Source organism: Kribbella sp. NBC_00359 (assembly GCF_036097425.1).
GTDB lineage: Bacteria > Actinomycetota > Actinomycetes > Propionibacteriales > Kribbellaceae > Kribbella.
In genome coordinates, this window is record NZ_CP107975.1 from 7,725,051 (window position 1) to 7,839,016 (window position 113,966).

The window sequence follows — 113,966 nt, forward strand, 5'->3', positions numbered from 1 at the left end:
GCGAAACTGTGCGCCTACATACTCGAGATGACCACCACCTCCACTGGCATCGTCCAACCTTTGGAGCAAGGGAATTGTCTGCTCGATCTGCTCGATCAGAGGGCTGTCTGTGGCGACGCGCGCGAACTCGCGTGCAGCCTTCCCGCCCGCCAAGTAGTCGCCGGGGATCGATGTAAGGCTCACACCGGAGATCGCCAGGAATCGTCGCCTGTCCAACAGCCCCGCGACCACCCAGTCGTCGAGAGCGCTGAGTGTGCCGGCTCGAGTCCAGGGCTGGCGTAGAGCTGCGTCAGCAGGGACGACGAGCGGCGAGTCCACCGCGCGCCCCTGCCAGAGCTCGCCGACCGTGATCAGTCGCCCGAGTTCACGGGACAGGAGATGGGCCGCCAGCGCGGGTAGTGGTGGTCGAGGCACGCCGTCCGAGTCTCGCCAGTGGTACGGCGCTGTCTCCGCGACCGTGCCCGCACCGAAGTCCCGGTTGAGACGGCGCGCCAACGTACGAGGTGACCAGCCCAGCTCCCGCAGAAGCTCGTCCAGAACCTCGTTCACAAGCGAAGCGTCTCCTCGACGTCGTGTCACCTTGCACGAATTCTTGCAGAAGTTGACAGTTTTGACGCGATTAGTACCTCCCCGTAACCAGCAACTTGGCTGAGTCTGGGCGGAGTGGGCCGGTGAGCCGTCTCGGGAGGACAAAGCATGGCGACAGAGCGGCTACTTCTGCCGCGCATCACGGCAGGTTCGACGATGGCGATGCTGAAACCGCTTGTTGCGAGATGCCGGGCACAGGAATGAGCGATGGCAGGGAAGCCGATCAGCTCCAAGGCAGGGTTGCACTCGGATTCATATCGATGCTCTTCGTGAGAAGCACCGGTGAGCTTTTGGCCACGCATCGGAGGCTGGTCGCTTGCGCCACCGAGCGCGGGTATCGGCTCGAGACGGTGTATGTGCAGAGGCTCGGGCCTCCGGATGCCGTCTTCGACCTCCTCGGTTCGCTACTGGAGTCGGATGGCCTGCCACTCGTCGTACCGACCTTGCATCACTTGGCAGTTCTCGGCAATCCCCTGGACATCCGCGACCACCTCCACTGCAGCGACCATCAAGTGCTGATCGCCACCGAGCCGGCAGAGCGAACGTGCTGAGAGGGGCACTTCCTCGCAAGTCCCCGGCGCTCCGCGTCCGTTCCGCCGTTCCACCGGGATCGGCCATTCGCAGTTTCGCCAACCGGATGGCCGATCCCACCCGAGGCGGCCCTCACTCGGTGCCCTGCACGCCGAGCGGGGGCAGCCGCCGCCCAAGAACCAGATCGGAGACAGGACGATGCCCGCTGTCGAGGAACTCAAGGAGAAACCGCGTCAACTCGCCACTATGGTCACCCGCATCGCAAGATGCTCTGCCAACCACCACGAAAACTTCGTGAGGAAGCTCATGCGGGCCGGGAGGCCGGCGCACGCACTGGCGCTTGTCGCGATGGTTGGACCGACGGTCAAAGCATGCGCCGCGGACGTGCCCCCGCCTGGCTCGGGCTCGACAACAATCCACTCCTGCTCGCCGAACTACACCGACGAGAACAAGCTAGGACGACTGTCGATCCAGCAGAAGGGTCCTGGAACATCGATTCAATGGGGTACATACCCGAACCTGCCCGCCGAGCGGTACGTCGTGAGCATCTATGTCGGCTCGAAGAAGGTCGACGGCAAGAAGCAGAGCTACCCGCCACACGGATCGCTTCCGGCGAGAACGTGGGACAGATCGAAGAACCGGTATCTGCGGACGTACAAGCCGGGACAGATCTTCAAGATCACTGGCACGTCGTACGACACCAAAGGCGCAGTCGTGCAGAAGTTTTTCATCAAGTGCAAACTAGTGTGATCAACGACCTGGGAGCTGTCATGGACACCTGGACCGAGAGCGAAACGGGGGCGGCGCAGGCCTTCGTCGCTGATCGGCTGAACGCGGACTTTGCCGGGACCGGACTGCAGAGCGTCGAGTTCCGGGGTGACCCTGCTTGGACCGGAACGCCTGGTGACGATTCCATCTTGATCGCCGGCGGACACGAGTTCCCGCTCGACGTCGGGCGCCGTGGCGTGGAGCAAGCTTGTGCCTTCGCCGCGTTCCAGCTACAGGACGACGCCATGGGTGAGCTGAACCGTCCCTGGCCGGAGTTGGTCAACTCGGCCGGCGAGTCCCTCGGTGTCCTCACAGCTCCGGCGGAGGTACACGGCGTCGCGGTCTGGGAATTGTCCGGTCAATCGTTCTGCGCCGTTGGACACCTTCGTCGGGCGGTCGAAGCTGCGGGGCTGCGGATCAGGTAGCCGGGTAGGAGCTGGATCCGCAGCCCGCGCTGCGTCTACTCAAACGCCTCCGGGGGTGGGCAGGAGCAGATGAGGTTGCGGTCGCCGTAGGCGCCGTCGATGCGGCGGACGGGGGGCCAGTACTTCGAGGCGCGGTCGACGGAGCGGGGGAACGCGGCCTCCTCGCGAGTGTAGGCGTGTTCCCACTTGTCGTTGATCACCGACTCGGCGGTGTGCGGCGCGTTCACCAGCGGGTTGTCGCCGGCCGGCCACTCCCCTGCGGCGACCCGGTCGATCTCGTGCCGGATCGCGATCATCGCGTCGCAGAAGCGGTCCAGCTCGCCGAGGTCCTCGGACTCGGTCGGCTCGACCATCAGCGTGCCCGCGACCGGGAACGACATCGTCGGCGCGTGGAAGCCGTAGTCGATCAGCCGCTTCGCGACGTCGTCGACGCTGATCCCGGTCTCCTTGGTCATCGGCCGCAGGTCCAGGATGCACTCGTGCGCGACCAGGCCGTTCTCGCCGGTGTAGAGCACCGGGAAGACACCCTCGAGCCGCTTCGCCACGTAGTTCGCAGTCAGTACGGCGGCCTTCGTGGCAGCCGTCAGACCCTCGGCGCCCATCATCCGGATGTACGCCCACGAGATCGCAAGCACACCCGCCGAACCGAACGGCGCCGCGCTGATCGGGCCGACCCCGGACTCCGGACCGGCCTGGTCCAACAGCGGGTGGTTCGGCAGGTACGGCGCCAGGTGCGCGGCGACCGCCACCGGGCCGACACCCGGACCACCTCCGCCGTGCGGGATGCAGAACGTCTTGTGCAGGTTCAAGTGGCTGACGTCGCCGCCGAACTCACCGGGCTTGGCGAGACCGAGCAACGCGTTCAGGTTCGCGCCGTCGACGTACACCTGACCACCGTGTTCGTGGACGATCGAGCAGACCTCGCGCACGCTCTCCTCGTACACCCCGTGCGTGGACGGGTAGGTGATCATGATCGCCGCCAGCTTCGCCGCGTGCTCAGAAGCCTTCGCCCGCAGGTCGTCCAGGTCGATCGTGCCGTCGTCGTTGCCCTTGACAACGACCACCTTCATGCCGGCCATCACCGCGGAGGCGGCGTTGGTGCCGTGGGCGCTGGCCGGGATCAGGCAGACCGTGCGATCGAGATCGCCCCGCCCGTGGTGGTAGCCGCGGATCGCGAGCAGCCCCGCCAGCTCACCCTGCGAGCCCGCGTTCGGCTGGATCGAGACCTTCGCGTACCCGGTCACCTCGGCCAGCCAGCGCTCCAGCTGACCGATCAGTACCGCGTACCCGGCCGCGTCCTCGATCGGCGCGAACGGGTGCAGGTCGGCGAACTCCGGCCAGGTGACCGGCTCCATCTCGGTGGTCGCGTTCAGCTTCATCGTGCAGGACCCGAGCGGGATCATCCCGCGGTCCAGCGCGTAGTCCTTGTCGGACAGCTTGCGCAGGTACCGCAGCATGGCGGTCTCGGACTGGTGCGTGTTGAACACCGGGTGCGTCAGGTAGTCCGTGGTCCGCGGCACGGCAACCACGGCCGCGTCCAGCGAACCGTCGTACCGCACGCCGAAGGACTGGCAGACCCGGGTCAGGGTAGCGACGTCGGTCTTCTCGTCGCAGGAGATGCCGACGTGGTCCGCGTCGACCAGCCGGAGCCAGATGCCGTTCTGCCGGGCGGCGTCGACCACATCCGCGGCCTGACCGGGGACCCGGGCGAGCACGGTGTCGAAGAAGTCGTCGTGCACGACCTCCACACCACCCGCACGCAACGACGCGGCCATCCGACCGGCGTAGTCGTGAACGCGCTCCGCGATCGCCTTCAGACCGTCCGGCCCGTGGTAGACGGCGTACATCGACGCGACCACGGCCAGCAGGACCTGCGCCGTACAGATGTTGGAGGTCGCCTTCTCGCGGCGGATGTGCTGCTCGCGGGTCTGCAACGCCAGCCGGTACGCCGGGGCGCCGTCAGAGTCGACGGAGACACCGACGAGACGACCGGGCAACGACCGCTCGAGGCCGGACCGGACGGACATGAAGCCCGCGTGCGGACCGCCGTAGAACAGTGGTACACCGAAGCGCTGCGAGGATCCGATCACGATGTCGGCGCCGGCCTCACCCGGTGCCTCGAGCAACGTCAGCGCAAGCAGGTCGGAGGCGACCGCGACCAGCGTGTCACGCTCGTGCGCGGCAGCGATCAGCGGCTTCAGGTCGCGGACGACACCGCCGGAGCCCGGGTACTGCACGAGGAAGCCGAAGAAGTCACCGTCCGGCAGACCGTCGGTGGTGTCGGCGACCACTACCTCGATGCCGAGCGCCTCGGCCCGGGTCCGCACCACGGCGATGGTCTGGGCGAAGCAGTCGGCGTCGACCAGGAAACGATCGGACTTGCTCTTCTTGTTCGACCGGTGAGCCAGCGTCATCGCCTCGGCGGCGGCGGTGCCCTCGTCCAGCAGCGACGCGTTCGCGGTCGGCAGACCGGTCAGGTCGGACACGACGGTCTGGAAGTTCAGCAGCGCCTCGAGCCGGCCCTGGGAGATCTCCGGCTGGTACGGCGTGTAGGCCGTGTACCACGCGGGGTTCTCGACCAGACGCCGGACGATGACCGACGGCGTGAAGGTGCCGTAGTACCCCTGGCCGATCATCGAGGTGGCGACGGTGTTGCGGGCCGCCAGCTGGCGGAGCTCGGTCAGCGCGTCGACCTCGGAGGCCGGCTCGGGCAGCCGGAGCGCCTCGGCGGACCGGATCGACGCCGGCACCGCGGCATCCACCAGCGCGTCGACGTCGTCGTACCCGAGGAGTTGGACCATGCGGGCGATCTCGTCCGGACGCGGCCCGATGTGCCGGTCGGCGAACGTCGCCGAGAGCTGGGGTGAGTTGTTCATCTAGAGGCTCCGTTGCTGACAGTGCTTCCGGTCGCCTCCCCCTCTGTCACGCCCAGCTCACGCAGGGGCGCTCCAGAGTCGCCTGTGGCACTCGGTCCATGGGCCTGAGAGGTTCCGGGGAGGAATTGCCCCTTCGGCGCCCGGTTGCACGGGTCTCTCCCGAGTGCTGTGTACGGCTGAACCGAGGCTACCAGGAATCCTCGAACAGTTCGGGCAGGAGCCGTCGTGCGGCCGGCCGGGCCGCCTCCACATCAGCCTGTGTCGCCGAGGTCATCGGCCACCGGACCCGAGTGCCGACGTCCGCCCAGTTCCCCACCGCGGCCAGGAACTTGTCCAGCGCGGGGTTGGACAATCCAGCCTTCTGCAGCGGTACGACGTGCTGCCCGAAGAACTCCGCGATCCGGCGCTCGACGTCCAGATCCCGGGCACGCCTGACGGATCCGTTCGGTGACAACGCCGCCACATTCGAGTAGCTGCCATGCGCACCGAGTAGCGACATGCTCGCGAGGAAGTGACCCGGCACGAAGATCGACAACCCGGACTTGGTTGCCTCGTCGAACCACGCCTTGTCACCACCGGCGGTCTTCAATCCGATCAGACTCGGCACGGCGTCGGCCAGCGTGCTCAACAGATGCGGACCGACCGGCGTCTTGGCATGCGGTGGGTTGTAGAGCACCAGGGGCACCTCACCGGCGGTCTCCGCGACACGGCCGAGGAAGGCGAGCACCTCACCATCGTTCAGCGGCAGCCAGTCGGGCAGGATGACCTGGATCGCACCCGGCTCGCGGGCGGCCGCACGTCGTACGCGGTCGAGCTGCACCTGGGCCGACGGGTGACTGGCTCCGATCTGGAACGGCTTGCCGGCTCCCGCGAGCACCTCGTTGATCTGGTCGAACTCCGCCTCGGTCAGGGTCTGGAACTCCCCCGCCGTTCCGTGCGCGTAGAGGCCGTCGAGCTCGGTGGTCGCCAGGGTCGCGGCCTGGGTCTCGAGGCGGCCGACGTCGATCGAGTCGTCCGCGTTCAGCGGCAACAACAACGTCGCCCACACACCGCGCAGCGAATCAGCGGTGAGTGGGCGCACGGGATGAATCAGGTCAGCCAGTCATCCGAGCCCGGCGGCGGGCCGCGAGCTCGTCGTTGGCGTGGCTGTCGCCGTCGTCGTGACCGTCGGCACGCTCGGTCGGCAGCTCGGACAGCGAACCCTCGACCTCGCGCCAGACACCACCGAGGGCGATACCGAAGACGCCCTGACCGCCGGCGAGCAGATCGATCACCTCGTCCGGCGAGGTGCACATGTAGACCGAGGCGCCGTCACTCATCAGCGTGATCTGGGTCAGGTCGTCGATGCCGCGCTTGCTCAGGTGGGCGATCGCGGTCCGGATCTGCTGCAGTGAGATGCCGGCGTCGAGCAGCCGCTTGATCACCTTCAGCAACAGGACGTCACGGAAGCCGTAGAGGCGTTGGGTGCCGGAGCCGGTCGCCGGGCGCACGGACGGGGAGACCAGGCCGGTGCGGGCCCAGTAGTCGAGCTGACGGTAGGTGATCCCGGCCGCGGCGCACGCCGTCGGACCGCGGAACCCGACATCCTCCGGCATCGGCCGCAGGTCGTCGTCGAAGAGCAGACCCTGGACGCCCGCGGCAGCGGCCGCCTCGGCGTGTGCGTCGGACGTCGACTGCGCCGTCAGATCCGTGTCGCCGGTGCGTGTCACGCCTGAGCCTCCCTGGGTACCGACTGGAACGGGTCACATCCGTGGAGTGACAACACCCCACGACTCCTTCAAGGTAAGCCGCCGACCAGGGAGGGTCAACGACAACCGCACCGAGCCGGGAGCGTGTCGCGGCCGTCGTACGAATCGTTACCTATCTGGTCTTGCACCACTCCGGTGAACTGAACTGGTCAGCTCTTGTCGAAATCCTCGGGTGTCACCTGGTCGAGGAACTCGCGGAAGCGCTCGACCTCCTCTTCCTCCACCACCTCTTCGGCGTCGTCGGTCTCACTCTCCGGAACCGGGATGCCGGCCTCGGCCAGGATCTCCTCGGTGCAGAACACCGGGGTCCCGGTGCGCAGCGCCAGCGCGATCGAGTCCGACGGTCGCGCCGAGATCTCGGTCTTGTCGTCGAACACCAGGATCGCCTCGAAGATGCCGTCGGTCAGGTTCACGATCCGGACCTGGCTGAGGGTGTGCCCGAGCACCCGGATGGTCTCCGCGAACAGGTCGTGCGTCAGCGGCCGCGGCGGCTCCATCCCCTGCTGGGCGAAAGCGATCGCACTCGCCTCGGCCGCGCCGATCCAGATCGGCAGATACCGCTCCCCGCCAACCTCTCGTAGCAGCACGATCGGCTGACTCGAGGGCATCTCCACCCGGACTCCGACCACGTCGACTTCGCGCACCCCTTCAGCCTACTCCGCAGGGAAGCCCCGGGTAGGCCCGCGGGGTGCCCCGGCTACCTGGGCAGGCGGGAACGGACCAGCGCCGCGTGCAGGCGGACGGCGAGCGCGGCCAGTTCCTCGGTCTGTTCGGTACGGCGGGGGCCCGTCACCTGCTCGATCAGGCCGGCCTCCCGATCGGCCGCCGTCCGGAACGGGCGCAGGTGCCGCGGCTCGATCCCGTACGGCGCGAAGTCCGCCGCCAACCGTGCGATCACGATCGCGTCCCCGTCGTAGTGGTTGCCACGGGCCACCACCAGGCCATGGCCCTCCAGCTCACCGAGCAGTTCGGCGGAGATCCCCGCGGCGGCGCGGAGCTCCTCCCTGGTCAGCTTCAGATCGATGCCCGCAGCACCGAAGTCGTCGGCGACCGGTAGCCCCGCCGGCTCCGGCAACGAACTCGGCGCGACCGGTGGACCGCCGGCCGCCGGGCGCAGGCCGCGATCGATCGCGCCGAGATGTTCCTTGATCACCTTCAGCGGCAGGTACTGGTCACGTTGCGCGGTCAGCACGTAGCGCAGCCGCTCGACGTCGGCCGCGCTGAACTTCCGGTAGCCCGAGGCGGTCCGGGCCGGCGTCACCAGCCCCTCGGCCTCGAGGAACCGGATCTTGGAGATCGTGACGTCGGCGAACTCGGCCTGCAGCAGCTGCAGCACCTCACCGATGCCGCGGCCTTCAGCGGGGCCCTCGACGGAAGGCTCAGGCTTGGCCACTGGCGTAGTACACCAAGCGGTACTTGCCGATCTGGACCTCGTCGCCGCTGGTCAGCTGGACCTCGTCGATCCGGTCCCGGTTCACGTAGGTGCCGTTCAGGCTGCCCACGTCGCGGACCTTCACGCCGTACGGATCGCGGCGGAACTCCGCGTGCCGGCGCGAGACGGTGACGTCGTCGAGGAAGATGTCGCTGTCCGGGTGCCGGCCGGCGGTGACCACGTCGACGTCGAGCAGGAACCGGCTGCCCGCGTTCGGCCCGCGCTGGACGATCAGCAAGGCGGATCCGGCCGGCAGCGCGCCGACCGCGGCCTCGTCCTCCACCGACAGCGGCTCGCCGGTGCGTTCGGGCTCGGGCTCGGCGCCGATCGGGGTCAGCATCGCGGTGTCGCTGACACCGTTGGTCGCCGGCGGGGCCGCCGTGGCTGCCGCCGGGCGGTCCGCGCCAGGAAGCATCGCTCCGCACTGCGAGCAGAACCGGCTGCCGTCGGAGTTCTCGTGCCCGCACTGGTTGCAGAACGGCATGCTGTGATCCTCCCGATCGCCGGTGGTCCGGCGACGTTGTCGATAGACCCCGTATGAACAAGTGTGGACGCAGATTCGCGGACCTCAACCCTCGACCAGCGGTTGAGGTCCGGACAACCTATCAGTTCGGGCCAAGCCGGTTCCCCGGCCGGTGACGGTCAGCTCTGGTCGAGCTGTCCCTGGTAGGTCTCGGCGTCCATCAGCGCCGCCACCTCGGCGGCGTCCTCGACCTCGATGTCGAGCAGCCAGCCCTCGCCGTACGGGTCGCTGTTGACCAGGTCGGGCTGGTCGGCGAGCGCCTCGTTGACGGCGGTCACGGTGCCGTTGACCGGCGCGAACAGGTCGCTCACGCTCTTGGTCGACTCCAGCTCGCCACAGGCGTCGCCGGCCCGCACCGCGCTGCCGATCTCGGGCAGCTGCACGTACACGATGTCACCGAGCGCGTCCTGTGCGAAGTCGGTGATGCCGACCCGCACCGGCGCCTCGCCGTCGGCCTTGACCCACTCGTGCTCGGCCGTGTACTTCAGGTCTTCGGGGTACACCTCGGTCCTCTTTCTTTGCATCGGACACAGCTACTTGGTCGGGCTGGGTGCCGGGCGAGCGTAGCGATGCTCCTCCGGCGCGTGCAAGGCGGTGATCTGGAGCGTCGGAACCTCGGTCACCTCGGCGGTTCCACCCACCTGCGGACCGGTCACCTCACTGACCAGGCCGCCCGGGAAGTTGGCCGCCTCGGACAGGTTGTGCGACTCCCCGATCGCCTCGACGACGTACGGCGAGTTCAGCTTCTGGCCGTCGATCCGGATCCCCGGCGCGTCGTCGACGAAGTCGGTACTGGCGACGACCCGGACCGAACCGTTGATCTGGATCGCCTCGGCGCCGGCGTCGCGCAGTTCCTCGATCGCGTCCAGCAGGTTGCTCGAGGTCATCTTGCCGTCGGGGTCGTTCAGCGTGATCCGGACGCCGGGCCCCTGCGCCGGCAGCGTGCCAGCCAGGATGCCGAGCACCCGGACCTGCGCCTCGGCCTGCTCGCGCGCGGTCTGGGCCTTGTCCGCGCTGGAGGACAGCGAGTTCTTCCGCGCCTCCAGCTCGGCGATCTCGCTCTCCAGCCGGCGGGTGTTCTGGCCTAGGCCGTCGAGGATCGCGATCAGGTCCTCCCGGCGGGCGTTCTGGTAACCGTCGTCGGCCCGGTTCACGCGCACCTGGACGACGGCCACGCAGGCGACCAGCGCGAGCACGACGGCGACGATCGCCTGTCCTCGGGACGGCTTGAACCCGGCCCGCAGCCGTCGCAGCGCCAGGTTCGGCGTCCGGGGCTTGGGCATCGGCGTCGGCGCCTCCGGCTGCGGCCGGTCGGCCGGATCGGCGGCTGCCGGATCAGGCGTTGGGTCGGGTTTGTCGTCGCTCATGTCAGGCCCTGAAGATGTGCCGGCGGATCGCGGCCATGTTCGTGAAGATGCGGATACCGAGGACGACCACCACACCGGTGGACAGCTGTGAGCCGACGCCCAGCTGGTCACCGAGGTAGACGATCAGCGCGGCGATCAGGACGTTCGACACGAACGAGACGACGAACACCTTGTCGTCGAAGATCCCGTCCAGGAACGCCCGCAGCGCCCCGAACACCGCGTCGAGGGCGGCGACGACGGCGATCGGCAGGTACGGCTGGGCCCACTCCGGGACGTCGGGCGCGACCAGCAGGCCGATCACGACGCCGATCACCAGTCCGAGTACGGCGATCATCTGGGTCCCACCTTCGCGTAGCGCAACGCGATGGTCGCATCGGCCGGCACCAGCAAGGAGTCCTCCGTCGTGGTCGTCATCCGGACATCGAAGTTGCTGACCAGGTACTGCACCCATTGGCCGCCCGAGCTCTGCGCGAAGCGGGCCGGCATGGTCGCGGTGTCCCCGATCGCGAGCACCGTGTACGGCGGGGTCAGCGAGCTGTAGTCGACCGTGATCGCACTGCCCGCACTCCGGATCGCGGTCATCGAGGTGAGCCGGTGATCGTTCACCGAGATCGCCTCCGCGCCCGCGGTCCACAGGCCGTTGACCAGCTGCTGCAGGTCGACGTCGAGCAGGCGGCCCTCCTTGGCGTCGGCGTCCTTCGCGTCGTCGATCACCGCCTTGATCCCGGGCCCGGTGGCCGCGACCGCGCCGGTCTGCAGCTCCAGCGCGTCCAGCTGCTGCTGCAGCGTCGCGCCCGAACTGGTGTTGCTCAGTCCACTCGCCTGCAACCGCCGTACCTCGTCGGCCAGTTGCGTCTGCTGGGTGCGCATGCCGTTCAGCCGGGTGTTGGCCTGATTGATCCGGGTGATCAGCTCCTTGCGCTGCTTCTCCGCCTCGGGCGCGCCGCGGTAGTTCTGCGAGGCCGCGATCGCGAGCAGGAAGCCGAGCACGATGGTGGCCACCACCAGCATCACCCGGTGCCGGGACCGGAGCGACTTGCCGCCCTTGTTCGGGCGGGTCCGGGCGGCGACGGCGTACCCCTCGTCGAGCGGGTGCGCCATCAGGTTGTTCAGCAGCGACATCGACGCGTCGACGCGCCGCGGCTTCGGTGGGGATTGCTGAGTCACGGGTCTACCCGGCCGGATGGTTGATCGGTTTCACCGTCTGGACGAGGTGGCGCAGCTGGACGAAGTACAGGACGCCGGCCCAGTAGTACAGCCCGGTCCCCCAGATCGCGAACGCCCAGCCGAACACCCGCGCGAGCAGGTTGAGGGTGCTGTCGCCGTCACCGAGCAGGAGCAGCGGGAACGCGTACAGCAGGCAGAACGTGGCCGACTTGCCCAGGAAGTGCACCGGCAGCGCGTTGAAGCCGCGGCGGTGCAGGGCCGGCAGGGTGAAGGTGAGCAGCAGGTCGCGCAGCGGGAGCGCGATCGCCAGCCACCACGGGATGATATCGCGCAGCGCCAGGCCGATCACGGTCGCGAAGATGTAGAGCCGGTCCGCGACCGGGTCGAGCATCTGGCCCAGCCGGCTGGTCTGGTTCATCCGGCGGGCGATCTGGCCGTCGGCCCAGTCGGTGAACCCGGAGACGGCCAGCACGAGCAGCGCCCAGCCGTCCTCCTGCGGGCCGAGGATCAGCCACAGGAACAGCGGCACTCCCAGCAACCGGAGGAAGCTGAGCGCGTTCGGGATCGTGAGCACCCGGTCGGACACTTCCACCTCCGGCACGCGACCCCTCCCTCCCTCTCTCACCCTGATACCGGTCGTAACTGTACTTGGGCACCCCGACAGGTTTACTCCCGGCCATCCCGGGGCAGGCCGGGCCATCCCCTGCTACCTGAACGCGCCGGCCCGCTTCCCGCTACGCCCGCGATGAACCGGTGACCCGATCGATACGCAAGGGTGATGCTTGTTGTATCGAACGGGAGGGGTGGCCATGAAGTTCCTGGTGCTGATTTACGGCAACCCGGAGTCGAGAGCGGTCTGGGACTCGCTGACCGACGAGCAGAAGACGGAGGGCATGGCCGGGTACGCCGCGCTGCGCGAGGCACTCGACGCGCGCGGGGAGCTGGTCGCGTCGGAATCGCTGGACGACCCCGGCCTGACCAAGCAGGTGCTCGTCCGTGACGGCCGGCCGATGACCACCGACGGCCCGTTCGCCGAGGTCAAGGAGCAGTTGGCCGGCTTCTACCTGCTCGACTGCGACTCCATGGATCGTGCTGTCGAGATCGTCGCGCAGATCCCGGAGGCGCCGTTCAGCATCGTCGAAGTACGCCCGGTTCGCGACCTGTCGGCGTACACCTGATGCAGCTCGAGGAGCAATTGCGGGAGCAGGCGCCGCAGGTGCTGAGCGCGCTGGTCCGCCGGTACGGCGACTTCGACGCGTGCGAGGACGCCGTCCAGGAGGCGCTGCTGGCCGCGTCCCTGCAGTGGCCGGGTGACGGCGTACCGGACAATCCGCGTGGGTGGCTGATCACGGTCGCGTCGCGGCGGCGGATCGAGGCACTGCGGAACGAGGCGGCACGGCAGCGGCGGGAGGAAACGATCGCCGCCGCTCCGGAACCGGAGCCCGCGTCGTCGATCGACGATTCGCTGACGTTGCTGATGCTGTGTTGTCACCCGTCACTCACTCCGCAGTCGCAGGTCGCGCTCACCTTGCGGGCCGTCGGGGGGCTGACCACGAGCGAGATCGCCCGGGCGTTTCTGGTGCCGGAGGCAACGATCGGGCAGCGGATCAGCCGGGCCAAGGCCAAGCTGCAGGGTGCTCGGTTCGCGTTGCCGCCGGCGTCCGAGCAGCCCGAGCGGCTGGCCGCCGTACTGCGTGTGCTGTACCTGATCTTCAACGAGGGCTACACCGCGTCGTCCGGCTCGTCACTGCATCGGGTCGAGCTGAGCGCGGAGGCGATCCGGCTGACCAGGCAGCTGCACTCCGCACTGCCGCACGAAGGTGAGGTCGCCGGGCTGCTGGCGCTGATGCTGCTGACCGACGCGCGCCGGCCCGCGCGGACGACGGCCGACGGTGCGCTGGTGCCGTTGCCGGAGCAGGACCGGACGCGGTGGGACACGCAGGCGATCTCCGAGGGCACCGAGTTGATCGCGTCGACGCTGCAGTCGGCACCGGTCGGTCCGTACCAGCTGCAGGCCGCGATCGCCGCGGTCCACGACGAGGCGAAGCGCGCCGAGGACACCGACTGGCGCGAGATCCTGATGCTGTACGAACTCCTCGAGTCGACCGCGCCGGGCCCGATGGTGACGCTCAACCGGATCGTCGCGGTCGCCATGGTGCACGGTCCGGCGGCCGGGCTCGCGCTGCTCGACGACGCCGATCCCGCGTTGAAGGATCACCACCGGCTGGCCGCCGTACGCGCGCATCTGCTCGAACTGTCCGGCGACCGGGCGGCCGCACGGTCCGCGTACCAGCTGGCGGCGCGCCTGACGCAGAGCGTCCCCGAGCAGCGCTATCTGCAGACCCGCGCCGACGCCCTCTAGGTGTGATGTCCAGGGAGGTTGGTCAGTCGGGTGATGGGCGGCTGGCCTGAGATGGCGGAGTGGGGTCGGTGGTGATTGTAGAAGTGGAGCCAGCCGGGGAGGGCGGTTCGGCGGTGGGTTTCTGAGGTGTAGAAGCGGGCGTAGGCCCAGCCGTCGGCCAGGGTGCGGTGGAAGCGTTCGACCTTGCCGTTGGTTTGTGGCCGGTAGGGCCGGGTGCGTTTCGGGGTGATCCCGAGCTCGGCGCAGGTGTCGCGCCAGGCGTGGGAGCGGTAGGCGGCTCCGTTGTCGGACAGGACTCGTTCGACGGTGATGCCTCGGTCGGCGAACCAGGCCACCGCACGTCGCAGGACGCCGATCGCGGTGGCGGCTTTCTCGTCGGTGCAGATCTCGACGTAGGCCACGCGTGAGTGGTCGTCGAGGACGGTGTGCAGGTAACTGACGCCGGTTCGGGCGTGCCGGTCGGGGCTCCACTGGCCGGTCCGCCGAGACGTTGCGGACTTGTTCTTGTCGCCTTGCTGTTTGCCGACGTAGCGCCAGCCGCCGCCGTCGGGGACGTTGCCGAACTTGGTGACGTCGACATGGATCAGCGAGCCGGGGTGGTCGTGTTCGTAGCGGCGCAGGGGTTCACCGGTGACGCGGTCGATGTGGGACAGCCGATTGATCCGGCACCGGACCAGTACGGCGTGCACGGTCGAGGCAGGTACGCCGAGCCGGCCGGCGATCTGGACCGGGCCGAGCCGCTGTCGCCACCGCAAACCCACGATCTGGCGCGTCAGCTGTGTGGAGGTCTTGGCCGGGCTGCACCGCGGCCGCGAGCTGCGGTCGGCCATCCCGGCGACTCCTTCGGCCCGGTAACGGTTGGCCCACTTGCGGGCCGTCTTAGCCGCGACCATGAACATCTTCGCCGCCGCGGAGTACGTCCAGCCCTGATCGACAATCAAACGTGCCAGGCGCAGCCGGGTGCGTGGAGTCAAAGTCGCGTTAACGTGGGACACGAAGGCCTCCAGGTTGGTGAAGCGGTGCACTAGACAGCTCCACTTCACAACCGGAGGCCTTCACCTGTCAGGCCGACTCACCGCCAACGAGCGGGACAACCTCCCTGGACATCACACCTAGGCGACCCGCGGCCGGCCCCAGCTCAGCTCGGCGACGATCTGCAGCTCCAGCACGCCGTCCAGCGCGTACGGCGACACCGCACGCTCGATCGACGTGTCGAAGGTCGCGGCCTCGTCGGCTGGCATCAGATCGCGAGCCAGACTCGAGGTCGAGTGGAACTGCTCGATGTAGTCGTCGATCCGCTGGTGGTACGTGACCGGCGCGGTCCTCGTCGTACCGGTCAGGTCGAGCAGCCCGCGCTCGCGGATCGCGTCGACGACGCTGAACTTCGGGTCGTGGTTCTGTTTGCGGGAGTGACGCTGGAGGACCGGCGCGATGTCGTCCCACCACGGTTCGTCCACTGCGCCGTGCTCGATCACGACGAGCTGGGCGTTGGGGGTCAGGTGCGGGACGATCCGGGCGAACGTCTCCTCCCAGGGCATCCAGTGAATGCTCGCGCCGGCGGTGACGAGTGCGTAAGGCCCGGTCAGCTCGGCGGTCTCGATGCTGCTCACCTGCCAGTGGATGTTGGCCTGGTCTCCGCCGGGTCGCTGCCGTCCCGCGGCGACCATCGCCTGCGACATGTCGACCGCGTCGATGGACTCGACCCTGGACCCGAGCGGCCGCGCGATCGCGCCCTCCCCGGCACCGATGTCGAGCACGCGGCGCGGCTCGTCGGCGATCAGCGCGTCGAGCCGATCGAAAACCTCGTCCGGGTACGGCGGCCGGTGCTGGTACGCCTCTGCCACGGCCTCGTGCTTGAACGTCGCCGCAAGATCTGTCATGCGCTCCCCCAGACGGTCGAGTGTTCGGTGAAGTATGCCGTGTCGCCCGGGGTTTCTGTTCCGGACGGTGATCGTCCGGAACCGGAGTTAGCGTGCGGGCATGAAGCAGCAGGCCGCGGTGATCGAGTACACGCAGGTGACCTTCGTACCGGCGAACGAGGCGTCGTGGGAGGACCTGCAGGCGATCCTCGGCACCGCCGACGCGGGGCACTGCCAGTGTCAGTGGTTCAAGATCCGGGGGTGGATCTGGCGCGACTCCACCTACGACGAGCGGACCGCGATGCTGCAGGACCAGACCGCGTGCGGGACCCCGAACGCGCCGTCCACGAGCGGGCTGGTCGCGTACGTCGACGGCGTGCCGGCCGGCTGGGTCGCGGTCGAACCGAGGACGGCGTACCCGAAGCTCCGCGGTCTGCGGGTGCCGTGGACCGACCGGTCCGAGGACAAGGACGACGAGAATGTTTGGGCCGTCACCTGCATGATCGTCCGCAAAGGCTTCCGCGGTCGTGGCCTCACCTACCTGCTCGCCCGCGCCACCATCGACCACGCCCGCGCCCGCGGCGCCCGGGCCCTCGAGGCCTACCCCATGGTCACCCAGCCCGGCAGGACCATCACCTGGGGCGAACTGCACGTAGGGCCCCACCAAGCCTTCGAAGAAGCCGGCTTCCACCAGATAACCCACCCCACCCTCCGCCGCACCGTCATGCGCATCGACTTCTCCACCTCCTGACCACGCGCGCGTCCGTGGCCTCGAGCTTGCAGGCCGCCTCCTGTAGTGCCGGTGGGTTAGTCGTAGGTGGCTTGGGCTTGCCAGGTTGTTTGGTGGAGGGTGAAGAGCCAGGCGCGGGTGTCGGCGGTGTGGAACTGGAAGCGGGCCTGGCGGGATTCGGTGCTCGGGTCCCACCAGCGTTCGTCGGTCAGCCAGGGGCCGGCCCAGGCGGTGATCGGGTGGATCTTGTTGCTATCGGCAACCTGTGGGGCGGGGCCCAGGCAGAAGGCGGTGGGGACGCCCGAGAGTTCGCCGCGGGCGCTGACCGAGACCTGAGTGCCGTCCGCAGCGAACACCTTCGCCTGCAGAGGCTGGGGAAAGATCGTCGTCGGTGCGAGGGTCGGCCAGCGGACGGGGTCACTCGAACTGATCGCCCCGGGCCACGGCTGATCCGGCGGCCGGGCCGGCACCGGAGGATCGCCCCACGGGACCAGCGTCTGCCGCTCCGCGAACCCCCGGCCGCCACCGATCACCACCGACGTGACCGCACCATGGCCGAGCATGCTCTGCACCCGCGACAACGCCCGGTGGATCCGCTCGTCCGGCCCACCGCCCCACAACCCGTCGACATGCGCACCGACCGGATCCGCCTGGTCGGGGACGAGCCGGAGCCGTACGACGGGTGACGTCAGCTCACTCGTCGCCGTGCCACTCCCCTGCAACTGCCAGCGGACCCGGTCCACCACGTCGGCCGCGGTGAACCAGCGTGGATGCAACCACTCCCGCTCGTGGATCCGCCCGGACTCGGTGCCGATCTCGACCCGGAGCGTCGTACACACCAGGCCGAGCTCGGTCAGCCGGGCGATCAGTTCGTCGGCGACCGACCGGACCGCGAAGGCAACCTGGTCGACCCGGTCCACGGCCGGCTCGAAGTCGAGGGTGCGGGTGAGCTCCGGCGGGATCTCCCGGCCCACCACCGGGCGATCGTCGTACCCACGGGCCAGCCGGTGGGCGAAGGCGCCGGTCGGGCCGAACCTGGTCAGCACCTCGGTGCGCGGCAGCTGCGCGAACGCACCCAGCGACCGCAGCCCGAGCCGGCGGAGCAGGTCCGTGAGGGTGGGTTGCTCGAGGACGTCGACGGTGAGCGGCGCGAGGAACTCCGGGGACTCCCCCGGCGGCACCACCAGAACCCGCGCCCGCACCGAACTCGCCCGTGCCGCCTGCTCGGCGGCGAACGGACCGTCGGCGATCCCGACCCGGCCGCCGAAGACGTCGAACGTCTCCAGCCGGTCGAGCAGCTTCTCCGCGGCGACGGACTCACTGCCGTAGAACCGGGCCGGCCCCCGCGCCTTCAACGCGCACATGCCCGGACGGATCACCTGGATGCCGGGCGTGAGCGCCTCCAGGCACGCGATCACCGGGTCGAACGCGCGGGCGTCGATCACCGGGTCGTACTTGAGCACGACGAGCTCCGGGCACCGCGACTGCGCGTCCCGGGCCCGTTGACCGCGGCGTACGCCCTCGGCCCGCGCGGCGGCGGAGGTGGCGAGCACCTTGCCCTTCTCCAGTACGGCGATCGGCTCGTCGGGCGACCGGCCCGTGGCCACCGCGGCCGCGGTCACCGGCCAGTCCGGCACCCAGATCACCATCGTGCGGGTGAGACCTCCGTCGCCCATCAGCCCACCGCCTCCTCCTGCCAGCGCGGCGCCTCGTCACGGACGATCTCAGCGGAGCGGATGACGCCGTCCGGGCCGGGGAGCCAGAGCTGGTGCCGACGGCGTACGGCGGCTCTCCGGCCGGTCACCACGACCGTCGCCTGCCGGGCGGTGAGCAGACCCTCCCCGTCGCCGAGACCGGTCCAGGTGTTGCTCTCCACCTCCAGCCGGGCCTCGCTTCCCGGCCAGGACCCGTACGCGATCAGCAACGCCCCCCGCGTCCGCAGCCGAGCGGCGAGCCGGGACGCCTCCCCCGGCGTCACCTCACCGGGCGGCCGGACGACCACCACGGTCAGCGCGTCGACCAGCGCGGCGACGACGTTGAGCCAGTCGTGCCCGGGGTCGGGCACCAGCACGAGACGCTCGAGGTCGACCCCCAGCCCGCGCGCCGCCTCCGCGCCGAACGACGGCAGTCCGACGACCCCGCACCACGCCCCCTCCGCGGACGGACCGGCCATCAACGCCATCACCAACGCGGCCGAGCCACGCACCGAGTACGCCGATCCGCCGCGCAGGGCGGCTCCCGACAGCAACTCGGAAACAGCCGGCAGCGTGGGCAACTCCCGATCCACTCCGGCGGTGTCCAGAGCCTGCTGCATCCGGGTCTCGGTGACCCGGGTGTCGAAACCGGTGATCGAGGCCAGGCGAGGGGTGGGAGGGGTGGGAGCCTCGAGGGTGGCGGGGTCCGGATCGAGGTCGTGCCTCGAGTCGGGGTCGAAGCTCGCGACCGAGGCGAGGCGAGCGGGAGAATCCGGAGCGTCGGCGACAGGGGCATCCTGGGCTTTGCCGGCCTGCACCTGGGCAAGGAGCATCCGGGCCCGGTCGAGCGCTGTGACCCGGCCCGCTTGCCCGGCTGTCGAAGTCCCCGTCATAACTCCATGTTCGAACACCTGTTCGAACATGTCAATCCGGTCGCCGGACCCATAGGGTGGAGGCATGCCGAGGACTATTGCCACCAACACCAAGGTCGACCTCGAGGGACTGCTGGAGTTCGTCCGGCCCCGTCACCACATGCTGCTGATCACCACCCGGGCGGACGGTACGCCGCAGGCGTCGCCGGTGTCGGGCGGTGTCGACCCCGAGGGCCGCATCGTCATCTCGTCGTACCCGGAGCGGGCCAAGAGCACCAACGTGAAGCGTGCGGGGCGGGCCGGCGTCCTCGTGCTGTCGGACGACTGGAACGGCGCGTGGGTCCAGGTGGACGGCAGCGGCGAGGTCATCGAGCTGCCGGACGCGGTGGAGCCCCTGGTCGACTACTACCGCTCGATCTCGGGCGAGCACCCGGACTGGGACGAGTACCGCGAGGCCATGCGCACCCAGGGCAAGTGCCTGATCCGCATCACTCCGGACCGCTGGAGCCCGGTCGCCACCGGCGGCTTCCCGGCCCGCCTTGCCGACTGACGTGCGTACGGCGCTCGTCGTCCACGCCCACCCGGACGACGAGGCGTTCGCCACCGGCGCCGCGACCTGGGTGCTGCACGACGCCGGCTGGCGGGTCGTCCTGCGCGTTGCCACGCAGGGATGGCATGGCACTGCGGACCACCTCCCCGCGTCGTGCGCACTGCTCGGGATCGACGAGTGGGGCTGGCTCAGCGACGCGGACCGGTGGATCGACGACGGAGGAGTCAACGGACCCCGCACACTGGCCCGCGCTGAGCCCGGTGCGGTCGCGGAGGAGATCGCGCGGGCCATCGACGAGCTCTCGCCGCAACTGCTGCTGACCGTCGGCAGTGACGGCCTCACCGGCCACCCGGACCACATCGCGATCTCACAAGCCGTCCGACTCGCTCTGAAGGACCGGCCGTGCCGGGCGCTGGGCGCACGGCTGCGAGCCCAGGACGTCCGTGCGGGTGAGCGACTCGTGCGGGAGCTGTTGCCAGGTGAGTCGATCGGGTCAGGCCGTGTCACCGGATGCGACGACGGCACACCGCTGGAGGAGATCTCCGGTGTACCGGAGCTGCGCCGGCGCCAAGCACTCGACCAGTACTACGACGGCCTCGGGACTCAGTCGCTCCCCGACCTCGTCACGACGTACGGCGGTCGCGGGGACGGAGTGCTGCTGAGGGCGGTGTTCGACGCGTCCGGCTGGCAGCAGGACCGGTTCGAGGTGCTCACGGCTTGGCGGAGCGGCGCTCCATCGTCTCGGTGATGCGCTGCATGGCGCCTTCGAGGTGTTCGCGCAGAGCCGCCTCCGCGCCCTCCTCGTCGTGCGCGACGCAGGCGTCGAGGATGGCCTGGTGCTCGCGCCGGGTCTGTTCGATCCGCGCCTTGGTCTGCCGGGAGCCGAACCGGTAGCGCTCACTGTTCTGCCAGACCGGCTCGATCGCCCGTGGCAGCCAGCGCGAGCCGCCGGCCCGGTAGATGGCGAAGTGGAACTCGGTGTGCGCCTGCCGGGACGCGATGTTGTCGCCGAGCTTCGACAGCCGGACATGCTCGGCCAGTGCGGCCCGGGCGAGGGTCGCATCCGACTCGGCGAACCGGGTCGCGGCCGCCCGGACCGCGAGCGACTCCAGCGCCAGCCGGGTCGCGTGGGTGTCGCGCAGATCCTCGATCGACAGCTCGCGCACCCAGGCGCCCTTGTGCGGAACGATCTCGACCAGCCCGAGCGCCGCCATCCGCCGCAGTCCTTCCCGGATCGGCATCTGGCTCATGTCGAGGCGCTTCGCGAGCTCCTCCAACCGGAGCGGCGTACCGCTGGGAAGTTCGCCGGACAGGATGAGCTCGTGCAGCTCGGCGGCGGCTTCCTCGGCGAGAGTACGACGGCCGGTCGGTCCCCCAGGTGTGAGCTCGAGTCGTCGGGTCATCGGTTGCGGGCTGCCTCTCTCCTTCATTGCATACAACTCTGGGAGGTAACCGTAGCCGCCCCTCGGGGTATCACGGGCACTCCGACGAGAGATTGCCCAGTGGAGGCTCTGACAACCCTGTGTGGTCTAGGCCACCCAGCCCACAGGGGGCAGTCAGCTCAGCGTCGTCAGGTCCAGCAGAACCCGTCCTGCTTGCGGATCCAACACCTCACCGACACGGTCCGCGGGCAGCAGTTCGAACTCCGGTCGCCACTGCGCCGTCGCGACATCCGCGAGCGCCTGAGCGACCGCACCGGGCTCGAGGTTGGTCCGCTGCAGATTCACCGGCAGCACTCGCAGGTCCCGGCCGATCAGCTGATGCAGATCGATCGTGGCGAACTCACCGGCGTGATAACCCAGTACGGCGACCCGTCCGCCCGGACTGATGTGCCCGAGCACCCCACTGGTCACCGGACCACCAACTGTGTCGATGGCAGCGTCACACCAGGACAGCTCGCGACCGACCTGCCCCAGCGAGTCCACCCGGACGATCTGGTCGACCAACCCGGCCGCGGACTCGACGGACTCACCAGTCCACGCCAGTCCGATCACCTTGGCCGCCCCGGCCGACCGGGCCACCGCGGCACACAGCCGACCGAGCAGACTCGTGATCCCGGTGACCACGACCGTCTCGCCCTCGGCTACCTCGGCAACGCGTCGTACGGCGGTATGGGCCGTCAGCACAGGTGTCAGCAACGCGACAGCGGCCGTCGGCTCCAGACTCGACGGCAGACGATGTACGGCGGCATCCGGTACGACGGCGTACCGGCCCCACAGACCGGGCCTGGTCACCCCGACGCCATCGCCCCGAACCACCACTGCAGTGCCGGCCTCGAACACGTCAGAGCTGACCACGACCCCGGCTCCCTCCGAGCCCGGCGTGAACGGCGTACTGGGCTGCTTGCCCGCCAGCGCCGACCTGTCCTGCTGGGTCACCGCGGCCAGCCGCATCTCCACCAGCGTCTCGCCCGCCTCGGCGACGAGCTCGATCTCCTCGGCCTTCAACTGCTCTCCAGGCCCATGACACCGCAGCACGATCCCCCGTGTACTCACGTCTCCACCCCGTTCACAATTTGATATCTGATCACACCATGGCGCTGCTGAAAGCGTTGTCTCACGAAGCGACAACCTCCTTCGCCAGCGGCCTGGTCAGTTCCTCGGCCACGCCGGACCGCGCGGCCGACACCACGTCACTGCCCATCGGGAACGGCCAGTCGCTTCCGGCCAGCACCCGCTCGGCCCCGAACGTCTTGGTCAGCAGCTCCAGTACGGCGTCGTCGTGCACCAGATCGTCGACGTAGAACCGGCGCAGCGCGTCCCCCACCGACAAGGACAGCGGTTCGATCCCCGGCCGGGCCTGATCGATGCCGCGCTGCCACCGTCCGGCCAGCGTCGCCGTCACACCACCCCCATGGCACAAGCAGAACCGGATCCCGGGAAACCGCCCCGGCACATCCGCGAAGACCAGCGACGCCGCGGCCACCCCGGTCTCGTACGGATTCCCCAACAGATTCGACAAGTAGAACGAATCGAGCCGCTTGTCGTCACTGGGACCCGGATGAACAAGAGTGAACGCCTCCAGCTCGTGCAGCACCCGCCACACCGGATCCAGTCCCGCGTAGCTCGGCGTACCGAGGGCGAAGCCGCTGAAGACACCTTCACCGGCCAGGTCCGCGGCCACCGCCGGTGCGGACGGATCGAGCAGTGGCAGCTGGCCGAGGACGCGCAGCTGGGGTGTGACGAGCTCCCGAAGGCCCTGGTTCACCAGCTCGGCCCACTCCACGCCGGCGTCGTACCGGAACAGTGCCGGCGGAACGGACACCACAGCACCGTCCAACTCCTGGTCGGCGATCCACTGCAGCAATGCAGCCGGGTCAGCCAGGCGCCCCAACGGCAGCCGCTGCCCGTCGACCACCAGCTGGCCGCTGTCGATCGACAGACCGAACTCACCGCGGTGCGCCGCCGTCAGCACGGTCGGCGGAATCAGGTGCGTGTGGACGTCCCAGCCGGCCATGTCAGCGAGCGTCCTCGTCGTTGTCGTAGAACTCCGGCCGCTCCGGGTAGTGCGGGCCGTCGTACACCTCCAGCAGGATCGAGGTCTCCTCGGCGAGCGTCGGCCCGTGCGCGCACCCCTTGGGGTTCCAGTAGAAGCTGCCCTTGGTCAGGGTCGTCCCGGTCGGCAGGTACACGTACCGCCCGGACAGGCAGAACATGAACTGGTTCGACGCGTGCTTGTGCTCCGACGGGATCCCCGACCCCTGCTCGAACCGCACGAGTGCGATCGACGCCTCGGTCTCCGGGTCGCGCCACAGCATCTTGTGCGACAGCCCGGCGAGTGACTTCTCCACCCACTCCAGGTCCGCTGTCTGCAGCAACACCTCTCGCAGCGGCTCGTCGAAAGTCACGAGACCTCCCGGGGCAAGGGGCGGCCAGTGATGTGGCTGTACAGCTCCTCGGCCACACCGGCGGCCAGCGGAGCCACGGCAGCGATGTGTCCATCCGGCCGAACCAGTACGACGCTCTCCGGCGGTACGCCGTACCTGTTCGTGGCAACGCTGCCCGGATCGAACAGAGCGCGGTCCCGCAGGCCGGAGTCGTGCGGTGCGTCCCACCTGGAGACGGCGTAGTGCTTCAACGCCGGCGAGTCGTTCACCGGGATGTCCGGACGCCGCCGTACGTCGGTGAAGTACAGCGCGACGAACGAGTCCCGGCACAGGTCGTGGATCGTGGTCCGGCCGGTCGGACTCTGCAGGACCACGTCAGGGGCTCGGTCACCCGCACGGACGGCCGGAGGTTCGGCGCTGGTCGCCACCATCGACCAGTCGCCCACACCTTCCACGTCGAGCCGGACACTCAGCAGCGTGCGGTTGTACGCCGTCGCCCAAGCACCCGTGTCCTCGGTGACGGCACCACGCTGCTGCGCCATGTACTTGCGGGCGGCTTCGGCCATCTCACCCGAGCCCTCGATCGCCACCGGCCGCTGCTCCTGCTCGTACCCGTCCAGCAGCGAGGGCTCCGCCCAGCCACGCAGCACCCACGCCAGGCGCCACGGCAGGTTCGACGCGTCCAGCGCACCCGTGTTGAGACCCAGTGCCCACATCGGCGTGATCAGGTGCGCCGCGTCGCCCATCAGGAACACCTTGCGGTTCTTGGTCCACTGCTCGGCGACTCGGTGGTGCACGTTGTAGACCACCGACCCCATCAGCTCGATCCGGTCCACCTCGCCGATGAACTGCTTAACCTTCACCAGCAGGTCCTCGTCGTCCGGCGGCTCTGCCCCGGCAGCGAGCGGGAACAGGAAGCGCCAGTTGTCGGGCTGCCGGATCAGCACCATCCACTCGGACCGGTCCGCGAAGTACGCGAGGTACGGGTAGTCGCGCGCGTTGGTGACGTCCAGATCCACCAGGACGTCGATCAGCATGTACCGCTCGGGCAGGGTCTCCCCCACCACCTTCACACCGAGCGCGTCGCGGATCTTGCTCCGGCCACCGTCACACGCGAGCAGATGCGAGGCCTCGATGTCCCGCGGCCCGTCCGGCGTCTCCACGTGCAGCACGACGCGGTCGTCCAGGACGTCGAACGACAGCAGGCGGTGCCGGGTCAGCACCGGCTGCTCCAGCGCCGCCGCGAGGATCGGCTCCATCTTCTGCTGCGGCAGGTTGATCACGAACGGGAACTGCGTGTCGTTGACCAGCTCCGCCAGCTGCACCGACGCCCGGGGCGTGTTGGTGGCCCGGTCGATGTCACCGATCTCGTCGATCCGCAGTGCGGCCGCCAGGATCCCGTCGACGGCCCCGTACCGGTTCCAGATCTCCAGTGTCCGGCTGAGCGTCGTACCGGCCTTGGTGTCCGAGGACAGGACGGCGTCCTCCTCGAGCAGCACGAACGGTACGCCGTAGTGCGCCAGGCCGAGGGCCGTGGTGAGGCCGATCGGTCCGGCACCGACTACCGCGACGGGAAGCTGGTCAGTCACTCATCACTCCGCAAACCTCGTGAGCTTGGCAAAGGCACGTTCCCGGGTCAGCACCGACCCGGTCATCGCGGCCGCGTCGGACAGCAGGAACAGCAACGGGCCAACCACGTCCTCGGGGTCGCCGATACCTATGGTGGCGTGCCAGTGCTCCCGGTCCGCACCCGCGTTCGCAGTACGGAACTGCTCGGTGTCGATGACGCCCGGCGCGACCACGTTCACGCGGACCCGGTGCTGAGCTACTTCGGCGGCCAGTGTCTTCGCGAAGGCGATCAGTGCGGCCTTGCTCGACGCGTACGCCGCCGCACCGGCGTACCCGGTGACAGCCATGCCCGATGTGAACACGACCACCGATCCCGACCGCCGCGCCACCATGTGCGGTACGACGGCCTGGCACGGCCACACCACTCCGTCGAGGTTCACCTGCAGAGTCCTGGTCCACTCGGCCGGGTCCATCTCCAGCACCGGCGACCGAGGCTGCACGGCCGCTCCGGCGACCAGTCCGTCGATCCGGCCGTAGCGGTGGACGACGGACGAGACACCCGACTGCACCGATGACCGGTCCGCGACGTCGACCTCGACGTACTCGACCCCTGCGTCGGCCGGCTTCACGACGTCGAAGACCACCGCCGTACCACCGGCGGCGTTCACGGCCGCGGCCAGCGCCGCACCGATGCCCTGCGCACCACCGGTGATCACCACGACCTCACCGGTCGCGTCGAAGCTCACCTTCATGACGTCTCCTTCTGCTTCGACGTCTCATGCTGCTTCCCCTCGGCCCGGCTCGTCATAGTCTCGGTGATCCGCTGGAACGCGCCGGCGAGGTGGTTGCGCAACGCCTGCTCGGCCCCGTCCGAGTCGCGCGCGAGACAGGCGTCCAGGATGGCCTGGTGCTCCTGCCGGTTCCGCTCGATCAGGAACGCGGTGGGCCGGCTGCCGAACCGGTATCGCTCGCTGTTCTGCCAGACCGGCTCGATTGCTCGCGGCAACCACTGCGACCCGCTCGCCCGGTAGATGGCGAAGTGGAAGTCCGCATGCGCCTGCCTGGCACCTGCCGAGTCGTGCGCGCGGGAGAGCTGGAGGTGATCGGCCAGTGCGGCCGCTGCCTTCTCGAAGTCGTCACTGGTGAACCGCCCCGCGGCGGCACGCACTGCCAGCGACTCCAGGGCCAGCCGGGTCTCGTGGGTGTCCCGCAAGTCCTCCACCGACAGATCACGCACCCACGCACCGCGGTGCGGGATGATCTCGACCAGTCCGAGCGCCTCGAGTCGGCGGAGCCCTTCCCGGACCGGCATCTGGCTCATCTCCAGCCGATTCGCCAGCTCCACGAGGCGCAACGGCGTACCGCTGGGAAGCTCACCGGACAGGATCAGCTGGTGCAACTCGGCCGCGGCATGCTCCGCGAGCGTACGACGCCCACCCTTACCCCCACCTGGGAGCAACTCCAAGGGACCGCTCATCTCAGGTCCACTCGACACCACGCACGTACATCACCCCGGTCATGGGGCCTCCCCGCCTGGACTGAGGAGCGCAGGGAGCGAAGCGACTGGAGCGACGAGGGAAGGCCGGGAGCCAAGGCCCCATGACCCGCCGGCGCCGAAGGCCCGGCCAAAAGCACAGTCATGAGATCACCGCTATGGCGTTGATCTCGATCAGATAGTCGGGGTGCGCGAGCTTGCTGACCTCGACCATGGTCGAGGCCGGCAGCGGTTCGGCGAAGTACTGCGCCCGGATCTCGTGGATCTTCGCGAAGTCCTCCATGTTGCGCACGTACACATCCACCCGGCAGACGTCCGCGAGCGTGCCTCCGGCCGCCTGGACCGCGGCCCGCACGTTCTCACACACCTGCCGGGTCTGCTTCCGGATGTCGCCGACGCCGGCGATACCGCCGTCCGGACGCCGCGCGGTCATCCCGGAGACGAACACCAACCGCCCGGTCGCCTCGATCGTGGTCGCCTGCGAGAACACCCCGTTCGGGGTGTGCAGCGCGGTCGTCGAAACCTGTGTCTTCGCCATCAGCTCAGTAACCCTCCCGCCGGCACGACGGCACCGACCGCCCGCGCGGCCGCCAGCAGCCCGTCCAGCCCCGACCTCTCGATCAGTACGCCGTGCCGCCGCTGATGTGCTGCCCGTTCCGCCTCGATCTCCCCCGGCAGATGCAGCCGGTTCACCCCGGGCGCCGTCGCACTGCCCCGGACCCGCGCGGCCAGCCCGGACGAGCGCCGCCGGAAGCTCTCCACGCCACCCATCAGCTCCGGATCGATGGCCAGGAACAGGTGGGCGCAGTCGTTCGGCCGGTCCGGCTCCCGGTACAGCGGCCGGACCTGGTCGCCCCAGCCGCCGCCGCTCAGCACGCCGGTCAGTACGTCGATCATCAGCGCGAGTCCGAAGCCCTTGTGACCGGCAGCCGGCAGCAACATCCCGAGCACGGCCTCCTCCGGGTCCGAGGTCGGGATCCCCGACGGGTCGGTCGCCCAGGTGTCCGGGATCGGCCGGCCGGCCGACGCCGCCAGCCGGATCTTGCCCAGGGCAACGGCCGACAAGGCCATGTCGAGCACGATCTCCACCCCGGCCGACGTCGGCACGGCGATCGCCAGCGGGTTGTTGCCGACGATCCGCTCGGCCCCGCCGGGGGCCGGCATCAACGGCGTGGTGTTGGACATTGCGATACCGATACACCCGGCCTGACCGGCTTGCATGGCCCAGCGGCTGGCGGCTCCGAAGTGATGTGCGTTGCGGACCGACACCAGGCCGATGCCGAACTGCCCGGCCCGCTCGATCGCGTGCCCCATCGCTTGCGGGCTGGACAGTTGCCCCATGCCGCCGCGCGCGTCCACGACCATCGCGGCGCCGGCGTCGTACAGGATGTCGAGCTCGCGTTCGCGGGTGACGCCGCCGGCGTTCAGGCGCTCGACGTACATCGGGACGAGCATGACGCCGTGCGAGCTCACACCGCGCAGGTCGGCCTCGACCAGCGCGGCGGCGATCTTCGCCGAGTCGGCCGGGTCGAAGCCGAGCGCACTGAAGACCGCCGAGACAGTCGCTTCCAGCCACGCAGGCCGGACCAGAACACGCCGATCCTCGTCGGAGGCTTGAGCCGTCATCGGGCCTCCCGGCCTGGACTGAGGGGCGCAGGGAGCGGAGCGACCGGAGCGACGAGGGAAGGCCGGGAGCCAAGGCCCGATGACCACGCCGGCGCCGAAGGCCCGGCCAAAAGTACCGTCATCGGGTCTCCTGCGCCCACGGAAGCAAGAGGTGCTCGAGCAGGACGAGGCTGTAGAACAGGACGATGCTCATGATGCTCAGCAGAGTGATCGCGGCGAATGCCAGCGTGGTGTCGGCACTCGCGCCGGACTGCTGGATCACGTAGCCCAGACCGCGGGTGGCGCCGACGAACTCGGCGATCACCGAACCGATCACCGCCAGCGAGATCGCCACCTTCAAGCCCGTGAAGATCTGCGGCATCGCGTAGCGCAGCCGCAGCTTGAAGAACTCCTGGGCCCGGCTCGCGTTCAGCGACCGGAGCAACTCGACCAGTTCCACCGGCGTCGACTTCATCCCCTGTGCGGTCGAGATGACCACCGGGAAGAAGCACATCAGCAGCACCATCACAACCTTGGGCAACTGCCCGAAGCCCATCCACACCACCAGCAGCGGCGCGACCGCGATCTTCGGGATCGCGTTCACCATCAGCAGCAGCGGGTAGACCAGGCGCTCCAGGACCGCCGAGCGGACGATCACGATCGCGATCGGCACACCGATCACGATCGCCAGCACGAAGCCCTCGATCGTCTCCAGCAGCGAGACCCCGGTCTCCTTCAGCAGGTACACCGGCTGCTCGGAGAACTTGCTGATCACATCACCCGGGCTGGGCAGCAGGAACGGCTCGATCGAGAACACGATCGTGGCCAGCCACCACAGCGCGATCGCGCCGATCAGGCCGATGATCGGAAGGACGACGGCGGCGGCCGGTGAGCTGGTCAGCCAGGAGCGCTTGGTCATCGCTGCCGCACCTCGTCGACCGGGCGCTGCGCGGTCTTCTCGGCCAGCAGTCCGTGCAGCCGGCCACTGATCTGCGCAACTTCGGTCAGGTGCGCGTCCTGGCCGAGACTGCGCGGCCGCGGGATGTCGATGTCGACGACCTCACGCATCCGGCCCGGCCGCGGCGTCAGCACGACCACCCGGTCGGCCAGCACGATGGCCTCCTCGATCGAGTGGGTGACGAACACGATGGTGGTGGACAGCTCCATCTTGATCCGCTGCAGTTCCTCGGACAGCTCGGTCCGGGTCAGCGCGTCGAGCGCGGAGAACGGCTCGTCCATCAGCATCACCTGCGGGTCGCGGATCAGCGACCGGCACAGCGACACGCGCTGCTGCATGCCGCCGGACAGCTCGTGCGGCAGCCGACGCTCGAACCCCTGCAGGCCGACCATCTCGAGCAACTCGTGGGCCCGGTCCCGGTACGCCGCCCGGCCCCGGGACTCCCGCCGGTCACCGGCGCCGCCGTCGATCTCGACCGGGAGCATCACGTTGGACAGCACCGACCGCCACGGCAGCAGGGCCGGGCGCTGGAACATGAACGAGACGTCCCGGCGCGGCCCGGTGACGGGCTCGCCCGCCACCTGGACCGAACCGGACGTCGGGGAGATGAGTCCCGCGATCAGCCGGAGCAGGGTGGACTTGCCACACCCGGACCGGCCGATCAGCGTGACGAACTCGCCGTCGCGGACGTGCAGGTCGATCTTCTCGAGGGCCGTGACCTGGCCCTCGCGTCCGTCGAAGACCTGCCCCACACCGTCCAGCTGGATCATCGACAGGATTCTCAGGCCTTCGGAGCCAGGCTGACCGTCACCACGTCGTCCGGAGTGACCGAGCCGGGCTGCTTGATCGCCTTCGCGGCCTCGAGCAGCTTGATGATCGTCTTCACCCGGTCCACGTCGACCTCACCGAGCGGGCCGGTGAAGTCAGCCGGCTTGGTGTAGTCCTTCATGATGGTCAGCTCTTGGGTGGCGACCGCGAGATCGGTGTTCGGCACGTACTTCTTCAGGATCGCCGCGGACCCGGCCGGGTCGTCGACGGTGTCCTGCAGGCCCTTGAGCAGCGCACCGGTGAACTTCTTCACCTGGTCCGGGTGGTCCTTGGCCAGGTCGGAGCGGGTGATGATCGCGTTGCCGTAGAGGTCCGGCAGCGCCTTGCCGTACGACAGCGTGACCGCCTTGCGGTGCTTCGGGTCGGCCTTCTCGATCAGCGGCTGGCCGACCACGAACTGGCCGATGCCGTCGACCTTCTTGGTGGCGAGCAGGTTCGGCAGCGCCGGCGGCGGCGACGGGATGAACTTGACCGAGTTCGGGTCGATGCCGACCGCATTGGCATAGACCGGGAACATCACGGTGTTGGTCGAGCCCGGCTGGTCGCCGATCTGCTTGCCGACCAGGTCCTTCGGCGTGTTGATGCCATAGCCCTCGAGCGACATGATCGCGGCCATCGACCGCTGGTGGACCATCCCGACCGTGGTGACCGGCAGCTTCTGCTTGCCCAGGGTGATGACGACCGCGGTGAAGTCGCCGATGCCGTAGTCGGCCTGGCCGCCGGCGACCAGCTTCATCACGTCGACCGTGCCGGAGCCCGGGTTGATCGTGACGTCGAAGCCGGCGTCCTTGAAGTAGCCCTTGTCCAGGGCCACGTAGGCGTAGGCCTCCCGGCCGAAGGTGTTGAACGAGGTCAGGTAGCTGACCTTCGTCAGGCCGCTGTCCGCTGCCTTGTTCTTGTCGTCACCGCTGTTGCAAGCACTGACCAGGGCGAGCCCCAGGACCGTCACCAGTGCGATGACGGAACGCCTCAACCTCATATCGACCTCTCTCGTCCGATATTTGATCAAACATCAAATATGGAAAGGTGGTCAATCGGCCCTCCGGGGACTTCACGGTGATTTCACATCCACCACGCCGATCCTCGCCGAGCCTACCGGCCACCTGTCCTGGAGCCGTTCCTCATACCTGTCCGTGGTCGGACCGGCACCCGCCCCGACCACAGACCGTACCCGTCCGGACAGCAGATCGCGACGTCCACCGGCTCCGAACCCGTCCCTACCCCGTCAAATTTGCGTTAACCCTCACTTCCGGGCGCCTCAGGCCACCCTCCCAGGGGGCCGGATCCAGGGGTTCGCCGCGATCCCTCCGGGGAGGGAGGTGGCCGGAGACGGGATTTGACACGATGAGGGGGTGACGGACGGACTGGTGCGTGGGTCGGCGCGTCCCGCGCGCGAGCCGGGCCGCCGATCCACGTCGCCGCTGCGCCGCTGGGCGTGGTACGCCGGACACGCGGTGACCAGCCTGGTCCGGACGTCGACGTACCTGCGCTGGGTCTATCTGCTGCTCGGCGCCGCGCTGGTCCTGGCGTTCATCCTGGTGGACAGTGCCCTCGGCTCGGTGGTCGAGGACCTCCAGCTGCCGAATGTTGCCGCCGGCATCGTCCTAGCGATCCTGGTGGCCGGGCCGCCGCTCGTGCTCGGCATGCTGCCGGCGGTGCGCGAGGTCGAGGGCATCGCGGTCGAGTCGCTGCTCGACGTGCGGTTCGAGGAGCGCCCGCTCGGTCCGGCGCGGACCGGAGCCCAGCGACGGCGTACGGCGGTCTGGTTCTGCCTGCACCTGGTCGCCGGCGGTGTCGTCGGCATCCTCAGCACGATCGTGTTCGGGGTCGGCGCGATGTGGCTGGCGGCTCCGTTCCGCTCCCCCGGCCCGCACGACATCGTCCCCGGGATGTCGTACGACATCAGCGGCACCTGGACCGACATCTGGCTGCCTGCGGCCGCGCTGGGCGGGATCGTCGCGCTGTTCATGCTGTCCGCCGCGGTCGGAGCGCTGCTCGCCCACCTGGCGCCGCGCGTCCTCGGCCCGACCGCCGCGGAGCGGATCGAGCTGCTCGAGCGGCAGACCGCAACCCTTGCCGAGCGCAACCGTCTGGCCCGGGAGCTGCACGACAGCGTCGGGCACGCCCTCAGTCTGGTCACCATCCAGGCCGCCGCCGCACGCCGGGTGCTGGCGACCGATCCGGAGTTCGCCGAGACCGCGCTGGCCGCGATGGAGACGTCCGCCCGGGCCGCGCTGGCCGACCTCGACCATGTCCTCGGCCTGCTCCGCGACGACCGGCGGCCGGGTTCCCGGACCACTCCCCAGGCGACCCTCGGCGAGCTCGACCGGCTGGTCGACGCGACCAGGGCCGGCGGGATCACGGTCGAGCTCGAACGCTCCGGCGATCTCGACCAGCTGCCGGCGGCGCTGTCCCGGGAGGCGTACCGGATCATCCAGGAGGGCCTGACCAACGCGATCCGGCACGCCGGTCACCCTGCCGGTGCGCTCAGCGTGGACCTGTCGATCCGGCTCGACGCCACCGGACTGCGGCTCGTCGTGACCAACCCGGTCAGCGGGCCGGTCGACGGTCCGGCGGACCACGCGGGCGGCGGCCGTGGACTGGCCGGGATCCGTGAAAGGGTCGCCGTACTGCGCGGGACCGTGGAGGCCGGCCGGACCGGGAACACCTGGCGGCTCGCAGTCATGTTGCCGGTCAGCGTGACGACGAAGGGATGACATGAACCTGTCGGTGGTCGTGGTCGACGACGAGCCGCTGATCCGCAGCGGGCTGCGCGCCATCATCAACGCCGAGCCCGACCTGACAGTCGTCGGTGAGGCCGGTGACGGCGCCGAGGTGCTGCCGGTGGTCCGCCGGACCGGCCCCGACGTCGTACTGATGGACGTCCGGATGCCGCACGTGGACGGCATCCAGGCGACCCGGTTGCTGCTGGAGAACCTCGACCCGGCGCCGCGCGTCCTGGTCGTCACGACGTTCGAGAACGACGACTACGTGTACGACGCACTCCGCGCCGGCGCGTCCGGGTTCCTGCTGAAGCGGACGCCGCCGGACGACATCATCGCCGCGATCCGCACGGTCGCCGGGAGCGAGTCGCTGTTGTTCCCGGAGGCGATCCGGGCCCTCGCGCTGGCGCACGTGGGCACGGACGCATCCCGGCCGACCGGCCTGGACGAGTACCAGCTGACCGATCGCGAGCAGGAGGTGCTGCGGTTGATGGCCCGCGGCCTGTCGAATGCGGAGATCGCCGAGGAGCTGATCCTCGGCCTGCAGACGGTCAAGACTCATGTCGCCAACGTCCTGGCCAAGCTGAACGCGCGGGACCGCACTCAGGCCGTCATCCGCGCGTACGAGTCAGGCTTCGTGCCGCTGCGCTGAGTCGGTCGGCCTAGGTGTCGGCCAGGTCGACGGAGTCGTCGGCCAGGACGCACGCGTTGTGCAGCGGGTCGATCGCGTCGGCCCTCATCGCCACCCGCTGCAGGAGCAGGCGGAAGCTGGAGCGCTCGGACTCGTCGAGGATGCCGAGCACCTCCTGCTCTGCGGTGGCCAGGCGGCGCTCGAGGTCGCAGAGCGTCTCCAGGCCCTGCTCGGTCGGCACGATCAGCCGCGCCCGCCGGTCGGCCGGATCGGGCTGGCGCTGCACCAGACTCGCCTTCTCGAGGTCGTCGAGCAGATACGTCATCACCGTCCGGTCCACGCCGAGCAGCGCGGCCAGATCCAGCTGGCGCTTCGGGCCTTCGGAGTTCGTGGTCGCCAGGACCTGGTAGCCCCGCGGCCCGCCCGGTAGGTCGTCCAGCGCGGCGGCCGCCGCCTTCGCGTACCGCCGGAACACCACGCCCAGCGCCCAACCGAGGTCGGACTCCACGGGCGCGCCACTGGCGGTCCCGGTCTCGGCCTCTCGGGTAGCCCGGGTCGCGACCTCGGGTGAAGGACTGCTCACGTCCCCATCGTACGTGGTGTACGCCACTCGGAATACGATCTGACTTGAATATGTTCTGCTTTACAGACTATCTTCAGAACAGCCTAACCCCCTCACACTCCGATGGAGATCTACGACATGAGCACCCTGCTACGCGTCGACGCGAGCATCCGCGTGGACGGATCGGTGACCCGCGCCCTGGCGGACAGCGCGGAGGCCGCCTGGAAGGCGGAGCACCCGGACGGCGTCGTGGTCCGGCGCGACCTCGGGCTGCATCCGCTGCCCGCGACCGCCTGGCCGGCCCTGGCCGGAGCCATGCTGGGCCAGGAGTCCCCTGCCGACGGCATGCCGGTGGCGGAGGCGAAGGCGCTCGCCGAGCAGCTCGCGGCCGAGGTCAAGAACGCCGACGCGATCCTGCTCGCCGTACCGCTGTACAACTACGGCATCGCACAGCACGTGAAGACCTGGATCGACCTCCTGCTGATCGACCAGGAACTGGTCCGCGGTCCCAGCCCGACGGCCGGCCGGCCGATCATCTTGACGCTGGCTCGCGGTGGCGGCTACAGCCCCGGCACCCCGAAGCACGGCTGGGACCACGCAACGCCGTACCTGGAGCGCGTCTTCGGCGACATCCTCGGCATGAACATCCGGACCGCCGTCGCCGAGCTCACCCTCGCCCCGGTCACCCCGGGCATGGAGGAGCTCATCGACGCCTCCAAGGTCTCCGAGTCCGACGCTCACGTCACCGCCGAGGAACACGGCACCGTGGTAGGCCGCGAGCTCGTCGGCAAGGCCGCCTGACAGGTCGCGGACTCCCGCCACTCACCAAACCCTTCCGCCGGCCGGTGCCGGCCGAGGCCCGACCTGATCCGCTCGGGAGATGGAAGGTTGGTGAGTGGCGGGAGTCCGCCTAGACGGGCCGCCAGGTCGACAGCGTGACCGACAACGTGACGATCGCCGGTTCCGGGAGTACGGCGAGCCGCCCGGTGAGCTCCCGGTAGTTCACGTGCCGCGCGCTCGGCGTCATCAGCACCAACTGCTCGACCGCTGTTCGGTCGAGCCGCATCGTCTCCTCGACCACCTCGCTGCCGGACCGGACGAACACCCCGGCGAACGACTCCTGCAGCCGGCGCTCCTTCTCCTCGTCCACCGTCACCAGCCCCAGTACGCCGACCAGCTCGGCAAGGTGCTGCTGATTCGGTGTGACCACCAGCAGTGTGCCGTCAGGCGCGAGTACCCGGGCCATCTCGGCGGCGTTGCGCGGGGCGAACACGTTCAGCATCAGCTGAGCCGAGTCGTCCAGCAGCGGCAGCTCCTGCCAGGCGTCGCACACCACCGACCCGATCCGCGAATCCGCTCTTGCCGCGCGGCGGGCGGCGTACCGCGAAACGTCCAGGGCGACCCCGCGCCGGCCGGTTGCGGTGCCGAGGACGCCGGCCAGATAGTAGGCGGTGCCGGCGCCGACTTCCACCACCAGGTCGTCGTCACGCAGACCCGCGGCCGCTAGGATCAGCGCGTCCCGGATCGGCGCGTAGTGGCCGCTGCCGAGGAAGACGGTCCGGGCGCCGATCATCCCGGCCGAGTCGCCGTCGATACCGGTGGATGCCGAGGGCAACAAGTTGAGGTAGCCCTGCTTGGCCAGGTCGTAGGCGTGGCCGCGCGGGCAGTGCGCGGTCCGGTCGGTCAGGGCGAGGGCGCCGCCGCAGACGGGACAGCGCAGAACCGCTACCAGGTCGGCTTCCACCGGCCCAGCCTCTCAGGTGATGTCGCGGCTGGTGATCCGGGCCCAGGCGGCGGCGTAGAAGACAGCCAGATAGCCGGCCTGCAGCAGCAGGTTGAGGCCGATGTCATGCCAGTACGGCGGATCTCGCAACAGGTCGGCGAACGACGACCAGCGGTACATCAGCAACCACGGGTGGATCACGTGGATCTGCGGGATCGCGGTCATGATGCCGAGCACGATGAACGTGCCGAACGTGGCGGCCATCGCGGCCAGCGGGGTCGACGTCAGCGACGACACGAACAGCCCGATCCCGGCGAGCCCGAGCAGCGACAGCGAGATCACCACGGCGATCCCCAGGGCGCGGAGCAGGCCGTCACCGAGCGAGACCGTCGTACCGGAGAGCAGGAGCACGTCGCCGACCGGGAACAGCACGAATCCGACGATCAGACCGGAGATCCAGATCGTCATCGTCGCGGCCAGACAGAACACGGCGAGCGCGACCATCTTGGCCGCGAGCAACCGGGAGCGCCCGGCCGGCGCGGTCAGCAGGACCCGCAGGGTGCCGAGGCTGGACTCGCCCGCGAGCGACTCCCCCGATATCACTGTCACGGCCGTCGGCAGGAAGAACGGCAGCGACAGCCCGAGACTCGCGACGATCAGGAACAGCCCGTTCCCGGCGACCTGGCCGAGGAATCCCTCGGTCCCACCTTCGGAGTCGGAGAGCTTGACCGCGATCCCGATCAGCAGCGGGACGGCCGCGAGGACGCCGAGGCCGACCTGGGTGCGGGCCCGCCCGAAGACGAGCCGCAACTCTGAGCGGAACAGCCCGAGGGTATGGCGGCCGGCGGACACCGGCCCCGCGACGGCCACCGCACTACTCTGCGACATCGAAGCCCTCCCCGGTAAGTGCGACGAAGGCATCTTCCAGGCTCGGCCGTTCCAGCCCGAAGCCGTGGATGCGGACGTCGGCGGCGACCAGCGCGGCGGCGAACTTCTCGATCGGCAGTTCGCCGGGGTCGCCTTCGACCGTCTCGGCGGTGGTCCTGACGTCGGTGACGCCCATGCCTTGAAGTGTCTCGGCTGCCTGGCTCAAGTCCGGCGTACGGACGATCAGGCGCGTCCGGAGCTCGGAGCGGAGGTCGGCGACGGTGGACTGGCGGACCAGGCGGCCGCGGCTCATCACGGCGGCGTGGGTGCAGACCTGCTCGACCTCGGCCAGCAGGTGGGTCGAGGTGAAGACCGTGGTGCCGTCGGCGGCGAGCTCGCGGATCAGGTGCCGCACCTCGCGGGTGCCCTGGGGGTCGAGACCGTTGGTCGGCTCGTCCAGGACGAGGAGTTCGCGGCGCTGCATCAGCGCGACCGCGATGGCGAGGCGCTGCCGCATCCCGAGTGAGTACGCGCGGAGCTTCTTCCCGGCCGCGTTCGACAGGCCGACCCGTTCGAGCGCCTCACCCGCGCGGGCCTTGCGGGTCCGGGGATCGGCGGTGCGGTCGGCGGCGTCGAACCTGAGCAGGTTGGCCTGGCCGCTCCAGAACGGGTAGAACGCCGGGCCTTCGACCAGCGCGCCGACGCGCGGGAGGACCCTGAGGTGCGCCTTCGGCATCGGCTCGCCGAGCAGCTCGACCGAGCCTGACGTGGGGGCGATCAGGCCGAGCAGCATCCGGATCGTTGTCGTCTTCCCCGACCCGTTCGGCCCGAGAAACCCGAACACACTCCCCGCGGGCACCTCGAGATCAACCGCATCCACCGCCACCTGGCCCCCGCGGAACCGCTTCGTCAACCCCCGAGTCACCACCGGGTTCCCACCCGCCTGCGTCGCCGACGCCGGGGGCGTCGCGACAACCCGCCCCGTCGCCGGGGTTGGACTCGCGGAGGCTGACTCCGTCGCCGAGGAGGTTGGGGTCGAGCGGGCCGACTCCGTTGCCGGGGTGGGGTCGGCGGGGCGAGGGGTGCTCGACGCCGTCTCGGGTGCTGGCGATGGAGGGGCCCCCTCCGCTGCGTGAGGTGACGGCGGAGGGGGCGGGGTCGGTGTGCTCACGGTTAGCGGGGGGCCTTGGCTGCGGCGGCCTGCAGGGTGTCGGGGGTGACCAGGCCGACGAAGACGCGGCCGTCGTCGGTGATCAGCGCGCTCACCATCTTGCTGGTGAGGACCTTGCCCGTACCCCACGAGCCCTGGACGGTCGGCGCCTTGGCCAGCAGTTGGTCCAGCGCTCCGTTACCGGTGGTGGCCGTCACGCCGCGCACCATCGCGACGCTCTCCCAGCCCTTACCGATCACGGTCGGTCCGTCCGACTTCGCCGTACCGGGCTTGCCCGGCTTCTCGCCCTTCGGGCCGATCGCCTTCGGCGGCGTGCCCTGCTTCGGGATCTCGCCGGCCGCGGGCGCCTTCTGCTCCGTCACCTTCACACCCTGCGGCGGGGTGAACGCGAACGTGCTGGCAGCCGGTACGTCGAACGACACCGAGGAGAACCCGAGCTGGACGGCCGGGTTGTTCCCCGAGCGCGGCATCACGGTCACCTCGAGCGGGACCCACGTCTTCGAGTCGACCGCGAGCGTGACCGAGCCGACGGTCGACTTGTCCGTCTTCGGCACCAGGCGCAGCTTGTACGCATCCCGGCCGGCGACCTTCTCCGTGCCGCTCACGTCGACCGTGGTGGTCGGGTCGATCGCGTCCAGGAACTGCTTGGCCACCGTCTGCGGGTTGTAGTCCTGCGGCGTGGCCTTCTCGGGCTTCGCCGTGTGCGCCGGGACAGTCAGCTTGACGGCCTCACGCTTGGACGAGTCGTACGCCCAGGCGGTCTTGCCATCCGTCGTCCACACCCGCTCGGCCATGTTGTCGAGCACCGAGACCCGAGCCTTGTCCGGGCTCGCGAACGCCACCCGGGCGGTGTGCTCGCCGTTCAGCAGGTCGAGGATCTGGTTGCTGCCACCGCGCATGCCAGGGATTGCGGGCAGGCCGAGATCCGTGGCGGAGCGGACGGTGCCGCTCAGGCCGTCCACCTTCGCGGTCTGCACCTTGGCGAGCAGATCCTGCGCGGTGATCCCTGGCAGCTTGGGCGAGGCATCGGCGACAACCGGCCCGAGTGCCCCCACACCTGCCACCACGGCGACCGTCGCGACCGGAACCAACCACCGTCGACTGCGCTGCGCTACACCCATGGCTCAAGACTCGCACCGGCGCAGGCCGGAACCAAGTGTCTCAGGGTCAGTTCACCCAAAAGAGTGAGCCCGGCGTAAGACCGTGGTCGTACACCGCACTCAGGTTCCCCTCAGCCGGCTCGCCGTACGGCGTGGATCAGCGGCCCTGGAGAGCGTCGAGGGCGACCGTCATCGCCGCGGCGACGCGGAAATCCAGGCGCTGGTCCCGGACGGTGACGTGGTAGCGGTCCCGGACCGAGATCTTCCGCTCGACCGACAAGACCGGTTGCCCGGTGCCCCGATCGGTGAAGTCGAAGTGGAAGATGAACGGCAGCGGGATCTCCCCGACGAACGGGACGAACTCCCAGACCCGGCGGACGACGGCGATGGTCGGGTTGCGCTCCGTGCCGTCCGCGTCCACGCCGGCGCCGCTGAGTTGCCAGCTGGACCGGAGCAGGCTCTTGCCGAACTTCTTCTTGAACCACCCGAGCTGCTGACCGTTCGCGTCGAACACGTCGTAGCCGGAGCTGAGGTCGATCGTCTTGCGCGCCTTGAACGAGAACACCGGCCGGGACTTGGTGGCGTCGGTGTAGAAGGTGACCTGTTCCTTGAACGCCATCCGCTTCTGCTGCGCGAACGCCAGCAGCGGGCCGTCGCTCCCGTCCGGATTGGCGGCGATCAGCTCGTACTTGTTGGCCATCATGGTGACCCGCTGCTTCATCGAGAACGCGGGCACGTACATGATCGGCTCCGGTGTCATGCGGAGGAGTGTGTCATCTCATCCGGCTCATCGACACAGCTCACGCCACAGGCCAAGGCACCCACTCGCAGTCCGCGAGCCAGCGCGTCCGCCTCCGCTGACAGCTCTGCCGTCCGTACGACGATCTCCCCGACACCCTGCATCGCCAGATCCCGTGCGATCTCGACTCCGAGCTCGACCGCCTCCACCGGCGTCCGCGCCGATCGCCACAGCACCCCGAAGTCGGCCGCCGGTTTCTCAGCACGCAGTACGACGACCAACGCGTCGGACTGCTCCAGGTCTCTCGCCGGATCGCCGCCCACGATCACGGTGATTCGCTGACGGCTTGCAGCTGGTACGGCGTTCTGCCCGGCCTGCAACGCATCGTCGACAATCGACGCGCGCCGGCCCCATTCCTCGTGGTGAACCGCCCAGGCGAGCGGCCGGCGCGCGGCCCAGCCCGTACGCACCAGCTCGGGCGCGGCGGCGAACTCCTCCACGTGCCCGACACACAGGTATCCGACAAGCTCGATGTGAGCCGGGAGGTCAAGCACCGCCGCAACCTCATCCGGCGCGAAGAACGAGACCCAGCCGACGCCGAGCCCTTCGGCGCGCGCGGCCAGCCACAGGTTCTGGATCGCGATCGCGGCGGAGAACCACGTCGTGCGCGGATCCGCGTGCCGCCCCAGCACATGCCGCCCACCCCGGCCCGGGTCGCAAGTCACCGCAATGTTCAACGGGGTATCGAGAATCGCCTCGATCTTCAGCCCGTCGAACGCCCCGCGCCGATCCGCCGGCAACGACGCAGCGAACGCATCCCGCTGAGCCGTCGCGAGCTCATGCACCTTCCGCCGAGTAGCCACATCCCGGATCAACAGAAAGTCCCAAGGCTGGCTCAACCCCACGCTGGGCGCGCGATGCCCCGCCTCCAGCACCCGCAACAGCACCTCGTCATCAACCGGCACATCCAGAAACCCCCGCCGCACATCCCGCCGCTCAGCGATCACACGATGCACCACCGCACGCTCCTCAGCCGGATAGCCAGGCGCCGGCGCCGCTTCCGGCAGTCGGCCGACAGCTGCTGTCGCCTGTGCGGACCGGCGCTTGGTGACCACGAGCTCTGCTCCGGTTGCAAGGACAGCCGCCTCCGCGACGCTTGGGACGCCCGTCAGGTGCTCGACCGCTTGGCTCGGCGTCGGGACCGGGTGGCGTGCCAGCTCATCGGGTGAGGCGGTGCGGAGTTCGGCGCCGAGCGACGCCGCCAGGCGTTGCAGCCCCGGCTCAGTCTCTCGCCCCTCGATCGTGACCACGATGCGCACCACGCCGGCGCCGGCCGACTCCAGCGCACCGGCAACCAGGTCGCGGAGTTCCTGATAGGGGGTGCCGGCGCGGAGGCCTACTCCGACGACGAGGTTCATTTCTCCAGGCCCGCATGGACGCGGGCCGCGGCGACGAAGCGGGCTGGGATGTCCGGGGTCGCCGTCCAGTGCAGATGCAGGTACGACGCGTGCAGTCGGGGCAACGCGATCCCCTCGACGCCACCCGGCAGGTACCAGGCCGGATCCACCTCGGCGTCGAGCTCGATCGCCGTACGGTGGAACTCGTGGCCCCGAACGCGGCGGCCCTCGTCGAGGAACGCGGTGGTCGTGGCGGCGATCGCCGTCCGGTAGCCGAGGGTCAGACGGCTCGTCATGCGGCCGGCCGCGGGCAGGACGCCGGTCATCGGGTGGCCGTCGAGCTCGCGGCACAGGTACAGCAGCCCGGCGCACTCGGCGATCACCGGGAGCCCGGCCGCCACCTCGGTGGCGACCTGGCGACGGAGGCCCTCGTTGGCGGACAACGCCTCGGCATGCAGTTCGGGGAAACCACCGCCGAGATAGAGCGCCGCAGTCGCCTCAGGCAATGGATCGGACAACGGGTCGAAGGCAACCACTTCGGCACCGGCGGCAACGAGCAACTCGGTGGTCTCGGTGTAGTGGAACGAGAAAACGGGGCCGCTGGCAACGGCAATCACCGGACGCCCATCCTCGGCCGGAGTCACCTCGGCGGCCGGATCCCACGGCTCGACGACGACCGGCGCCGCGGCTCGAGCAGCCGCGACGAAGGCCTCCAGGTCAACCCCCTGACGGACAAGTTCGGCCGCCGCCTCGACCGCGTCGGCCGCCTGCTCCCGTTGCTCACCGGCTGGGACCAGACCGAGGTGCCGGCTGGGCACAGTCAGGCGGGTGTCGCGCCGGAGGACACCGAGCACGGGTACGCCGGTCGGCGCGACGCCGGCGCGGACCTCGGCCTCGTGCCGGTCCGAGCCGACCTTGTTCAGGACCACGCCGACGATCCGCACCTCGGTGTCGAAGGCAACGAAACCCTGGACGACGGCACCGACACTGCGTCCGGCCGCCGACGCGTCCACGACCAGTACGACGGGTGCCTGAAGCAACTTCGCGACGTGGGCGGTGGACGCATATCCCTCGGTCCCGAGGGCACCGTCGTACAGACCCATGACGCCCTCGACGACGGCGAGGTCCGCACCGACGGCCCCGTGCGCGAACAGCGGCGCGACCCGCTCCTCCCCCGACAGCATCGGATCGAGATTCCGCCCCGGTCGCCCGGTGGCGACCGCGTGGAAACCGGGATCGATGTAGTCGGGTCCGACCTTGAATCCCGCGACCGTGTGCCCGGCCTGCCGCAGCGCTGCCATCAGCCCGACGGCAACGGTCGTCTTCCCCGCCCCCGAAGACGGCGCCGCCACCACCACCCGCGGAATCACGCGCCCTCCCCCCGCGACCGTGCGCTCACCACTCGATGCCCTTCTGGCCCTTCTGGCCGGCGTCCATCGGGTGCTTGATCTTCGTCATCTCGGTCACCAGGTCGGCGGCTTCGAGCAGCCGCGGATCAGCGTTGCGGCCGGTGATGACGACGTACTGGTGGCCCGGCCGGTTCACGAGCGTGTCGACCACCTCGTCGACGTCGACCCAGCCCCACTTCATCGGGTACGTGAACTCGTCCAGGACGTAGAGGTCGTGCGTCTGCGCAGCGATCCGCCGCTGGATCTCCCGCCAGCCCTCGAGCGCGTCGGCGGCGTGGTCTTCGTCGGTGCCGGCCTTGCGCGACCAGCTCCACCCCTCACCCATCTTGTGCCACTCGACCGGGCCGCCCGCACCGGTTGCCGCGTGCAACTGCCCGAGAGCCTTGAAGGCGCCCTCTTCACCGACCTTCCATTTCGCGCTCTTCACGAACTGGAACACGCCGATGTTCCAGCCCTGGTTCCAGCCGCGCAGCGCCATCCCGAAGGCGGCCGTCGACTTTCCCTTCATCTCGCCGGTGTGCACCATCAGCAGCGGGCGGTTCCGGCGTTGCCGGGTGGTCAGGCCGTCCGCCGGGACGACCGTCGGCTGTCCTTTCGGCATCTCAGGCCGCCCTCCGCTCGGTGACGGTGCGGATGAGGTTGCCCGCGGCAACTTCCCCGAGGTCGAGGTACTCCGCGCCCAGGTCCGCGGCGAGCTCCCCGGCCAGGCCGAGCCGGACCCCGCGACGCGGTTCGCAGTCGACCACGACGGTGGCGATCCCCTGCTGAGCGAGCCATCCGGCGGCCTGCCTCGCCCGGGCGAACGCTTTGTCTCCGTGGGTCGCGCGGCCGTCGGTGACAAGCACGAGCAGGGGCCGACGTCGTGGGTCGCGGATCGCGGCGATCCGTAGTACCTCCGCCGCCTGGAGCAGACCTTCGGCAAGGGGTGTGCGCCCACCGGTCGGTAGCGACTCGAGACGTCGTACGGCGGTCTCAACGCTGCCGGTGGGCGGCAAGGCAACCGTGGCCGCGGCGCCGGCGAACGTGATGAGGCCGACGGTGTCGCGACGCTGGTACGCGTCGAGCAGCAGCGAGACGATCGCGGTCTTCACTGCCCCCATCCGCTGCTTCGTCCCCATCGACCCCGACGCGTCAACACAGAACAGAACAAGGTTGCCCTCGCGCCCTTCCCGCACGGCGAGCCGCACATCCGAGGGTCGTACGGCGAGCCCGGCACCGGCGCGACCCCGAGCGTGCTGATGCGGGGCGGCGGACCGGATGGTCGCCAGCAGATGCGGACGCCCAGCCTCCCGACCGATGCGGGCGCGATCACCCACCACGCGCCCGACCTCGGTGATCGCCCGGGACCGACGCCCGGCGACACCGGCGCCCGCGGCCTGCACGCTGAGCAGTCGCGCCTTGTAGGGCTCGGAGCTTCCAACCACCTCGCCGACCGGCGCCGGCCGGCCGCCCGCCTCGCCGGCCTCTCGGCCCGCGCCGGTGGCCGCCGAGTCCGAATCGGCGCCGGACTCAGCACCACCCGAGGCGGCCGAGTCGGCATCCGCCCGGCGCCCCTCGGAGCGGTCCGCGCCAGATAGGTTCGCCTCCGACCGGTCTGCTTCCGCCCGGTCTGCGTCGGGCCGGTCTGCGTCGGTCGGATCGGCCGGACTGCCGTCGTCTGTGGGGTCCACTCCCCCACCACCCGGGCCGTCGGGGTTGTCGTCGGGGTTGGGTGGTGGGGTGCTGTCTTGGATGGCTTGTTCTAGTTGGTCCTCGTCGAGGCCGGGGGCGTCGAAGGGGTTCCGGCGGCGGCGGTGGGGCAGGGCGAGTTTGGCGGCGGCGCGGACGTCGTCGACCTCGACGACGGTGCGACCGGACCAGGCCGCGTGAGCGACCGCCGTACGCGCGGTGACCAGGTCGGCGCGCATGCCGTCAACGTCGAAGGACGCGCAGATCTCGGCGATCTGGCGGAGCGCGGCGTCGGTCAGGATCACCTCGGTGATCAGGTCGCGCGCCTTGACGATGCGCTCGGCGAGTTCCCGCTGCGGTCCGTCGTGCCGCGCGACAAAGCCCGCCGGATCGGCCTCGTACGCGAGCCGCGCACGCATCACCTCCACCCGCACGGCAGGATCGCGGCTGGCGACGACGTCGACGGTCAGGCCGAAGCGATCGAGCAACTGCGGTCGGAGCTCGCCCTCCTCCGGGTTCATCGTGCCGACCAGGACGAAGCGCGCCGGGTGCGTGACGGACACCCCGTCACGTTCGACGGTCGCGCGGCCCATCGCGGCGGCGTCGAGCAGTACGTCGACCAGGTGATCGTGCAGGAGGTTGACCTCGTCGACGTACAGCAATCCACGGTGCGCGGCAGCAAGCAGACCGGGTTCGTACGCCGTGATGCCCTCGGCGAGCGCCTTCTCCAGATGCAGCGACCCGAGCACCCGGTCCTCGGTCGCGCCGACGGGCAACTCGACCAGCCGGGCAGGCCGGTTGAGGGCCTCCGTGCTGTGGTGCGGGCCGTCGGGACAGGTGTCGTCAGGGTGCTCGGGGTCGCAGGAGAACCGGCAGCCCGGCACAACGTCCACGGGCGGGAGGATCTCGGTCAGCGCGCGGACCGCGGTCGACTTCGCCGTACCCTTCTCGCCCCGGATCAGCACCCCGCCGATCGCCGGCGAGATGGCCGCCAGGATCAGGGCGAGCTGAAGGTCGTCCATTCCGACCACGGCGGTGAACGGGAATCCGGTGGACGGTGAGGCTGGCCGCATCGGCGGTGGGTCCCTTCGTCGAGCGGGTATCCACGCCCGCCACGGCTGGTACGCCGTACCGCGGTGACCGCGGGCCGGCGGACGGACGCGGATGTCCTGGCTCCCGGGCCGCGTCGACTTCGATCAGGCCCGGTCACAGTGGCGGGACCGCCCCGGACTCCCGGCCTCAGCCGGTCACCGGTGTTCCTCCACAACCGTCGGCCCGATCATGGCACACCCCGCCCGCCCGGCAACCATCACGGTCACGTGGCAACCCCCACGTCGACACCACCGTCCCGAAGTGCATCAGGCCCGGCGGCTCGCGCTCAGTGACCGCGGTGTGGGTCTCGGTCGGCTCTGGGCCTCCCGTCAGCCCGCCTGAGGGTGTTGACTGAGGACGTATGGGGGGTCTGCGGCCCGATCATCGCTTCGCCGGACGCGCAGCCGAACAACGGTTCCTCGGCGACGTGCTGCTCGACGCCGTGGCCGGCGTACCGCACGCGATCGTCATCCATGGCGAAGCCGGCATCGGCAAGACCCGCCTTGCCCGTGAGGTCTGCAGCGATTCGCAGCTGAACGTGCTCTGGGGATCGAGCGTGCACTTCGGTGGCGCGTCGGTCCCGTTCGCCCCGATCGCCGGCGCCTTGCAGGACTGGCTGAGCCGCGCGGATGCCGACGAGAGGGCCGAAACTCTCGCCGGGACCGATGAGCTGAGTGCCTTGCTGCCCTCGCTCGGCGTCAGTGGCGGCGTCGACGCCACGAGGCTTCCGATGCTCGTCGACCTCGTACTCAACCGGATCGCGGTACGACGGCCGACAGTGGTGGTCGTCGACGACCTGCAATGGGCCGACGTCGCCTCCCTGGACGCGATGGCCTACCTGATCGCCGGATTCCGCTCCCAGCCGTTGGTACTGCTGGCCACGTGCAGGACCGAGGAACGCGGCGAGGGGCATCCCCTCCATTCCTGGCTTGCCGACATGCGCCGGATGCCCTTCTTCGGCGAGCTCCGGTTGGATCCGCTGGACCTGGACGGCACCAGCAGCGAGATCGAAGGACTGCTCGGCCAGGCGCCGGACGTCGAACTCGCCGCCGAGGTCCTGGCCAGATCGGACGGCAACCCCTACCTCGTCGAACTGATGGTCAGCGGTCTGTCCGGCGCTGAGCGCACTCTTCCGGCCACCGTTCCCGCTGCGCTCCGCGAAGCCCTGCTCGCCGCCTGGCACAGCCTGTCGGACCAGGCCCGCTTGGTCACCAGAATCCTCGCCGTCGGCGGCCGACCAACCTCATCGGCCGTCCTGACCGAGGTCGCCGCCGCCCACGGACTCGACGCGAGCTCGATCACCCCCTGTCTCGCGGAAGCTCACGACCGCGGTGTCGTGGAAACCGCACCCGACGGCACCTCCTGGTTCCGGCACCCGCTCTTGGCCGACGTCTTGTACGACGGCCTGTCACCAGACCAAGCCGCGGAGCTCCATACCGACTACATCCGCGTACTCGAATCACGTCCCACCGAGATTGAGGCTGCCGACCTCGCGATCCACAACGAAAGAGCCGGAAACCTCGACGCCACCTACCACTGGTCCCTCGTGGCAGCCGATCACGCAGAAGGCCTGCGAGCCCCAACAGAGGAGGCGATCCAACTCCGCCGCGCGTGCGCTCTCTGGGAAACGGTGTCACCGACCATCCGCGGCGGGCGCGACGAGAGAATCGGCCTGTTACGGCGAACGAGCGCAGTCTGCGAGCGGGCAGGCTGGCCCGAGGTTTCAGTCACGCTCCTCACGGAGGCGCTGAGTTTGGTGAACAGGAAGCAGCAGCCGTTGCTGGCCAGCAATCTGCTGGTCTTGAGGGCCAACTGCCGCTGGCAATCGACATCGCCGGCGATGGCCGACCTGGACGAGTTCCTCGAAGCGATCGAGCTGACGACGGACTTCCCCGAAAGTGCGGAACGCGCCGTCGCGTTCGCCGAGCTAGCTGAGACCGAGGGCATGCATGGCCTGCCGAACGCCGAGATGCATGCGGACGAAGGCGTCCGGATCGGCCGCACATCAGGCTCGGTTCAGGCTCTTGGCCGGGCGGTCTGCGCACGCGCGTCGGTGTTGGGGGATTACGCGCCGCTGGCCTCGCTCGCCGAGGCTGACCTGTCACTGCAGATGGCGACGGCCTGCGGAGATACCAACACCGCCAACGACGCCGCCATCATCCGTTTCAATGCCCTGCACGAGCTCGGCCGGTGGGCCGAAGCAGCCGAGCTCACCCGCGCGGCTTACTTCAGCACCCTCGCCGACGGCGCCGGCTCCTGGGCATACTTCCTCGCGGGCATAGCCGCGCTCGAGTTGATCGACCTCGACCGCTGGGACGAGTGCCGGGCATTGCTGCGGTCCGCGCTCGCCGGACGATCCGCCGGGATCCCTGGAGCAGCTGTCAGGCTGGCTGCGAGCAGGCTGAGTGTGAGGTCAGGGAGGACCGAAGAAGCACGACAGCACTTCGATCGGGTACTGGAGTTGATCTCCGACAACTTCAACCCGCTCCGCCCGACCGTGACCTTCATCGGTATCGAACTGATGCTCGCCGAAGGCGCGGCTGCGGAAGCCGTGACCTGGGCACGCCCACGGCTGACGGCTCTGGATCAGCCTCCCGATCCCTGGGACGATGAGGTGCTTCCGCTCTACGCCTGGGCCGCAGCCGAGGCGGCTCGCGTTGCCCGGGATCGCGGTGATCCCGCCGGAGTGGCCGCGGCGGTGGAGGCGCTGGACGGTGTCATCGACGACTGGCCGCGGGAGCCGTTCGTCGACGCCATGGGAGGGGTGGACGTCCAGGCGATGAATCAGGCGCTCTGGGCGGCCGAGATCAGCCGCTGCCGGGATACTCCGGATCAGCCCGAGCGTTGGCGCCGGGCCGTGGAGACCTGCGGTGCCGCGGGGTGTCGTTGGTACCAGGCGATCGCCCAGTGGCGGTGCGCCGAGGCAGAGCTGGCCACTGGCTGGACGTCGCCGGAGGCACGCGACATGCTGCGCCAAGCACACCGAAGCGCGGTCGAACTCGGCGCCGGGCCTCTACAGACCGAGGTCGAGGCGCTGGCCCGGAGGGCGAGGATCGATCTTCACGAGCCGGTCCCGGTCGTGCCGGTGGCCGATGACCCCGTCCTGGCAGGTCTCACTGACCGGGAGCGGGAGGTACTGGCTTTCCTTGTGGCCGGGCGGTCGAACGGTGAGATCGCTAAGGAGCTCTTCATCAGTGACAAGACGGTCAGCGTCCATGTCTCGAACATCCTTCGGAAGACCGGCACCACGAGCCGGGTGGCAGCCGCCGCTCTGGCTGAGCGACGGCTGCCGGATCAGTGAACGCTGATCGGATGGCGACGCCGGTAGGCCCAAAAGGCTGCCACGGCGATGCCTGCGCCGCCGAGGGCGCCTGCGCCTGTTTGCAGAACCTCAGTGACGGTGTCGTCGACGCTGACCCTGGGGCCTGGCGTGGTGATGACTATGAAGCCTTCGCCGTGGGCGCCTGGCTCCGGGTCGACGTTGGTGGCCGAGGCTTGCGATGCGCCGGCAATCACGGCACCGCAGGTCAGGACGGGCACGGCCACGAGGGTGTAGATGTGCTTCATAACTCCTCCTCACGGCGTGGATCGCCGTCTGCATCCACCGTGCGCTGAGCGCTGCGACCGCCACATCAGGCGCCCTCCCTTAGATCTGCGCCGCACCCCCTTATGTGGGCGGATGGTGGCGCGTCGAGGTGGCGATGAGCTTGTCGGCGACCCACTGCGCGACGTCGGCCGGATAGGGAGCCGACAGGCCGAGAACGATGTGCCCGAACCCGGCGTCGAGCGCTTCGCCGATCTCCTTCTGGGTTGCGCTGGGCTCGTCGTAGGAGACCTGCAGGTGGATCGAGCGGGTGATCGGGGCGGGGTCGCGGCCGATCGCGGCGCAGTAGCGGTCCAGCAGTGCGCTGCGGCGTACGGCGTCGTCGATGTCGCCCCCGGGGATGTTCCACAGGTCGGCGTGCTCGGCGACCACGCGGAGTACGGCGGACGAGCGTCCGCCGATGAGGATCGGCGGGTGCGGGCGCTGAACGGGCTTCGGGTTGCCGAACGCTCCGGTCAGGCGGACGTAGCTGCCCTCGAAGTCGAACGGCTCAGCCTCGGTCCACAACCGCCGGATGACTGTCAACGCTTCGGCGAGATTCCCCACCGAGTGTGCGAAGTCGTCGTACGGCAGGCCGTGCGCTTCGTATTCGCGCCGGGCCAACGGGTGACTCGGTCGTGAACCCGCGCCGATCCCGAAGTCGAGCCGCCCGCCGGAGACGATGTCGACGGTCGCCGCGATCTTGGCCAGCATCGCCGGCGGCCGGAAGCGGTTGCTGGTCACAAGCAGGCCGAGGCGCAGCCGTTCGGTCTGTGCGGCAAGCGCCGACAGCAGCGTCCAGCCTTCGTACGTCGGTCCGCCCGGGTCACCGCCGATCGGCATCAGGTGATCGAACAACCACGCATGCTCGATCGCCGGGACAGCGTCCGCCTCGCGCCACACCCGCAGTACGTCGTGATAGTCGACCTGCATTGGCGCGGTCATGATCCCGAAACTGGGTTGCGACATAGCTTGTCCTCTCACCGGCGCCGCAGCGACGGCTCGAGCAGCGCCGGTGGCGTGTCGAACTTCTCGTGCGCGGCAAGGTCGATGCCGGGGGCAACGATGGCGTCGATCGCGTCGAGGACATCGGGGCTGAGGACGGTGTCGGCAGCGGCGAGCTGCGAGTGCAGGTGATCCAAGGTCCGTGGGCCGATGAGGGCGCTGGTGACGGCCGGGTGGGCGGTGACGAAGCCGAGAGCCAACTGGATCAGCGTCAGGCCCGCCTCATCGGCCACCTTCGCCAACTGCTCGACCGCGTCGAGCCTGGCCTGGTTGTACGGAAGCGTGGTGTCGAAGCGTTCCGGCGCGAAGACGGAGCGGCTGGTGCTGATCTCCTGGCCCGCGCGGACCGCGCCCGACAGCCAGCCCGACGCCAGCGGACTCCACGCCAGCACCCCGAGACCGTACTCCTCGGTCACGGGCAGGACGTGGGCCTCGATTCCGCGCTGCAGCATCGAGTAGCTGGGCTGCTCGGTGACGTAGCGGCTGAGGTGGTGCTCGCGGGCAGCCCACTGGGCTTGCACGATCCGGTACGCCGGGAACGTCGAGGAGCCGAACGAGCGGATCTTCCCAGCGCGTTGCAGGTCGGTCAGTGCCGACAGCGTCTCCTCGTCGCTGGTGCTCGGGTCCCACCGGTGGATCTGGTACAGGTCGACGTAATCGACGCCCAGCCGGCGCAGGCTGTCGTCGAGCGCGGTGACCAGCCAGCGACGCGAGCTGCCCTGGTGGTTGCGCTCGTCACCCATCGGCATGGTCGCCTTGGTGGCCAGCACGAGGTCGTCACGGCGGCCGGCGATCGCCTTGCCGACCAGCTCCTCGGACTCGCCCTGCCCGTACATGTCGGCGGTGTCGATCAGGTTGATGCCGGCCTCGAGAGCGGCGTCGACGATCGCGGTGGCCTCGTCCTGGCTGGTACGGCCGATCGCGCCGAAGTTCATCGCGCCGAGCGCGAGGGTGCTGACCTGTACGCCGGTGCGGCCCAAGGTGCGGTACTGCATAACGGTGCTCCTCCTGGCATGATGAGCGGATACGGAACGATGTTCCGTTACCCAACATACGGAACGACGTTCCGCTTAGCAAGGTGGAGGCAGCGAGAGCATGGCCGACGACGGATCAGCGCAGCCTGCCGCGCGGAAGCGGGCCGGCAGCGGATCGGAGCAGCCTGCTCAGCGGAAGCGGGCCGACGCCCGGCGGAACGAGAAGACACTGCTGGACGCCGCCGCAGCGGCCTTCGTCGACTCCGGCGTCGATGCGCCCGTCCGCGACATCGCCGGCCGAGCCCGCGTCGGCGTGGCCACGATCTACCGCCACTTCCCGACCCGGGCCGACCTCATCATCGCCGTCTACCGTCACCAGGTCGAGGCGTGCGCCGAGGCGGGCCCGGCGCTGCTGGCAGAGAGCAGCTCACCGCACGCGGCCCTGGCAAGTTGGATCGACCTCTTCGTCGACTTCCTCGTCACCAAGCACGGTCTCGCCGAGGCCCTGCAGTCCGACGACGCCGCCTTCCAGACCTTGCACACCTACTTCCTCGACCGCCTGGTTCCCGTGTGCGCCCAACTCCTCGAGGCCGCGGCTGCGGCGGGCGAGGTCCGCTCCGATGTGCACGCCTACGAACTGATGCGAGGCGTCGGCAACCTCTGCATCGGCGCCGAGAACAACGTCCGGTACGACGCCCGCCGCATGGTCGACCTCCTCATCGCCGGACTGCGGCTCACCTAGGAGCGTTCCAGAGATACGTGTCCACCATCGGGGTCGAACGCTTGATCAGTTGGCCGAAGGGTCCCGCCAAGGGGCCGCAGGGTGTTCACTGAGGACGTATGGGGGGTCTGCGGCCCGATCGTCGCTTCGCCGGACGCGCTGCCGAACAACAGTTCCTCGGCGATGCGCTGCTCGACGCCGTGGCCGGCGTACCGCACGCGATCGTCATCCACGGCGAAGCCGGCATCGGCAAGACCCGCCTGACCCGCGAAGTCTGCAGAGCCTCAGAGTTGAACGTCCTCTGGGGATCCTGCGTACACTTCGGCGGCGCGTCGGTCCCCTTCGCCCCGATCGCCGGCGCCTTACAAGACTGGCTCAGCCGGGCGGATGCCGACGAAAGAACCGAAACCCTCGCCGGCACCGAGGGCCTGAGCGCCTTGCTCCCTTCCCTTGGCACCAGCGCGGGCGTCGACGCCGCGAGACTGCCGGTGCTCGTCGACCTCGTGCTCAACCGGATCGCGGCACGACGGCCGACAGTGGTAGTCGTCGACGACCTGCAATGGGCCGACGTCGCCTCGCTCGACGCGATGGCCTACCTGACCGCCGGATTCCGCTCACAGCCATTGGTGCTCCTCGCCACCTGCAGGACGGAAGAACGCGGCGAGGGACATCCCCTCCACTCCTGGCTTGCCGACATGCGCCGGATGCCCTTCTTCGGCGAGCTCCGGCTGGACCCACTGGACCTGGACGCCACCAGCAGCCAAATCGAAGGACTGCTCGGCCAGACGCCCGACATCGAACTCACCACCGAAGTCCTCGACAGATCGGACGGCAACCCCTACCTCATCGAACTCCTGGTCAGCGGCCTGTCCGGCACCGAGAACACCCTCCCCACGACGGTTCCCGCCGCGCTCCGCGAAGCCCTGCTCGCCACCTGGCACAGCCTGTCCGACCACGCCCGCCTGATCACCAGAATCCTCGCCGTCGGCGGCCGCCCGACCTCATCGGCCGTCCTGACCGAGGTCGCCGCCGGCCACGGACTCGATGCGAGCCTCATCGCCCCTTGTCTGGCGGAGGCCCAGGACCGCGGCGTGGTGGAAACCGCACCCGACGGCACCTCCTGGTTCCGGCACCCACTGCTCGCCGAGGTCCTGTACGACGGCCTGTCGCCGGACCACGCGGTCGAACTGCATGCCGACTACATCCGCGTACTCGAATCGCGGCCGACCGAGGTTGAGGCTGCCGACCTGGCGATCCACAACGAGCGAGCCGGAAACCTCGACGCCACCTACCGCTGGTCCCTCGTAGCAGCCGATCACGCGGCGGGTCTGAGGGCGCCAACGGAAGAGGCGATCCAACTCCGCCGCGCGTGCGCTCTCTGGGAAACGGTGTCACCGGCCATCCGCGGCGGCCGCGACGAGAGAATCGCCCTGTTGCGACGATCAAGCGCAGTCTGCCTCAGGGCAGGCATGCTGGACGAGGCGACGACATTCCTCACAGAGGCGTTGAATCTCGTGGACGGGCAGCAGGAGCCCCTGCTCGCCTGCGATCTGCTCGTCACGAGGTGTGAAGCCCGGTGGCAATCGACATCGCCCGGTTTGGCGGACCTGGAGGAGTTGCAAGAAGCAATCGAGCTGACCACGGACACCCCCGAGGCCGCTGAGCGTGCAGTCGCGTTCGCCATGCTGGCCGAGCGGGAGAGGATTCATAGCCTGCCGAACGACTCGGTGCACGCGGAGGAAGCCGTCCGGATCGGGCGCAGGTCAGGCTCGATGCAAGCGCTCGCACGAGCTCTCTGCGGCCGCGCGGCCGTGTCGGACTACTCCGCGCCGCTGGCTTCGCTCGCCGACGCCGAGTTGTCGGAGAAGTTGGCGACGGCTTGCGGAGATGTCGACACCGCCACTGATGCCGCCATCTGGCGGTTCAATGCCCTCCACACGCTCGGCAGGCTCACTGATGCAGCCGAATCCACCCGCGCGGCGTACTTCAACGCGGTCGCGGACGGCGCCGGGACGTGGGCGTACTTCCTCGCCGGCCAGGCCGCTACAGAGCTGATCAGCGTCGGCCGCTGGGACGAAAGCCGAGCGTTGCTGCGGTCTGCGTTAGCGGGACGATCCGCCGGAATCCCTGGAGCATGCGTCCGGCTGGCTGCCAGCCTGCTGGCCGTGAGGTCAGGCCGGACCGAAGAAGCACGGCAGCATTTCGATCGGGCGTTGGAGTTGATCTCCGAAGACTTCAACGGGCTCCGTCGAGCCATGACCGGCGCCGGCATCGAGCTGATGATCGCGGAAGGGATGGCTGCGGACGCTGTGACCTGGGCACGCCCACGCCTGGCAGCTCAGGATCAGCCTCCCGATCCCCGGGACGATGAGGTACTTCCGATCTATGCCCAGGCGGCGGCCGAGGCATCGCGCTCCGCTCGGGACAGCGGTGATCTTGCCGGCGTGGCCGCGGCGGTGGAGGCGCTGGACGGCGTCATCGCTGAATGGTGGCGGGATCCTCTCGTCGACACCACGGGTGGGCTGGACTTCCAGGCGATGAATCAATCGCTCCTGGCCGCTGAGATCGGCCGCTGCCGGGATACTCCGGACCAGCCCGAGCGTTGGCGCCGGGTCGTCGAGACCTGCGGTATCACAGGAAGTCGCTGGTATCAGGCAGTCGCCCAGTGGCGGTTCGCCGAGGCAGAGCTGGCCGCTGACCGGACCTCGCCGGATGCACGCGACCTGCTGCGCCAAGCTCACCGATGCGCGGTCGAGCTCGGTGCCGTACCTTTGCGGGTCGAGGTCGAAGCGTTGGCCCGCCGGTCGCGGATCGATCTCCACGAGCCGGTCCCGATCGCGACGACCGCCGACGGTTCACTGCTGGCACAACTGACCGATCGCGAGCGGGAGGTGCTGGCGTTTCTGGTGGCTGGGCGGTCGAACGGGGAGATCGCCAAAGAGCTGTTCATCAGTGACAAGACGGTCAGTGTGCATGTCTCGAACATTCTTCGGAAGACGGGTACGACGAGCCGGGTGGCAGCCGCCGCCCTGGCTGAGCGACGGCTACCGGATCACTGAGCGCCAACCGGATGCGACGAGGAGGTTCAGGACAGGCGTTTGGCGAGGGCGGTGGCGGCCGCGTCGTCCTTGACCTCTCGGATGCCGACGATCGGGGTGACCGTGACGAAGCCGGCGGCGAGCAGGGCCTCGTCCGAGTCGGCGACCGGGTTCGGCAGGGGCGGTTCGAGCGCGATCATCGGCTCGCCGGTCGGGGCCGTGGTGCCGATGACGCGGGAGCGTTTGATCGGCGCCAGTGAAGCGTGGCGGACGCCCGCGAGTTGGTCGAGGGGGCGGTCGGGGACGTTGATGGTGAGGACCGTGCCGGAGGGTTCGGAGAGGATCCAGGCGAGGGCTTCGGCGGCCACGGTGGCCGCGGTCGGCCAGTGGCCGGGATCCTCGGAGTCGATGCTGATGGCAACAGCCGACAATCCCTGCCCGGCCGCGGTGAGCGCCGCGGCGACGGTGCCGGAGTGGAGGATCGGTACGCCGATGTTGTGGCCGCGGTTGATCCCCGACAGGACCACATCCGGTGCTCGGCCGAACGCACCGACGGACGCCAGCGTCACTGCAAGTGCCGGCGTACCGTCGATTCCGTTGAAGGTGACGCCGGATTCCTCGTCGGAAGCGGTGCGGATCGGGCGGCCGACCATCCCGGCGCGGGCCGAGCCGACCCCGCTCTCGTCGAGCAGCGGTGCGACCACGAGTACGTCGTACCCGAGCTCGGCGATCGCCGGGGCGAGCGCCCGGATCCCCGGAGCCTGGTACCCGTCATCGTTGGTGATCAGGACTCTCAGCTGCTCGGACGCCATACCTCTACCCAATCAGCCGCGGTCTTCGATGTCACCTTCCGTCTCAAGGACTGCGCTGCGCAACGTCTCCAGCGCCTCAGGAGTCGGAGCCGACCACAGACCGCGCTGCGCCGCCTCGAGCAGCCGCTCCGCGATCCCGTGCCGCGCCCACGGGTTCGACTTCCGGAAGAACTCGGCCATCTCGGGATCGGCGACGTACTCGGTCGTCAGCGTCTCGTACATCCAGTCGTCCACCACGCCCGCGGTCGCGTCGTACCCGAACAGGTAGTCCACTGTCGCGGCCATCTCGAAAGCGCCCTTGTACCCGTGCCGTCGCATCGCCGCCATCCACCGCGGGTTCACCACCCGGGCTCGGAAGACCCGCTTCGTCTCCTCCTCCAGCGTCCGCGTCCGAACCTGCGCCGGTACGGCGGAATCCCCCACGTAGGCCTTCGGATTGGATCCGGTCAGGTGGCGGACCATCGCGATCATGCCGCCGTGGTACTGGAAGTAGTCGTCGGAGTCCATGATGTCGTGCTCACGAGTGTCGGCGTTCTTCGCCGCCACCTGGATCCGGGCGTACGCGCGTTCCATCGAGCCGCGCGCCTCGGCACCGTCGAGGTCCTTGCCGTACGCGTACCCGCCCCAGACCGCGTACACCTCGGCCAGCTCGGCGTCGGTGCGCCAGTTCCGCGCGTCCACGAGCGGCAGCAGACCGGCGCCGTACGAGCCGGGCTTGGAGCCGAAGACCCGCGCGGTGGCGGAGCGTACGTCGTTGCCCGCAGCAACATCGGCGTCGACGTGCGCGCGCAGGTAGTTGCCGGCCGCATCCTCATCCAGGGCGGCGACCGTCCGCACGGCCTCGTCGAGCAGGGCGACCACGTGCGGGAACGCGTCCCGGAAGAAGCCGGAGATCCGGATCGTCACGTCGATCCGCGGCCGGCCGAGCTCCTCCGGACCGACCACCTCGAAGCCGGTGACGCGCCGCGACGCCTCGTCCCAGACCGGGCGGCAGCCGAGCAGCCACAACACCTCGGCGAGATCGTCGCCCTGGGTGCGCATGGCCGACGTACCCCAGATCGTCAGGCCGACCGATCGCGGCCACTCCCCTGTCTCGGCCTGGTGCCGGGCGAGGAGTGAGTCGGCCAGCGCGACGCCGACGTCCCACGCGTTGCGGCTCGGGATCGCCTTCGGGTCGACGGCGTAGAAGTTGCGGCCGGTCGGCAGCACGTTGACCAGACCACGCGTCGGCGAGCCCGACGGCCCGGCCTCGACGAACCGACCGTCCAACGCGCGAAGGACGTTGGTCAGCTCGTCACCGGTCCGCGCCAGCCGCGGCACGACCTCCTCGGCCGCGAAGGTCAGTGACGACTCGACCTGGGCCGACGACCGCCCGAGCACCTCGGTCACGACGACCGGAACCTTCGCGGCGTCCCAGCTCAGGGTCTCCATCCCGATCACAAGCTTCCGAGCCACCGCCTCCAGCAGGTCGACGCCGTCGGCTCCACTCACGGCGGGCAGGTCTGCCAGCGTCGCGAGGTCGACCAACTCCGGAACGGCCCGACCGGGGTCGGCGAGCATGGCGGCCTCGTCCACGCCGAACGTCTCCCCCAGCGCTGTCCGCAGACCGGGGATCGAGTACGAACCACCCCACAGCTGACGAGCCCGCAGTACGGCGAGCACCAGGTTGACCCGCGCCTCGCCGGCCGGGGCACCGCCGAGGATGTGCAGCCCGTCGCGGATCTGCACGTCCTTGATCTCGCACAGATACCCGTCGAGATGCAGGACGAACTCGTCGAACTCCGCGTCGTCCGGCTTCTCGTCCGTGTGCAGATCATGGTGCAGCTGCGCCGCCTGGATCAGCGTCCAGATCTGCGCCCGCAGGGTCGGGACCTTCTCCGGATCCAGCGCGGACACGGTCGCGTACTCGTCGAGCAAGTACTCCAGCTTCGCCATGTCTCCGTACGTCTCGGCCCGGGCCATCGGCGGCACCAGGTGGTCGACGACGGTCGCGTGCGCGCGCCGCTTGGCCTGCGTCCCCTCGCCGGGGTCGTTGACGATGAACGGGTAGACCATCGGCAGATTCCCCAGGACGGCGTCCGGCGCACAGTCGGCCGCCATCCCGATCCCCTTGCCCGGCAGCCATTCGAGCGTCCCGTGCTTGCCCAGGTGGACGACGGCGTGCGCGCCGAAGCCGCCCTCCTCGGCCGGGGCCTCGAGCCAGCGGTACGCCGCCAGGTAGTGATGCGACGGCGCCATGTCCGGGTCGTGGTAGATCGCCACCGGGTTCTCGCCGAAGCCACGCGGCGGCTGGATCATCAGTACGACGTTGCCGAAACGCAACGCGGCCAGGGCGATCGCGGGCTCGTCGCCGGAGGTGTCGACGTACAGCTGGCCCGGCGCCTCGCCCCATGCTTCGATCATTGCCGCACGCAACGATTCCGGCACTCGCCCGAACCACTGCTCGTAGACGCTGAGCGGGACCTTCGCGACGGCGTTCGCCAACTGCTCGTCGGTCAGCCAGTCGACGTCGTGACCACCTGCGGCGATGAGCCGATGGATCAGCCCGTCGGCGCCGTCCGGCCCCTGGAGCTCACTGAGATCGAGGTCGCCGAGGTCGTACCCGGCGTCCTGGAGTTGACCGAGCAGGACCACGGCCGAGGCTGGTGTGTCGAGACCGACCGCGTTCCCGATCCGTGCGTGCTTGGTCGGGTACGACGACAACACGAGAGCGAGCCGCTTGTCGTGCGCCGGCACGTGGCGGAGGCGGGCGTGCGCGACCGCGATCCCGGCCAGCCGGGCGCACCGCTCCGGGTCCGGCGCGTACCGGGCCAGCCCGTCGGCGTCGTACGACTTGAAGGAGAACGGGATCGTGATCAGTCGCCCGTCGAACTCCGGGATCGCGACCTGCGTGGCGGCGTCGAGCGGGCTGATCGCGGCGTCACTGGCCAGCCACTGCTCACGGGTCGACGTCAGCGCGAGGCCCTGGATCAGCGGGATGTCGAGCGAGGCGAGCGCCCCGGCATCCCAGGAGTCGTCGGAGCCGCCGGCGCTCGCGTTGGCCGCGACGGATCCGCCGGCGGCGAGCAGGGTCGTCACCAGGACGTCGCACTTGCGCAGCAGGTCGAACAGTCCGGCATTCTCGGACGACGTCGGATCCAGTCCGCGCAGGGTCCCGCAGTACACGGGCAACGGCTGCGCACCCGCCGCTTCGACGGCGGCGGCCAGCGTGTCGACGAACGCGGTGTTCCCGGAGATCTCGTGCGCGCGGTAGTAGACGATCCCGACCACCGGCCGGTCGTCCTCGACGTACGTCCCGCGGACGCCGTACGCCGGGAGTGCGCGCGGCGGCTCGAATTCGTCGCCGGTCAGGAGCAGTGTGTCGCGCAGGAAGCCGGCCAGGTTGCCCAGGTTCTCGGACCCGCCCTCGCGGAGGTACGCGAGCGCCTCGGTCACCGCGCCCGCGGGCACGGTCGACAGCGACATCAGCTCGGCGTCAGGTGCGGCCTCACCGCTGACCACCACAGCCGGCTTGCCGGACGCAATGACCGCGTCGAGACCTTCCTCCCAGGCCCGGCGCCCGCCGAGCAGACGGACCACGACGACCTCGGCGGCGGCGAGCAACGGCGCCAGGCCGTCGAGGTCGAGCCGGGCCGGGTTCGCGACCGTCCAGCCGGCGTCCGCCTCGGCGGCGGCGAGCAGGTCGGTGTCGGCGGTGGAGAGCAGCAGCAGGTTCGCGGGCACGCGTAACCGGTCCTTCCTCGGGGTGTCCACGCCCCGACCGGAGGTACGACGGCGGCAGTTCCTGACTTCCCCTCGGCGCGAGGGGCTCACAGTGGCGGGACCGTCCCGGACTCACACCGGGTTCCTGCACTTGCCGTCGATTGACGTGCCGACTGTAGCCGACCAGCGCGGCGGCTTGCCGGGCACAGCTCATTGACCTGAGCGGGCTACAGGAGTAGGCCGGAATACCAAACGCGCTTGTACTGTGGACGCCCCCTCTGGCGTCGCACGACAACGTCTCTTCAGGACAAGCCAGGGGAGTCTGTACTACGGCTTCGTGTCGCTGGCCGTGTACGACGCGGTGGTGGCCATCGAGGGCCGCTACGAGCCGTACCTGAAGCAACCGAAGATCCGCGGCAAGGCCTCCTCCGAGGCGGCGGCCGCGACTGCGGCGTACGACGTGCTGCGGTACTACTTCCCCGCCTCGGCCGCGAACCTCGCCACCGACTACGCCGCGTCGCTCGGCACCATCCCCGACGGTCGCGCCAAGGCCCGCGGAACCGAGGTCGGCCGGCACGCGGCTGAGACGCTGATCCAAGCTCGGGCCAACGACGGCAGAGACGCGAACATCAAGCTGACGGTGACGCCCGCCCCGGGAGTCTGGCGTCCGACACCTGATGCCTTCGCGCCGATGCTGGCCCCGTGGCTCGGCTTCGTCGTACCGCTGGCACTCCGATCGCCGACGCAGTTCCGGCTGAGCGGCCCGTACCCGATCACCTCGAAGGCCTATGCCCGGGACTTCGCCGAGGTGAAGGCCAAGGGTGCACTGGTCGGATCCACCCGGACCGCGTTCAGACCGAGACCGCGCTGTTCTGGAGCGCCAACGCCGTAGTGCAGTACGAGACGGCGCTCCGCGAGCAGGTCATCGCACGGAGGATGAACATCACCGACAGTGCCCGGGCGTTCGCCCTGCTCAGCACGAGCATCGCCGATGCGCTGATCGCGTGCTGGCGGTCCAAGTATGACTACGCCTACTGGCGACCGATCACCGCGATCCGGCTCGCGGACACCGACGGGAACCCGGCCACCAAGCCCGACGCCACCTGGATGTCGCTGGTCCAGACGCCGCCCTATCCGGACTACGTCAGTGGGCACGCATCCGGCACCGGCGCAGCAACCGGAACGTTCAGCTACCTGTTCGGCGCCCGGTCCATCGATCTGGACATCTCATCGTCGGTGACCATGACGACCCGGCACTACGACAGCGCCGCGGCCCTCGATGCCGAGACCATGAACGCCAGGATCTGGCTCGGCATCCACTTCCGGAAGGCCATGACCGACGCCAACCGCCTCGGCCACCGCACCGCCTCGTGGACGATCACCCACGAGTTCAGGCCGCTCCACCACTGAGTGTCGACTCGGACTGTTCCTCGCCGCGCGCTGCGTCAGCGATGCATCGCGTAGTGGGCGGCGAGGAGATCGGTGGCCCAGTCGTTGCGGAGGTCCCGCCAGACGGAGTGGATGTGGTTGGCGTTGTCCTGGGTGTTGTCGTACTCGGCGAGGAAGGTGGGGCCGGCGATCGAGTAGTAGTGGCGGTGGCCGACGCCGGGCTCGGTCTCGCCGGCCCACGCGAAGGTGAGGCGTTCGATGCCTTGGTCGGTGATGTCCTGCCAAGTCTGCAGCCCGATCGGTCCGGCGGCGCGGCCGACGTACTGACCGATGAGGAGGCTCAGGAGCTGGCGTTGCTCCGGTGTCATGTCGCCGTACGCGAGCCCGCGGTGCAGCAGGGACGCGTCGGCGACCGGGTCGTGCCGGGTCAGGATGTCGTCCGGCGCCGCGTCGGAGACCAGGGCGACGGCGAGCTGGGCGGGCTCGAGTGCGTGCAGGAGCTGGAAACCGAGGTCCTGCTCCGCGACCAGGAACCGTCGCCCGGCGTGCGGGCCTGTCAGGACCTCTGCCGGGTTCGAGCCGAAGAACTGTGGGGTGAACGAGATGGCGCCGTCGACGAGCGTGACGTGCAGCGCGAGATGGTGACCGTTCAGCCGCCAGGCCCACGGCTCGGTCCCGGCCGGGTCGCCGAGCACGCGAAGGTAGTAGCGATCGCCCACCGTCGAACCGGCCCAGCCGCCGCGCTCGGCGATCTCCATCGGATCGGCGAGGCCGCGGACGATGATCTCGGCCGCCATCACCCCGCGGAAATCGGCCAGGCCGCGCTCGCTGTAGACGAGTCCGAGCAGGCGCACCACCAAGGCCTCCTGCGCCGCGGACAGCTCGTGCAGCGGCAGGCCCGGAACGGCACCGGGCAGATACGTCCACTGCTGGTGATCAGGCGTGTCGAAGGGAGCCCTGATCTTGTCGAGCTGGGCGGGCGTGAGGCTCGCCAGCAGCTCGAGAACCGCTTCCTGGGTCTGTTCTACAACCATGCCGATCGCTCCCGTTCCGTCGGTTCGTAGTGCGTCCACTGTTCGAACGGCCGGTCCAGCTTGTACCGGAAATCCGGCTGCCGCAGCAGGACGCGTGTTTCGGCGTTGCCCGGGTTACGCAGCGTCTCGAAGAACCGCACCGACCAGTGGAACCAGCGCATGCAGAACAAGCGCATGGTCAGCCCGTGCGACACCAGCAGCACGTTGCGCGGCGCGTTCGGGTTCTCGAAATCGCGGTGCATCGTCTCCAGGAACGACGACACCCGGTCGTACACGTCCGAGCCCGACTCGCCGTCCGTGAACCGGTAGAAGAAGTGCCCGTACCGGTCTCGCAGCTCCTTCTGCTGCTCGATGTCCGCGGTGTCCTGGTAGTTGGCCCAGTCCTGCTCCCGCAGCCGCGGCTCCTCGCAGCCGAACCCGATCAGATCGTCCAGACCGAGCGAGTCCAGCGTCTGCTGGGCCCGCAGGTACGGCGAGACATACACGCGGACCGGCTCGTCCTCGAACAGCTCCCGCAGCTCCCTGCCCGCCTTGGCCGCCTGCTCGTGCCCGTGTGGCGTGAGCGGGATCGCGTGGTCGGGGACGCGCTCGAAGATCGTCTTGTCCAGGTTGGCCTCGGACTCGCCGTGCCGGATCAGTGCGATCCGCAGCGGCCGCCGACTCAGATCCATCGTCTCCCCCTCCGCCGTACTGCCAGCATTGCGGCCACCGCCACCGCTGCGACACCGACGCGCCGGGCAAGCGCGGCGGTACGGCGTACGTCGGCAACCGCCGGCGTGGGCCCGTCGCCCAGCGTGCCACGGTCCTCCTGATACGACCCGTAGCTGTTGGTCCCGCCGAGCGTCAGATCGAGGGCCCCGGCGAACGCAGCCTCGACCGGTCCGGCGTTCGGACTCGGATGCTTGGTCGCGTCCCGCCGCCACACGGCCACCGCTTGCCGCGGCCGCCCCGCCGCGAGTCCGGTGAGCAACGCGCACACCCGGGCGGGCAGCAGATTGAGTACGTCGTCCAGCCGCGCCGATGCCCAGCCGAAGTTGAGGTACTTCGCCGACTTGTAGCCGACCATCGCATCCAGCGTGTTGGCCGCGCGGTAACCGAGTAGCCCGGGTACGCCGAGCACACCGCCCCACAGCAGCGGCGCCACACAGGCATCGGAGGTGTTCTCGGCGATCGACTCCACGGTCGCGCGAGCGAGCTCGTCGGCTTCCAGGTCGGTCGCGTCGCGGGCGCAGAGATGGCTGAGGCGGTCTCGCGCGGCCGGGATGTCCTTCTCCTCGAGCAGCCCGGCCATCACCTCGGCCTCACGCTCCAGGCTGCGCGCACCGAGCACGGTCCACGTCGCGGCCGCGGTGACGATCGTGTGGACGATCGGACGATTCCGGGTGAGCCGTTCGGCGACGACTCCGGCGGCGGTCGCCGTACCGACGACGACTGTCGCGTACGCCGTACCCGTCACGCGCGAGTCGCCGTACCAGCGAGACTCGAGCCGGGCGGCGGCCTGGCCGAAGCCGGCGACCGGGTGGAAGCGCCGCGGGTCGCCGAGGACACGGTCGGCCGCGAACCCGAGGAGGATGCCGAGAGCCCTGGACACCCTCGGCAGTCTGCCAGGTGGGGTTGTGATTGGGTGATCCGCATGGGAATCGCGGAGCTGCTCCGGGAGGTCGGCGGGAGCGGGGAGTTCGGGGTCTGGCTCGGTCGGCTGGACGGCGTACCGGTGTTCGAGCACGCGGCGGAGCGGACGCATTACGCGGCCAGCACGATGAAGCTGCCGGTGGCGATGGCGATGCTGCGCAAGGTCGAGGCGGGTGAGCTGACGCTCGACGAGCCGGTGACGGTACACAACGACTTCGCGTCCGCGGCCGGCGGACGGTTCGGGGTGAACCCGGACGAGGACGAGGCGCCGGCGACCTGGACGAAGCTGGGTACGCCGGTGCCGCTCGGCTGGCTGGCGAGCGAGATGATCACCCGCTCCAGCAACCTGGCGACCGACCTCGTGCTCGAACAGGTCGGCGTCGACGCCGCCCACGCGGTGCTCGCGGAGTACGGTCCCGGGGACAGCGCGATCCGGCGCGGGATCGACGACGCCGCCGCCCAGCGGGCCGGGATCAGCAACCTGATGAGCCCGGCCGGACTCGCCGGCGTACTGGTTGCGGTAGGCAACCAGAAGGACGACTACCTGCGGGACCTCCTGGCCGGCAACCAGTGGAACGGCGAGATCCCGGCCCTGCTGCCGACCGGCACGCGGGTCGAGCACAAGAACGGCTGGGACACCCGGATCCGGCACGACGGCGGCATCGTCCGGCCCCCGGATGCGGACCCGTTCGTCCTGGTCGTGTGTACGACGTCCGACCTGCCGGACTCCGAGGCGCAGAAGCTCATCGCCGGGATCGCCCTCGAAGCCTGGAACCACCGGCACGACCTGGAGGCGATCCGGTGAAGATCACGACACACCTGGTGTCGGCGCCGCTGCACACGCCCTTCGTGACGGCCCTGCGAACGGCGACGCACGCTGACTCACTGCTCGTCGAGATCAGCGACGGTGAGCTGAGCGGTTGGGGTGAGTCGCCGCAGGTCTGGAAGGTGACCGGCGACTCGCTCGCCGGTGCGCAGGCTTGCGTCGAGGGCCCGATCTCCACCGCACTCGACGGTCTCGGCCCGGACGATCTCACCGAATCATTGCGGCGCGTGCAGAACGCCGCCGCCGGCAACTTCGGCGCCAAGATGGCCGTCGACGTCGCCCTGCACGACCTGGCCGCGCGCCGTCGTGGTCAGACGCTGCACGGGTTCCTCGGGTCGACGGTTGACGTCGTGCGCACCGACGTGACGCTGTCGGTGGGTGACGCCGATGCGCTGGCGGCCGCCGGACGAGACCGGGTCGCGGACGGTTTCGACGTACTCAAGGTCAAGGTCGGCACCGACGCCAAGGCCGACGTCGAGCGGGTCCGGCGGGTCCGCGAGGCGATCGGCCCGGGACCGACACTCCGGCTGGACGCCAACCAGGGCTGGTCGCGACGGGATGCCGTCACCGCGATCCGTGCACTGGAGGACGCGGGCTGCGCCATCGAGCTCGTCGAGCAGCCCGTCGTGGCGGCCGACCTCGACGGGATGGCGTGGGTGACCGATCGGGTCGGTACGCCGATCCTCGCCGACGAGTCGGTGTACGGCGTACGTGATCTGGTGGCCGTGATCCGGCAGGGCGCCGCGGACCTGGTCAACGTGAAGCTGGCCAAGTGTGGCGGGCTCGGTCCGGCGCGGACGCTGCTCGAGCTGGCGCGGGAACACGGTCTGGGCATGATCGTCGGCTCGATGATGGAGAGCCACGTCGGCGTCGGGGCAGCAGCCGCGCTGGTGTCGGCGTACCCGACGACGGCGGTCAACGACCTGGACGCGGCGTGGTGGCTTCGCGATGCTCCCGTGACCGGCGGCATTCGTTATGAAGGCTCGCTGATCCACCTGCCTTCGGCTCCTGGGCTCGGCGTGACAGGCTTGACCGTATGAAGCTAGTCGCCGCCAAAGTCCCGGTCAGTACCGTGTGGACTTCACCGGATGCGCCGCGTGACATCGACGCCCCGGCAACCGCTGCCCGGCCCGACGTGGCCGCCTGGGCCAAGTCGATGGACACCGAGACCCGCCTCGGCCTGCACGGCCGGACCCTGACCCAGCTGTTGTTCGCCGAGCCCGTGCTGGTCCGCTCCGAACGCGACGGCTGGTCCGAGATCGTCGCCCCGTGGCAGCCGTCCTCCCAGGACGAGCTGGGCTACCCGGGCTGGGTCCCGTCGAGCCACCTGGGTGAGTTGCCGGGCAGCGCCTCGGCTCCGGTCGCGATCGCCGTACCGACGGCATCGCTGACCGCCGAGCCCGGCGGTGCCGCGCTGACCGAGCTGTCGTTCGGGACCGTGCTGGCGTCGACCGAGCACGCGGACGGCTACACGCGGGTCGCCACCCCGGACGACGGATCAGGCTGGCTGGCGGACGACGTACTGCGGTCTGTCGAGGACCCATCGACTCCCGAGGACCGGCTCCGGCTGGGGTCGATGTTCCTCGGCCTCGAATACCTGTGGGGTGGTACGTCCGCGTACGGCCTGGACTGCTCGGGTCTGATCCACACGGTCGGGCGCGTCCTCGGCCTGCGGACGCCGCGGGACGCCCATGACCAGGCCGCCGCGCTGGAGAACATCCCCGTCGACGAGGCTCGGCCCGGCGATCTCTACTTCTTCGGCCGCCCCGGCCAGCAGGTCCATCACGTCGGCTTCGTCTCCGCCGAAGGCATGCTGCACGCCTCCGAAACCGGGAAGAGGCTCGAGAACGCACCCCTCACCGACGACCGCCGAGCCACCTTGGTCACCGCCGCACGCTTCTGACCGCCACATCGGAGGAGCTGTTGTGCACAACGCGTTGGATCCGCGCGACCTGGTTCCGGACGAGGCCGAGCAGTTGGTCAGCGCGGGCTATCCCGCCGCGGACCTGCTGGCGCGAGCCCGGCAGGCTGCCGCCGACGACGACCTGACCGCGCTCGCCACGGTGGAGACTGAGCTCACCGCCCTCGTGCGGCCCGCGGACTGGCCGTACGACGAACCGCCGGCAGCACCCGTGGAGTTGCCGCCAGCCCCGGTCGACGAGGACACGCTGGCGGACCGGATCAGCGGCGCGTGGCTCGGGCGCTGTATCGGCAACACCATGGGGAAACCGGTTGAGGGTCTGTCCCGGGCGGAGGTGCAGACCTATCTGAGAGCGGCCGATGCGTGGCCGTTGACCGGATTCGTGCCGTATCTGGAGACACCACCCGAGGGAATCCGGCCGCACCTGTCAGCCGGCGAGGCGTCGGACGGACGGTTCGACGCGATCCCGCGCGACGACGACATCGACTGGACCATGCTCGGGCTCCACCTGCTGGAGACGTACGGCCGCGGGCTGACGACCGACGACGTCGCCCGCGAGTGGCTGGACCGGATGCCGTTCACCCAGACCTACACGGCCGAGCGCGTCGCCTACCGCAACCTTGTGGCGGGGCTGCGGCCGCCGCTGACGGCCACGGTCCGCAATCCTTACCGGGAGTGGATCGGCGCCCTGATCCGTGTCGACACCTATGGCTACGCGAACCCAGGCGATCCCGCCGAGGCCGCCCGGCTCGCGCTGGTCGACGCGTCGTTGTCCCACACCGCCAACGGCGTGTACGGCGCACAGTGGGCCGCCGCCCTGGTCGCCCAAGCACTCGTCGCCGATTCGGCCGCGGAGGCGCTCCGCGTCGCCGTCGAGGTCGTCCCGCCGAACTCGCGGCTGGCCGTCAGCCAGCGTGCCGTCCTCGAGCTGCACACCGACGGCGCCACCGCTGAGGAGGCCCTCGACTGGGTCGACTCGGCCCTCGACTACAACTGGGTCCACACTCTCAACAATGCGGCGATCATCAGCACGGCCTTGCTCTGGGGCGACGGCGACTATCGCCGTACTCTCGGCCTGTCCGTCTCCGCCGGCCGGGACACCGACTCCAACGCCGCCACCGTAGGCAGCACCTTCGGCGCCCTCCACGGCGCGTCCGCCGTCCCCGCCGAGCTGGTAGCCCAAGGCAATCGCATTGTCCGCAGCGCCGTCCGAGGGTTCGACCGCATCACGATCGACGAACTGACCACCCGGACCCTCGCCGTACGCCAGGCGCTCTCGCCGAGCTGATCAGCACGCCTCGCGCCTACGCTGGCTGGATGGAGGGGAAGCGGGCCGAGGAGATCGCCTTGAACCGCGACCTGTGGGCGCTGGTCAACGAGCGCTTCACCGGTCCGGCGGCGGAGGGGCTGTGGTCCAGGCCCGAGCTGGTGTGGGGGTTGTACGAGATACCGGAGCGGCATCTTGGCGTCCTCGGGGAGGTCGACGGCCTCGATGTACTCGAGTTGGCCTGCGGTACGGCGTACTGCTCGGCATGGCTCACCAGGTCCGGCGCGAGCGTGGTGGCCGTGGATCTGTCGGCTGAACAGCTCCGGACGGCTCGCGCGCTGCAGCGCCGTACCGGACCCACCTTCCCGCTGGTGCAGGCGGACGCTGAGCACGTGCCGCTCGCGACCGCCTCCTTCGACCTCGTCGTCAGCGAACACGGTGCCGCCGCGTGGTGCGACCCGGAACGCTGGCTCGCCGAGGCTGCCCGAGTACTGCGGCCCGGTGGACGACTCGTGTTCCTCACCAACAGCCTGCTGTCCGCGCTCTGCGTACCCGCCGACGAGGGCGTCGCCACCGACAGCCTCCACCGTGGACAGCGCGCCGCGTACCACATCCGCTGGCCGGGCGGCGGCGCCGAGTTCCACCCCTCTCACGGCGACTGGATCCGCCTCCTGCGCCGCTTCGGCTTCAGCGTCGACGCCCTGCACGAGCTCTACGCCCCACCGGACGCACCCGACCACCCGTACTACGAGATCGTCAGCACCGCCTGGGCTTCGCAGTGGCCGGCCGAAGAACTCTGGGTGGCCCGGCGCGCCACACGGTGAGTCAGCCGCAACGGATGAGGCGCCGGCGGCTGATCCCGCCGAGAATCGACGCGACCGGGAGGGGACGAGTATGTGGTACGTGTTCATGTTCGCCGGGCTGGCGATCCTCTGTGTGGTCGTGGTCCTGATCCGCAACGCCCGCGTCAAGCGCGGAGAAGACACCGCATCACCGGGAAGCTCCACCCACACCCATACCCACACCGAGGAGGAGCGAGCCCACCGCGAACGCAAGCGCCGCCGCGCCCAGTCAAAGGCCGACCGCCGCAAGCGCCACTGACCAGCAGGTGCGGGCACTGCCGCCGGACCCCGCCCTTCGGCCCGGTGACGCGCTGGATCGTGCATCTCGGAAGCATGGCTGCTATGTCCGCTCAGCGCCCGGGTCCAGGTCCGGCGGACGGGCGCGGGGAGCTCGGGATCTTGCACGTGTGCTGCGGTGTGCACCGTTCCCGGTTCTTGTCGTCGCGAGCCGGGGACGGTTTCGCTGAATCGGCGGGGCAGGCCTTGGAGTGCTTGTCCGGTTGTGCGGTTTGGGGTTGGGGGCAGGCTGGTCGGGCCAGGGCTCGGCCGACTACTTGGCGCATCGCCGGGGCCCAGCCGACGGCGGCTGTGGTCGGCTTCCGCTCAGGGGTGGGTTCGGCGGACGGTGCCGGCGTGGGTGAACCGGACTCCGACGGCTCGGACGCCCTCGGCTCGGACGGCTTCGGCTCGGACGGCTCCGGCCTGGGCGATGGAGTCGGCTCGGGCTCGGACGCCTGCGGCTCGGACGGTTGGGGCTCGGTCACCCTCGGCTCGGACGGCTTCGGCGCGGACGGCCTCGGCTCGGACGGCTTCGGCGCGGACGGCCTCGGCGCGGTCGGCTGGGGGTCGGTGGTCCTCGGCTCAGACGGCTTCGGCTTGGGTGGTTGCGTCGGCTCGGACGGTTGGGGCTCGCTCACCGTGGGCTGCGACGGCTTCGGCTTGGTTGGTTGGGTCTGGGCCGGCTCGGACGGCTTCGGGTTGATGGCCGGGGCGGTCGTGGTCGGGGCCGGTTTGGGGGCGACGGGCTTGCTGGGCCGGGGGACGACCGGGTTCGGCGCAGGGGCCGTCGTCCGCGGGCGGGTCACCGCGCGAGGTGGCGCCACGGGTTCGGTCCGTTGGGTCGGAGCGGGCTTCGCGAGCACCGTGTCCCCCGGCGGCGCGTCGGTGGGCCCGGAGCCAACCGCAGGCGGTGCGTCCGGGGGCCAGGAGGGTAGCGCCGGCGGCGGGTTGGTCGGCCAGGAGCGGTCCGCAGGGGGCGCGTCGGTGGGCCAGGGGCGTAGTGCCGGCGGATTGTCGGTCGGCCAGCGGTGTAGTGCCGGGGGATTATTGGGCTCGTCGGGGAGGAGTTCGCCAGTCGACGGGAGGCCGATCACTCGGCCGGCCTGGTAGGTCTGGGCCAGGGCGAGCACTAGCCGGACGTAGGAGTCGGCGTTGTTGTAGCGCCGTACTGCCTGGGCTGCACGGGCGGGGTCGCGCAGGTTCGATGTGCCGGTGCAGAGATATTGGGCGGCGCCTTGGGCGGCGTCGAAGATGTTGTTCGGGTCGGCGAATCCGTCGCCGTTGGCGTCCGCGTTCACCGCGCGCCAGGTCGACGGGATGAACTGCATCGGCCCGACCGCGCGGTCGTACACGGTGTCGCCGTCGAGCGCGCCGCCGTCGGAGTCGCGGATCAGCGCGACGTTCGGCCGGCCGTCGAGCGGGATGCCGCGGATCCGCCGGGTCGCCGAGCCGTCGTCGCGCAACTGTGCACCACCAAACCGCCCGTGATTGGACTCCACCCGCCCGATCGCGGCGAGCAGCGTCCACGGCACCCCGCAGCCGGGGTCGCTGACGGCCAACCGTGCCTCGGCCTTCTTGTACGCCCGCACGGCGACGTCCGGGATCCCGCTCTCGCCGAGCGTCCTGATCACCGGCGCGCCCGAGAGCACCATCTGCACCGGTTTCGCGACCCGGCCAGGCCCGACGGGGACCGCGACGAGCTGCTCCGGCGTGACGAACTCGTCCAGCACCTCGTCATCGATGAACGGATCGGCCGCGGACGCCTGCGCAGCCCCGGCCGCGTCGTACCCGCCGGCGGCGGCGTACCCGCCGCTCGCCGGGCGGTCCGGGAGTTGCGCGGTCGCCAACGCGGCGAGGGTGACCACCGCGGCGATCGATCCCGCCACCTGCCAGTGATTCTGGACCGCCGGCCGGCCGCGGCGATGCCGTCCCCGGTCTCGTCCGGGTCGCTTGATGAGGTTGTGCAGTCCGGGCACTCGCATGATCCCGATCCCTCCGCCGATCCACCGTCGCAGTGCAGTCCCCGCCTTTCCGCAGGCGTTCGGGGCAGACCACGCCCCCGGATCGGTCCCGTCCGCAACGAGGTCGCTCGTACGACCACAACGAGGTCGCTGGTACGACGGACGACGTGTGGCGAGTGCACAACGTCCTGGCTCGTCTGCAAGCGCCGACGCCAGAGCTCCACCGTGGTGGACGACCGCCTCTCCCGGTCGGGCCGACGGGCCGGCAGCACGCGCCTGCTCTACCCACAAATGCGTCGCCCCGGACCGGAGGTCCGGGGCGACGTGGCGAGGTCAGATCAGGAGTTCTTGGCGTCTGATTCGTGCGGCTCTGGCGGGCGGATCGCGTCGAGTTCGGCTTTGGTTTTCGGGTCGAGCTCCGGCTCCGACGGGGCGGGTGAGGCTTCCGGCGAGGTCGGCGTACCGTCGGCCGCGGCCTCGGCCTCCAACGTGCGGGACTTGCGGAGGCTGGCGACGGTGGTGATGCCGAGCGTGATGATGATGAAGCCCAGGGAGAACCAGATCGGGATCTCGGGGGCCCAGTCGATGTGGTGGCCGCCGTTGATGAACGGGAGTTCGTTGACGTGCATCGCGTGCAGAACCAGCTTCACGCCGATGAAGGCGAGCACGACCGACAGGCCGATCGACAGGTAGACCAGGCGCTTCAGCAGATCGCCGAGCAGGAAGTACAGCTGCCGCAGGCCCATCAGCGCGAACACATTCGCGGCGAAGACCAGGAACGGTTCCTGGGTCAGGCCGTAGATCGCCGGGATCGAGTCCAGCGCGAACAGCAGGTCGGTAGTACCGAGCGCGATGATCACGATCGCCATCGGGGTGACGAGTCGCTTGCCGTTCTTCAGCACGGTGAGCTTGACGCCGTTGTACTCGTCGGTGGCGTTCAGCCGCTTCTTGGCGAACCGGATGACCGCGTTCTCCTTGAAGTCCTCGTCGTCGTTCTCGCCCTGCCTGGCCAGGTGGATCGCGGTGTAGACCAGGAACGCGCCGAACAGGTAGAAGATCCAGGAGAACTCGTTGATCGCGGCCGCGCCGACCGCGATGAAGATGCCGCGGAAGACCAGTGCCAGGATGATGCCGATCAGCAGCGCGGTCTGCTGGTATTTCCTCGGCACCCCGAACCTGGCCATGATGATCAGGAAGATGAACAGGTTGTCGACACTCAGGCTGTACTCGGTCAGCCAGCCGGCGAAGAACTCCCCCGCGTAGTTGCCGCCGGAGAACACCCAGACCCCGAGGCCGAAGAGCACCGCCAGACCGATGTAGAACGCGATCGCGGTGGCCGACTCACGAGTGGTCGGCTCGTGCGGGCGGCGGCCGATGATGAAGACGTCGAAGGCCAGCAGCGCGAGCAGGACGCCGACGGTGATGTACCAAACGTAGTCAGCAACGTGCACAGAAAACCTCCGGAGCTCAGACGAAACAGGACTCCGAAGGTCTCTTCCGCCGGACTCACCGAGTGAGCCTGGCCGGGGGCACCGGGCGCGGGACACAAGCCCTTGACCGTGATGACGATGCCACCGCGAAGGAATACTCCCCTTCTCCACGACCATTCTGACGGGTCGACGTACGAGTCTCCAAATCCGGGACACCGTGTCCGGCTGTCGAAATGATCACAGTCGGTTCGGGGAATAGTCGCGCCGAGTGATCAGTTGTCGACGACCGGACGCCTGCTCTTCGGCAACTTGGCCACGATCGTCTCGTACGACGTGTCGATCAGCTCGAGGATCTCGTCGTCGGGGACGCTGCCGCCGAGGCGCACCGTGTTCCACCCCGAGCGCCCGATGTATGCCATCTTGCTGACGTCGCCGGGATAGGTGTCGACCAGCTCGTCAGCCTCGTCCCGGTTGGCGCCGCACTTGAGCCCGACCCCCTCGCCGCCACCGAGGAACGCGAAGATCTTGTCCCCGACCTTCGCGACGACATCCCCTTCCCACGGCTCGTCCTGCCACGCACCCGGCTTGCCCAGGCAGTGCGCGAGGATGTCGTCCCCACTCAGCCTCGCCATCGCGTGCTCCTCTCAGCTGTGGGAGACGACCTCGACGTTGTTGCTGTCGGGGTCGCGCATGAAGACCGCGTAGTAGCCGGCGTGGTACTCCGGCCATTCGCGAGGCTCGTGCAGGACCTCGGCCCCGAGCTCCCGGACCGCGCGATACACGCTGTCGACGGTCGCACGGTTGGGCGCCGTGAACGCCAGGTGGATCTCCCGCTGAGCTCCCCCGGTGGTCGTCTTCCCCAGCCAGAACTTCGGTACGCCGTCCTGCCCGGACAACCCGAGGACGTCGCCGAACTCCATCGACACGCCGATGCCGAGCGGTGTCAGGACCGTCTCGTAGAAGCGACGGCTCGCGTCCACGTCGTCGCATTGCAAGGACAGGTGGTCGAACATGGTTCCTCCCCTGGGGTGGCTCTGAGAGGCAGAGTAGACCCCGTCGCGGACAGAACTACGCTGCTCGACATGACTTCCGTTGTCGTCGCCGCAGTACAGGCGGGTTCCACCTTGTTCGACACGCCCGCGACTTTGACCAAGGCCGAGCGGTACGTGCGCGAGGCCGCCGCGACCGGCGCTCGGCTGATCGTGCTGCCCGAGGCGTTCCTCGGCGGCTATCCGAAGGGGCTCGACTTCGGCGTGACGGTCGGCTCCCGGTCACCCGAAGGGCGCGACGTCTTCCGGCGCTACCGCGAGGCCGCCGTTCAACTGTCCGGTCCGGAGATCGCCCGGCTGGCGGACCTCGCGGCGGAACTCGGCGTTCACCTCGTCGCCGGCGTGATCGAGCGCGATGGCGGGACGCTCTATTGCACCGCCGTCTTCATCGACCCGCGGCACGGGCTGGTGGCGCACCACCGCAAGCTGATGCCGACGGCGGCCGAGCGCTTCCTCTGGGGGCAGGGCGACGGCTCGACCATGCCGGCGGTGCACACCGATTTCGGTGTGCTCGGCGCGGCGATCTGCTGGGAGAACTACATGCCGCTCTTCCGCCAGGCCATGTACGCGAAGGGCGTCGAGATCTGGTGCGCACCGACGGTGGACGATCGCGATCAGTGGCAGGCGACGATGCGGCACGTCGCACTCGAGGGCCGCTGCTTCGTGATCGGCGCGAACCAGTACCTCACCCGCGCCGACTTGCCCGACGACGTCCACCCGGTCCAGGGCGACGCACCGGGGACCGTCCTGATCGACGGCGGCAGCGTGATCGTCTCCCCGCTCGGCGAGATCCTCGCCGGCCCGTTGCGGGGCGGCGAGGGTGTCCTCGTTGCGGAGCTCGATCTCGGCGACCTGGATCGGAGCAAGTTCGACTTCGATGCCGTCGGCCACTATTCGCGGCCGGACGTGTTCACCCTGTTCGCCGACGAGTCGCCGCAGCACACCGTCGTACCCAATCAGTAGCCGGCTACTTCATCCCCGCGTTCGTCATCTGGCGGAGCTCCTTCTTGAGCTCGGAGATCTCGTCGCGGTAGCGGGCCGCGACCTCGAACTGCAGCTCGGCCGCCGCGTTGTGCATCTGGTCGGTGAGCTGCTGGATGAGGTCGGCCAGGTCGGACGACGGCAGGCCGCCGGCCAGCTCCTTGGCCTTCTCCCCCGCCTTCGTCTTGCCGCCACCCGGCACCGGCGCCTTGCCGCGCGACTGCGTCCGCCCCGAACCGAGCAGCTCGGCGGTGTCGGCGTCCTCGCGGGCGAGCATGTCGGTGATGTCGGCGATCTTCTTCCGCAGCGGCTGCGGGTCGACGCCGTGCTCCTCGTTGTAGGCGATCTGCTTGGCGCGGCGCCGGTTCGTCTCGTCGATCGCCATCTCCATCGACGGGGTGATCTTGTCGGCGTACATGAACACCTGGCCGGACACGTTCCGGGCGGCGCGGCCGATGGTCTGGATCAGCGACCGGCCCGACCGCAGGAAGCCTTCCTTGTCCGCGTCCAGGATCGCGACCAGCGAGACCTCCGGCAGGTCGAGACCCTCACGCAGCAGGTTGATGCCGACGAGTACGTCGTACTCGCCCATCCGCAGCTCGCGGAGCAGCTCGACCCGGCGCAGGGTGTCCACCTCGCTGTGCAGATACCTGGTCCGGATGCCCATCTCCAGCAGGTAGTCGGTCAGGTCCTCCGACATCTTCTTCGTCAGCGTGGTGACCAGGACCCGCTCGTTCCGCTCGACGCGGCCGCGGATCTCGTGGATCAGGTCGTCGATCTGGCCCTTGGTCGGCTTCACGATCACCTCGGGGTCGACCAGACCGGTCGGCCGGATGAGCTGCTCGACGTACCCGTCGGACTTGTCCTGCTCGTACTGCCCCGGGGTCGCCGACAGGTAGACCGTCTGGCCGATCCGCTCCAGGAACTCCTCCCAGCGCAGCGGCCGGTTGTCCATCGCCGACGGCAGCCGGAACCCGTGCTCGACCAGCGTCCGCTTCCGGGACATGTCGCCCTCGTACATGCCGCCGATCTGCGGCACGGTCACGTGCGACTCGTCGATGACCAGCAGGAAGTCCTCGGGGAAGTAGTCCAGCAGGCAGTGCGGAGCCGTACCGGCCTCGCGTCCGTCGGTGTGCCGCGAGTAGTTCTCGATACCGGAGCAGGTGCCGATCTGACGCATCATCTCGATGTCGTACGTCGTCCGCATCCGCAGTCGTTGGGCTTCCAGCAACTGGCCACCGCGCTCGAGCTCGGCCAGGCGCTCCTCCAGCTCGGCCTCGATCGAGGTGATCGCGCGCTCCATCCGCTCCGGCGCGGTCACGTAGTGCGTCGCGGCGCCGATGTAGACCTCGTCCTCCTCGCTGATCACCTCACCGGTCAGCGGGTGCAGCGTCATCACGCGCTCGATCTCGTCGCCGAAGAACTCCACCCGGACGGCGAGCTCCTGGTACACCGGGAAGACCTCGAGCGTGTCGCCACGGACCCGGAACGTGCCGCGGGTGCCGGCCAGGTCGTTCCGCGCGTACTGCACTCCGACGAGCTTGCGGAGCAGGCCGTCGCGGTCCATCTCGGTGCCGACCTTCACGTGGATCATGCGGTTCAGGTACTCGTCGGCGGAGCCGAGGCCATAGATGCAGGAGACGGTCGCGACCACGACCACGTCGCGGCGGGTCAGCAGCGACCAGGTGGCCGAGTGCCGCAGCCGCTCGACCTCCTCGTTGATCGAGGAGTCCTTCTCGATGTAGGTGTCCGTCTGCGGGACGTACGCCTCCGGCTGGTAGTAGTCGTAGTAGGAGACGAAGTACTCGACCGCGTTCTGCGGGAAGAAGTGCCGCAACTCGTTCGCGAACTGGGCGGCGAGCGTCTTGTTCGGCTGGAGGATCAGCATCGGGCGCTGGATCTTCTCGGCCAGCCAGGCGATCGTCGCGGTCTTACCCGTGCCGGTGGCGCCCAGCAGGACGACGTCCTGCTCGCCGGCGTTGATCCGCCGCTCGAGGTCCGCGATCGCGGCCGGCTGGTCACCGGCCGGATCGAAATCGGACACCACCTTCAGCGGGGCGACCATACGCTGGAGATCCGAGACCTGTCTCATGCCCCCAACCGTACGACCCGCCGCCGACACTTTCTAAAACCGCAGGTCAGAGGCTCTTTACCACCGAATTGTTCATGTAGATCAGCTCGTTGACGCGCCGCTTGTAGACGCGGGTCTCGAGGGCGGCGTCGGTGGCGGTGACGCGGTCGAACTGGTCCTGGTAGGCCGTGACGAAGCCCTGCATCGCGATCTTCTTGCCGTTCTTGGCCACCCACACCCCGGTGTACGACAGCGCGTAGCAGGCCTTGACCGCCGGGGTGGCCGGCTTGCACGCCACGCCCTTGCCGATCCGGACGCCCTGCATGCCGTTCGACTCGATGTCGACCAGGTGTTCGGCGAACCCCTTGGCGTCGTACAACTCGGTTTGCCGGACCCAGTAGTACCCGTCGATCAGGCCGCGCGCGTTGAACTGCTGCAGGATGTAGTTCTTCCCGCCCTTGGACTTGTCCCAGTCCGGCAGCCAGCCCTTGGCCGGGGTGAACCAGACGCCCCAGCCGACCTCGACGCCGGTGTCGTTCGGACCCTTGGAGTCGTTGGGTGTGGGCGTGGGCGACGGCGTGTACAGCGTGCCGACGGGATCCGGGGTCTGCTGGGCGACCGGGTCCGCGTCCTTGCTGCCACCGGTCACCAGCAGGACCACGCCGACCGCGACGAGCACGACCGCGAGGACGGCGCAGCCCATGATGATCCACTGGTTCCGGCTCGACTTGCCCGGCCGGTCCTGCGGTCGCATCGGCCCCGGACCCCAGCCGCCAGGAGCGGGTGCGGGAGTACCCGGTCCGGGTCCCCAGCTGGCAGGAGCAGGGGCGGGAGGCGGTCCCGGGGGCGGCCCGTACTGCTGACTCATAGCTGTTCCTCGCGGTGTGTCTCTGGTTTCGTCATCACAAGCTGTCGAGCACGGACTTCTTCATCGTCTCGGCGTCGGCCTCGGCCTTCGGGGCGAAGTCGACCCGGGTCCGGAAGTCCAGCGCGGTGACCACCTTGTCCTTGCGCCGGTACGCCTCGACGTAGCCCTGGACCTTCACGTCCGCACCGGTCTTGTCCTTCGCGGTGGAGGTGTAGCTGATCGCGACGCACTCCTCCAAGACGTCCTTCGGGCACGGCAGGTTCCGTACGTTGCCCAGCTGGGCGATCTCGTTCTCGGTCTCGCCCTCGACGATGCCGAGCACGTACGCCTGCGCGGTCACGTTCTCCTTCTGCCGGACCCAGAAGAACGCGCGCGGATCGCCGTTCGGTGCGTAGGTGACCAGCTCCTTGCCGCGGGTCTCCGTCGCCAGCAGGCTCCAGCCCTCCATCGGTACGACGGAGACGCCGAAGCCGACCGGGATCGCGTTGGCCGGCGGCTGGTACGACGTCGTCGGCGTACTCGCGGTCGGCGCCGGGGACTGGCTCGGAGCAGGGTCCGCGGTCTTGTCGTCGCCACCGGACAGCAGGACCAGCGCGACCGCGACCAGCACGACCACGATCAGGCCGGCGCCGATCGGGATCAGCAGCGGCGGGACCCGCGGCCCCTTCTTCTCCGGCGGCGGCCGCCGCAACGACGGCGGCCCGACCTTGTCGCCCCACGCCGAACTTGTCTCCGTCGCCGGTCCGGGTCCCGGCCCGGCGGTGTCCGGGTCACCCCACGGCGACGGCGGCGGTGGCACCTCCAGGTTCCACGGCGACGGCGGCAGAGCCGGTTCAGTCGGCTCTGCCGCGTCGTCCGCGTCCGGACCGGGCTGGTTGACCCAGGGGTTGCCCGTTCCGGAACCCTTGTCGCGCTTTCCGCTCACTGGCTCTTGACGACCGACTGCAGCATCGCCGTCGAGTCCGGCTGGATCGTGGACACTTTGTCCTTGCGCCCGTACACCCGGATGATCGTGATCACGCCGTCGTTGCGCTCGATCACACCGACGAACCCGACCACCGGCAGGCTGCCGTTCTGGGAGCTGGAGACCGCGTCGAAGCTCTGGGTGGTGACGACCTTGACGTCGGTCTTGTCGTCAGGACCCGGCTTGCTCTCCTTCGGCTGACCCGTCTTGACCGAGGACAGGTCCTTGGTCTCGGCAGTCAGCAGCTGCGGGAGCACGGTCGCGGTGTTCTCGTCGGCCTCCGCCTTCCAGGCGTTCACCATGAAGTAGGCCTCGCCCTGCTTGAGCAGGTAGACGCCGGTGAACTTGTCCAGGCTCTTGCGGATGTAACCGGGCTGGGGCTTCACGAAGACGCCCTCGGCGACCTCGATGCCCTCGTCGACGTTGCCGGTCGGCTGGTTGCTCTGGCTGGTCGTCGGCTGCGGGTCCGGCTCCGCCTTCTTGTCGTCGCCACCGCTGAAGACGAGGGCGAGGACGACACCGATCACCGCGACGACAGCGAACGCGCCGCCGGCGATGAACAGGATCTTGTTACCGCCCTTGCCGCGCGGGGAACGGCCGTCGTACTGACCCCACTGCTGCTGGCCGCCGCCGTACTGCTGCTGGCCCGGGTAGCCCTGCTGCTGCGGGTACTGCTGCTGACCGGGGTACTGCTGCTGGCCCGGGTACGGCGGTTGCTGACCGGGGAAGGTCTGCTGACCGGGCTGACCCTGGTACGGCGGTTGGCCCGGCTGCTGGCCGTATCCCGGGGGTGCCTGCGGCGGACGCCCGTACCCAGGCTGAGCCTGCGGCGGCTGCTGCGCGTACCCAGGCTGCCCTTGCGGCTGGCCCTGCGGCTGGCCATAGCCTGGCTGACCCTGCGGCCGGCCCGGCTGCTGGCCGTAGCCCGGCTGGCCCGGTTGACCTTGCGGGCCCGGCTGGCCGCCGTACGGCTGCTGACCGCCCGGACCGTAGGGCGGTTGCTGGTTGCTCATGCCTGCGCCTCCCCAGTCGTCGCTTCGTAGCCACTCGCACCCGCCACGGCCGCCAGGCCGCGGGCGGACTTCGGCACGGAGCGCACTGAGTTGCCGCATGCGGAGCAGAAGTCGGACTGCGGGAGCAGCGGCATCTCACAACGCGAGCAGAAGGCCAGGTCGCCCGACGCGTGGTTGGAGCCACCGCGCGCGGCCGACTCCAGGGCCGCCTCGAGCAGACCCTTGTGCAGCACGGTCCGCACCCGGATGATCAGCGCGCCGAGCAGCAGCAGACCCCAGACCACACCGAGGATCGCGCCGATGGTCGAGCCGTGGCCGCCGACGAAGCCGAGCAGGTAGACACCGCCCTGGAACAGCGCGTTGATCGCGATCGCCTGCAGCAAAGCGAACACCCAGCGCGGCGTGAAGCCGTCGTATCCCTCGCCCAGGCCGGAGAACTCCGCGCCCGCGAGGCCGGTCGCCGATCCGTAGATCAGCGGCTTGATGAAGCCGTGCAGCACCACGATCGAGATCCACGTCCCGGCACTGCTGCCCGGACCGGCGAAGCCGCCGCTGATCCAGCCCCAGTGCAGCACCAGCGTCTCGAAGCACGCGTAGCCGACACCGGCCACCACGCCGAACGTGAAGCCGTCCATCAGGTCGTCGTACCGCGGCCGGGAGGCCAGGTAGAGCGGGCCGATCTGGCGGATCAGCTCCGACACCACCGGCACCAGCAGGAGCAGGATCAGCAGGTCGCGCCCGGACGGGCCGGCGTGGTTGCCGCCGATCGTGTCCAGGGAGAGCGCGAGCTTGTCCGACCAGAGCCAGGTGAACACCGCGGCCAGGACGCCGGTCAGCACGAACGCCGCGGCGACGACCGGGATCGGCTCGTCCTCCCAGAGGTTCACGTCGTACAGGTAGAGGATGTAGACGATCGGAATGGCGAACGCCGCGATCATGATCGCCACCGGCAACGCGCCGAGCGCGGCCGTCACGACGGTCAGCAGCAGGGCGACGCCCAGCGCGACCTTGTACGTGTAGGGCTGTTTACCCGAGCCCTGCGGCATGATCGTGGACACCAGCTTGAACGACGCGACCGGCTCATCGGGCCTGGCGGCGTACGCCTTCTTCCGCTCCGCATCCCCGGAGCGCACGTCGTTGCCACAGTGATGGCAGAAGTGCGACACCTCGGGGACGTCAGAGTTGCAGCGCGGACAAACCACGCCATCCTCCCAACCTCGGACATCATTCCGGACCGGCGCGGGGCGCGCCGTCGGTGGTCACGGCCCGATCACCCCGGGCCGAACCGGGACAGATTCTCGTACAGCCGGTCCCGGAGTCATCATTTACCGCGCGAGGGTCACCTTTTCGTGTCCGGACCGTGGCCTGCGCGCTGTTCGAGGGTGGCCCACACCTCGTCGATCCGGCGGTCCAGGTCGATGAGCGTGCCGGAGTTCTCGACCACCAGGTCCGCCGCCGCGAGCCGCTCCGCCCGCGACGCCTGGCTGGCGACCCGCTGCTTCGCTTCCTCGTCAGTCATTCCTCGCTCCGCGGTCAGCCGCTCGAGCTGTACGTCGACTGGCGCGTCGACCACGAGGACGAGGTCGAACCGATCCACCTGGCCGGTCTCGACCAGCAACGGGATGTCGTGCACGACGATCGCGGCGACCGGCGACTGCGCCTCGATCTCGGCGGCCCGGGCGCGAACCCGCGGATGGACGATCGCCTCGAGCCGCCGCCGGGCCGACTCGTCACCGAACACGATCCGCCCGAGCGCGGGCCGATCCAGCTCGCCCTCGGCGGTCAGTACGTCGTTCCCGAACGCCTCCACCACCTCGGCGAGCCCATCGGTCCCCTTTGCGACCACCTCGCGCGCGAGTACGTCGGAGTCGATCACAACCGCCCCACGAGCGGCCAGCCGCGACGACACAGCGCTCTTCCCGGACCCGATCCCACCAGTCAGTCCCACTCTCAGCACGCCAGCACCTTAGTCAGTGGCGGCCTACCATGACTTATGGGGTGGTTTCGACGTAGAGGCGCACTCGATCTGCGGCAGGTCCGATCGATGGCCGAAGAGGACGTGACCCAGTTCGGTGAGGAGCTCGCGCGCTTCGGCGAGGTCCGGACCGGCGAACTCGACGCCGAGACGCGGCAGGACTACCAGACCGCGCTCGATGCCTACGAGTCCGCCCAGCGGATGGTCGACAAGCTGACCTCGGCCGAGTCGGTCAGCACCATGGTCGACACCCTCACCGCCGGCCGGTACGCGCTGGCGTGCGCCCGGGCCCGGGTCACGGGCGATCCCCTGCCGGAGCGGCGTACGCCGTGCTTCTTCAACCCACAGCACGGACCGTCGAGCACAGATGTCGTCTGGACGCCGGCCAGCGGACCGACGCGTCGGGTGCCGGCCTGTGCGCAGGACGCGGCCCGCATCCGGGCCGGCGAAGAACCCCCGGTCCGGATGGTCCGGTACGGCGAGGTGCAGGTGCCGGCGTGGGAGGCAGGCGCGCCGAACGAGCCGTACCGGGTCGGCTTCTTCGCCGCCAGCGCGGCCAGGGCGCAGGTGATCGAACTGAAGAGCCAACTCAAGGGCGAGGGCCGCGGCCGCTGGGGCATCGACTTCGGCAAGCGGAAGAAGCCCCGCCTCCCCTACGACTGACCGACGCGCGGACAGACGAGACCCCCGCATCCAGTACGGGGATGCGGGGGTCTCGGGCCTTACGTACTTACCGAGTCAGGATCAGCCCTGGCCGGTCAGCTTCTCGCGGAGGGCCTGCAGCGCCTCGTCGGAAGCGAGCGCGCCCTCGACGGGAGCGTCGTCCTTCGGAGCCGCGGCGGAGGAGTACGTCGACGCCTCGCCGGCCTCGACGTCCGCCGTCTTGGCGTCCTCGATCTGCTTCTTGTGGGCCTCCCAGCGCGCGTGGGCCTCGGCGTACTGCCGCTCCCACTCCTCACGCTGCTTGTCGAAGCCCTCGAGCCACTCGCCGGTCTCCGGGTCGAAGCCCTCGGGGTAGACGTAGTTGCCCTGGTCGTCGTACGTCGCGGTCATGCCGTACAGCGTCGGGTCGAAGTCGTCCGAGACCGGGTCGACACCCTCGTTGGCCTGCTTCAGCGACAGCGAGATCCGGCGCCGCTCCAGGTCGATGTCGATGATCTTGACCATGACGTCGTCGTTGACCTGGACGACCTGCTCCGGGATCTCGACGTGCCGCTCGGCCAGCTCGGAGATGTGCACCAGACCCTCGATGCCCTCCTCCACGCGGACGAACGCACCGAACGGAACCAGCTTGGTGACCTTGCCGGGCACGATCTGGCCCATCTGGTGGGTCCGGGCGAACTGCTGCCACGGGTCTTCCTGGGTCGCCTTCAGCGACAGCGAGACGCGCTCGCGGTCCATGTCGACGTCCAGCACCTCGACGGTGACCTCCTGGCCGACCTCGACCACCTCGGTCGGGTGGTCGATGTGCTTCCAGGACAGCTCGGACACGTGCACCAGACCGTCGACGCCGCCGAGGTCCACGAACGCACCGAAGTTGACGATCGAGGACACGACGCCCTTGCGGATCTGGCCCTTCTGCAGCTGGGTGAGGAAGTTCATCCGCACCTCGGACTGCGTCTGCTCCAGCCACGCCCGGCGGGACAGGACCACGTTGTTGCGGTTCTTGTCCAGCTCGATGATCTTGGCCTCGATCTCCTGGCCGACGTACGGCTGGAGGTCGCGGACCCGGCGCATCTCCACCAGGGAGGCCGGCAGGAAGCCGCGCAGGCCGATGTCCAGGATGAGACCACCCTTGACGACCTCGATGACGGTTCCGGTGACGACGCCGTCCTCTTCCTTGATCTTCTCGATCGTGCCCCAGGCCTTCTCGTACTGGGCGCGCTTCTTCGAGAGGATCAGACGGCCTTCCTTGTCCTCCTTCTGGAGAACCAGGGCCTCGACGTGATCGCCGACGTTGACGACCTCGTTCGGGTCGACGTCGTGCTTGATCGACAGCTCGCGGGAGGGGATGACGCCTTCGGTCTTGTAGCCGATGTCGAGCAGGACCTCGTCCCGGTCGACCTTGACGATGGTGCCCTCGACGATGTCGCCGTCGTTGAAGTACTTGATGGTCTGATCGATCGCCGCGAGGAAGTCTTCCTCCGACCCGATGTCATTGACCGCTACCTGCGGGGTGCTGCGTACTGCGGGGTCGAGAGGTGCCTCGATGCTGGCCGTCATGTGGTGGGTTGCTCCGTGGACTGGTGGTGTTGTGCGGTCGCGTCATGAACCGTTGGATCGCATCAAACCGCTGGATTGCCTGAAGAGCACAGATTCACCACCGACTGCTGCGAGCACGAGCCTGCTCCGTCCGAGGTCGCGCGGGCCCATAGCGCACCTGACAGAATACCGGTCCTGACGAAGGCAGCACAACCTGGGGCACCCGGTGCCTACCGGCCGCCCGCCGAGGTCTCCCGACGTGCCTGACAATGAACAACTGATCTCAATGTACGACGTCCAGGGCGGGTCGTCCTCCGGAGAGGGTACTGGTGTCCGCCATTCGGGCCACCAGGTCGTGCGCGGCGGCCGCGATCTCGTGCTCGGTGGACCGCGCGGCGAGGTCCAGCAGCGCCCACAGATCGGCCGCCCGGCCCAGGTCCACCAGCGGGTCTCCGAGCTCCAGCCCACTCCCCCGGAGCACGCTCAGCACCGCCCCGGCCAGCACCGGGTCCACGCAGAACCGGAAAAGGTTTCCCAGATCCGTGTACGGCGACCCCGCGTGGGCGAACTCCCAGTCGATCAGCCCGGTGATCCGCGCGGTCGCCGGGTCCACCAGCAGGTTCTTCGGATTGAAGTCGCTGTGCACGAGGCAGACCCGGTCCACCCCGTCGGCCAGCACGTCCTCGGCCTCGGCGATCACGCCGGCGAACCGCTCGGACTGCTCCGGGCTCAGCCCCAGGTCGAGGCCCGCGACGTACCGCTCCAGGTCGCCCATCCCGAACGGCTCGATCGCCAGCTCGCCGTCACGGAACATCCCGAAGGTGAGGAACGGCATCCCGCTCAGCCGCAGCAGCAGCTCACCCAGCTGCTCGCCGACCGTCCGGCGTTCGTCCTCCCCCGCCGTCTCCAGATAGACCTGCAGGTTCATCCCCGGCAGCCGCTCGGTCAGCAGATAGGGCGGGTCCTCGGCGGATCCCTCGCGCTTGGTGTCCAGTACTCGCGGAACCGGCAACAGCCCGCGGACGAGCTGGAGGAGCGCAGCGTCCACCGCGGCCCGCCCGGGGTCCTGCACATACAACTTCAGTACGGCGTCCTCGCCGCCGGCGCTGACCGCATACGTCTGACCGCCGTACCCGCCCGTCAAGGGAACCGCACTGGCCGCGAAGTCGCTCATACAGCCGAACACTAGTGATCGGAGAGACCGTGGGCGACGCGCATCAGTTCGGCGCGCGCGACACGCTCTGGACGAGTCGTGCGGACGGTCGGAGACTCGGAAGGGAGGCAGAAGGAGGAGGCCGGATGACCGTCGACCCGATCGTGACCGAGGTGCTACGGGACGTTTACGACCCCTGCTGCCGCGACAAAGGCATCTCCGTCGTGGACATGGGTCTGCTGCACCGCGCGTCGATCAGCGACGGCAGAGCCGAGGTCGATCTGTTGCTGACATCCGGCTGGTGCCCGTTCGCGACGAGCGTGCTGACCGACGTCGAGAGCGCCGTCGCCGGGCTGCCCGGCGTACGGGAGGCCTCGGTGCGGATCGTCTGGGACGAGGCCTGGAGTCCGGAGCGGCTCGCGGACAGCGCCCGGAGCAAGCTGCGTTTCCTGCCGCCGCCCAGCGAGGCAGGCGACCCGGCCCAGTACGTCGCCGCGCACTGGCCGGCACCAACCCACCAGGAGGAATTGTGATCGGCGATGCCATCGTGTTCGACGGTGTGGCGCACCCGTTCAACTTCGACAAGGACAACGCCTACGGCAGCGCAGGCGAGATGTTCTCGAACCATCTGTACGCCTTCCACGCGACGCTGACGCCCGAGGGCCAACCGGTGATGCCGCCCGAGCAGTTCCTGCACCGGTGGACCGTCGACGAGATCCGCGACATGGTCTACGCGCACTCCGACACCGACATGCTGGTGGCGATGCCGTTGCCGCTGACCGACCTGTACAAGGACGGCCTGTCGCCATGGGAAGAGTGCGCGAGACTCGCCCAGTTGGACCCCGGGAAGAGCGTCTTCTGGGGCACGGTGAACCCGCTCGAGGGCAAGAAGGCGCTCGACGACGTGACCCGCCAGGTGGAGGCCGGTGCGAAGGCGTTCAAGTTCTACAACGTGCGGTACGAGGACGCCGGGCCGGTGCCGTGGCGGATGGATGATCGCAAGGTGGCGTTCCCGGTGTTCGAGCGGATCCAGGAACTCGGGGTGAACCTGATCGGCGTACACAAGGGCGTACCGCTCGGGCCGCAGCCGATCGAGTACACCCAGACCTGGGACATGGACGGTGCAGCGGCCAACTTCCCGGACATCAACTTCGTCATCTTCCACGTGGGGCTGCCGTTCATCGACGAGACCTGCTGGCAGCTGATCCGCTATCCCAACCTGTATGCCTCGTTGGCGGCGACGATCAACTTCGTTGTCCGGGCGCCACGACAGTTCGCCGAGATCCTCGGCAAGCTGCTGTTCTGGTGCGGCGAGGACAAGATCGTGTACGGCAGCGAGGCGCCGCTCTGGCAACCGCAGTGGGCCCTGGAGGCGTTCTGGAACTTCGAGATCCCCGAGGACCTTTGCGCCGGGTACGGCTATCCGCAGCTGACACAGCAGGCGAAGCGCAAGATTCTCGGCGAGAATCTGCTCCGCCTGCACGGCATGGACGTTGAAGAGACCCGGGCCAACCTCACGCCCTAGAGTTTCCCTCGTGACCGGGCCGGTACGGGTGCAGTTGACCGAGGCGGAGACCTCCCGGGCCAGCCGGGCCTACTGGAACTCGGCGGCCGGCGAGTATCTCGCCGAACACGGCGACTTCCTCGGCGACGCCCGCTTCATCTGGTGTCCCGAGGGGGTCGACGAGGAGCACGCCCAACTGCTCGGCCCGGTTCGGGGCCGGCGCATCCTCGAGGTCGGCTGCGGCGCCGCGCAGTGCTCGCGGTGGCTGGTCGAGCAGGGCGCGGACGTCGTTGCCTTCGACATCTCGGTGGAGCAGCTCCGGATCGCGCGAGAGCTCGACGCCCGCACCGGCACCGTGGTCCGGACGGTCGCGGCCGACGCGACCGCGATCCCCTACCGGGACGCCACCTTCGACATCGTCTGCTCGGCGTTCGGCGCGCTGCCGTTCGTCGCCGACGCCGGGACCGCGTTGCGCGAGATCGCCCGGACGCTGAAGCCGGGCGGCCTGCTCGTGTTCTCGGTGACCCATCCGTTCCGCTGGACCATGCCGGACGACCCGACTCCGGCCGGCCTGCGGATCACCCATTCCTACTTCGACCGGACGCCGTACGTGGAGGTCGACGCCGCGGGTACGCCGGTGTACGCCGAACACCACCGGACGACCGGTGACTGGATCCGCGACCTCACCGACGCCGGGTTCGTCGTCGACGACCTGCTCGAGCCCGAGTGGCCGGCCGGGCAGGACCTGGTCTGGGGTGGCTGGGGACCAGACCGCGGCCGCCTGGTCCCAGGCACCGCGATCTGGTCCGCGCACAAGCCGTAGGTCAGTCCGCCTCAGTCCGCCGACGCGTCTGCAGGAAGCCGACGGCCCCCAGCAACAGCAGTCCGAGGATCAGCGACAGCAACGGCACCCAGAAGCCGATCAGGTGCAGCTGTGCCGCCTTCGACTGGTAGCCGCCCTCGTCGACCCCGTTCTCGGTCGCGCCCTTCACGTTCTTCTTCACGGTCGCGTCGTCGTACGCGATCGTGACCTGTGTCGCGGTCAGCTTGTCCTCACCGTCGTACGCGATGGTGGCGAGCTGCTTCTCCTCGCCCTTGATGATCGCTCCGGTGATCGGCTCGATCCACAAGGTCCGGGTGTTCTTGTACGTGCGCTGCACCGCGACCGAGTCCTCGCTGAAGTCGTCGACCAGGCTGCCCGGCACGAGCAGCGGCTTGGCCAGCGGCACCTCCTGCTTCGGGATCTCCTGCTCGAAGACGTAGACCTTGAGCCCGTCCAGCGTGGTCTCGTTCTTGTACTGGATCGGGAACGCCTTGCGCAGCGTGGTGTCCCAGAAGGAGTACGTCTTCTTCTCGGTGCCGAACGGGAACTTCAGCACCAGACCATCGTGCCCCTTGAACAGCGGGCTCTTCGGGTCGGGCTTGAGCCGGTCCGCCTTCTCCAGCGTGGTCGAGATGTACTCGCCGCTGTCGTCGCCACCCGACGGGTTCCAGCGCACCGCCTCACCGGTGCGCGCGTCCAGGACGACGCGTTCCTGGACGAAGCTCAGCGGCATCAGACCGGTGAGCGACGCGTCGTCGGGGAACTTGTAGTTCTTGGAGTCGTCCGTCACCACGGCCGTGTCGAACACGACCACCTTGCGATTCAGCGCCTTGCTGATCTTCTCGGCCGCGGCCACGTCACCGCGGACCGTCCGCCGGGCTTCCAGCTCGACGCCCTTCTTCTCCTTCAGGTCCGCGACGCTGAAGATGGTGGCGTCCGGACCGGCCGACACCGTATGTGCGATCTGGCCCGCCGGCGCGACCGCCAGCGTTGGATACGCATAGAACCTGGCCAGCGCCGCAACGCCGACGAAGAACACCCCGAGCCCGATCAACACCGCACGACTGCGTGTCCCCACTGCAACCCCTCCCGGTCTGTTCGCGGGACGCTACCAGCGGGTAGCCACCTTGAACAGACGATGCGGGCGGGAATTTCGAACTGTCATATAGTCGCGCCGCATGAGGGGGAACTGGGCGGTGCCGGCGCCACCACAGACATCGGTGCTTCGCGGGGTCGTCGTGGCCATCGCGGTGCTGCAGTCTGCCGTGCTCGGACTGCTCGCCCGCCGGGGTTCGTGGCTGAGCGACGACCTCGACTTCCTCGTCCAGGGCAGCCGCGGGTTCGCGCCCGCCGAGCTGCTGACACCGGTCAACGACCACATCGCGCCCGGGCTCCGCCTCGTCTACGCGATCTTCGCCGACGTCGCTCCGCTGAACCATGGCTTCACCATCGGCTGGCGGGTGCTGATGCAGGCGCTCGCGATCACCCTGATGGGTCTGCTCCTCCAACGCATCCTGGGCTCGAACTGGTGGGTGGTCATCGGCACGATCTTCTACGCGATCACCCCACTCAGCATGCCGTCGTTCATGTCGCTGTCGAGTGGTGTGAACAACCTGTCCGCGCACGTCTTCGGTCTCTTGTTGCTGCACTCAACCATCGACTGGCACGACGGCCGCCGCCGGCGGGCCGTTGCCTACGGCCCATTGTCGCTGCTGATCTCGGTGGCCTGCTGGGAGAAATCCGCCCTGATCCTGGTCACGGCCGTTGCCCTGGCGCTCTATCTGCGCACCGATCCGCTTCGCGACCTGCTCCGCGACTGGTGGCGGTACGCCGCCGCGCTCACCGTGCCGATCATTGCCTTCGGCATCCTCTACCTGACGCACGGCAATCCGTCGACCGGCCGGCTGCCCGGCCCCGGCAAGCTGCTCGAGCTCACGGCGCGCGGCTTCGGAGTGCCGCTGTCCGCGCTGGTCGGCGGCCCTTGGACCTGGGCCGGGACTGGGCAGTCGATGAGTGTCGCCACGCCTCCCGCCGCGGCGTTCGCGCTCGGCGGCCTGGTCGCCATCGTGCTGCTCGCGACCGCGTGGCGACGGGACCGGCGTGCGCTGCTGCTGTGGGCCTCGGTCGCCGTCTACGTTCTGGTGACCGTGCTCCTCGTGTCCTACGGACGCTTCCGTGGGTTCGGGTCGATCTTCACCGTGCACTACCACTACTGGTCCGATCTCTCGATCCCACTCACCTTGGCTGTGGTGCTGTCGGTTCGGACGGTCCAGCTGCGGCTGGCCGTCGTACCCGTCGCCTGTCTGGTCGTCGGCGTGGTCGTGTCGGACGCCGGATTCGCCCGGGAGTGGGGCAACAACCCGGCAAAGGCGTACTTCGCGACCGTCACCGCGGAGCTGGATCGGGCCGGACCGAACGTGAATCTCTGGGACACCCCGATGCCGCGGTCGATCGCCACCGCGCTGATGGCAGACATCCGGCTGTCGCCTGTGCTGAGGATGGCCAGGATTCCGTTCCAGTTGCAGGCACCGACCAGTGAGCCGCTGCTGGTCGACGACACCGGGCACCTCCGCCGGTCGCAGCTCGCGGTCTGGTCACGGGGTGCGCCGACGTCGCAGGCCAACTCCTTCTGCAACCTGCTGGTGCGTGGCACCGATCCGGTGACCGTGCCGCTGGTGCCCACCCAGTCCGGAGTCGCGACCGCGGAGTGGTTCGTCAAGGCGGCGTACTTCTCCAACCGCGAGAACACCGTGGCGATCGAACTACTGGACGCCGACGGCAACGTCGCGGCGCTCCCTGCGGCCGACTGGCCCGCTGGAGCCGGGAACATGTACTTCGGCCCGTCGCCCCGGATCACCGCCACACAACTGCGGCTACGCTCCTCCGATCCCGCGACGAACCTGTGCATCGAGAACCTCGAGATCGGATTGCCCAGATGACACGGACCAGATTCCCGGCGCTGGACGGATTGCGGGCTGTCGGTGCGCTTGCGGTGCTGACCACCCATGTCGGGTTTCACACCGGGACCTCGCTGAACGGGCCGTTCGCCGGGATCCTTGCCCGGTTGGACATCGGGGTGGCGATCTTCTTCGCGATCTCCGGGTTCCTGCTCTACCGGCCGCACGCGGTGGCGTGGTTCGAGGGGACGCTGCCGCCGCTCACGCTGCCCTACCTGCGCAACCGCGCACTGCGGATCCTGCCGGCGCTCTGGCTGGCAGTAGTGCTCGCCGTCGTCCTCGTGCCGCACAAGGACGGCGTGACCTGGGCGACGTATCTCCAGCACGCCACCCTCACCCAGATCTACTTCCACGGGCCGGCGGCGGACGGACTCACCCAGCTGTGGAGTCTGGCGACCGAGGTCGCGTTCTACCTTCTCCTGCCAGGGCTGGCGAAACTGCTGACCGGGTACGAGCGTCCCACTCGACGCAGCGTGCGCTGGCGACTCGTCGTACTCGGAGTGCTGATCGTTCTCGGACCGGTCTGGATGGCCGCTGTGAACGCGACCGGTCACCCGCAGGCGGGCCTCTGGCTCCCCGGGTACGTCGGCTGGTTCGCCGTCGGGATGGGGTTCGCCCTGTGGCAGGTGGCTCGCAGCAGCGGCCGGCTCGGGCCGTCCGCGCTCGACACGCTCACCAAGGTCCCAGGGACGGTCTGGGGTGCCGGTGCAGCGCTGCTGTTCCTCGCTGCGAGCCCGGTGGCCGGGCCGTACAACCTGTCCGCGTCCACACCGGGCCAGGCGTTCGTGAAGGCCATCCTCTACACGGCCATAGCAGCGTGCGTTCTCTTCCCGGCCGTGACCCCGACCACCCGCATCGCCGGCGTCCTCGGCGGGAGAGTCGGTCACATCGCCGGAGACATCTCGTACGGCGTCTTCGCGTACCACCTGATCGTGCTGGGCCTGGTCGAGCGCGTCAGCGGCTACAACCTGTTCAGCGGCAGGTTCGCCCTGCTCTTCTTCCCCACGCTCGTCATCTCGGCCGCCGTCGCCGCAGCGAGCTACTACGGGATGGAGCGGCCCATCATGCGCCTGGGCAGGCGAGACAAGTCGTACGACGTCTCACCGGTGAACGTGGACAACAAGGCCAGCGCACATCCGAACAAGATCGACGACTGGACCACTGCCGAGGTCACTCCGGCATCTCCGTTCGGCCAGGGCTGAACGGCCGCCGCCAGAGTCCCCAGCGTCACCACAGCCGCGACCACCACAAGCACGGCCCGCTTCGGCAGGAACCACGAGCAGACGGCAGCAATCGCAACGGCAGCGAGGCCGATCCACCCGGACATGACCGTGCCCGCGACCGCACCGAGGGCCAGAGCGACCCATGGCCCGACGTTGCGGCCTTCGCGCAGGCGATGCCCCGAATGCCTGGACCGACGCCGGAAGAACACGGCCATGGCGATCACCGACAGCAGTGCGAGCAGTCCGACCAGCAGGCCGCCGCGGTACGTGCGATCCGGCATGAAGCGGGCTGTCACCACCTGCTCGGGCCCGGCCGGGAGCACCCAGCCCTGCTGCCAGCCGCCGATGCGGATCGGCGTCAGCTTGTGGCCAGTGCCGTCGTACGCCTCCCAGCCGTCGTTGTAGTTCTGGGCGACGGTCAGCACGGACTGCTCGTCTGCGGCAGGCACCTCGGCGGTCAGCTCAGCAGGGTTCGGCCGCCACACGTCCACGTCCTGCACCGGCGTGACGGAGACGTCGCTGAAACCTGCCTTGGTCAGCGTGGTCTCGATCGGTACGAAGCCGCCACCGGCCAGGACATCCACGGCATGGCGTCCTGCCTGCAGTGGAACCGCGGAGTCCTTTCCACACGTGCTGAACGCGACCGGCCGCCGCTGCAGCAGGTCTCGCACCGTCGCCTTGAGCTCTGTGTCCGCCGGTACGCCGTCAACGCGCACCCCCGGCCCGTAGCCGCAGTACGCCCCGGTCTGGCTGTTCAGGTCGAGTGCCTTGCGCAGATCGTCGGCGCCGAGCACTCGCACCTCGGCGACACCGACCGGCGCGGTCTGGGCGAACCCGGTCGCCGAGTCGAAGTCCACCGTCGGTCGGGTCTCGGCGAAGTCGACCTCGACCGTCCGCGCCTTCCGCTCGGCGAACCGAACGTAGCCCTCGGAGTCCACCGTGCTCCGGGTCGGCGCACCGCCGTCGAACCGCAGCAGCACCTCGGTCGGCTGAGAGGCCGTGAGATACGGATCGGTGAGGAACTGCAGCCCGCTGATCTCCCTTGCCACAGGCAACTTCAGGGTCAGGCTCGGAGCCGGGTCGCTCGGGTCCGCTACCCAGCCGGTCCCGAGATCACGATCGACGGCAGCACCCGGTCGCCCTTCCGGAGCCGTGACGGCTCGGGACGAGGCAGATGCGGTGATGGCACCCCGCACCACGAGCATGCCTTCGAGAGTCGCGCCGTCCTTCGGCAGTGCGGTCCCGTGCAGCTGGTACGACGCCGCCTGCGGCAGCTCGACACTGCGCAAGAGGCCGGTCGGCTCCTCCGAGTCCTTGGCGACGCTCTGCCGGCACAGTGGCCGGGTGTCCACGTGAAGGCAGGCAGACCGCCCGATCTGCTCGTTCCTGAACACCAGTGCGCTCGGCTGCCGCTCTGTAGTCGGCACGCTGAGCCGGCTGACCGCCTGCATGCCCGGCAGGGTCACCTCGGCGATCGACACGCCACTCGGGTTCTTGCCGTCGGTCACACCGACACTCAGCCGCAGCCGCTTCGTCTGGCCCGGTGGGGTTGGGATGCTCTGCGGATCGCCCGACCCCGAGACCACTGACGTCAGCGATCCGGCGTCCGTGTCCACCTGCAACGTCCGGACCGGCTCGGTCGTCGGTGGCGCCAGCGAGAACTGGACCTTCAGCCCGTCGACCGTGCGCGGCGAGTCGAAGGTCAGCTCCAGCCATTCCCCACTGCTCCGCCCAAAGGTCCCCGAGATCCAGCGGCTGGACGGATCGCCATCTACCGCGGCGAACGATCCGTTGCCCGGCCCGGTCCGCAACGTGGCGTCCGCATCCGATGCCGACGAGGACGCGCGTACGTCGGCAATGCCGCCACCCCACGTCCTGGTCGTACTCGGAGTTGCGGTGCCGTCGTCGTACCCGAGGGTGCGACGGTGTTGCCGGCTTTGCTCGGTCGCGGTGAGCACGGGCGAGTAGTTCTCGGCCGGACGGCCGACCGACACCTCACGACGTTGCATGCCGTCGGTCTGGATCAGCGGTAGTCCGTCGAGTCGCCCGACGGCGTCGGAGCTGGTCACCGCGTCACGATCACCGCCGAGCGCCGTCAACACGGCCGGGACGTCCTCAGCCGCGCCGCGGACTTCCACCAGTCGCGACTCCGGCACCAGCCGGCCCGCACTGGTGTCACTGACGTCGTAGATCTCCACGCTCGGGTAGGGCAGCCGCATGTGGCCGTCGAGCGTCACACCGGGCTGTTCGATCGTGCTGCCGGTGGGCGGGCCGAAGGATGCAACTCGCTTGATGCCCGACTCGGCCAGGCTCTCGTGCACGGCCATGGTCGGCGTCACCTGCGCGTCGTACCTGAGGTCGTTGCGCACCACGACGTACCTGACGCCCGCACGCGCGAGGGCCTGCCGCAGTGTCTGGTCGCCCACGCCGGACCCGAGCCGGCGCTCCACCTCGTCGAGCCATCGCGTCGTCCCGGCAGACCCCAGTGGTACGGCGTCTCGCACGGCCATGGGTCGCTTCAGCAAGGCCTGGAACGGCTCGTCCTTCGTCGAGCCCCAGGTGAAGTCCGCGAAGGATGCGGCCGGCACGACCAGGACACTGCCTGGCGCGGACTGGTTGTCGAGCCAGGAGGCGGCTTCCCGCCAGTGCGCCGGGATAGCGTCGTACCCCTCGCTCCTGGGCAGTTGACCGAAGATGGCCGGCGTTGCGACCGACACGACCAGACAGGCCACCAGCACCGGTACGACGCGACGGTGGATGCGATGCGATACCGCCCACTCGGCGAAACGGCTCAGGGAGTGCGCTGCGGCGAGGGTGAGTGGCAGTCGGACGACCAGCTCGAACTTGTGCGTGTTGCGAAGCGCTGCGAGCGGTCCGTCGAGCAGCTCCTGCAACTGCGGCGCCCAGGGTGAGCCGGCCGCGCCGGCGTGGCCGAGCGTCACCAGCAGGAGCCCTGCCACAAGGGAGAGCTGCAGGAATCCGCGGTTCTTCAACGAGCCCATCGCGAGGCCCGCAAGGCCAAGCACGGCAATGGCTGCGGTGGTGAGGATCAGCATCGGCTGCGTGACGTAGAGCCAGCCGGCCGGCCAGCTCGGTCCGCCACCGCCAGACAGGAAGTTGAGCCACTGCGACGTACCGCGGACAGACTCGAACACACTCGCCATGCCGGTCGTCACCCGGGCGTTCTCGATCCAGTCGAGGAACGGCGGGCTGTACCTGCCGAGCAGCATCAGCGGCACGAGCCACCAGACCGAAACCGCCACCACACAGCCGAGCCAGCCAACCGCCACCTTCAGCGTCGACCGGTCCAGCCGTCGCGTCATCAGCCAGATCGCCGGCAGTACGAGCGTCGCACCGGTCGCGACGGCGTTGACTCCCCCGACCAGTGCGAACGCCACGGCCGACCAGCCGACCCGCCACCAGCCTGAGCGGGCGCGCGGCGTGACGAGTGGCAGCAACACCCACGGAGCCATCGCGATCGGCCACACCTCGATCGAGGTGATCGACAACTCGCCGAGCATGCGAGGGCTCAGTGCGTAGAGCAGCGCCACGGTAAAGCGCGTCCACGGCACGCCGTACTGCAGGGCGTTGCACAGCTTCCAGACACCGAGGAACGCGACGCACAGGACCAATGACCACCACAGGCGTTGGGTGATCCAGTCCGGCACCGACAGCGAGTCGAGGAGCCAGTGGAACGGGCCCATCGGCAGCAGGTAGCCGTAGGCCTGGTTCTGCAGCTGACCGAAGGCACCCTGTGGATCCCACAGGTGCAGGGCCCGAACGAGGAAGCCGCCGGGTCCGGCGGTCAGGTCGAGCTTGGTGTCGGGCACGATCTTGCCGGGCGCCTGATGGAAGCACAGGGCGATCAAGACCAGGCAGCCCAGCACGAGCCTCGCTCGCCAGACCACCTGCTCCGAACTGCCCGCCTTGAGTCTCCTCATCGGCGCCGGAGGACCAGGACGAGATTCCAGGTCACGACCTCCCGCACACCGGGCACCGCGAGTACGCCGTACGCCCAGCGCGGGTGATATCTCGGCACGGCCGCGACGAGGTCCGCTGCCTGGCAGGAGCGAGCCCACCGCAGTCCCCCGGCCACTGTGATCGGGAACAGCGACTCACCGAACCGGTTCTTCGGCGGATGCCCCTGACGTCGCTCGTACCGACTGGCAGCGCGGTGTCCGCCGAGGTAGTGCCACGGCGCGGTCTCGTGACCGCCATGCGGTCCCCACCAGCCGGTGTACGACAGGAAGACCGTCCCACCGGGCCGAGTGACTCGGACCAACTCGTCAGCCATCAGCCATGGGTCGGGCACGTGCTCGAGCACGTTGGACGAGAAGCAGATGTCGACTGCGGCGTCAGCGACCGGCAGCGCCATTCCACTGCCGAGCACAGTCCCCGGTGCGGGCTCGCCGCGCCCGCTCAACTCGCCGAGGTCGGAGTCGATCGCGTAGTACGTCGCTCCAGCCCGGCGGAACGCGTCGGCGAAGTACCCGGGCCCGCCACCGACGTCGAGCAGCAGTGCGCCGTGCAGCTCGGCGTACTGCCGGACCTGCCCGACCGAATCTGCAGCAAGCGTTTCGTAGAAGCGATCCGGATCCGACTGCTCGACTCCGAACGCCCGGAACAGCCGGACCGCACGGCCGAGATCGGCCGTCCACTCCGGGTTTTCCGTCGCGTTGGTCATCACCTGCACAGGCGGGACATTAACGGATCTCGCGAGGTCTGGCGGACATCGTTACTCCTTGGTAACGTCCCGGCCCATTACCTCGGGGGAGGTGACCGGAGGGGTGGGGCTGACCAGGTGCGTGCGCAGAGCGTGCTGTTGCTGAATTGGCGGGACACGACGAACCCGGAAGGTGGAGGTTCGGAGCGCTATGTGGAGGAGGTGGCGAGAGGCCTTGCAGCACTGGGCTGGTCGGTGACCGTGCTGTGCGCGGCGTACCCGGGGAGCCCACGCGAAGCCCGTCGCCACGACGTCCGGTACGTGTATCGAGGCACCAAGGTGACGGTGTACCTCCGCGGTCTCCTGCACGCCTTGCTGCACCAACCCGACCGCGTTGTCGACGTGCAGAACGGACTCCCATTCTTTACCCGTCTCGTACGTCGTACCGTCGTCGTCCTCGTGCATCACGTGCACCAGGAGCAATGGCAGGTCGTGTACCCGGGCTGGCGCGGCCGGCTCGGCTGGTGGCTCGAATCGCGGATAGCACCACGGTTGTACGACGACTGCCCTTATGTGACCGTGTCGTCGGCCTCCCGCGACGAACTCATCGGACTCGGCGTCAGCAACATCACGGTGATCCACAACGGCACCGATCCGGCGCCGCCACGCCAGCGCCCGCAATCGACAGTGCCAACGGTCGTCTGCGTCGGACGGATCGTTCCGCACAAGCAACTCGAGCACGCGGTCGACGCGATCGCCGAAGCACGCACGGTCCTTCCCGATGCCCGGCTGATCGTTGTCGGCTCAGGTTGGTGGGAGGACTCGCTCCGTGCGTACATCGACGAGCGCGGTCTGCGGGACGCGGTCGAGTTCCGCGGCCATGTGAGTGAGGACGACAAGCACGCGGCGTACGACGAGGCCTGGGTGCTCGCACTGCCAAGCCTCAAAGAGGGTTGGGGTCTGGTCGTCGGCGAGGCCGCGGGTCACGGCGTACCGACGGTCGCCTACCGCAGTGCGGGCGGCCCGACAGAGTCCGTCCACGACGGAACGTCGGGTGTGCTGGTGGACAGCCCGCAGCACTTCGCCGGCGCGATCACCGCGCTGCTGCAGGACGACGCACTGCGGCAGCGGTTGTCGGAAGGGGCGTCGGCCAGTGCGGGCAAGTTCACCTGGTGTGCGGCCGCACTGGCCTTCGACCGGCTGCTGACGCCTACTTCACCCCGTAGCCGACGATCGGGTCGTCCGCCTGCCCCTGCGTCTGGCCGGGCGGCGGCGCCGGGTCGTCCTTCACCGACTGCACCACCCCGACAACCGTCGTGGTAGCGACTGCCAGTCCGGCGAGTACGGCGATGGCCGCACCGATCAGTGATCCCATGGAACGTGTCCCCTCCCGGTCAAGTGAACCGAAGAGTAACAACGCCTCGCCAGAGAAACCAGAGCGGCGATCAAGGTCGCCGCGGCAGCCGCCCAGGCAGCCAGTACGACGACAACCCGCCAGGGCGCGTGGTGTTGCGGCACGGGCGTTCCGTCGAGCCGGTAGACGGTCACGGTCGGACCGGAGAACTCCTCCTTGAGCCCGTGCAACAGCGTGGTCGGGATCGGACCGCCCGCCTCGCGATCGACCACGATCCAGCCCACACCGTGCTGCAGCAGAACGTCGGTCGGATCCGACCCGTCCCGCACGCCGGCCCGGATCGCGGTCGCCACGTCGGCCGCCTGTGGATCCTCGCCGGCCAGGCGGTGGCCGCCGACGATCAGTTCGTCGGGAGCGATCGAAGGCTGCGCGAAGTAGCGGGGCATCGGGTCGAGCACTGGACGGCGGCTGTTCCACACCGGTGCCCGATAGGTCTCGTAGGGCCAAGGAATGAAGCGACCGGCGACCGCGTGCTGTGCCTGCTGCCAGTCCGACGGATACTCCGAGACCTTCAGGCCGGCTCCCCCGGCCAGCGCGGGCAGAGCGGCGATCGGCAGGAGCACCGCAGTGACCCCCACGACACGCTGGAGGCGAACGTGCCGGAGTACAGCTGTCACTGCAACACCGAAGCCGACGGACTCGAGCAGGATCAGTGGTGGCAGATAGCGCTGCCCGTCGCGGAACAGGCCGGCTCCTGGCACGTGCGCAACGACCTGAGCGAACGCACCCGGCGCGACCACCCCGGCCAACCCGATGAGCAAAGCGACTGCGGCTGCTGTCACCAGTGCGCCGACTACGCGTTCTTGTCGCCACCACAGCACGACGCCGGCCACCGACAGGGCCAGCATGACGACTGCAAAGATCGTCGGCAGCAGGGCGCCTCGATTGCCGGGGACAACGTTTGCGTTCCACACGCCGCCGAGCGTGAGGAGTGTGGGCAGCACTCCTCCATAGCCCTCGTCACGTGCCGCGAACGCAGTCACCGAGGCTGGATCGCTGGTTGCACCTCCGCCATGGACGAGACCCGCCACCAGCCACGGTGCATTGACGAGCAGTGCTGCGCCCAGCGGCCAGATCTTCGGAGCCCGTGGCGGCCAAAGCAGGATCAGCCCCGCCATCAGCAGTCCGGTGATTCCACCCGACGCCGTCAGCGCACAACCGGCCGACGCCAGCACGAACCCTGGCCACCCTTGTCCCCGTCGCAGTCGTAGCGCAGACCGCACCAGCCACGGCAGCGCGGCGTACCCGAGGAGGAGGGCCCACGCACCGAGCCGCAGCCGCTCGGCGACGAACGGGTTCCACAGGTAGAGCGTGGCGGCCGCAGCGCCCGGCAGCGCGCCACCCAGCCGGACCTCGCGCCACAGAGCGGTCATGCCGAGGCCGGAGAGTAATGGGATGGCCACGAGGACGAGCTTGTTGACCAGTACGCCGCCGACCACGTCGAGGAGAGCCACGACGACATCCGACGGGACCGCGCGCGGCATGGCCGTTGTGACACCGAAGAGGTCAAGCCGTACCGTGAGGTCCGGCACGAACACCATGTCGTAGCCGACCACGAAGCCTGGAGCGAGTAGCGGAGCAGTGATCAGCAGGGTGAGCAGGACAGGCCACAACCACGGCAGGACGCGCTTTGCACGTTCTGACATGACCACCTCCCCACCCAATGCCCTGAGGCAGTAGAGCATGAGTTCAGACACCACTCCGGAGCAAGAGCCCAGACGACTGGCATTCCTGCGCAGCGCCACGGTCGTTGCCGTCGGCATGGCCATCATGAACGTAGCCGCCTACGGTTTCACCCTGATTGGGACGCACACGCTCGTGCCCGAGCAGTTCGGGGCCATGACTGCGCTGCTCGGGCTGCTGCTGATCGGCAACGTCGCCTCGCTCGGACTGCAGGCGACCGGGGCCCGCCAGCTCGCCACCCACACCGGCTCCGGCGACGACGCCGCGGCGCTGGGCGATGCCATGCTCAAGGCCGGCCGCCGGGCGGCGCTCGGGCTCACCGTGGTGTCCCTGCTGGCGACGCCACTGTTCATGTGGATGCTGCATATCGACTCCGTGGTGTCGATCCTCCTGCTCGCTCCTACACTCGGTTTCCTGACGATGATGGGCTCACAGCTGGGTGTACTGCAGGGCAGCCAGCGCTGGACCGAACTCGCGGCCGTCTACACCGCTGTCGGCGTCGGCCGCCTGGTGCTCGGTGGTGGTGCACTACTGCTGCACCCGTCCCTCGACTGGGCGATGTTGGGTCTCGCTCTCGGCGCCGCCGTACCTGCGCTGCTGGGCGGCTTCCTGCTGCGGGGGTCCAGAGGCGCCACGACCGGGCACGTCAAGGAAGTACTGCGGGAGACGGTGCACGGCACGCACACCCTGCTGGCGTTCTTCGCGATCGCCAACGCGGACGTCCTGTTCGCGCGTGCGTTGCTGGACGGCAGGGACAGCGGGTACTACGCAGCCGGCCTGATCGTGGCGAAGGCGTGCCTGTTCCTGCCGCAGTTCGTCATCGTGCTCGTGTTCCCGTCACTGGCCAGCTCCCCCGGTGACACGCTCCGGCTACGCCGGGCGATCGTTGCCGTCGCGGGGCTCGGTGCCTGCTCGGTCATCGGCACCCTCGTGCTGCCCAACCTGATCGTCGCGATCATCGGCGGCAAGGAGAAGTACGCGGCACTCGGTCCTTACACGTGGCTGTTCGCGGTCTCAGGCTCGGCGTACGCCGTACTGCAACTGGTCGTGTACGCCGCGATCGCGCAGCAGGAGAAGCGCGCCGCCCTCCTGATCTGGCTCGGCCTGGTCGTACTCGCGGTCGCGGCCGGGATCGTGCTCGGCACCGGCATCGCCACCGGACTGAACGGCGTGAAGGTGCTGGTCGCGATGACCAGCACCTGCGCGCTACTGCTGTCGGCCGGCCTGGCGGCAGGACTCCACCGCCAGGCCAGCACTTGAGTCACCAGAGACTGGCCACTCTTTACCAAAGGCTGGACCGCGCGAAGCGGCGGGCGAAGGTGTTCGCCAGCACCAGCAGCACCAGCCCGATGACGGAGCGGAACAACCCGATCGCCGTCGCATAGCTGAACTGCGGCACCGCCGAGGCCAGACCGATCTTGTAGACGTAGGTGTCGATCACTTCCGCGGTGTCGAGGTTGAGGTTGTTCTGCATCAGCAGCACCTTCTCGAACCCGACCGACAGGATCGAGCCGATGTTGAGGATCAGCAGGATCACCGCCACCGGCACGATCGCCGGCAGGTCGATGTGCCACATCCGCCGCAGCCGGGACGCGCCGTCCACGATCGCCGCCTCGTGCAGTTCGGGCGGCACGCTGGTCAGCGCGGCCAGGTAGATGATCGCGGCGAACCCCATCGTCTGCCACGCCCCCGACCACACATAGATGTGCCGGAACATCCCGGAGTCGCCCATGATGTCGACCGGCCCGAAGCCGAACAGCCCGAGGAACTTGTTCGCCACCCCGGTGTTCGGGTTCGTCAGTACGACGACCAGCCCGACCACGACCACCGTGGAGATGAAGTGCGGCGCGTAGGTGATCAGCTGCGCCGACCGGCTGAACCACTTCTTCCGGATCGTGTTCAGGCAGAGCGCGAGGATGATCGGCAGCGGGAACGTGGCCACCAGTTCGTAGACGTGCAGGTACACGGTGTTCTTGATCAGCCGCCAGAACTGGTACGACTCCACGAACCGGTGGAAGTGCTTCGTCCCGACCCACGGGCTGCCCCAGATCCCGGACACCACGTTGTAGTCCTTGAACGCGATGATCACGCCGTACATCGGCCAGTAGGCGAAGATCGCCAGCCAGATCAGCGGCAGCGCCAGCATCGCGTACAGCTGCCAGTTCCGGCGCATCCGCAACCCCAGTCCGACCGCGGACCTCGCCGTACGCGTGCGCTCTTGGGCCGGCGCCCGTACCGCAGACTGGGCCTCTGCTTCTGTCGAGGTCGTCATGCGCTCAACCCTTCAGGGAGCCGATCATGGCTCCCTTGACGAAGTGCTTCTGGACGAAGGGGTAGACCAGCAGCGGCGGGATCATCCCGATCACGATCAGCGAGTACTTCAGCTGCTGCTGCAGCTCCTTCAGCTGGATCAGCTTGCTGGTGTCGGGCATCTGCGACGGGTCGATCTTCGACTGGATCAGGATCTGCCGCAGGATCACCTGCAACGGGAACAGGTGCTCGTTGGTCAGGTAGATCAGCGCGTTGAAGAACGAGTTCCACTGCCCGACCGCGTAGAAGAGCAGGTTCACCGCGATGATCGGCTTGCTCAGCGGCAGCACGATCCGCCAGAAGAAGCCGAAGTCGCTGCAGCCGTCCACCTTCCCGGCCTCGACCAGTTCCTCCGGGATCGTCACCATGAAGTAGGTCCGGGTGATGATCACGTTCCAGACCGCCAGCGCGGCCGGCAGGATGATCGCCCACCGCGTGTTCAGCAAGCCGAGCCTGTCCACCACCAGGTACGTCGGGATCAACCCGCCGCTGAACATCATCGTGAACACGAACGCCGCCATGATCAGGCCCTTGCCCGGCAACCCCTTCCGCGACAGCGGGTACGCCGCCAGCAGCGTGAGGACCGTGGCCACCACAGCCCCGACGACCGCGTAGTACACGGAGTTCCCGAAGCCACTGACGATCGAGTCGTAGTCGAAGATCGCCTTGTACGCGTCCAGGGTGAACCCGACCGGCCACAGCCAGACCTCACCGGAGGCCACCTTCTTGGTGTTGCTGACCGAGGCGCTGAGCACGTAGATCAACGGGTAGAGGACGGCGAGGCAGAACAGTCCGAGCGCGGTGTAGATGCAGGCCGACGCGATCTTGTCGCCACGCGTGTCCTGGATCGACGCCCCCACCGCGAGCCTCCGCTCGTCCGGCGGCAGCGTGCCCGCGGCGCTCATGCGTTGTAGGTCTCGTAGGCGGCCTGCTGGAGATCGAGGTACGGCTTCACGCCGATCTTGCCGACCCGGTCCTTGAAGTCGTTCCAGGCGCTGTCGTCGTTCGGGTCGAGCTGCCCGGTGACGAACCGCGCGAACGACTGGTTGACCTCGGTCTTCAGGTTCGTCTTCAGCTCCGACTCCTGCGCGGCCTGGTCCTGGTCCAGGGTGACCGGCGGGAACTGCATCTCCTGCGGCTGCTTGTACGGGAAGTAGTTGTCGACGGTCTGCTGGTAGAGCGGCTTCTCGAAGGTCAGGTCGGCGGGGTTCACCCGCTCGGCGAGCCGGAAGTCCTGGGACCGGTACATCGTGTTGTCCTGGCTCCAGCTGATGTTCTTCTCGGTGTTCCAGGTCGCCGAGAACCCGTACACGGCCTGCTTGCCGTTGATCCCGAGGTCGCCCTTCTTGGCCCACTCGAACTTCGGGCCGCCGTACCCGCGCAGGATCGCCTCCAGCTCCATCTGCGCGTCGGCCCACTGGACCAGCAACTCCGGCTTGGCGCACTTCTTGGTGATCACCAGCTTGGCCACCTCGACACCCACGCCGAGATAGTTCCAGGCGGCGTACCGGACCTTGTTCGGTCCCTCCAGCGGCGGGATGGCCAGGTATTTGCGCCAGCGCGCGTTCGGGTCCTTCTGGTCGATGTCGAGGAAGCCACCCCAGTAGTAGGACCGGGCGCCGCCGATGATCGGCTTGCCCGGCGCCTTGCCGTACCGGTCCATCTGGTCCTGGTCGGCGGTGAACACGTCCTTGTTGATCAGGCCCTCGGCGTACAGGCCGTGGATGTACTTCAGGCCCTCGCGCCACTCGTCCTTGTCGAAGGTGACGTCGACCTTGCCGTCGTTGACCACCAGCCACGGATCGCCCGGGTTGTAGAGGAACGAGTTCATGAAGAACGTGTCGAGCGGCGCGTCCTTGTAGCCTGCGAACGGGATGGTCCGGCCGTTGCCGCCGAGGTCGGCCTTCTTGAAGGCGCGCAGCACCTCGCGGAACTCGTCGGTGGTCTTCGGCACGTCCAGGCCGACCTGCTTGATCCAGTCGGTGTTGAGGAACGTCCGGCTGTTGCTGGCCCGGCAGTGGTAGCAGTCGTTGATGTTCGGGAACGAGTAGATCTTCTTGTCCGGCGCCTGCACCAGCTTGCGGGTGTCCGGGTAGTCCTTCATCGCCTGCTGCAGGTTCAGCGCGTACCCGTCGATGTACTGGCCGACGTCGGTGAACAGTCCCTGCTGGCCGTACAGGTACAGCTGGGAGCGGGTGAAGTGCACACCCATGAACGCGTCCGGGATGTCGCCGGCCGCGATCATCGCGTTCACCTTGGTCATGATGTCGTCGTCGGTCCCGCCGACCTGGTTCCACTCGATGTGGATGTTGGTCTTCTGCTCCAGCCACTTGGTGAAGGCGTTGGTCTTCCAGTCGCCGATCGTCACGTCCTGCGGTACGACGATCTTGAAGGTGACCTTCTCGCTGGTGATCGGCTTCAGCTCCCGGGCGACCGGTCCGACGTACCCCTCCGGGTACTGCACCGTGGTCAGCTTCGGGCCGAGGGTGACGCTGGGCGCGGCTTGGCCGGCGCCGGCAGCAGCACCGCCGGCGCTGCTCGAACTACTGCAGGCACTGAGCAGACCGCCGCCGGCTGTCGCGGCGGTCAGTCCGAGTGCCCCCGCGATGAGTGATCGGCGGCTGAGTCCGGTGCGCCGGGCATCGTCGTTCGGCATGAGTTCCTCCTAGGCGGCTGGGTCGGAACGAGACGAAATATCCGAGAGCAATATCCGATAGGATCTCGGATCTTGCCCGGGAGGATGACATAGAAAAAGACGGCGCGGAAGACCTCGACGGCAACCGAACGGAATCGATCGCTCACTGTCCGCATCTTGCGTGCAAACGCTTTCCACTTGCTGTCTATCGGACATCTTTCTTGCAGAAAGTAAGTCCGGGCAGCGCCTCGATAGGGTGCTGCGCATGACGACCCCGAAGTTCATCCTCGAACTGCGCGAGAAGATCGGGCACGACCTGCTCTGGCTCACCGGCGTCACCGGCGTGGTCCTGAACGACCGCGACGAGGTCCTGCTGGTACGGCGCGCGGACAACGGCCGCTGGGCACTCGTGTCCGGGATCCTCGAGCCGGGTGAGCAGCCGGCCGTCGGCCTGGTCCGCGAGATCCAGGAAGAGACCGCCGTCGAGGCGATCGCCGAGCGCCTCGTTAGCGTCGAGTCACTGCCGCCGTCCAGCTACCCCAACGGCGACCAGGTCCAGTACCTCGACCTCTGCTTCCGCTGCCGCCCGCTCCGCGGCGAACCCCGTGTCAACGACGACGAGTCCCTCGACGTCCGCTGGTGGCCGCTGACCGACCTCCCGCCACTCGACCCTCGCGAACTGACCCTGATCAAGTACGCCCTCTTCCCCGACCCCCAACCAATCTTCACCACCGACCGGGGTCTGTGACCTGAGGGGCCGTTGCCCGGCGGTCACGCGCTCCCGGAGCGCGGCGGGTCGAGGTGTGCGAGCAGCGTCTCGCTGATCTCGCCGAGCTGCTTGATTTGTTCGGGAGAGAGCAGGTCGATCAGGTTCGCGCGGATGCTCTCCAGGTGCGGGGGCGCCGCGGCCTCGAGGGCGGCGAGTCCTTCGTCGGTCAGGACGGCGAGCCAGCCCCGGCGGTCCGATGCCGCGTGGTCGCGCCGGACCCATCCGGCCTGCTCCAATTTGCCGATCGCGTGCGTGATGCGGCTCGGCTTGGAGTGGGTCCAGCGCGCCAGCTCACTCATGCGCAAAGTGCGGTTCGGGGACTCCGAGAGCAGCACGAGCAGCTCGTAGTACGTCGGCGGCATGCCGGCCGCCTCCTGCAGGTCCCGCTCCAGCCGGTCGAACAGTAGCCGGGTCGCCAGCCCGAACGCCCGCCAGCTGCGCTGCTCGCCGTCGCTGAGCCATCGCATCTCCGTCATACCAGAAAACTATCACGCTGAATAATTGCGTACTGAAAGATCTAGTGCTTACAGTAGTACCCATGTTGTTCAGTGCTGAAATTTTCATGACTGGAATAGCGAAGCTGAGGCGGCACCGGCGCTCCGTCGTCATCGCGGCGGCGCTGCTCGCCGCTCTCGGTACGACCGCCGCTCCGGCGCAGGCGGACCAGGGCCGCTGGGCCGCCGTCTGGGGCGCAGCGGCCCAGCCGGCCGTCCCGACCGCAGACTGGTACGGCGTGAACTGGTCCGAGCAGGGCTTCACCGACGACTCGGTGCGGCAGGTGGTACGCCTCACCGGCGGCGGCACCAGAATCCGGATCCGGTTGTCGAACATCTACGGGACCAAGCCGCTACACATCGCCGGCGCCATGGTGGGATACGCCGGCATCGGCGCGGCCGTAGAAGCGGGTTCCCTGCGGACTCTGCGGTTCGGCGGAACGGACGCGACGGTGGTTCCGCCTGGGCGTGAGATCGTCAGCGACGCGACGCCGTTCCGTACCTCCACCGGCGATCGGGTGGCCGTCACTCTCCGGCTGGACGCGCCGACCGGGCCGGCGACCTTCCATCACTTCGCCATGACCACCAGCTATCGCGCCCCGGGCGACCACCTCGACGACACCGGCGCGACGGCGTTCACCCAGCACAGCGACTCCTGGTACTACCTGACCGGGGTCGAAACCAGCGGACGTGCGCACCGCGGCACCGTGGTCGCGTTCGGCGATTCCCTGACCGACGGCGTCGGCTCCACCAAGGGCGCCGACGCGCGGTACCCCGACCGGCTCGCCGAAAGACTCGAGGCGGCCGGCCTCCCCCGCAGCGTGGTCAACGCCGGGATCGGCGGGAACCGCGTGCTGACCGACTCGCCGATCTACGGCGAGCACGCCCTGACCCGATTCAGCCGCGACGTGCTCGCCCGGCCCGGCGTCCGCAGCGTGATCATCTTGGACGGCGTCAACGACCTGGCGGCCTGGAACGAGACCGGTCCGGTGACCTGCGCGCAGATCATCGACGGGCACCGCACCTTGATCCGCCTGGCGCACGCCCGCGGCCTCCGAGTCATCGGCGCCACGATCACGCCGATGGGTGCCTCGGCCGCCTACAGCCCGGACGGCGAGCGGATCCGGCAGCAGGTCAACCACTGGATCCGCACCAGCGGCGAGTACGACGCCGTCGTCGACTTCGACCGGATCGTCGCGAACAGCGATCGGATCCGCGCCGCCTACGACAGCGGTGACCACATTCACCTCAACGACGCCGGCTACCGCGCTGTCGCCGACGCCGTCGACCTCGACGCCCTCTGACCCCCGGAGACATCACCATGGAAAACCCTGTCAACATCGCTGTTGTCTACTACTCCTCCACCGGCACGATCGCGGAGGTGGCCGGCGAACTGGCCGAGGCCGCCGAGAAGGCCGGCGCCGCGGTCAGGCTGCGCAAGGTGGCAGAGCTCGCCCCGCAGGCCGCGATCGACGCGAACCCGGCGTGGGCGGCCAACGCCGCGGCGACCGCGAGCATCCCCGAGGCCACGTCTGACGACCTGGTCTGGGCCGACGGTGTTCTGATCGGCTCCCCGACCCGGTTCGGCAACGTCGCCGCTCAGCTCAAGCAGTTCCTGGACACGCTCGGCCCGATCTGGCAGCAAGGCTTGCTCGCCGGCAAGGTGTACAGCGGGTTCACATCCGCCGGCACCGGGCACGGTGGACACGAGTCGACCCTGCTGGCCCTGTCCCATACGTTCCATCACTTCGGCGGAATCATCGTCCCGCCCGGCTACACCGATGCCGCGAAGTTCGCTGATGGCAACCCGTACGGCACGTCCCACTTCGATCAAGGCGGCACCGTACCCGTCGGCGACGTCACCCGCGCGGCGGCTCGCGTCCAGGCAGAGCGAGTGGTGAAGATCGCCCGCGCGACCAGAGCCGCAGCGGAACGAGACGCGGCCTAGACCCGTCGTCGAGCAGGGAGCTGAGCTGATCCGGCCGGATCGGGTTCCACCGAAACGGCCGGGTCGGCTCCATCAGCTCAGTGGGCGGCCTCGTGCCAGGTGCGGCCGATGCCGACGGAGACGTCGAGGGGGACGGTCATCTCGACCGCGTGGCCCATGTCGCGGCGGACCAGTTCCTCGAGCGCCTCGCGCTCGCCGGGGGCGATCTCGAAGACGAGCTCGTCGTGGACCTGCAGGAGCATCCGCGACTTCAGGCCGGACTCGCGCAGCGACGCGTCGACCTTCAGCATCGCCATCTTGATCACGTCCGCGGCCGAACCCTGGATCGGGGCGTTCAGCGCCATCCGCTCGGCCATCTCACGGCGCTGGCGGTTGTCGCTGGTGAGGTCCGGCAGGTACCGCCGCCTGCCCAGGATCGTCTCGGTGTAGCCGCTCTTGCCGGCGTCGATGACGATCGACCGCAGGTAGTCCCGGACACCGCCGAACCGCTCGAAGTACTCGTCCATCAGCCCGCGCGCCTCGTCCACGCCGATCTTGAGCTGCTGGCTCAGCCCGTACGCCGACAGGCCGTACGCGAGCCCGTAGTTCATCGCCTTGATCTTGGCCCGCATCTCCTGCGTCACCTCGGACGGCTCGACCGAGAAGACCCGGGACGCCGTCACCGAGTGGAAGTCCATGCCCGAGTTGAACGCCGAGATCAGCCCCTCGTCCTCGGACACGTGCGCCATGATCCGCATCTCGATCTGGCTGTAGTCCGCCGACATCAGCGCCTCGTTGCCCTCGCCGACGATGAACGCCTGCCGGATCCGGCGGCCCTCCTCGGTCCGGATCGGGATGTTCTGCAGGTTCGGATCGGTCGAGCTGAGCCGGCCGGTCGCCGCGATCGTCTGGTTGAACGTGGTGTGGATCCGGGCGTCCTTCGGGCTGATCGTCTTCAGCAGCCCCTCGACCGTCTGCCGCAGCCGGGTCGCGTCGCGGTGTGCGAGCAGGTAGGCCAGGAACGGGTGCTCGGTCTTCTCGAACAGCGCCTGCAGCGAGTCCGCGTCGGTGGTGTACCCCGTCTTGGTTCGCTTCGTCTTCGGCATCTGCAGCTCGTCGAACAGCACGACCTGCAGCTGCTTCGGCGACCCGAGGTTGATCTCCTTGCCGATCACCTCGTACGCCGCCGTCGCGGCCTCCCGGACTCCGGTGGCGAACCGCTCCTCGAGCTCCTCCAGATACGGCCGGTCGACCGCGATCCCGTCGCGCTCCATCCCGGCGATCACGTCGATCAGCGGCAACTCGACATCCGCGAGCAGCGCCGTACCGGCCTGCTTCTCGAGCTCGGCGTCCAGAGTGTCGGCCAGGTCTGCGATCGCCCGGGCGCGCAGCATCGTGTGGTCCGCGGCCGGGCCGCCCTCGATGTCGTCGAAGCTGAGCTGACCGTTCTCGGCCTCCTCGTTGCGCAGCTCGCGCTTGAGGTAGCGCACGGTCAGGTCGGCCAGGTCGTACGAGCGCTGGTCCGGACGGGCCAGATACGCGCTCAGCTGGGTGTCCGAGCTCAGGCCGGCCAGGGTCCAGCCACGCTCGAGGAAACCGAGCAGCGGGCCCTTCGCGTCGTGCAGCGCCTTCGGTTGCTTCGGGTCGGCGAGCCAGGCCTGCCAGGCCGCGTCGTCGTCCGGCGTCAGTGCGATCGGGTCGAACCAGGCGGCCGCGCCGGAGGTGTTCGCCAGCGCCAGGCCGGTGATCTCGCCGGTGCCGCGGCCCCAGCTGCCCTGCACCGCCACGCCGACGCGCTCGCCGGCGCTGACGTGCTCCTTGAGCCAGCCGGCCACCTCGCCCGGCTTGAGCTGCACACCGTGCAGCTCGAACCCGTGGTCGACGGTCGCGTCGACCTCCTCGTGCTCGGCGACCAGCCGCTCGCGCAGCACCCGGAACTCCAGGCTGTCGAACAGCGTGTGCACCTTGTCCCGGTCCCACGGCGTGCGGACCAGGTCGTCGACCGTGACGTCCAGGGTCAGGTCGCGGACCAGCTCGTTGATCTGCCGGTTCCGGATCACGTCGGCGAGGTGCTCACGCAGCGACTCGCCGGCCTTGCCCTTGATCTCGTTGACCCGGTCGACCACGTCGTTCAGTGAGCCGAACTGGTTCAGCCACTTGGCCGCGGTCTTCGGCCCGACCCCGGGCACGCCGGGCAGGTTGTCGCTCTGCTCCCCGACCAGGGCTGCAAGATCCGGGTAGAGCTGCGGGGTCACGCCGTACTTGTCCTCGACCGCCGCCGGGTCCATCCGGGCGATCTCGGACACGCCGCGCTTCGGGTACAGCACCGTGACGTCGTCACTGACCAGCTGGAACGCGTCCCGGTCACCGCTGCTGATCAGCACCTCGAAGCCCTGCTCGGCGGCCTGTGTGGCGAGGGTGGCGATGACGTCGTCGGCCTCCCAGCCGTCGATCTCGGTGGTCGGGATCCGGAGCGCCTCCAGCACCTCCTTGACCAGCGAGACCTGTCCCTTGAACTCGTCCGGCGACTTCGACCGGCCCGCCTTGTACTCCGCGTACTGCTCGGAGCGGAAGGTCTTGCGGGACACGTCGAACGCGACGCAGATGTGCGTCGGCTGCTCGTCGCGGAGCATGTTGATCAGCATCGAGGTGAACCCGTACACCGCGTTGGTGTGCTGCCCGGTGGTGGTGGAGAAGTTCTCCACCGGGAGCGCGTAGAACGCCCGGTACGCCAGCGAGTGCCCGTCCAGCAGCAGGATCCGCGGACGGCCGGCGCCGGCCTGCGGGGTGTCCTTGGTCATCGTCGAGGTGTTGGTTTCTGGAGCCACGTACCGACTCTAGTGGTTACCACGGACACTTCCCGCACACCCGCGTAGTCTGCCCCTGTGACTGATCAAGTAGACCTCGGGCCGGGCATGGGCATGGAGGGCACCCTGCTGCAGCTGATGGGAATCGTTGTCAGCGAAGCGACCCCGGACAGGGTGGTGGCCACGATGCCGGTCAAGGGAAACACCCAGCCGTACGGACTGCTGCACGGCGGCGCCTCCTGCGTACTCGCGGAAAGCCTCGGCTCCATCGGATCCGCGCTGCACGCGGCCGGCTACGGCAAGGTCGCGGTCGGTGTCGACATCAACGCCACCCACCACCGCGCGGTCCGCGAAGGGACCGTGACCGGGGTCGCCACCCCGATCTACCTCGGCCGGACCACGACGTCGTACGAAGTGGTCGTCACCGACGACCGGGCCAAGCGGGTCTGCACCGCGCGGATCACGTGCCAGCTGATTCAGGCTCCGCCGGGTAGCTGACGTCGGCGCCCAGTGCCGGCGCGTCGGCCGGCAGCGGGCGGCCGAGCTGGGCGCGGCGGGCGATCACGGACCGTCGCGACGACAGCAGGGCGAGCAGGTTCGGCGCGTGCTCGGCGGCGAGCCGGCGACGCACCGTGTGGGTGGTCGCGAACCGCAGTACGCCGGCCTGTCCGAGACCCAACCGGGCGAGGAACCGGTTCGCCTCGCGGGCGATCGCGGGCGCGACCACGGCCAGGTGTGCGCAGCACTCGTACTCGGCCCAGGCGACGGCTTCGGCGATCAGCGCCTTGCCCAGTCCGTGCCGGCGGGCGACATCGCTGACATGCAGGTACTCGACCGAGACCGTCTGGTCGTCGTGCAGCGGAGTGACCGCGGTCCGGCGCAGGTACGCCATCCCGTGCACCTCGCCGTCCAGCTCGCCCACCAGCAGCCGGCCGAACGGATCGTCCAGGTGCTTGCTGACGGCAACCTCGACGGCGGCCGCGGACGGCGTCGCGGGCAACCGGGACGGATGCGCGCCGGCGCCGGCCAGCTCGCGCCACAACGCGACGAGGGCATCGGCGTCACCCCGCCGGGCGTCCCGCACCTCGATGGCTGCTGCCACAGCGACCTCCTGGTCTGGTCCACCCCCGAGGTGAACGGAGACGGCGGATACGCTCGTCCTCGCGCAACAGTAGGCCCTCGAAGGTCACTTGCAAAAGCTGCGCCGCACGGGTGATCGGAGACAGATTTGTTCATCGGGATCGGCACCGTGGTGAACGTCGCGGCGGTGCTCGTCGGCTCGGTACTCGGCGTACTCGTCGGCCATCGACTGAGTCACCGGACCCGCGATCTGGTCACCGACGCGATCGGTCTGGTCACGCTGCTGATCGCGATCTCGGGGGCGCTCGCGGTCAGCGATCGCGCCCTCAGCGACGCGGTCGGCGACAGCGCTCCGGTACTGATCGTGCTCGGAGCGATGCTGATCGGCGGGATCGCCGGCTCGCTGCTGCGGATCGAGCAGCGGCTGGAGGGTTTCGGCGCGTGGATCCAGCAGCGGTTCGACCGGGGCGAGGGGCAGAGCACCTTCGTCGAAGGGTTCGTGTCGGCGTCGATGGTGTTCTGTGTCGGGCCGCTGACGTTCCTGGGCGCGTTGTCCGACGGGCTGGGCAACGGCGCGGATCAGCTGTACCTGAAGGCGGTCCTGGACGGTTTCACCTCGATCGCGTTCGCCGCGTCCTTCGGCTGGGGCGTGGCCGCGTCCGCCCTGGTGGTGCTGGTCGTCCAAGGCTCGGTGACCGCGGTCGGCGCCGTCCTGGGCGACGTACTCCCGGAGGCGCATGTGACCGCGCTGGGGGCCACCGGTGGGGTGATGCTGATCGGGGTCGCACTGCGGCTGCTGAAGCTGAAGCAGGTCGCGGTGGCGGATCTGCTGCCGGCGCTGATCGTCGCGCCCCTGCTCGTGCAGCTCCTGGTGGTCATCCGCAGCTGAGCCCCTTGGTGCGGCGTTCGCACCAAGGGGCCCAGAGCAACGGAGTCAGTCCTCGCCGAGGTAGGCCTTGCGGACCTCGTCGTTGACCAGCAGGTCGCGACCGGTGCCGGACAGCACGATCTTGCCCACCTCCAGCACGTAACCGAAGTCGGCCCGCTTCAGCGCCGCCTGCGCGTTCTGCTCCACCAGCAGGATCGTGGTGCCCTGCTGCCGCAGCTCGGTGACCGTCGACATGATCCGCTTCATCATGATCGGCGACAGCCCCATCGACGGTTCGTCCAGCATCAGCAGCTTCGGCCGGCTCATCATCGCCCGGCCCATCGCCAGCATCTGCTGCTCACCACCGGAGAACGTCCCGGCCGGTTGCTTGCGCCGCTCCCCCAGGATCGGGAACAGGTCGTACGCCGCGTCCAGATCGGTGCGCACCCCCGACGGGTCCTTCCGGGCGAACGCGCCGAGCAGCAGATTCTCCTCGACCGACAGCCGGGGGAAGATCCGCCGGCCTTCCGGCGAGTGCGCCAGCCCGCGCGCCACGATGTCGTGCGCCGCCACCTGCTCGATCCGCTCGCCCTGGAACAGGATCTCGCCCGACGTCGGCCGGAGCAGCCCCGAGATCGTCCGCAGCGTGGTGGTCTTGCCGGCGCCGTTGGTGCCGATCAGCGACACCACCTGCCCCTGCTCCACGCTGAAGCTGATCTTCTTCACCGCGACGATCTTGCCGTAGGCAACTTCCAGGTCGCGGACCTCGAGCATCGCGGTCACGGCTTCTCCCCCTCACCGTCGACTACGTCCTGCGGTACGACGTCCTCGACGTCCTCGACGTCCTCGTCGTCCTGCTCGCCGGTGCCGATGTAGGCCTCGATCACCCGCGGGTCCGACTGCACCTCCTGCGGCGTGCCCTCGATCAGCGCCTCGCCGCGGACCAGGCAGAGCACCCGGTCGCAGAGGTTGAAGATGAACCGCATGTCGTGCTCGATCACCACGACCGACAGGCCCGAGTCCCGGATCTTGAAGATCAGGTCACTGGCCTGCCGGGTCTCCAGCGGGTTCATACCGGCCGTGGGCTCGTCCAGCAGGACGAGCTTCGGGTCGGTGGCCAGCGCTCGCGCGATCTCGAGCCGGCGCTGGTCGCCGTACGGCATGTTCCGGGCCAGATGGTCGGTGGACTTGCCGAGGCCGACGAAGTCGAGGAGCTCCTGGGCCCGGGCAATGGTGGCAGCTTCCTCGCGGCGGAACTTCGGCCCGCGCAGGACCGAGGTGAGCGCGCCCGAGCTGGTCCGGCAGTACCGGCCGACCATCACGTTCTCCAGCGCGGTCATGTTGGCGAACAGCCGGATGTTCTGGAACGTCCGCGCCATCCCGGCCTTGACGACCGCCCGCGGCTTCGGCGGCAGCGGCGTACCGGCGAACCGGACCTCGCCGCCGGTCGGCTTGTAGAGGCCGGTGAGGCAGTTGAAGAAGGTCGTCTTGCCGGCCCCGTTCGGACCGATCAGGCCGACGATCTCGCCTTCGCGGACGGTCAGGTTGACGTCGTTGACCGCCAGCAGACCACCGAACCGCATGGTCACGCCGGTGGCTTCCAGCACCGCGGCGCCGGACGCCCGGGCCGGTGCCGGGGTTGTTTCGGTGACGGTCATTTCGCCTCCTCGACGAACAGATGCTCTTCGTCGATCTCGACGGCCAGCTGCTCGTCCTCTTCGTGGAACTCCAACTGGCGGCGTCTGTTCGCGACCAGACCCTCCGGGCGGAACCGCATCATCAGCACCAGCAGCAGGCCGAACAGCAGCAGCCGGTACTCCGAGAAGAACCGCAGCTTCTCCGGCAGCAGCTTCAGGATCGTTGCCCCCAGCAACACACCGGCAATGGTGCCCATACCGCCGAGCACGATCGCGGCGAGCAGGAACGCCGACTCCAGGAAGATGAACTGGTCCGGGCTGACCGCGCCGTCCTGATGGGCCTTGATGGTGCCGGCCAGGCCGGCCAGGAAGGCACCGGTCGCGAACGCGAGCAGCTTCAGCCCGAACGTGTTCACGCCCATCGCCTCGGCCGCCTTCTCGTCCTCCCGGATCGCCACCCAACCACGGCCGATCCGGCTGTTGTTCAGCCGCGAGAAGACGAGGATGACGAAGCCGGTCAGCACCAGCAGCAGGAAGTAGTAGTTCGAGAACCGGCCCAGCTCGATCCCCGCGACCGTATGCACGTCGCCGAAATTGAAGCCGCCGATCTCCAGGTCCGGGATGCCGGGGACACCGTTCGGGCCGTTGGTCAGGTTCGGGCCGTTGTTGCCGTCCAGGTTGAACATCGAGAACCGGAAGATCTCACCGAAGCCCAGGGTCACGATGGCCAGGTAGTCACCCGAGACCCGCAGTGTCGGCGTGCCGATGATCAGACCCAGGGTCGCCGCGACACTGGCGCCGATCAGCATCACGACCAGGAACGGAGGCTTCCACCCGATGGTCGCGAACGCCGACGTCGACATGGTGGCGGCCACGTAGGCGCCGCACCCGAGGAACGCGATGTACCCGAGGTCGAGCAGGCCGGCCAGACCGACCACGATGTTCAGGCCCATCGCGGTCGCCGCGAAGACCAGCACCTGGGTGGCGATCGACATGTTCGCGTCCGAGCCACCCTGGGTGAACGGGAACAGGAAGGCGACCACGACCGCCGACAGCGTCAGCACCTTGCGCTGCCGCTGCGCGACATGGCCGACCCACGAGAACGCACCGGTCCGGAACAGGACGGCCGTGACCGCGGCGAGGAAGACCAGGCAGAGGATGAACGACCAGGCGTCCTCCAGGCCGAGCGCGTACGCCGCGACGAACAGCACCGCGGCCATCAGGACCGCGATCGAGAGGATCTCGAACCAGGCCGGCAGTCTCGCCTCGCTCATGTCCCGCAAGTGCCGCAACGGCAGCATCCAGGCGCTGACCAGGATCAGCACGGCGCCGGCGAGCGAGATGTACGCACCGGGGTTCACGTTGATCAGGCCGTCGGAGTCGGCCGAGATCGCGATCACGACCAGCACCATGTACAGGGTGAGAGTCACGCCCAGTGCCCGCAGACCGGCGGTGGCGTCGAGCCACGCGCCCAGCTTGGTCAGCGGACCCTTCTCGGCCAGCAGCAGGACCAGCGCGACCACGGCGAGGATGATCGCCAGGATCTGCAGGCCACCCGGGTAGAAGTTGATCGACAGGTCGCCCAGGATCGAGCCGTCGTAGCTCCAGGACAGGAAGGAGCCGAC

106 protein-coding genes, 2 pseudogenes and 3 riboswitches (2 of these 111 cut by a window edge) are annotated in these 113,966 nt (G+C 69.0%); of the genes and pseudogenes, 36 read left to right on the forward strand and 72 right to left on the reverse strand.

Annotated elements, in window-relative coordinates; translation table 11 throughout:
- A protein-coding gene (locus tag OG876_RS37545) for a carph-isopro domain-containing protein (protein WP_328521469.1) crosses the window boundary here: on the reverse strand, positions 1-549 show its 5' portion. Its footprint begins 846 nt before the window's first position; 549 of the gene's 1,395 nt are visible here — the first part of the coding sequence; its start codon is at positions 547-549; the stop codon falls past the left edge of the window.
- 122 nt (positions 550-671) lie between these two features.
- On the opposite strand from OG876_RS37545, the gene OG876_RS37550 reads away from it, so the two are divergent.
- The 3 genes from OG876_RS37550 (at position 672) to OG876_RS37560 (ending at position 2,312) form a co-directional block, all read left to right on the forward strand.
- Entirely contained in the window at positions 672-1,139 is a 468-nt protein-coding gene (locus tag OG876_RS37550; protein WP_328521470.1) for a hypothetical protein, read from the forward strand.
- A gap of 178 nt (positions 1,140-1,317) precedes the next feature.
- Positions 1,318-1,869, forward strand: coding sequence for a hypothetical protein (locus tag OG876_RS37555; protein ID WP_328521471.1), 552 nt, complete (start codon positions 1,318-1,320; stop codon positions 1,867-1,869).
- A gap of 20 nt (positions 1,870-1,889) precedes the next feature.
- Complete coding sequence (locus OG876_RS37560; protein WP_328521472.1) at positions 1,890-2,312, forward strand: hypothetical protein; 423 nt, start codon at positions 1,890-1,892, stop codon at positions 2,310-2,312.
- Between the two features lie 35 nt (positions 2,313-2,347).
- Here the strand turns inward: OG876_RS37560 and gcvP are convergent, their stop codons facing one another.
- The 11 genes from gcvP to OG876_RS37615 form a co-directional block, all read right to left on the reverse strand.
- A complete protein-coding gene (gene gcvP / locus OG876_RS37565) occupies positions 2,348-5,188 on the reverse strand; it encodes an aminomethyl-transferring glycine dehydrogenase (RefSeq protein WP_328521473.1) in 2,841 nt (946 codons plus the stop codon).
- An 82-nt stretch (positions 5,189-5,270) separates the two neighbouring features.
- Positions 5,271-5,360, reverse strand: a riboswitch (glycine riboswitch).
- Positions 5,361-5,375: 15 nt separating this feature from the next.
- Positions 5,376-6,269, reverse strand: a complete 894-nt coding sequence (locus OG876_RS37570; protein ID WP_328521474.1) for a dihydrodipicolinate synthase family protein — start codon at positions 6,267-6,269, stop codon at positions 5,376-5,378.
- A 13-nt stretch (positions 6,270-6,282) separates the two neighbouring features.
- Positions 6,283-6,897 carry a MerR family transcriptional regulator gene (locus tag OG876_RS37575; protein ID WP_328521475.1) on the reverse strand — a complete coding sequence of 205 codons (615 nt, stop codon included), beginning with the start codon at positions 6,895-6,897 and terminating at the stop codon, positions 6,283-6,285.
- A 188-nt stretch (positions 6,898-7,085) separates the two neighbouring features.
- Positions 7,086-7,580 (reverse strand): bifunctional nuclease family protein, encoded by a 495-nt coding sequence (locus OG876_RS37580; protein WP_328521476.1) that lies wholly within the window; start codon positions 7,578-7,580, stop codon positions 7,086-7,088.
- Between the two features lie 53 nt (positions 7,581-7,633).
- The gene (ftsR, locus tag OG876_RS37585; RefSeq protein WP_328521477.1) at positions 7,634-8,329 is read right to left on the reverse strand and encodes a transcriptional regulator FtsR; all 696 of its coding nucleotides are present in this window, start codon (positions 8,327-8,329) and stop codon (positions 7,634-7,636) included.
- On the reverse strand, positions 8,316-8,852 hold the full coding sequence (locus OG876_RS37590) for an FHA domain-containing protein (protein ID WP_328521478.1): 537 nt from the start codon (positions 8,850-8,852) through the stop codon (positions 8,316-8,318). The genes ftsR and OG876_RS37590 overlap by 14 nt, the downstream gene beginning before the upstream one ends.
- 158 nt (positions 8,853-9,010) lie before the next feature.
- Positions 9,011-9,415, reverse strand: a complete 405-nt coding sequence (gcvH, locus tag OG876_RS37595; RefSeq protein WP_328521479.1) for a glycine cleavage system protein GcvH — start codon at positions 9,413-9,415, stop codon at positions 9,011-9,013.
- 9 nt (positions 9,416-9,424) lie between these two features.
- On the reverse strand, positions 9,425-10,258 hold the full coding sequence (locus OG876_RS37600; protein WP_328521480.1) for a DUF881 domain-containing protein: 834 nt from the start codon (positions 10,256-10,258) through the stop codon (positions 9,425-9,427).
- A gap of 1 nt (position 10,259) precedes the next feature.
- Positions 10,260-10,592 carry a small basic family protein gene (locus OG876_RS37605; RefSeq protein WP_131352136.1) on the reverse strand — a complete coding sequence of 111 codons (333 nt, stop codon included), beginning with the start codon at positions 10,590-10,592 and terminating at the stop codon, positions 10,260-10,262.
- Positions 10,589-11,425 carry a DUF881 domain-containing protein gene (locus OG876_RS37610; RefSeq protein WP_328521481.1) on the reverse strand — a complete coding sequence of 279 codons (837 nt, stop codon included), beginning with the start codon at positions 11,423-11,425 and terminating at the stop codon, positions 10,589-10,591. The genes OG876_RS37605 and OG876_RS37610 overlap by 4 nt, the downstream gene beginning before the upstream one ends.
- Before the next feature lie 4 nt (positions 11,426-11,429).
- Positions 11,430-12,026: a CDP-alcohol phosphatidyltransferase family protein gene (locus OG876_RS37615; RefSeq protein ID WP_328521482.1), complete on the reverse strand. Its 597-nt coding sequence runs from the start codon at positions 12,024-12,026 to the stop codon at positions 11,430-11,432.
- 208 nt (positions 12,027-12,234) lie between these two features.
- Here OG876_RS37615 and OG876_RS37620 point away from each other — a divergent pair, with 208 nt between their 5' ends.
- Together OG876_RS37620 and OG876_RS37625 are read left to right on the forward strand one after the other, a co-directional pair.
- Positions 12,235-12,603 (forward strand): YciI family protein, encoded by a 369-nt coding sequence (locus tag OG876_RS37620; RefSeq protein WP_328521483.1) that lies wholly within the window; start codon positions 12,235-12,237, stop codon positions 12,601-12,603.
- A complete protein-coding gene (locus OG876_RS37625) occupies positions 12,603-13,787 on the forward strand; it encodes an RNA polymerase sigma factor (protein WP_328521484.1) in 1,185 nt (394 codons plus the stop codon). Before OG876_RS37620 ends, OG876_RS37625 begins: the two co-directional genes overlap by 1 nt.
- Here the strand turns inward: OG876_RS37625 and OG876_RS37630 are convergent.
- Both OG876_RS37630 and OG876_RS37635 read right to left on the reverse strand, forming a co-directional pair.
- Positions 13,784-14,782, reverse strand: coding sequence for an IS481 family transposase (locus OG876_RS37630; RefSeq protein WP_328527004.1), 999 nt, complete (start codon positions 14,780-14,782; stop codon positions 13,784-13,786). The two genes, OG876_RS37625 and OG876_RS37630, sit on opposite strands and share 4 nt — an antisense overlap.
- A gap of 117 nt (positions 14,783-14,899) precedes the next feature.
- Positions 14,900-15,667 carry a class I SAM-dependent methyltransferase gene (locus OG876_RS37635; RefSeq protein ID WP_328521485.1) on the reverse strand — a complete coding sequence of 256 codons (768 nt, stop codon included), beginning with the start codon at positions 15,665-15,667 and terminating at the stop codon, positions 14,900-14,902.
- Positions 15,668-15,767: 100 nt separating this feature from the next.
- Between OG876_RS37635 and OG876_RS37640 the strand changes: the two genes are divergently transcribed.
- A complete protein-coding gene (locus OG876_RS37640) occupies positions 15,768-16,397 on the forward strand; it encodes a GNAT family N-acetyltransferase (protein ID WP_328521486.1) in 630 nt (209 codons plus the stop codon).
- A gap of 56 nt (positions 16,398-16,453) precedes the next feature.
- On the opposite strand, the gene OG876_RS37645 is transcribed toward OG876_RS37640, so the two are convergent.
- On the reverse strand, positions 16,454-18,052 hold the full coding sequence (locus OG876_RS37645) for a DNA polymerase Y family protein (protein WP_328521487.1): 1,599 nt from the start codon (positions 18,050-18,052) through the stop codon (positions 16,454-16,456).
- On the reverse strand, positions 18,052-18,963 hold the full coding sequence (locus tag OG876_RS37650) for a hypothetical protein (protein ID WP_328521488.1): 912 nt from the start codon (positions 18,961-18,963) through the stop codon (positions 18,052-18,054). The genes OG876_RS37645 and OG876_RS37650 overlap by 1 nt, the downstream gene beginning before the upstream one ends.
- A gap of 64 nt (positions 18,964-19,027) precedes the next feature.
- On the opposite strand from OG876_RS37650, the gene OG876_RS37655 reads away from it, so the two are divergent.
- Both OG876_RS37655 and OG876_RS37660 read left to right on the forward strand, forming a co-directional pair.
- Positions 19,028-19,492, forward strand: a complete 465-nt coding sequence (locus OG876_RS37655) for a PPOX class F420-dependent oxidoreductase (RefSeq protein WP_328521489.1) — start codon at positions 19,028-19,030, stop codon at positions 19,490-19,492.
- Complete coding sequence (locus OG876_RS37660; protein ID WP_328521490.1) at positions 19,482-20,240, forward strand: PIG-L deacetylase family protein; 759 nt, start codon at positions 19,482-19,484, stop codon at positions 20,238-20,240. The genes OG876_RS37655 and OG876_RS37660 overlap by 11 nt, the downstream gene beginning before the upstream one ends.
- On the opposite strand, the gene OG876_RS37665 is transcribed toward OG876_RS37660, so the two are convergent.
- The 12 genes from OG876_RS37665 to OG876_RS37720 all read right to left on the reverse strand — a co-directional run bounded on the left by OG876_RS37665 (position 20,203) and on the right by OG876_RS37720 (position 30,752).
- Positions 20,203-20,895, reverse strand: coding sequence for a GntR family transcriptional regulator (locus OG876_RS37665; RefSeq protein WP_328521491.1), 693 nt, complete (start codon positions 20,893-20,895; stop codon positions 20,203-20,205). The two genes, OG876_RS37660 and OG876_RS37665, sit on opposite strands and share 38 nt — an antisense overlap.
- Before the next feature lie 153 nt (positions 20,896-21,048).
- On the reverse strand, positions 21,049-21,987 hold the full coding sequence (locus tag OG876_RS37670; RefSeq protein WP_328521492.1) for a zinc-binding alcohol dehydrogenase family protein: 939 nt from the start codon (positions 21,985-21,987) through the stop codon (positions 21,049-21,051).
- 61 nt (positions 21,988-22,048) lie between these two features.
- Entirely contained in the window at positions 22,049-22,948 is a 900-nt protein-coding gene (locus OG876_RS37675) for an amidohydrolase family protein (protein WP_328521493.1), read from the reverse strand.
- A gap of 1 nt (position 22,949) precedes the next feature.
- Complete coding sequence (locus OG876_RS37680; RefSeq protein ID WP_328521494.1) at positions 22,950-23,339, reverse strand: cupin domain-containing protein; 390 nt, start codon at positions 23,337-23,339, stop codon at positions 22,950-22,952.
- A complete protein-coding gene (locus tag OG876_RS37685; RefSeq protein WP_328521495.1) occupies positions 23,336-24,907 on the reverse strand; it encodes an FAD-dependent monooxygenase in 1,572 nt (523 codons plus the stop codon). The genes OG876_RS37680 and OG876_RS37685 overlap by 4 nt, the downstream gene beginning before the upstream one ends.
- A 3-nt stretch (positions 24,908-24,910) precedes the next feature.
- Entirely contained in the window at positions 24,911-25,639 is a 729-nt protein-coding gene (locus tag OG876_RS37690; protein WP_328521496.1) for an SDR family NAD(P)-dependent oxidoreductase, read from the reverse strand.
- The gene (locus tag OG876_RS37695) at positions 25,636-26,364 is read right to left on the reverse strand and encodes a GntR family transcriptional regulator (protein ID WP_328521497.1); all 729 of its coding nucleotides are present in this window, start codon (positions 26,362-26,364) and stop codon (positions 25,636-25,638) included. The genes OG876_RS37690 and OG876_RS37695 overlap by 4 nt, the downstream gene beginning before the upstream one ends.
- 160 nt (positions 26,365-26,524) lie before the next feature.
- Complete coding sequence (locus OG876_RS37700) at positions 26,525-26,920, reverse strand: RidA family protein (protein ID WP_328521498.1); 396 nt, start codon at positions 26,918-26,920, stop codon at positions 26,525-26,527.
- Positions 26,920-28,008, reverse strand: coding sequence for an Ldh family oxidoreductase (locus OG876_RS37705; protein ID WP_328521499.1), 1,089 nt, complete (start codon positions 28,006-28,008; stop codon positions 26,920-26,922). The genes OG876_RS37700 and OG876_RS37705 overlap by 1 nt, the downstream gene beginning before the upstream one ends.
- 118 nt (positions 28,009-28,126) lie before the next feature.
- Complete coding sequence (locus tag OG876_RS37710; RefSeq protein ID WP_328521500.1) at positions 28,127-28,906, reverse strand: ABC transporter permease; 780 nt, start codon at positions 28,904-28,906, stop codon at positions 28,127-28,129.
- The gene (locus tag OG876_RS37715) at positions 28,903-29,715 is read right to left on the reverse strand and encodes an ABC transporter ATP-binding protein (RefSeq protein ID WP_328521501.1); all 813 of its coding nucleotides are present in this window, start codon (positions 29,713-29,715) and stop codon (positions 28,903-28,905) included. Before OG876_RS37715 ends, OG876_RS37710 begins: the two co-directional genes overlap by 4 nt.
- A gap of 11 nt (positions 29,716-29,726) precedes the next feature.
- Positions 29,727-30,752, reverse strand: a complete 1,026-nt coding sequence (locus OG876_RS37720) for an ABC transporter substrate-binding protein (protein ID WP_328521502.1) — start codon at positions 30,750-30,752, stop codon at positions 29,727-29,729.
- A 373-nt stretch (positions 30,753-31,125) separates the two neighbouring features.
- On the opposite strand from OG876_RS37720, the gene OG876_RS37725 reads away from it, so the two are divergent.
- Both OG876_RS37725 and OG876_RS37730 read left to right on the forward strand, forming a co-directional pair.
- Complete coding sequence (locus OG876_RS37725; RefSeq protein ID WP_328521503.1) at positions 31,126-32,490, forward strand: sensor histidine kinase; 1,365 nt, start codon at positions 31,126-31,128, stop codon at positions 32,488-32,490.
- A 1-nt stretch (position 32,491) separates the two neighbouring features.
- Positions 32,492-33,148, forward strand: a complete 657-nt coding sequence (locus OG876_RS37730) for a response regulator transcription factor (RefSeq protein ID WP_328521504.1) — start codon at positions 32,492-32,494, stop codon at positions 33,146-33,148.
- 10 nt (positions 33,149-33,158) lie between these two features.
- Here OG876_RS37730 and OG876_RS37735 read toward each other — a convergent pair whose 3' ends face one another.
- Positions 33,159-33,710 (reverse strand): MarR family winged helix-turn-helix transcriptional regulator, encoded by a 552-nt coding sequence (locus tag OG876_RS37735; protein WP_328521505.1) that lies wholly within the window; start codon positions 33,708-33,710, stop codon positions 33,159-33,161.
- 102 nt (positions 33,711-33,812) lie between these two features.
- Here OG876_RS37735 and OG876_RS37740 point away from each other — a divergent pair, with 102 nt between their 5' ends.
- Positions 33,813-34,490, forward strand: coding sequence for an FMN-dependent NADH-azoreductase (locus OG876_RS37740; RefSeq protein WP_328521506.1), 678 nt, complete (start codon positions 33,813-33,815; stop codon positions 34,488-34,490).
- A 109-nt stretch (positions 34,491-34,599) separates the two neighbouring features.
- Here the strand turns inward: OG876_RS37740 and OG876_RS37745 are convergent, their stop codons facing one another.
- From OG876_RS37745 to OG876_RS37785, 9 genes are all read right to left on the reverse strand, one after another.
- Positions 34,600-35,433, reverse strand: a complete 834-nt coding sequence (locus OG876_RS37745; protein WP_328521507.1) for a putative RNA methyltransferase — start codon at positions 35,431-35,433, stop codon at positions 34,600-34,602.
- A gap of 12 nt (positions 35,434-35,445) precedes the next feature.
- Complete coding sequence (locus OG876_RS37750) at positions 35,446-36,300, reverse strand: ABC transporter permease (RefSeq protein ID WP_328521508.1); 855 nt, start codon at positions 36,298-36,300, stop codon at positions 35,446-35,448.
- Positions 36,287-37,192 carry an ABC transporter ATP-binding protein gene (locus tag OG876_RS37755; RefSeq protein WP_328521509.1) on the reverse strand — a complete coding sequence of 302 codons (906 nt, stop codon included), beginning with the start codon at positions 37,190-37,192 and terminating at the stop codon, positions 36,287-36,289. Before OG876_RS37755 ends, OG876_RS37750 begins: the two co-directional genes overlap by 14 nt.
- A 260-nt stretch (positions 37,193-37,452) precedes the next feature.
- Entirely contained in the window at positions 37,453-38,571 is a 1,119-nt protein-coding gene (locus OG876_RS37760) for a LolA family protein (protein ID WP_328521510.1), read from the reverse strand.
- A 136-nt stretch (positions 38,572-38,707) separates the two neighbouring features.
- Positions 38,708-39,310: a hypothetical protein gene (locus tag OG876_RS37765; RefSeq protein WP_328521511.1), complete on the reverse strand. Its 603-nt coding sequence runs from the start codon at positions 39,308-39,310 to the stop codon at positions 38,708-38,710.
- Positions 39,307-40,707 carry a 5,6-dimethylbenzimidazole synthase gene (bluB, locus tag OG876_RS37770; protein ID WP_328521512.1) on the reverse strand — a complete coding sequence of 467 codons (1,401 nt, stop codon included), beginning with the start codon at positions 40,705-40,707 and terminating at the stop codon, positions 39,307-39,309. The genes OG876_RS37765 and bluB overlap by 4 nt, the downstream gene beginning before the upstream one ends.
- Positions 40,704-42,056, reverse strand: coding sequence for a cobyrinate a,c-diamide synthase (locus tag OG876_RS37775; RefSeq protein WP_328521513.1), 1,353 nt, complete (start codon positions 42,054-42,056; stop codon positions 40,704-40,706). The genes bluB and OG876_RS37775 overlap by 4 nt, the downstream gene beginning before the upstream one ends.
- 25 nt (positions 42,057-42,081) lie before the next feature.
- On the reverse strand, positions 42,082-42,696 hold the full coding sequence (gene cobO / locus OG876_RS37780) for a cob(I)yrinic acid a,c-diamide adenosyltransferase (protein ID WP_328521514.1): 615 nt from the start codon (positions 42,694-42,696) through the stop codon (positions 42,082-42,084).
- Position 42,697: 1 nt separating this feature from the next.
- Positions 42,698-44,836: a putative cobaltochelatase gene (locus OG876_RS37785; RefSeq protein WP_328521515.1), complete on the reverse strand. Its 2,139-nt coding sequence runs from the start codon at positions 44,834-44,836 to the stop codon at positions 42,698-42,700.
- Between the two features lie 69 nt (positions 44,837-44,905).
- Positions 44,906-45,047: riboswitch (cobalamin riboswitch) on the reverse strand.
- Positions 45,048-45,216: 169 nt separating this feature from the next.
- Between OG876_RS37785 and OG876_RS37790 the strand changes: the two genes are divergently transcribed.
- Positions 45,217-48,156, forward strand: a complete 2,940-nt coding sequence (locus tag OG876_RS37790; protein WP_328521516.1) for a helix-turn-helix transcriptional regulator — start codon at positions 45,217-45,219, stop codon at positions 48,154-48,156.
- Here the strand turns inward: OG876_RS37790 and OG876_RS37795 are convergent.
- The 3 genes from OG876_RS37795 to OG876_RS37805 all read right to left on the reverse strand — a co-directional run bounded on the left by OG876_RS37795 (position 48,150) and on the right by OG876_RS37805 (position 50,438).
- Complete coding sequence (locus OG876_RS37795) at positions 48,150-48,422, reverse strand: hypothetical protein (protein ID WP_328521517.1); 273 nt, start codon at positions 48,420-48,422, stop codon at positions 48,150-48,152. The genes OG876_RS37790 and OG876_RS37795 overlap by 7 nt on opposite strands.
- Before the next feature lie 100 nt (positions 48,423-48,522).
- Positions 48,523-49,383, reverse strand: coding sequence for an LLM class flavin-dependent oxidoreductase (locus OG876_RS37800; RefSeq protein WP_328521518.1), 861 nt, complete (start codon positions 49,381-49,383; stop codon positions 48,523-48,525).
- 35 nt (positions 49,384-49,418) lie between these two features.
- Positions 49,419-50,438 carry an aldo/keto reductase gene (locus tag OG876_RS37805; protein WP_328521519.1) on the reverse strand — a complete coding sequence of 340 codons (1,020 nt, stop codon included), beginning with the start codon at positions 50,436-50,438 and terminating at the stop codon, positions 49,419-49,421.
- A gap of 100 nt (positions 50,439-50,538) precedes the next feature.
- Here OG876_RS37805 and OG876_RS37810 point away from each other — a divergent pair, with 100 nt between their 5' ends.
- A complete protein-coding gene (locus tag OG876_RS37810; RefSeq protein WP_328521520.1) occupies positions 50,539-51,159 on the forward strand; it encodes a TetR/AcrR family transcriptional regulator in 621 nt (206 codons plus the stop codon).
- A gap of 98 nt (positions 51,160-51,257) precedes the next feature.
- Positions 51,258-54,197, forward strand: coding sequence for a helix-turn-helix transcriptional regulator (locus OG876_RS37815; protein ID WP_328521521.1), 2,940 nt, complete (start codon positions 51,258-51,260; stop codon positions 54,195-54,197).
- Positions 54,198-54,223: 26 nt separating this feature from the next.
- Here the strand turns inward: OG876_RS37815 and surE are convergent, their stop codons facing one another.
- The gene (surE, locus tag OG876_RS37820) at positions 54,224-54,988 is read right to left on the reverse strand and encodes a 5'/3'-nucleotidase SurE (protein WP_328521522.1); all 765 of its coding nucleotides are present in this window, start codon (positions 54,986-54,988) and stop codon (positions 54,224-54,226) included.
- 12 nt (positions 54,989-55,000) lie between these two features.
- Positions 55,001-58,711 (reverse strand): cobaltochelatase subunit CobN, encoded by a 3,711-nt coding sequence (cobN, locus tag OG876_RS37825; protein WP_328521523.1) that lies wholly within the window; start codon positions 58,709-58,711, stop codon positions 55,001-55,003.
- Positions 58,712-58,747: 36 nt separating this feature from the next.
- A riboswitch (cobalamin riboswitch) is annotated at positions 58,748-58,864 on the reverse strand.
- Between the two features lie 163 nt (positions 58,865-59,027).
- Between cobN and OG876_RS37830 the strand changes: the two genes are divergently transcribed.
- Positions 59,028-59,582, forward strand: a complete 555-nt coding sequence (locus OG876_RS37830; RefSeq protein WP_328521524.1) for a hypothetical protein — start codon at positions 59,028-59,030, stop codon at positions 59,580-59,582.
- A gap of 44 nt (positions 59,583-59,626) precedes the next feature.
- A complete protein-coding gene (locus OG876_RS37835; protein WP_328521525.1) occupies positions 59,627-60,100 on the forward strand; it encodes a vanadium-dependent haloperoxidase in 474 nt (157 codons plus the stop codon).
- A 35-nt stretch (positions 60,101-60,135) separates the two neighbouring features.
- Here OG876_RS37835 and OG876_RS37840 read toward each other — a convergent pair whose 3' ends face one another.
- From OG876_RS37840 to OG876_RS37850, 3 genes are read right to left on the reverse strand one after another with little or no spacing between them, the layout of a single operon-like run.
- On the reverse strand, positions 60,136-61,113 hold the full coding sequence (locus OG876_RS37840) for a DUF3500 domain-containing protein (protein WP_328521526.1): 978 nt from the start codon (positions 61,111-61,113) through the stop codon (positions 60,136-60,138).
- Positions 61,104-61,784 carry a histidine phosphatase family protein gene (locus tag OG876_RS37845; RefSeq protein ID WP_328521527.1) on the reverse strand — a complete coding sequence of 227 codons (681 nt, stop codon included), beginning with the start codon at positions 61,782-61,784 and terminating at the stop codon, positions 61,104-61,106. The genes OG876_RS37840 and OG876_RS37845 overlap by 10 nt, the downstream gene beginning before the upstream one ends.
- Complete coding sequence (locus OG876_RS37850; protein WP_328521528.1) at positions 61,775-62,704, reverse strand: cobalamin biosynthesis protein; 930 nt, start codon at positions 62,702-62,704, stop codon at positions 61,775-61,777. The genes OG876_RS37845 and OG876_RS37850 overlap by 10 nt, the downstream gene beginning before the upstream one ends.
- 42 nt (positions 62,705-62,746) lie before the next feature.
- Between OG876_RS37850 and OG876_RS37855 the strand changes: the two genes are divergently transcribed.
- The 6 genes from OG876_RS37855 (at position 62,747) to OG876_RS37880 (ending at position 67,860) form a co-directional block, all read left to right on the forward strand.
- Positions 62,747-63,550, forward strand: a complete 804-nt coding sequence (locus tag OG876_RS37855) for a serine hydrolase (protein WP_328521529.1) — start codon at positions 62,747-62,749, stop codon at positions 63,548-63,550.
- Positions 63,547-64,611, forward strand: coding sequence for a mandelate racemase/muconate lactonizing enzyme family protein (locus tag OG876_RS37860; RefSeq protein WP_328521530.1), 1,065 nt, complete (start codon positions 63,547-63,549; stop codon positions 64,609-64,611). The genes OG876_RS37855 and OG876_RS37860 overlap by 4 nt, the downstream gene beginning before the upstream one ends.
- Positions 64,608-65,474, forward strand: a complete 867-nt coding sequence (locus OG876_RS37865) for a C40 family peptidase (protein ID WP_328521531.1) — start codon at positions 64,608-64,610, stop codon at positions 65,472-65,474. The genes OG876_RS37860 and OG876_RS37865 overlap by 4 nt, the downstream gene beginning before the upstream one ends.
- A 22-nt stretch (positions 65,475-65,496) precedes the next feature.
- On the forward strand, positions 65,497-66,780 hold the full coding sequence (locus tag OG876_RS37870; RefSeq protein ID WP_328521532.1) for an ADP-ribosylglycohydrolase family protein: 1,284 nt from the start codon (positions 65,497-65,499) through the stop codon (positions 66,778-66,780).
- A gap of 29 nt (positions 66,781-66,809) precedes the next feature.
- Entirely contained in the window at positions 66,810-67,583 is a 774-nt protein-coding gene (locus tag OG876_RS37875; RefSeq protein WP_328521533.1) for a class I SAM-dependent methyltransferase, read from the forward strand.
- Between the two features lie 70 nt (positions 67,584-67,653).
- Positions 67,654-67,860 carry a hypothetical protein gene (locus OG876_RS37880; protein WP_328521534.1) on the forward strand — a complete coding sequence of 69 codons (207 nt, stop codon included), beginning with the start codon at positions 67,654-67,656 and terminating at the stop codon, positions 67,858-67,860.
- A 91-nt stretch (positions 67,861-67,951) separates the two neighbouring features.
- Here OG876_RS37880 and OG876_RS37885 read toward each other — a convergent pair whose 3' ends face one another.
- The 4 genes from OG876_RS37885 to OG876_RS37900 form a co-directional block, all read right to left on the reverse strand.
- Entirely contained in the window at positions 67,952-69,862 is a 1,911-nt protein-coding gene (locus OG876_RS37885; RefSeq protein WP_328521535.1) for a lytic transglycosylase domain-containing protein, read from the reverse strand.
- A gap of 317 nt (positions 69,863-70,179) precedes the next feature.
- Entirely contained in the window at positions 70,180-71,292 is a 1,113-nt protein-coding gene (locus OG876_RS37890) for a TerC family protein (protein WP_328521536.1), read from the reverse strand.
- Positions 71,293-71,543: 251 nt separating this feature from the next.
- Complete coding sequence (locus OG876_RS37895; protein ID WP_328521537.1) at positions 71,544-71,903, reverse strand: MmcQ/YjbR family DNA-binding protein; 360 nt, start codon at positions 71,901-71,903, stop codon at positions 71,544-71,546.
- Positions 71,904-71,915: 12 nt separating this feature from the next.
- A complete protein-coding gene (locus OG876_RS37900; protein WP_328521538.1) occupies positions 71,916-72,284 on the reverse strand; it encodes a VOC family protein in 369 nt (122 codons plus the stop codon).
- 69 nt (positions 72,285-72,353) lie between these two features.
- On the opposite strand from OG876_RS37900, the gene OG876_RS37905 reads away from it, so the two are divergent.
- Positions 72,354-73,283, forward strand: coding sequence for a carbon-nitrogen hydrolase family protein (locus OG876_RS37905; protein WP_328521539.1), 930 nt, complete (start codon positions 72,354-72,356; stop codon positions 73,281-73,283).
- A 4-nt stretch (positions 73,284-73,287) separates the two neighbouring features.
- Here the strand turns inward: OG876_RS37905 and uvrB are convergent, their stop codons facing one another.
- The 6 genes from uvrB to coaE all read right to left on the reverse strand — a co-directional run bounded on the left by uvrB (position 73,288) and on the right by coaE (position 80,174).
- The gene (uvrB, locus tag OG876_RS37910; protein ID WP_328521540.1) at positions 73,288-75,393 is read right to left on the reverse strand and encodes an excinuclease ABC subunit UvrB; all 2,106 of its coding nucleotides are present in this window, start codon (positions 75,391-75,393) and stop codon (positions 73,288-73,290) included.
- Between the two features lie 46 nt (positions 75,394-75,439).
- Complete coding sequence (locus tag OG876_RS37915; protein WP_328521541.1) at positions 75,440-76,126, reverse strand: hypothetical protein; 687 nt, start codon at positions 76,124-76,126, stop codon at positions 75,440-75,442.
- Between the two features lie 148 nt (positions 76,127-76,274).
- On the reverse strand, positions 76,275-77,165 hold the full coding sequence (locus OG876_RS37920) for a hypothetical protein (protein ID WP_328521542.1): 891 nt from the start codon (positions 77,163-77,165) through the stop codon (positions 76,275-76,277).
- Entirely contained in the window at positions 77,162-78,217 is a 1,056-nt protein-coding gene (locus OG876_RS37925) for a hypothetical protein (RefSeq protein WP_328521543.1), read from the reverse strand. Before OG876_RS37925 ends, OG876_RS37920 begins: the two co-directional genes overlap by 4 nt.
- Positions 78,214-79,350: a PrsW family glutamic-type intramembrane protease gene (locus OG876_RS37930; RefSeq protein ID WP_328521544.1), complete on the reverse strand. Its 1,137-nt coding sequence runs from the start codon at positions 79,348-79,350 to the stop codon at positions 78,214-78,216. The genes OG876_RS37925 and OG876_RS37930 overlap by 4 nt, the downstream gene beginning before the upstream one ends.
- Before the next feature lie 206 nt (positions 79,351-79,556).
- The gene (gene coaE / locus OG876_RS37935; protein ID WP_328521545.1) at positions 79,557-80,174 is read right to left on the reverse strand and encodes a dephospho-CoA kinase; all 618 of its coding nucleotides are present in this window, start codon (positions 80,172-80,174) and stop codon (positions 79,557-79,559) included.
- A gap of 87 nt (positions 80,175-80,261) precedes the next feature.
- Between coaE and OG876_RS37940 the strand changes: the two genes are divergently transcribed.
- On the forward strand, positions 80,262-80,855 hold the full coding sequence (locus OG876_RS37940; protein WP_328521546.1) for a hypothetical protein: 594 nt from the start codon (positions 80,262-80,264) through the stop codon (positions 80,853-80,855).
- Between the two features lie 81 nt (positions 80,856-80,936).
- Here the strand turns inward: OG876_RS37940 and rpsA are convergent, their stop codons facing one another.
- Positions 80,937-82,415 carry a 30S ribosomal protein S1 gene (gene rpsA, locus OG876_RS37945; protein WP_328521547.1) on the reverse strand — a complete coding sequence of 493 codons (1,479 nt, stop codon included), beginning with the start codon at positions 82,413-82,415 and terminating at the stop codon, positions 80,937-80,939.
- Between the two features lie 262 nt (positions 82,416-82,677).
- The gene (locus OG876_RS37950) at positions 82,678-83,568 is read right to left on the reverse strand and encodes a phosphotransferase family protein (RefSeq protein ID WP_328521548.1); all 891 of its coding nucleotides are present in this window, start codon (positions 83,566-83,568) and stop codon (positions 82,678-82,680) included.
- Between the two features lie 125 nt (positions 83,569-83,693).
- Between OG876_RS37950 and OG876_RS37955 the strand changes: the two genes are divergently transcribed.
- Genes OG876_RS37955 through OG876_RS37965 form a run of 3 tightly spaced genes read left to right on the forward strand, consistent with a single transcriptional unit; the run spans position 83,694 to position 85,874 of the window.
- A complete protein-coding gene (locus OG876_RS37955; RefSeq protein ID WP_328521549.1) occupies positions 83,694-84,080 on the forward strand; it encodes a metal-sulfur cluster assembly factor in 387 nt (128 codons plus the stop codon).
- On the forward strand, positions 84,077-85,072 hold the full coding sequence (locus OG876_RS37960; protein ID WP_328521550.1) for an amidohydrolase family protein: 996 nt from the start codon (positions 84,077-84,079) through the stop codon (positions 85,070-85,072). The genes OG876_RS37955 and OG876_RS37960 overlap by 4 nt, the downstream gene beginning before the upstream one ends.
- A 10-nt stretch (positions 85,073-85,082) precedes the next feature.
- Positions 85,083-85,874, forward strand: coding sequence for a class I SAM-dependent methyltransferase (locus OG876_RS37965; protein WP_328521551.1), 792 nt, complete (start codon positions 85,083-85,085; stop codon positions 85,872-85,874).
- Between the two features lies 1 nt (position 85,875).
- On the opposite strand, the gene OG876_RS37970 is transcribed toward OG876_RS37965, so the two are convergent.
- Positions 85,876-86,952 (reverse strand): DUF3068 domain-containing protein, encoded by a 1,077-nt coding sequence (locus OG876_RS37970; RefSeq protein WP_328521552.1) that lies wholly within the window; start codon positions 86,950-86,952, stop codon positions 85,876-85,878.
- Positions 86,953-87,052: 100 nt separating this feature from the next.
- Here OG876_RS37970 and OG876_RS37975 point away from each other — a divergent pair, with 100 nt between their 5' ends.
- Both OG876_RS37975 and OG876_RS37980 read left to right on the forward strand, forming a co-directional pair.
- On the forward strand, positions 87,053-88,813 hold the full coding sequence (locus tag OG876_RS37975) for a hypothetical protein (protein WP_328521553.1): 1,761 nt from the start codon (positions 87,053-87,055) through the stop codon (positions 88,811-88,813).
- Positions 88,810-89,847, forward strand: a pseudogene (locus tag OG876_RS37980) (acyltransferase family protein); the annotation flags it as partial. The gene OG876_RS37975 and the pseudogene OG876_RS37980, both read left to right, overlap by 4 nt.
- A 26-nt stretch (positions 89,848-89,873) precedes the next feature.
- Here OG876_RS37980 and OG876_RS44180 read toward each other — a convergent pair.
- On the reverse strand, positions 89,874-93,995 hold the full coding sequence (locus OG876_RS44180) for an alpha-(1->3)-arabinofuranosyltransferase (RefSeq protein WP_442914053.1): 4,122 nt from the start codon (positions 93,993-93,995) through the stop codon (positions 89,874-89,876).
- Entirely contained in the window at positions 93,992-94,738 is a 747-nt protein-coding gene (locus tag OG876_RS37990; RefSeq protein WP_328521555.1) for a class I SAM-dependent methyltransferase, read from the reverse strand. Before OG876_RS37990 ends, OG876_RS44180 begins: the two co-directional genes overlap by 4 nt.
- A gap of 117 nt (positions 94,739-94,855) precedes the next feature.
- Here OG876_RS37990 and OG876_RS37995 point away from each other — a divergent pair, with 117 nt between their 5' ends.
- The gene (locus tag OG876_RS37995) at positions 94,856-96,040 is read left to right on the forward strand and encodes a glycosyltransferase family 4 protein (protein WP_328521556.1); all 1,185 of its coding nucleotides are present in this window, start codon (positions 94,856-94,858) and stop codon (positions 96,038-96,040) included.
- Here the strand turns inward: OG876_RS37995 and OG876_RS38000 are convergent.
- Together OG876_RS38000 and OG876_RS38005 are read right to left on the reverse strand one after the other, a co-directional pair.
- A pseudogene (locus tag OG876_RS38000) lies at positions 96,003-96,092 on the reverse strand (DUF2613 family protein); the annotation flags it as partial. The gene OG876_RS37995 and the pseudogene OG876_RS38000 overlap by 38 nt on opposite strands.
- Positions 96,080-97,777 (reverse strand): hypothetical protein, encoded by a 1,698-nt coding sequence (locus OG876_RS38005; protein WP_328521557.1) that lies wholly within the window; start codon positions 97,775-97,777, stop codon positions 96,080-96,082. The gene OG876_RS38005 and the pseudogene OG876_RS38000, both read right to left, overlap by 13 nt.
- A gap of 37 nt (positions 97,778-97,814) precedes the next feature.
- On the opposite strand from OG876_RS38005, the gene OG876_RS38010 reads away from it, so the two are divergent.
- The gene (locus tag OG876_RS38010; RefSeq protein WP_328521558.1) at positions 97,815-99,074 is read left to right on the forward strand and encodes a polysaccharide biosynthesis protein; all 1,260 of its coding nucleotides are present in this window, start codon (positions 97,815-97,817) and stop codon (positions 99,072-99,074) included.
- A gap of 22 nt (positions 99,075-99,096) precedes the next feature.
- On the opposite strand, the gene OG876_RS38015 is transcribed toward OG876_RS38010, so the two are convergent.
- Genes OG876_RS38015 through OG876_RS38025 form a run of 3 tightly spaced genes read right to left on the reverse strand, consistent with a single transcriptional unit; the run spans position 99,097 to position 102,780 of the window.
- Complete coding sequence (locus OG876_RS38015) at positions 99,097-100,086, reverse strand: ABC transporter permease (RefSeq protein WP_328521559.1); 990 nt, start codon at positions 100,084-100,086, stop codon at positions 99,097-99,099.
- Between the two features lie 4 nt (positions 100,087-100,090).
- The gene (locus tag OG876_RS38020) at positions 100,091-101,029 is read right to left on the reverse strand and encodes a carbohydrate ABC transporter permease (RefSeq protein ID WP_328521560.1); all 939 of its coding nucleotides are present in this window, start codon (positions 101,027-101,029) and stop codon (positions 100,091-100,093) included.
- On the reverse strand, positions 101,026-102,780 hold the full coding sequence (locus tag OG876_RS38025) for an extracellular solute-binding protein (protein WP_328521561.1): 1,755 nt from the start codon (positions 102,778-102,780) through the stop codon (positions 101,026-101,028). The genes OG876_RS38020 and OG876_RS38025 overlap by 4 nt, the downstream gene beginning before the upstream one ends.
- A 244-nt stretch (positions 102,781-103,024) precedes the next feature.
- Here OG876_RS38025 and OG876_RS38030 point away from each other — a divergent pair, with 244 nt between their 5' ends.
- Entirely contained in the window at positions 103,025-103,507 is a 483-nt protein-coding gene (locus OG876_RS38030; RefSeq protein WP_328521562.1) for an NUDIX hydrolase, read from the forward strand.
- 23 nt (positions 103,508-103,530) lie between these two features.
- Here the strand turns inward: OG876_RS38030 and OG876_RS38035 are convergent, their stop codons facing one another.
- The gene (locus OG876_RS38035; RefSeq protein ID WP_328521563.1) at positions 103,531-104,004 is read right to left on the reverse strand and encodes a MarR family winged helix-turn-helix transcriptional regulator; all 474 of its coding nucleotides are present in this window, start codon (positions 104,002-104,004) and stop codon (positions 103,531-103,533) included.
- An 86-nt stretch (positions 104,005-104,090) separates the two neighbouring features.
- On the opposite strand from OG876_RS38035, the gene OG876_RS38040 reads away from it, so the two are divergent.
- Both OG876_RS38040 and wrbA read left to right on the forward strand, forming a co-directional pair.
- Positions 104,091-105,326, forward strand: a complete 1,236-nt coding sequence (locus OG876_RS38040; protein WP_328521564.1) for an SGNH/GDSL hydrolase family protein — start codon at positions 104,091-104,093, stop codon at positions 105,324-105,326.
- 17 nt (positions 105,327-105,343) lie between these two features.
- Positions 105,344-105,970 (forward strand): NAD(P)H:quinone oxidoreductase, encoded by a 627-nt coding sequence (wrbA, locus tag OG876_RS38045; RefSeq protein ID WP_328521565.1) that lies wholly within the window; start codon positions 105,344-105,346, stop codon positions 105,968-105,970.
- Positions 105,971-106,047: 77 nt separating this feature from the next.
- Here the strand turns inward: wrbA and polA are convergent, their stop codons facing one another.
- The gene (gene polA, locus OG876_RS38050) at positions 106,048-108,750 is read right to left on the reverse strand and encodes a DNA polymerase I (RefSeq protein WP_328527005.1); all 2,703 of its coding nucleotides are present in this window, start codon (positions 108,748-108,750) and stop codon (positions 106,048-106,050) included.
- A gap of 84 nt (positions 108,751-108,834) precedes the next feature.
- Between polA and OG876_RS38055 the strand changes: the two genes are divergently transcribed.
- Positions 108,835-109,254, forward strand: a complete 420-nt coding sequence (locus OG876_RS38055) for a hotdog fold thioesterase (RefSeq protein ID WP_328521566.1) — start codon at positions 108,835-108,837, stop codon at positions 109,252-109,254.
- Here OG876_RS38055 and OG876_RS38060 read toward each other — a convergent pair.
- Positions 109,217-109,858, reverse strand: coding sequence for a GNAT family N-acetyltransferase (locus OG876_RS38060; RefSeq protein ID WP_328521567.1), 642 nt, complete (start codon positions 109,856-109,858; stop codon positions 109,217-109,219). The genes OG876_RS38055 and OG876_RS38060 overlap by 38 nt on opposite strands.
- Before the next feature lie 126 nt (positions 109,859-109,984).
- Between OG876_RS38060 and OG876_RS38065 the strand changes: the two genes are divergently transcribed.
- Positions 109,985-110,725: a DUF554 domain-containing protein gene (locus OG876_RS38065; protein WP_328521568.1), complete on the forward strand. Its 741-nt coding sequence runs from the start codon at positions 109,985-109,987 to the stop codon at positions 110,723-110,725.
- A 45-nt stretch (positions 110,726-110,770) separates the two neighbouring features.
- On the opposite strand, the gene OG876_RS38070 is transcribed toward OG876_RS38065, so the two are convergent.
- The 3 genes in view from OG876_RS38070 to OG876_RS38080 are tightly spaced (each overlapping or abutting the next) and all read right to left on the reverse strand, a layout consistent with a single transcriptional unit that may run on beyond the window.
- Complete coding sequence (locus OG876_RS38070; protein ID WP_328521569.1) at positions 110,771-111,487, reverse strand: ABC transporter ATP-binding protein; 717 nt, start codon at positions 111,485-111,487, stop codon at positions 110,771-110,773.
- The gene (locus tag OG876_RS38075) at positions 111,484-112,362 is read right to left on the reverse strand and encodes an ABC transporter ATP-binding protein (RefSeq protein WP_328521570.1); all 879 of its coding nucleotides are present in this window, start codon (positions 112,360-112,362) and stop codon (positions 111,484-111,486) included. Before OG876_RS38075 ends, OG876_RS38070 begins: the two co-directional genes overlap by 4 nt.
- Positions 112,359-113,966, reverse strand: partial view of a branched-chain amino acid ABC transporter permease gene (locus OG876_RS38080; protein WP_328521571.1) — the 3' portion only. It continues 105 nt past the right edge of the window; only the last 1,608 of its 1,713 coding nucleotides appear in the window; the start codon falls outside the window, past its right edge; it ends in the stop codon at positions 112,359-112,361. The genes OG876_RS38075 and OG876_RS38080 overlap by 4 nt, the downstream gene beginning before the upstream one ends.

Bases quoted from the DNA above. Each gene is read 5' to 3' on its own strand.
- OG876_RS37555 (WP_328521471.1), top strand. From the start codon at position 1,318: ATGCCCGCTGTCGAGGAACTCAAGGAGAAACCGCGTCAACTCGCCACT.
- OG876_RS37560 (WP_328521472.1), top strand. From the start codon at position 1,890: ATGGACACCTGGACCGAGAGCGAAACGGGGGCGGCGCAGGCCTTCGTC.
- gcvP (WP_328521473.1), bottom strand. From the start codon at position 5,188: ATGAACAACTCACCCCAGCTCTCGGCGACGTTCGCCGACCGGCACATC.
- OG876_RS37590 (WP_328521478.1), bottom strand. From the start codon at position 8,852: ATGCCGTTCTGCAACCAGTGCGGGCACGAGAACTCCGACGGCAGCCGG.
- gcvH (WP_328521479.1), bottom strand. From the start codon at position 9,415: ATGCAAAGAAAGAGGACCGAGGTGTACCCCGAAGACCTGAAGTACACG.
- OG876_RS37600 (WP_328521480.1), bottom strand. From the start codon at position 10,258: ATGAGCGACGACAAACCCGACCCAACGCCTGATCCGGCAGCCGCCGAT.
- OG876_RS37605 (WP_131352136.1), bottom strand. From the start codon at position 10,592: ATGATCGCCGTACTCGGACTGGTGATCGGCGTCGTGATCGGCCTGCTG.
- OG876_RS37620 (WP_328521483.1), top strand. From the start codon at position 12,235: ATGAAGTTCCTGGTGCTGATTTACGGCAACCCGGAGTCGAGAGCGGTC.
- OG876_RS37625 (WP_328521484.1), top strand. From the start codon at position 12,603: ATGCAGCTCGAGGAGCAATTGCGGGAGCAGGCGCCGCAGGTGCTGAGC.
- OG876_RS37635 (WP_328521485.1), bottom strand. From the start codon at position 15,667: ATGACAGATCTTGCGGCGACGTTCAAGCACGAGGCCGTGGCAGAGGCG.
- OG876_RS37640 (WP_328521486.1), top strand. From the start codon at position 15,768: ATGAAGCAGCAGGCCGCGGTGATCGAGTACACGCAGGTGACCTTCGTA.
- OG876_RS37645 (WP_328521487.1), bottom strand. From the start codon at position 18,052: ATGGGCGACGGAGGTCTCACCCGCACGATGGTGATCTGGGTGCCGGAC.
- OG876_RS37650 (WP_328521488.1), bottom strand. From the start codon at position 18,963: ATGACGGGGACTTCGACAGCCGGGCAAGCGGGCCGGGTCACAGCGCTC.
- OG876_RS37655 (WP_328521489.1), top strand. From the start codon at position 19,028: ATGCCGAGGACTATTGCCACCAACACCAAGGTCGACCTCGAGGGACTG.
- OG876_RS37665 (WP_328521491.1), bottom strand. From the start codon at position 20,895: ATGACCCGACGACTCGAGCTCACACCTGGGGGACCGACCGGCCGTCGT.
- OG876_RS37675 (WP_328521493.1), bottom strand. From the start codon at position 22,948: ATGGCCGGCTGGGACGTCCACACGCACCTGATTCCGCCGACCGTGCTG.
- OG876_RS37690 (WP_328521496.1), bottom strand. From the start codon at position 25,639: ATGAAGGTGAGCTTCGACGCGACCGGTGAGGTCGTGGTGATCACCGGT.
- OG876_RS37695 (WP_328521497.1), bottom strand. From the start codon at position 26,364: ATGAGCGGTCCCTTGGAGTTGCTCCCAGGTGGGGGTAAGGGTGGGCGT.
- OG876_RS37700 (WP_328521498.1), bottom strand. From the start codon at position 26,920: ATGGCGAAGACACAGGTTTCGACGACCGCGCTGCACACCCCGAACGGG.
- OG876_RS37705 (WP_328521499.1), bottom strand. From the start codon at position 28,008: ATGACGGCTCAAGCCTCCGACGAGGATCGGCGTGTTCTGGTCCGGCCT.
- OG876_RS37710 (WP_328521500.1), bottom strand. From the start codon at position 28,906: ATGACCAAGCGCTCCTGGCTGACCAGCTCACCGGCCGCCGCCGTCGTC.
- OG876_RS37715 (WP_328521501.1), bottom strand. From the start codon at position 29,715: ATGATCCAGCTGGACGGTGTGGGGCAGGTCTTCGACGGACGCGAGGGC.
- OG876_RS37720 (WP_328521502.1), bottom strand. From the start codon at position 30,752: ATGAGGTTGAGGCGTTCCGTCATCGCACTGGTGACGGTCCTGGGGCTC.
- OG876_RS37730 (WP_328521504.1), top strand. From the start codon at position 32,492: ATGAACCTGTCGGTGGTCGTGGTCGACGACGAGCCGCTGATCCGCAGC.
- OG876_RS37740 (WP_328521506.1), top strand. From the start codon at position 33,813: ATGGAGATCTACGACATGAGCACCCTGCTACGCGTCGACGCGAGCATC.
- OG876_RS37750 (WP_328521508.1), bottom strand. From the start codon at position 36,300: ATGTCGCAGAGTAGTGCGGTGGCCGTCGCGGGGCCGGTGTCCGCCGGC.
- OG876_RS37760 (WP_328521510.1), bottom strand. From the start codon at position 38,571: ATGGGTGTAGCGCAGCGCAGTCGACGGTGGTTGGTTCCGGTCGCGACG.
- OG876_RS37765 (WP_328521511.1), bottom strand. From the start codon at position 39,310: ATGACACCGGAGCCGATCATGTACGTGCCCGCGTTCTCGATGAAGCAG.
- bluB (WP_328521512.1), bottom strand. From the start codon at position 40,707: ATGAACCTCGTCGTCGGAGTAGGCCTCCGCGCCGGCACCCCCTATCAG.
- cobO (WP_328521514.1), bottom strand. From the start codon at position 42,696: ATGCCGAAAGGACAGCCGACGGTCGTCCCGGCGGACGGCCTGACCACC.
- OG876_RS37785 (WP_328521515.1), bottom strand. From the start codon at position 44,836: ATGCGGCCAGCCTCACCGTCCACCGGATTCCCGTTCACCGCCGTGGTC.
- OG876_RS37790 (WP_328521516.1), top strand. From the start codon at position 45,217: ATGGGGGGTCTGCGGCCCGATCATCGCTTCGCCGGACGCGCAGCCGAA.
- OG876_RS37795 (WP_328521517.1), bottom strand. From the start codon at position 48,422: ATGAAGCACATCTACACCCTCGTGGCCGTGCCCGTCCTGACCTGCGGT.
- OG876_RS37800 (WP_328521518.1), bottom strand. From the start codon at position 49,383: ATGACCGCGCCAATGCAGGTCGACTATCACGACGTACTGCGGGTGTGG.
- OG876_RS37805 (WP_328521519.1), bottom strand. From the start codon at position 50,438: ATGCAGTACCGCACCTTGGGCCGCACCGGCGTACAGGTCAGCACCCTC.
- OG876_RS37810 (WP_328521520.1), top strand. From the start codon at position 50,539: ATGGCCGACGACGGATCAGCGCAGCCTGCCGCGCGGAAGCGGGCCGGC.
- OG876_RS37815 (WP_328521521.1), top strand. From the start codon at position 51,258: ATGGGGGGTCTGCGGCCCGATCGTCGCTTCGCCGGACGCGCTGCCGAA.
- surE (WP_328521522.1), bottom strand. From the start codon at position 54,988: ATGGCGTCCGAGCAGCTGAGAGTCCTGATCACCAACGATGACGGGTAC.
- OG876_RS37835 (WP_328521525.1), top strand. From the start codon at position 59,627: ATGAACATCACCGACAGTGCCCGGGCGTTCGCCCTGCTCAGCACGAGC.
- OG876_RS37840 (WP_328521526.1), bottom strand. From the start codon at position 61,113: ATGGTTGTAGAACAGACCCAGGAAGCGGTTCTCGAGCTGCTGGCGAGC.
- OG876_RS37845 (WP_328521527.1), bottom strand. From the start codon at position 61,784: ATGGATCTGAGTCGGCGGCCGCTGCGGATCGCACTGATCCGGCACGGC.
- OG876_RS37855 (WP_328521529.1), top strand. From the start codon at position 62,747: ATGGGAATCGCGGAGCTGCTCCGGGAGGTCGGCGGGAGCGGGGAGTTC.
- OG876_RS37865 (WP_328521531.1), top strand. From the start codon at position 64,608: ATGAAGCTAGTCGCCGCCAAAGTCCCGGTCAGTACCGTGTGGACTTCA.
- OG876_RS37875 (WP_328521533.1), top strand. From the start codon at position 66,810: ATGGAGGGGAAGCGGGCCGAGGAGATCGCCTTGAACCGCGACCTGTGG.
- OG876_RS37880 (WP_328521534.1), top strand. From the start codon at position 67,654: ATGTGGTACGTGTTCATGTTCGCCGGGCTGGCGATCCTCTGTGTGGTC.
- OG876_RS37885 (WP_328521535.1), bottom strand. From the start codon at position 69,862: ATGCGAGTGCCCGGACTGCACAACCTCATCAAGCGACCCGGACGAGAC.
- OG876_RS37895 (WP_328521537.1), bottom strand. From the start codon at position 71,903: ATGGCGAGGCTGAGTGGGGACGACATCCTCGCGCACTGCCTGGGCAAG.
- OG876_RS37900 (WP_328521538.1), bottom strand. From the start codon at position 72,284: ATGTTCGACCACCTGTCCTTGCAATGCGACGACGTGGACGCGAGCCGT.
- OG876_RS37905 (WP_328521539.1), top strand. From the start codon at position 72,354: ATGACTTCCGTTGTCGTCGCCGCAGTACAGGCGGGTTCCACCTTGTTC.
- uvrB (WP_328521540.1), bottom strand. From the start codon at position 75,393: ATGAGACAGGTCTCGGATCTCCAGCGTATGGTCGCCCCGCTGAAGGTG.
- OG876_RS37915 (WP_328521541.1), bottom strand. From the start codon at position 76,126: ATGCGACCGCAGGACCGGCCGGGCAAGTCGAGCCGGAACCAGTGGATC.
- OG876_RS37925 (WP_328521543.1), bottom strand. From the start codon at position 78,217: ATGAGCAACCAGCAACCGCCCTACGGTCCGGGCGGTCAGCAGCCGTAC.
- OG876_RS37940 (WP_328521546.1), top strand. From the start codon at position 80,262: ATGGCCGAAGAGGACGTGACCCAGTTCGGTGAGGAGCTCGCGCGCTTC.
- rpsA (WP_328521547.1), bottom strand. From the start codon at position 82,415: ATGACGGCCAGCATCGAGGCACCTCTCGACCCCGCAGTACGCAGCACC.
- OG876_RS37950 (WP_328521548.1), bottom strand. From the start codon at position 83,568: ATGAGCGACTTCGCGGCCAGTGCGGTTCCCTTGACGGGCGGGTACGGC.
- OG876_RS37955 (WP_328521549.1), top strand. From the start codon at position 83,694: ATGACCGTCGACCCGATCGTGACCGAGGTGCTACGGGACGTTTACGAC.
- OG876_RS37975 (WP_328521553.1), top strand. From the start codon at position 87,053: ATGAGGGGGAACTGGGCGGTGCCGGCGCCACCACAGACATCGGTGCTT.
- OG876_RS44180 (WP_442914053.1), bottom strand. From the start codon at position 93,995: ATGAGGAGACTCAAGGCGGGCAGTTCGGAGCAGGTGGTCTGGCGAGCG.
- OG876_RS37990 (WP_328521555.1), bottom strand. From the start codon at position 94,738: ATGACCAACGCGACGGAAAACCCGGAGTGGACGGCCGATCTCGGCCGT.
- OG876_RS38005 (WP_328521557.1), bottom strand. From the start codon at position 97,777: ATGTCAGAACGTGCAAAGCGCGTCCTGCCGTGGTTGTGGCCTGTCCTG.
- OG876_RS38010 (WP_328521558.1), top strand. From the start codon at position 97,815: ATGAGTTCAGACACCACTCCGGAGCAAGAGCCCAGACGACTGGCATTC.
- OG876_RS38015 (WP_328521559.1), bottom strand. From the start codon at position 100,086: ATGACGACCTCGACAGAAGCAGAGGCCCAGTCTGCGGTACGGGCGCCG.
- OG876_RS38020 (WP_328521560.1), bottom strand. From the start codon at position 101,029: ATGAGCGCCGCGGGCACGCTGCCGCCGGACGAGCGGAGGCTCGCGGTG.
- OG876_RS38025 (WP_328521561.1), bottom strand. From the start codon at position 102,780: ATGCCGAACGACGATGCCCGGCGCACCGGACTCAGCCGCCGATCACTC.
- OG876_RS38030 (WP_328521562.1), top strand. From the start codon at position 103,025: ATGACGACCCCGAAGTTCATCCTCGAACTGCGCGAGAAGATCGGGCAC.
- OG876_RS38035 (WP_328521563.1), bottom strand. From the start codon at position 104,004: ATGACGGAGATGCGATGGCTCAGCGACGGCGAGCAGCGCAGCTGGCGG.
- OG876_RS38040 (WP_328521564.1), top strand. From the start codon at position 104,091: ATGACTGGAATAGCGAAGCTGAGGCGGCACCGGCGCTCCGTCGTCATC.
- wrbA (WP_328521565.1), top strand. From the start codon at position 105,344: ATGGAAAACCCTGTCAACATCGCTGTTGTCTACTACTCCTCCACCGGC.
- polA (WP_328527005.1), bottom strand. From the start codon at position 108,750: ATGACCAAGGACACCCCGCAGGCCGGCGCCGGCCGTCCGCGGATCCTG.
- OG876_RS38075 (WP_328521570.1), bottom strand. From the start codon at position 112,362: ATGACCGTCACCGAAACAACCCCGGCACCGGCCCGGGCGTCCGGCGCC.